The organism is Nitrosopumilus sp. b1 (assembly GCF_014078545.1).
In the GTDB taxonomy this organism is placed as follows: domain Archaea; phylum Thermoproteota; class Nitrososphaeria; order Nitrososphaerales; family Nitrosopumilaceae; genus PXYB01.
Genome location: NZ_MU078712.1, coordinates 5,105 through 114,943, shown reverse-complemented (window position 1 = coordinate 114,943; position 109,839 = coordinate 5,105). Strand labels below are relative to the sequence as shown.

General features: G+C 35.1%; 141 protein-coding genes and 7 tRNA genes. 61 read left to right on the top strand and 87 right to left on the bottom strand.

Annotation, left to right across the window (positions count from 1 at the left end; genetic code table 11):
* Positions 1-105 precede the first annotated feature (105 nt).
* On the top strand, positions 106-780 hold the full coding sequence (locus C6988_RS01740; RefSeq protein WP_182132952.1) for a fibrillarin-like rRNA/tRNA 2'-O-methyltransferase: 675 nt from the start codon (positions 106-108) through the stop codon (positions 778-780).
* Here C6988_RS01740 and rnhB read toward each other — a convergent pair.
* Entirely contained in the window at positions 777-1,397 is a 621-nt protein-coding gene (gene rnhB / locus C6988_RS01735; RefSeq protein WP_182132951.1) for a ribonuclease HII, read from the bottom strand. The two genes, C6988_RS01740 and rnhB, sit on opposite strands and share 4 nt — an antisense overlap.
* Before the next feature lie 283 nt (positions 1,398-1,680).
* Positions 1,681-2,274 (bottom strand): hypothetical protein, encoded by a 594-nt coding sequence (locus C6988_RS01730; protein WP_182132949.1) that lies wholly within the window; start codon positions 2,272-2,274, stop codon positions 1,681-1,683.
* Between the two features lie 110 nt (positions 2,275-2,384).
* Between C6988_RS01730 and C6988_RS01725 the strand changes: the two genes are divergently transcribed.
* Positions 2,385-3,524: a tRNA (guanine(10)-N(2))-dimethyltransferase gene (locus C6988_RS01725; RefSeq protein WP_182132947.1), complete on the top strand. Its 1,140-nt coding sequence runs from the start codon at positions 2,385-2,387 to the stop codon at positions 3,522-3,524.
* Here the strand turns inward: C6988_RS01725 and C6988_RS01720 are convergent.
* The 4 genes from C6988_RS01720 to C6988_RS01705 form a co-directional block, all read right to left on the bottom strand.
* Positions 3,521-4,114 (bottom strand): RlmE family RNA methyltransferase, encoded by a 594-nt coding sequence (locus C6988_RS01720; RefSeq protein ID WP_182132945.1) that lies wholly within the window; start codon positions 4,112-4,114, stop codon positions 3,521-3,523. The two genes, C6988_RS01725 and C6988_RS01720, sit on opposite strands and share 4 nt — an antisense overlap.
* Positions 4,111-4,470 (bottom strand): transcriptional regulator, encoded by a 360-nt coding sequence (locus tag C6988_RS01715; RefSeq protein ID WP_182132944.1) that lies wholly within the window; start codon positions 4,468-4,470, stop codon positions 4,111-4,113. The genes C6988_RS01720 and C6988_RS01715 overlap by 4 nt, the downstream gene beginning before the upstream one ends.
* Before the next feature lie 169 nt (positions 4,471-4,639).
* The gene (locus C6988_RS01710) at positions 4,640-4,825 is read right to left on the bottom strand and encodes a hypothetical protein (RefSeq protein WP_182132942.1); all 186 of its coding nucleotides are present in this window, start codon (positions 4,823-4,825) and stop codon (positions 4,640-4,642) included.
* Between the two features lie 13 nt (positions 4,826-4,838).
* Positions 4,839-5,306: a hypothetical protein gene (locus tag C6988_RS01705; protein WP_182132940.1), complete on the bottom strand. Its 468-nt coding sequence runs from the start codon at positions 5,304-5,306 to the stop codon at positions 4,839-4,841.
* Positions 5,307-5,411: 105 nt separating this feature from the next.
* Here C6988_RS01705 and C6988_RS01700 point away from each other — a divergent pair, with 105 nt between their 5' ends.
* The 4 genes from C6988_RS01700 (at position 5,412) to C6988_RS01685 (ending at position 11,089) form a co-directional block, all read left to right on the top strand.
* A complete protein-coding gene (locus C6988_RS01700; protein ID WP_182132938.1) occupies positions 5,412-7,508 on the top strand; it encodes an AAA family ATPase in 2,097 nt (698 codons plus the stop codon).
* Between the two features lie 82 nt (positions 7,509-7,590).
* Positions 7,591-9,741 (top strand): biofilm-associated protein, encoded by a 2,151-nt coding sequence (locus tag C6988_RS01695; RefSeq protein ID WP_182132936.1) that lies wholly within the window; start codon positions 7,591-7,593, stop codon positions 9,739-9,741.
* A gap of 46 nt (positions 9,742-9,787) precedes the next feature.
* Positions 9,788-10,300, top strand: coding sequence for an adenine phosphoribosyltransferase (locus tag C6988_RS01690; RefSeq protein ID WP_182132934.1), 513 nt, complete (start codon positions 9,788-9,790; stop codon positions 10,298-10,300).
* The gene (locus C6988_RS01685; RefSeq protein WP_182132932.1) at positions 10,301-11,089 is read left to right on the top strand and encodes an S-methyl-5'-thioadenosine phosphorylase; all 789 of its coding nucleotides are present in this window, start codon (positions 10,301-10,303) and stop codon (positions 11,087-11,089) included.
* Here the strand turns inward: C6988_RS01685 and C6988_RS01680 are convergent.
* From C6988_RS01680 to C6988_RS01665, 4 genes are read right to left on the bottom strand one after another with little or no spacing between them, the layout of a single operon-like run.
* A complete protein-coding gene (locus tag C6988_RS01680) occupies positions 11,086-11,370 on the bottom strand; it encodes a hypothetical protein (RefSeq protein ID WP_182132929.1) in 285 nt (94 codons plus the stop codon). The two genes, C6988_RS01685 and C6988_RS01680, sit on opposite strands and share 4 nt — an antisense overlap.
* Positions 11,371-11,375: 5 nt before the next feature.
* Complete coding sequence (locus tag C6988_RS01675) at positions 11,376-11,774, bottom strand: hypothetical protein (RefSeq protein ID WP_182132927.1); 399 nt, start codon at positions 11,772-11,774, stop codon at positions 11,376-11,378.
* A 21-nt stretch (positions 11,775-11,795) separates the two neighbouring features.
* On the bottom strand, positions 11,796-12,149 hold the full coding sequence (locus C6988_RS01670; protein WP_182132925.1) for a helix-turn-helix domain-containing protein: 354 nt from the start codon (positions 12,147-12,149) through the stop codon (positions 11,796-11,798).
* Between the two features lie 20 nt (positions 12,150-12,169).
* Complete coding sequence (locus C6988_RS01665) at positions 12,170-12,412, bottom strand: hypothetical protein (RefSeq protein WP_182132923.1); 243 nt, start codon at positions 12,410-12,412, stop codon at positions 12,170-12,172.
* A 71-nt stretch (positions 12,413-12,483) separates the two neighbouring features.
* Between C6988_RS01665 and C6988_RS01660 the strand changes: the two genes are divergently transcribed.
* Complete coding sequence (locus C6988_RS01660) at positions 12,484-12,945, top strand: Hsp20/alpha crystallin family protein (RefSeq protein ID WP_182132921.1); 462 nt, start codon at positions 12,484-12,486, stop codon at positions 12,943-12,945.
* Here C6988_RS01660 and C6988_RS01655 read toward each other — a convergent pair.
* The 7 genes from C6988_RS01655 to C6988_RS01625 all read right to left on the bottom strand — a co-directional run bounded on the left by C6988_RS01655 (position 12,940) and on the right by C6988_RS01625 (position 18,280).
* Positions 12,940-14,040, bottom strand: coding sequence for a DNA topoisomerase IV subunit A (locus C6988_RS01655; RefSeq protein WP_182132919.1), 1,101 nt, complete (start codon positions 14,038-14,040; stop codon positions 12,940-12,942). The two genes, C6988_RS01660 and C6988_RS01655, sit on opposite strands and share 6 nt — an antisense overlap.
* Entirely contained in the window at positions 14,027-15,862 is a 1,836-nt protein-coding gene (locus C6988_RS01650) for a DNA topoisomerase VI subunit B (protein WP_182132917.1), read from the bottom strand. The genes C6988_RS01655 and C6988_RS01650 overlap by 14 nt, the downstream gene beginning before the upstream one ends.
* On the bottom strand, positions 15,852-16,421 hold the full coding sequence (locus C6988_RS01645; protein WP_182132915.1) for a KH domain-containing protein: 570 nt from the start codon (positions 16,419-16,421) through the stop codon (positions 15,852-15,854). The genes C6988_RS01650 and C6988_RS01645 overlap by 11 nt, the downstream gene beginning before the upstream one ends.
* On the bottom strand, positions 16,418-17,197 hold the full coding sequence (locus tag C6988_RS01640) for a serine protein kinase RIO (protein ID WP_182132913.1): 780 nt from the start codon (positions 17,195-17,197) through the stop codon (positions 16,418-16,420). Before C6988_RS01640 ends, C6988_RS01645 begins: the two co-directional genes overlap by 4 nt.
* A 155-nt stretch (positions 17,198-17,352) precedes the next feature.
* Entirely contained in the window at positions 17,353-17,652 is a 300-nt protein-coding gene (locus C6988_RS01635; RefSeq protein ID WP_255464133.1) for a DUF424 domain-containing protein, read from the bottom strand.
* Positions 17,649-18,071: a translation initiation factor IF-2 gene (locus tag C6988_RS01630; RefSeq protein WP_182132911.1), complete on the bottom strand. Its 423-nt coding sequence runs from the start codon at positions 18,069-18,071 to the stop codon at positions 17,649-17,651. Before C6988_RS01630 ends, C6988_RS01635 begins: the two co-directional genes overlap by 4 nt.
* 65 nt (positions 18,072-18,136) lie before the next feature.
* Entirely contained in the window at positions 18,137-18,280 is a 144-nt protein-coding gene (locus C6988_RS01625; RefSeq protein WP_182132909.1) for a DUF5679 domain-containing protein, read from the bottom strand.
* Positions 18,281-18,529: 249 nt separating this feature from the next.
* On the opposite strand from C6988_RS01625, the gene C6988_RS01620 reads away from it, so the two are divergent.
* The 4 genes from C6988_RS01620 (at position 18,530) to C6988_RS01605 (ending at position 21,543) form a co-directional block, all read left to right on the top strand.
* A complete protein-coding gene (locus C6988_RS01620) occupies positions 18,530-19,024 on the top strand; it encodes a hypothetical protein (protein ID WP_182132907.1) in 495 nt (164 codons plus the stop codon).
* A gap of 79 nt (positions 19,025-19,103) precedes the next feature.
* Positions 19,104-20,249 carry a DUF373 family protein gene (locus C6988_RS01615; RefSeq protein ID WP_182132905.1) on the top strand — a complete coding sequence of 382 codons (1,146 nt, stop codon included), beginning with the start codon at positions 19,104-19,106 and terminating at the stop codon, positions 20,247-20,249.
* 119 nt (positions 20,250-20,368) lie between these two features.
* Positions 20,369-21,112 (top strand): polyprenyl diphosphate synthase, encoded by a 744-nt coding sequence (uppS, locus tag C6988_RS01610; protein WP_342752360.1) that lies wholly within the window; start codon positions 20,369-20,371, stop codon positions 21,110-21,112.
* Positions 21,113-21,120: 8 nt separating this feature from the next.
* A complete protein-coding gene (locus tag C6988_RS01605; protein ID WP_182132903.1) occupies positions 21,121-21,543 on the top strand; it encodes a bis(5'-nucleosyl)-tetraphosphatase in 423 nt (140 codons plus the stop codon).
* Here the strand turns inward: C6988_RS01605 and C6988_RS01600 are convergent.
* The 3 genes from C6988_RS01600 to C6988_RS01590 are packed head-to-tail and all read right to left on the bottom strand — an operon-like array spanning position 21,529 to position 23,956.
* Complete coding sequence (locus tag C6988_RS01600; protein ID WP_182132901.1) at positions 21,529-22,257, bottom strand: orotidine 5'-phosphate decarboxylase / HUMPS family protein; 729 nt, start codon at positions 22,255-22,257, stop codon at positions 21,529-21,531. The genes C6988_RS01605 and C6988_RS01600 overlap by 15 nt on opposite strands.
* Positions 22,238-22,900 carry a hypothetical protein gene (locus tag C6988_RS01595; RefSeq protein WP_255464130.1) on the bottom strand — a complete coding sequence of 221 codons (663 nt, stop codon included), beginning with the start codon at positions 22,898-22,900 and terminating at the stop codon, positions 22,238-22,240. The genes C6988_RS01600 and C6988_RS01595 overlap by 20 nt, the downstream gene beginning before the upstream one ends.
* Positions 22,901-22,954: 54 nt before the next feature.
* The gene (locus tag C6988_RS01590) at positions 22,955-23,956 is read right to left on the bottom strand and encodes an adenylosuccinate synthetase (RefSeq protein ID WP_182132899.1); all 1,002 of its coding nucleotides are present in this window, start codon (positions 23,954-23,956) and stop codon (positions 22,955-22,957) included.
* 79 nt (positions 23,957-24,035) lie between these two features.
* Between C6988_RS01590 and C6988_RS01585 the strand changes: the two genes are divergently transcribed.
* On the top strand, positions 24,036-24,497 hold the full coding sequence (locus C6988_RS01585; protein ID WP_182132897.1) for a hypothetical protein: 462 nt from the start codon (positions 24,036-24,038) through the stop codon (positions 24,495-24,497).
* On the opposite strand, the gene C6988_RS01580 is transcribed toward C6988_RS01585, so the two are convergent.
* Positions 24,494-24,772 carry a Fe(2+)-trafficking protein gene (locus C6988_RS01580; RefSeq protein WP_182132895.1) on the bottom strand — a complete coding sequence of 93 codons (279 nt, stop codon included), beginning with the start codon at positions 24,770-24,772 and terminating at the stop codon, positions 24,494-24,496. The genes C6988_RS01585 and C6988_RS01580 overlap by 4 nt on opposite strands.
* A 76-nt stretch (positions 24,773-24,848) precedes the next feature.
* Here C6988_RS01580 and C6988_RS01575 point away from each other — a divergent pair, with 76 nt between their 5' ends.
* From C6988_RS01575 to C6988_RS01565, 3 genes are all read left to right on the top strand, one after another.
* The gene (locus C6988_RS01575; RefSeq protein WP_182132893.1) at positions 24,849-25,058 is read left to right on the top strand and encodes a zinc ribbon domain-containing protein; all 210 of its coding nucleotides are present in this window, start codon (positions 24,849-24,851) and stop codon (positions 25,056-25,058) included.
* A 60-nt stretch (positions 25,059-25,118) separates the two neighbouring features.
* Positions 25,119-25,766 carry a hypothetical protein gene (locus C6988_RS01570; RefSeq protein ID WP_182132891.1) on the top strand — a complete coding sequence of 216 codons (648 nt, stop codon included), beginning with the start codon at positions 25,119-25,121 and terminating at the stop codon, positions 25,764-25,766.
* Positions 25,767-25,880: 114 nt separating this feature from the next.
* Positions 25,881-26,168 carry a winged helix-turn-helix domain-containing protein gene (locus tag C6988_RS01565; protein WP_182132889.1) on the top strand — a complete coding sequence of 96 codons (288 nt, stop codon included), beginning with the start codon at positions 25,881-25,883 and terminating at the stop codon, positions 26,166-26,168.
* 173 nt (positions 26,169-26,341) lie between these two features.
* Here C6988_RS01565 and C6988_RS01560 read toward each other — a convergent pair whose 3' ends face one another.
* The 5 genes from C6988_RS01560 to C6988_RS01540 all read right to left on the bottom strand — a co-directional run bounded on the left by C6988_RS01560 (position 26,342) and on the right by C6988_RS01540 (position 29,830).
* Positions 26,342-27,334 (bottom strand): hypothetical protein, encoded by a 993-nt coding sequence (locus C6988_RS01560; RefSeq protein WP_182132887.1) that lies wholly within the window; start codon positions 27,332-27,334, stop codon positions 26,342-26,344.
* Positions 27,335-27,348: 14 nt separating this feature from the next.
* Positions 27,349-27,903, bottom strand: a complete 555-nt coding sequence (locus C6988_RS01555; protein ID WP_182132885.1) for a hypothetical protein — start codon at positions 27,901-27,903, stop codon at positions 27,349-27,351.
* Positions 27,904-27,963: 60 nt separating this feature from the next.
* On the bottom strand, positions 27,964-28,200 hold the full coding sequence (locus tag C6988_RS01550) for a hypothetical protein (protein WP_182132883.1): 237 nt from the start codon (positions 28,198-28,200) through the stop codon (positions 27,964-27,966).
* Between the two features lie 69 nt (positions 28,201-28,269).
* Positions 28,270-29,586 carry a hypothetical protein gene (locus C6988_RS01545; RefSeq protein WP_182132881.1) on the bottom strand — a complete coding sequence of 439 codons (1,317 nt, stop codon included), beginning with the start codon at positions 29,584-29,586 and terminating at the stop codon, positions 28,270-28,272.
* Between the two features lie 43 nt (positions 29,587-29,629).
* Positions 29,630-29,830 (bottom strand): hypothetical protein, encoded by a 201-nt coding sequence (locus C6988_RS01540; RefSeq protein WP_182132879.1) that lies wholly within the window; start codon positions 29,828-29,830, stop codon positions 29,630-29,632.
* Positions 29,831-29,879: 49 nt separating this feature from the next.
* On the opposite strand from C6988_RS01540, the gene C6988_RS01535 reads away from it, so the two are divergent.
* Positions 29,880-30,746 (top strand): hypothetical protein, encoded by an 867-nt coding sequence (locus C6988_RS01535; protein ID WP_182132877.1) that lies wholly within the window; start codon positions 29,880-29,882, stop codon positions 30,744-30,746.
* On the opposite strand, the gene C6988_RS01530 is transcribed toward C6988_RS01535, so the two are convergent.
* Positions 30,743-31,108 carry a response regulator gene (locus tag C6988_RS01530; protein WP_182132875.1) on the bottom strand — a complete coding sequence of 122 codons (366 nt, stop codon included), beginning with the start codon at positions 31,106-31,108 and terminating at the stop codon, positions 30,743-30,745. The two genes, C6988_RS01535 and C6988_RS01530, sit on opposite strands and share 4 nt — an antisense overlap.
* A 44-nt stretch (positions 31,109-31,152) precedes the next feature.
* Positions 31,153-33,033: a sensor histidine kinase gene (locus C6988_RS01525; protein WP_255464128.1), complete on the bottom strand. Its 1,881-nt coding sequence runs from the start codon at positions 33,031-33,033 to the stop codon at positions 31,153-31,155.
* 430 nt (positions 33,034-33,463) lie between these two features.
* On the opposite strand from C6988_RS01525, the gene C6988_RS01520 reads away from it, so the two are divergent.
* Positions 33,464-33,931 carry a hypothetical protein gene (locus C6988_RS01520; protein WP_182132873.1) on the top strand — a complete coding sequence of 156 codons (468 nt, stop codon included), beginning with the start codon at positions 33,464-33,466 and terminating at the stop codon, positions 33,929-33,931.
* Positions 33,932-33,946: 15 nt separating this feature from the next.
* On the opposite strand, the gene C6988_RS01515 is transcribed toward C6988_RS01520, so the two are convergent.
* The gene (locus tag C6988_RS01515) at positions 33,947-34,777 is read right to left on the bottom strand and encodes a tetratricopeptide repeat protein (protein ID WP_182132871.1); all 831 of its coding nucleotides are present in this window, start codon (positions 34,775-34,777) and stop codon (positions 33,947-33,949) included.
* A gap of 138 nt (positions 34,778-34,915) precedes the next feature.
* On the opposite strand from C6988_RS01515, the gene C6988_RS01510 reads away from it, so the two are divergent.
* Positions 34,916-35,437: a THUMP domain-containing protein gene (locus tag C6988_RS01510; RefSeq protein ID WP_182132870.1), complete on the top strand. Its 522-nt coding sequence runs from the start codon at positions 34,916-34,918 to the stop codon at positions 35,435-35,437.
* On the opposite strand, the gene cgi121 is transcribed toward C6988_RS01510, so the two are convergent.
* The 3 genes from cgi121 to C6988_RS01495 form a co-directional block, all read right to left on the bottom strand.
* The gene (cgi121, locus tag C6988_RS01505; RefSeq protein ID WP_182132869.1) at positions 35,426-36,193 is read right to left on the bottom strand and encodes a KEOPS complex subunit Cgi121; all 768 of its coding nucleotides are present in this window, start codon (positions 36,191-36,193) and stop codon (positions 35,426-35,428) included. The two genes, C6988_RS01510 and cgi121, sit on opposite strands and share 12 nt — an antisense overlap.
* Positions 36,194-36,269: 76 nt before the next feature.
* Entirely contained in the window at positions 36,270-36,572 is a 303-nt protein-coding gene (locus C6988_RS01500) for a hypothetical protein (RefSeq protein ID WP_182132868.1), read from the bottom strand.
* Positions 36,573-36,603: 31 nt separating this feature from the next.
* A complete protein-coding gene (locus C6988_RS01495; RefSeq protein WP_182132867.1) occupies positions 36,604-37,359 on the bottom strand; it encodes a TatD family hydrolase in 756 nt (251 codons plus the stop codon).
* Positions 37,360-37,462: 103 nt separating this feature from the next.
* Here C6988_RS01495 and C6988_RS01490 point away from each other — a divergent pair, with 103 nt between their 5' ends.
* Together C6988_RS01490 and C6988_RS01485 are read left to right on the top strand one after the other, a co-directional pair.
* Entirely contained in the window at positions 37,463-37,684 is a 222-nt protein-coding gene (locus tag C6988_RS01490) for a histone family protein (RefSeq protein ID WP_182132866.1), read from the top strand.
* Between the two features lie 41 nt (positions 37,685-37,725).
* Positions 37,726-37,797 (top strand) — tRNA-Cys (locus C6988_RS01485).
* A 1-nt stretch (position 37,798) separates the two neighbouring features.
* On the opposite strand, the gene C6988_RS01480 is transcribed toward C6988_RS01485, so the two are convergent.
* Positions 37,799-38,263, bottom strand: coding sequence for a cupredoxin domain-containing protein (locus C6988_RS01480; RefSeq protein WP_182132865.1), 465 nt, complete (start codon positions 38,261-38,263; stop codon positions 37,799-37,801).
* A gap of 74 nt (positions 38,264-38,337) precedes the next feature.
* Between C6988_RS01480 and C6988_RS01475 the strand changes: the two genes are divergently transcribed.
* Both C6988_RS01475 and C6988_RS01470 read left to right on the top strand, forming a co-directional pair.
* On the top strand, positions 38,338-40,083 hold the full coding sequence (locus C6988_RS01475; protein WP_182132864.1) for an AIPR family protein: 1,746 nt from the start codon (positions 38,338-38,340) through the stop codon (positions 40,081-40,083).
* 172 nt (positions 40,084-40,255) lie between these two features.
* Positions 40,256-40,432, top strand: a complete 177-nt coding sequence (locus tag C6988_RS01470; protein ID WP_182132863.1) for a hypothetical protein — start codon at positions 40,256-40,258, stop codon at positions 40,430-40,432.
* 3 nt (positions 40,433-40,435) lie between these two features.
* Here the strand turns inward: C6988_RS01470 and C6988_RS01465 are convergent, their stop codons facing one another.
* Positions 40,436-41,020 (bottom strand): hypothetical protein, encoded by a 585-nt coding sequence (locus C6988_RS01465; RefSeq protein ID WP_182132862.1) that lies wholly within the window; start codon positions 41,018-41,020, stop codon positions 40,436-40,438.
* Between the two features lie 85 nt (positions 41,021-41,105).
* Between C6988_RS01465 and C6988_RS01460 the strand changes: the two genes are divergently transcribed.
* Entirely contained in the window at positions 41,106-41,387 is a 282-nt protein-coding gene (locus C6988_RS01460; RefSeq protein WP_255464127.1) for a winged helix-turn-helix domain-containing protein, read from the top strand.
* Between the two features lies 1 nt (position 41,388).
* Here the strand turns inward: C6988_RS01460 and C6988_RS01455 are convergent, their stop codons facing one another.
* On the bottom strand, positions 41,389-41,601 hold the full coding sequence (locus tag C6988_RS01455; protein WP_182132860.1) for a hypothetical protein: 213 nt from the start codon (positions 41,599-41,601) through the stop codon (positions 41,389-41,391).
* Between the two features lie 65 nt (positions 41,602-41,666).
* Here C6988_RS01455 and C6988_RS01450 point away from each other — a divergent pair, with 65 nt between their 5' ends.
* Positions 41,667-41,837: a hypothetical protein gene (locus tag C6988_RS01450; RefSeq protein WP_182132858.1), complete on the top strand. Its 171-nt coding sequence runs from the start codon at positions 41,667-41,669 to the stop codon at positions 41,835-41,837.
* Between the two features lie 227 nt (positions 41,838-42,064).
* On the opposite strand, the gene C6988_RS01445 is transcribed toward C6988_RS01450, so the two are convergent.
* Positions 42,065-42,138, bottom strand: a tRNA-Thr gene (locus C6988_RS01445).
* Positions 42,139-42,191: 53 nt separating this feature from the next.
* Here C6988_RS01445 and C6988_RS01440 point away from each other — a divergent pair.
* Complete coding sequence (locus tag C6988_RS01440) at positions 42,192-43,490, top strand: phosphomannomutase (RefSeq protein WP_182132856.1); 1,299 nt, start codon at positions 42,192-42,194, stop codon at positions 43,488-43,490.
* Complete coding sequence (gene thiL, locus C6988_RS01435) at positions 43,474-44,424, top strand: thiamine-phosphate kinase (RefSeq protein ID WP_182132854.1); 951 nt, start codon at positions 43,474-43,476, stop codon at positions 44,422-44,424. The genes C6988_RS01440 and thiL overlap by 17 nt, the downstream gene beginning before the upstream one ends.
* Positions 44,425-44,443: 19 nt before the next feature.
* Here thiL and C6988_RS01430 read toward each other — a convergent pair whose 3' ends face one another.
* From C6988_RS01430 to C6988_RS01380, 11 genes are all read right to left on the bottom strand, one after another.
* Positions 44,444-44,689 carry a hypothetical protein gene (locus C6988_RS01430; protein ID WP_182132852.1) on the bottom strand — a complete coding sequence of 82 codons (246 nt, stop codon included), beginning with the start codon at positions 44,687-44,689 and terminating at the stop codon, positions 44,444-44,446.
* Positions 44,690-44,800: 111 nt separating this feature from the next.
* Positions 44,801-44,977, bottom strand: a complete 177-nt coding sequence (locus C6988_RS01425) for a CDGSH iron-sulfur domain-containing protein (RefSeq protein ID WP_182132850.1) — start codon at positions 44,975-44,977, stop codon at positions 44,801-44,803.
* Positions 44,978-45,174: 197 nt separating this feature from the next.
* Positions 45,175-45,420 (bottom strand): Lrp/AsnC ligand binding domain-containing protein, encoded by a 246-nt coding sequence (locus C6988_RS01420; RefSeq protein ID WP_182132848.1) that lies wholly within the window; start codon positions 45,418-45,420, stop codon positions 45,175-45,177.
* Positions 45,421-45,486: 66 nt separating this feature from the next.
* Positions 45,487-45,735 carry a hypothetical protein gene (locus C6988_RS01415; protein WP_182132846.1) on the bottom strand — a complete coding sequence of 83 codons (249 nt, stop codon included), beginning with the start codon at positions 45,733-45,735 and terminating at the stop codon, positions 45,487-45,489.
* Positions 45,736-45,989: 254 nt separating this feature from the next.
* Entirely contained in the window at positions 45,990-46,481 is a 492-nt protein-coding gene (locus C6988_RS01410) for a mechanosensitive ion channel domain-containing protein (protein WP_182132844.1), read from the bottom strand.
* A gap of 19 nt (positions 46,482-46,500) precedes the next feature.
* Positions 46,501-47,424 carry an ectoine hydroxylase gene (thpD, locus tag C6988_RS01405; protein WP_182132842.1) on the bottom strand — a complete coding sequence of 308 codons (924 nt, stop codon included), beginning with the start codon at positions 47,422-47,424 and terminating at the stop codon, positions 46,501-46,503.
* Positions 47,421-47,816 carry an ectoine synthase gene (locus tag C6988_RS01400; RefSeq protein WP_182132840.1) on the bottom strand — a complete coding sequence of 132 codons (396 nt, stop codon included), beginning with the start codon at positions 47,814-47,816 and terminating at the stop codon, positions 47,421-47,423. The genes thpD and C6988_RS01400 overlap by 4 nt, the downstream gene beginning before the upstream one ends.
* Positions 47,813-49,108 carry a diaminobutyrate--2-oxoglutarate transaminase gene (ectB, locus tag C6988_RS01395; RefSeq protein ID WP_182132838.1) on the bottom strand — a complete coding sequence of 432 codons (1,296 nt, stop codon included), beginning with the start codon at positions 49,106-49,108 and terminating at the stop codon, positions 47,813-47,815. The genes C6988_RS01400 and ectB overlap by 4 nt, the downstream gene beginning before the upstream one ends.
* Positions 49,108-49,611, bottom strand: coding sequence for a diaminobutyrate acetyltransferase (gene ectA / locus C6988_RS01390; protein ID WP_255464165.1), 504 nt, complete (start codon positions 49,609-49,611; stop codon positions 49,108-49,110). The genes ectB and ectA overlap by 1 nt, the downstream gene beginning before the upstream one ends.
* A 13-nt stretch (positions 49,612-49,624) precedes the next feature.
* Complete coding sequence (locus C6988_RS01385) at positions 49,625-50,002, bottom strand: hypothetical protein (protein WP_182132836.1); 378 nt, start codon at positions 50,000-50,002, stop codon at positions 49,625-49,627.
* 347 nt (positions 50,003-50,349) lie between these two features.
* A complete protein-coding gene (locus C6988_RS01380) occupies positions 50,350-50,979 on the bottom strand; it encodes a cupredoxin domain-containing protein (protein ID WP_182132834.1) in 630 nt (209 codons plus the stop codon).
* Between the two features lie 109 nt (positions 50,980-51,088).
* On the opposite strand from C6988_RS01380, the gene C6988_RS01375 reads away from it, so the two are divergent.
* Complete coding sequence (locus C6988_RS01375; RefSeq protein ID WP_255464124.1) at positions 51,089-51,892, top strand: helix-turn-helix transcriptional regulator; 804 nt, start codon at positions 51,089-51,091, stop codon at positions 51,890-51,892.
* A gap of 8 nt (positions 51,893-51,900) precedes the next feature.
* Here the strand turns inward: C6988_RS01375 and C6988_RS01370 are convergent, their stop codons facing one another.
* Both C6988_RS01370 and C6988_RS01365 read right to left on the bottom strand, forming a co-directional pair.
* The gene (locus C6988_RS01370) at positions 51,901-52,245 is read right to left on the bottom strand and encodes a hypothetical protein (protein WP_182132832.1); all 345 of its coding nucleotides are present in this window, start codon (positions 52,243-52,245) and stop codon (positions 51,901-51,903) included.
* Positions 52,246-52,320: 75 nt separating this feature from the next.
* Positions 52,321-52,494, bottom strand: a complete 174-nt coding sequence (locus tag C6988_RS01365) for a hypothetical protein (protein ID WP_182132830.1) — start codon at positions 52,492-52,494, stop codon at positions 52,321-52,323.
* Positions 52,495-52,717: 223 nt separating this feature from the next.
* Between C6988_RS01365 and C6988_RS01360 the strand changes: the two genes are divergently transcribed.
* The 3 genes from C6988_RS01360 to C6988_RS01350 all read left to right on the top strand — a co-directional run bounded on the left by C6988_RS01360 (position 52,718) and on the right by C6988_RS01350 (position 54,195).
* Positions 52,718-53,002, top strand: coding sequence for a hypothetical protein (locus tag C6988_RS01360; protein WP_182132828.1), 285 nt, complete (start codon positions 52,718-52,720; stop codon positions 53,000-53,002).
* A 66-nt stretch (positions 53,003-53,068) separates the two neighbouring features.
* The gene (locus tag C6988_RS01355; protein WP_182132826.1) at positions 53,069-53,992 is read left to right on the top strand and encodes a transcription initiation factor IIB; all 924 of its coding nucleotides are present in this window, start codon (positions 53,069-53,071) and stop codon (positions 53,990-53,992) included.
* A 2-nt stretch (positions 53,993-53,994) separates the two neighbouring features.
* Positions 53,995-54,195 (top strand): hypothetical protein, encoded by a 201-nt coding sequence (locus C6988_RS01350; protein ID WP_182133302.1) that lies wholly within the window; start codon positions 53,995-53,997, stop codon positions 54,193-54,195.
* A gap of 176 nt (positions 54,196-54,371) precedes the next feature.
* On the opposite strand, the gene C6988_RS01345 is transcribed toward C6988_RS01350, so the two are convergent.
* From C6988_RS01345 to C6988_RS01330, 4 genes are all read right to left on the bottom strand, one after another.
* Positions 54,372-54,752: a hypothetical protein gene (locus C6988_RS01345; protein ID WP_182132824.1), complete on the bottom strand. Its 381-nt coding sequence runs from the start codon at positions 54,750-54,752 to the stop codon at positions 54,372-54,374.
* Between the two features lie 91 nt (positions 54,753-54,843).
* Complete coding sequence (locus tag C6988_RS01340; RefSeq protein ID WP_182132822.1) at positions 54,844-55,089, bottom strand: hypothetical protein; 246 nt, start codon at positions 55,087-55,089, stop codon at positions 54,844-54,846.
* A gap of 314 nt (positions 55,090-55,403) precedes the next feature.
* Positions 55,404-55,622, bottom strand: a complete 219-nt coding sequence (locus C6988_RS01335) for a hypothetical protein (protein WP_182132820.1) — start codon at positions 55,620-55,622, stop codon at positions 55,404-55,406.
* Positions 55,623-55,743: 121 nt separating this feature from the next.
* Positions 55,744-56,211 carry a hypothetical protein gene (locus C6988_RS01330; protein WP_182132818.1) on the bottom strand — a complete coding sequence of 156 codons (468 nt, stop codon included), beginning with the start codon at positions 56,209-56,211 and terminating at the stop codon, positions 55,744-55,746.
* Positions 56,212-56,407: 196 nt separating this feature from the next.
* Here C6988_RS01330 and C6988_RS01325 point away from each other — a divergent pair, with 196 nt between their 5' ends.
* Positions 56,408-56,917: a ferritin gene (locus C6988_RS01325; RefSeq protein ID WP_182132816.1), complete on the top strand. Its 510-nt coding sequence runs from the start codon at positions 56,408-56,410 to the stop codon at positions 56,915-56,917.
* Between the two features lie 76 nt (positions 56,918-56,993).
* Here C6988_RS01325 and C6988_RS01320 read toward each other — a convergent pair whose 3' ends face one another.
* Positions 56,994-57,347: a hypothetical protein gene (locus C6988_RS01320; protein WP_182132814.1), complete on the bottom strand. Its 354-nt coding sequence runs from the start codon at positions 57,345-57,347 to the stop codon at positions 56,994-56,996.
* 110 nt (positions 57,348-57,457) lie between these two features.
* A complete protein-coding gene (locus C6988_RS01315) occupies positions 57,458-58,768 on the bottom strand; it encodes a sodium-dependent transporter (protein ID WP_182132812.1) in 1,311 nt (436 codons plus the stop codon).
* A 140-nt stretch (positions 58,769-58,908) separates the two neighbouring features.
* Here C6988_RS01315 and C6988_RS01310 point away from each other — a divergent pair, with 140 nt between their 5' ends.
* Complete coding sequence (locus C6988_RS01310; protein WP_182132810.1) at positions 58,909-59,418, top strand: 30S ribosomal protein S11; 510 nt, start codon at positions 58,909-58,911, stop codon at positions 59,416-59,418.
* On the opposite strand, the gene C6988_RS01305 is transcribed toward C6988_RS01310, so the two are convergent.
* From C6988_RS01305 to C6988_RS01295, 3 genes are read right to left on the bottom strand one after another with little or no spacing between them, the layout of a single operon-like run.
* The gene (locus C6988_RS01305) at positions 59,415-59,729 is read right to left on the bottom strand and encodes a hypothetical protein (protein WP_182132808.1); all 315 of its coding nucleotides are present in this window, start codon (positions 59,727-59,729) and stop codon (positions 59,415-59,417) included. The genes C6988_RS01310 and C6988_RS01305 overlap by 4 nt on opposite strands.
* Positions 59,730-59,732: 3 nt before the next feature.
* Positions 59,733-60,143 carry a DNA-binding protein gene (locus C6988_RS01300; protein WP_182132806.1) on the bottom strand — a complete coding sequence of 137 codons (411 nt, stop codon included), beginning with the start codon at positions 60,141-60,143 and terminating at the stop codon, positions 59,733-59,735.
* On the bottom strand, positions 60,140-61,588 hold the full coding sequence (locus C6988_RS01295) for an RtcB family protein (RefSeq protein WP_182132804.1): 1,449 nt from the start codon (positions 61,586-61,588) through the stop codon (positions 60,140-60,142). Before C6988_RS01295 ends, C6988_RS01300 begins: the two co-directional genes overlap by 4 nt.
* Positions 61,589-62,193: 605 nt before the next feature.
* Here C6988_RS01295 and purB point away from each other — a divergent pair.
* On the top strand, positions 62,194-63,555 hold the full coding sequence (gene purB / locus C6988_RS01290) for an adenylosuccinate lyase (RefSeq protein WP_182132802.1): 1,362 nt from the start codon (positions 62,194-62,196) through the stop codon (positions 63,553-63,555).
* Here the strand turns inward: purB and C6988_RS01285 are convergent.
* Positions 63,548-64,303, bottom strand: coding sequence for an asparagine synthase C-terminal domain-containing protein (locus C6988_RS01285; protein ID WP_182132800.1), 756 nt, complete (start codon positions 64,301-64,303; stop codon positions 63,548-63,550). The genes purB and C6988_RS01285 overlap by 8 nt on opposite strands.
* 77 nt (positions 64,304-64,380) lie before the next feature.
* Here C6988_RS01285 and C6988_RS01280 point away from each other — a divergent pair, with 77 nt between their 5' ends.
* From C6988_RS01280 to C6988_RS01270, 3 genes are read left to right on the top strand one after another with little or no spacing between them, the layout of a single operon-like run.
* A complete protein-coding gene (locus C6988_RS01280) occupies positions 64,381-64,659 on the top strand; it encodes a 4a-hydroxytetrahydrobiopterin dehydratase (protein ID WP_182132798.1) in 279 nt (92 codons plus the stop codon).
* Positions 64,660-64,714: 55 nt separating this feature from the next.
* Complete coding sequence (locus tag C6988_RS01275) at positions 64,715-65,533, top strand: 6-pyruvoyl trahydropterin synthase family protein (protein WP_182132796.1); 819 nt, start codon at positions 64,715-64,717, stop codon at positions 65,531-65,533.
* A 3-nt stretch (positions 65,534-65,536) separates the two neighbouring features.
* A complete protein-coding gene (locus tag C6988_RS01270; protein ID WP_182132794.1) occupies positions 65,537-67,852 on the top strand; it encodes a valine--tRNA ligase in 2,316 nt (771 codons plus the stop codon).
* A gap of 111 nt (positions 67,853-67,963) precedes the next feature.
* On the opposite strand, the gene C6988_RS01265 is transcribed toward C6988_RS01270, so the two are convergent.
* The 5 genes from C6988_RS01265 to C6988_RS01245 form a co-directional block, all read right to left on the bottom strand.
* Positions 67,964-68,650: a hypothetical protein gene (locus C6988_RS01265; RefSeq protein ID WP_182132792.1), complete on the bottom strand. Its 687-nt coding sequence runs from the start codon at positions 68,648-68,650 to the stop codon at positions 67,964-67,966.
* 2 nt (positions 68,651-68,652) lie between these two features.
* On the bottom strand, positions 68,653-70,572 hold the full coding sequence (locus C6988_RS01260; protein WP_182132790.1) for a hypothetical protein: 1,920 nt from the start codon (positions 70,570-70,572) through the stop codon (positions 68,653-68,655).
* A 75-nt stretch (positions 70,573-70,647) separates the two neighbouring features.
* Entirely contained in the window at positions 70,648-71,271 is a 624-nt protein-coding gene (gene pdxT / locus C6988_RS01255; protein ID WP_182132787.1) for a pyridoxal 5'-phosphate synthase glutaminase subunit PdxT, read from the bottom strand.
* Entirely contained in the window at positions 71,268-72,236 is a 969-nt protein-coding gene (pdxS, locus tag C6988_RS01250) for a pyridoxal 5'-phosphate synthase lyase subunit PdxS (protein WP_182132785.1), read from the bottom strand. Before pdxS ends, pdxT begins: the two co-directional genes overlap by 4 nt.
* Before the next feature lie 76 nt (positions 72,237-72,312).
* Positions 72,313-72,843, bottom strand: coding sequence for a hypothetical protein (locus C6988_RS01245; protein WP_182132783.1), 531 nt, complete (start codon positions 72,841-72,843; stop codon positions 72,313-72,315).
* An 88-nt stretch (positions 72,844-72,931) separates the two neighbouring features.
* Here C6988_RS01245 and C6988_RS01240 point away from each other — a divergent pair.
* Positions 72,932-73,083: transfer RNA gene (locus C6988_RS01240), tRNA-Trp, on the top strand.
* 21 nt (positions 73,084-73,104) lie between these two features.
* Here the strand turns inward: C6988_RS01240 and C6988_RS01235 are convergent.
* Positions 73,105-75,372, bottom strand: coding sequence for an aconitate hydratase (locus tag C6988_RS01235; RefSeq protein WP_182132781.1), 2,268 nt, complete (start codon positions 75,370-75,372; stop codon positions 73,105-73,107).
* A 145-nt stretch (positions 75,373-75,517) separates the two neighbouring features.
* On the opposite strand from C6988_RS01235, the gene C6988_RS01230 reads away from it, so the two are divergent.
* The gene (locus tag C6988_RS01230; protein WP_182132779.1) at positions 75,518-76,150 is read left to right on the top strand and encodes a hypothetical protein; all 633 of its coding nucleotides are present in this window, start codon (positions 75,518-75,520) and stop codon (positions 76,148-76,150) included.
* A 274-nt stretch (positions 76,151-76,424) separates the two neighbouring features.
* On the opposite strand, the gene C6988_RS01225 is transcribed toward C6988_RS01230, so the two are convergent.
* From C6988_RS01225 to C6988_RS01205, 5 genes are all read right to left on the bottom strand, one after another.
* Positions 76,425-76,991 carry a hypothetical protein gene (locus C6988_RS01225; RefSeq protein WP_182132777.1) on the bottom strand — a complete coding sequence of 189 codons (567 nt, stop codon included), beginning with the start codon at positions 76,989-76,991 and terminating at the stop codon, positions 76,425-76,427.
* A gap of 18 nt (positions 76,992-77,009) precedes the next feature.
* Positions 77,010-77,249, bottom strand: coding sequence for an Lrp/AsnC family transcriptional regulator (locus tag C6988_RS01220; protein ID WP_182132775.1), 240 nt, complete (start codon positions 77,247-77,249; stop codon positions 77,010-77,012).
* Positions 77,250-77,292: 43 nt separating this feature from the next.
* Positions 77,293-77,700 carry an EVE domain-containing protein gene (locus C6988_RS01215; protein WP_182133265.1) on the bottom strand — a complete coding sequence of 136 codons (408 nt, stop codon included), beginning with the start codon at positions 77,698-77,700 and terminating at the stop codon, positions 77,293-77,295.
* 235 nt (positions 77,701-77,935) lie between these two features.
* Entirely contained in the window at positions 77,936-79,558 is a 1,623-nt protein-coding gene (pheT, locus tag C6988_RS01210) for a phenylalanine--tRNA ligase subunit beta (RefSeq protein WP_182132773.1), read from the bottom strand.
* Positions 79,549-80,940: a phenylalanine--tRNA ligase subunit alpha gene (locus C6988_RS01205; protein WP_182132771.1), complete on the bottom strand. Its 1,392-nt coding sequence runs from the start codon at positions 80,938-80,940 to the stop codon at positions 79,549-79,551. The genes pheT and C6988_RS01205 overlap by 10 nt, the downstream gene beginning before the upstream one ends.
* A gap of 51 nt (positions 80,941-80,991) precedes the next feature.
* Between C6988_RS01205 and C6988_RS01200 the strand changes: the two genes are divergently transcribed.
* Together C6988_RS01200 and C6988_RS01195 are read left to right on the top strand one after the other, a co-directional pair.
* Positions 80,992-82,104 (top strand): tryptophan--tRNA ligase, encoded by a 1,113-nt coding sequence (locus tag C6988_RS01200; RefSeq protein ID WP_182132769.1) that lies wholly within the window; start codon positions 80,992-80,994, stop codon positions 82,102-82,104.
* Positions 82,101-82,382, top strand: coding sequence for a hypothetical protein (locus C6988_RS01195; protein ID WP_182132767.1), 282 nt, complete (start codon positions 82,101-82,103; stop codon positions 82,380-82,382). Before C6988_RS01200 ends, C6988_RS01195 begins: the two co-directional genes overlap by 4 nt.
* Here C6988_RS01195 and C6988_RS01190 read toward each other — a convergent pair.
* From C6988_RS01190 to C6988_RS01175, 4 genes are all read right to left on the bottom strand, one after another.
* Positions 82,379-82,708, bottom strand: a complete 330-nt coding sequence (locus C6988_RS01190) for a hypothetical protein (protein ID WP_182132765.1) — start codon at positions 82,706-82,708, stop codon at positions 82,379-82,381. The two genes, C6988_RS01195 and C6988_RS01190, sit on opposite strands and share 4 nt — an antisense overlap.
* A gap of 64 nt (positions 82,709-82,772) precedes the next feature.
* The gene (locus C6988_RS01185) at positions 82,773-83,237 is read right to left on the bottom strand and encodes a phosphopantetheine adenylyltransferase (RefSeq protein ID WP_182132763.1); all 465 of its coding nucleotides are present in this window, start codon (positions 83,235-83,237) and stop codon (positions 82,773-82,775) included.
* A 26-nt stretch (positions 83,238-83,263) separates the two neighbouring features.
* Positions 83,264-84,325: a hypothetical protein gene (locus C6988_RS01180; protein ID WP_182132761.1), complete on the bottom strand. Its 1,062-nt coding sequence runs from the start codon at positions 84,323-84,325 to the stop codon at positions 83,264-83,266.
* Positions 84,326-84,650: 325 nt separating this feature from the next.
* A tRNA-Ala gene (locus C6988_RS01175) sits at positions 84,651-84,724 on the bottom strand.
* A gap of 85 nt (positions 84,725-84,809) precedes the next feature.
* Between C6988_RS01175 and C6988_RS01170 the strand changes: the two genes are divergently transcribed.
* Positions 84,810-85,364 carry a thioredoxin family protein gene (locus tag C6988_RS01170; protein ID WP_182132759.1) on the top strand — a complete coding sequence of 185 codons (555 nt, stop codon included), beginning with the start codon at positions 84,810-84,812 and terminating at the stop codon, positions 85,362-85,364.
* Positions 85,365-85,397: 33 nt separating this feature from the next.
* Positions 85,398-85,485, top strand: a tRNA-Ile gene (locus C6988_RS01165).
* Between the two features lie 4 nt (positions 85,486-85,489).
* On the opposite strand, the gene C6988_RS01160 is transcribed toward C6988_RS01165, so the two are convergent.
* A complete protein-coding gene (locus tag C6988_RS01160; protein ID WP_182132757.1) occupies positions 85,490-86,383 on the bottom strand; it encodes a winged helix-turn-helix domain-containing protein in 894 nt (297 codons plus the stop codon).
* A 118-nt stretch (positions 86,384-86,501) separates the two neighbouring features.
* Between C6988_RS01160 and C6988_RS01155 the strand changes: the two genes are divergently transcribed.
* Positions 86,502-86,888 carry a hypothetical protein gene (locus C6988_RS01155; protein WP_182132755.1) on the top strand — a complete coding sequence of 129 codons (387 nt, stop codon included), beginning with the start codon at positions 86,502-86,504 and terminating at the stop codon, positions 86,886-86,888.
* Positions 86,889-86,894: 6 nt separating this feature from the next.
* On the opposite strand, the gene C6988_RS01150 is transcribed toward C6988_RS01155, so the two are convergent.
* Positions 86,895-87,015, bottom strand: a tRNA-Leu gene (locus C6988_RS01150).
* A 92-nt stretch (positions 87,016-87,107) separates the two neighbouring features.
* Here C6988_RS01150 and C6988_RS01145 point away from each other — a divergent pair.
* Positions 87,108-87,181: transfer RNA gene (locus C6988_RS01145), tRNA-Thr, on the top strand.
* On the opposite strand, the gene C6988_RS01140 is transcribed toward C6988_RS01145, so the two are convergent.
* From C6988_RS01140 to C6988_RS01125, 4 genes are all read right to left on the bottom strand, one after another.
* Positions 87,182-88,042: a DNA adenine methylase gene (locus C6988_RS01140; protein ID WP_182132753.1), complete on the bottom strand. Its 861-nt coding sequence runs from the start codon at positions 88,040-88,042 to the stop codon at positions 87,182-87,184.
* Between the two features lie 144 nt (positions 88,043-88,186).
* Complete coding sequence (locus tag C6988_RS01135; RefSeq protein WP_182132751.1) at positions 88,187-88,837, bottom strand: ammonia monooxygenase family protein; 651 nt, start codon at positions 88,835-88,837, stop codon at positions 88,187-88,189.
* Positions 88,838-88,942: 105 nt separating this feature from the next.
* Entirely contained in the window at positions 88,943-89,305 is a 363-nt protein-coding gene (locus C6988_RS01130) for a hypothetical protein (protein ID WP_182132749.1), read from the bottom strand.
* Between the two features lie 110 nt (positions 89,306-89,415).
* Positions 89,416-89,979, bottom strand: coding sequence for a methane monooxygenase/ammonia monooxygenase subunit C (locus C6988_RS01125; protein ID WP_182132747.1), 564 nt, complete (start codon positions 89,977-89,979; stop codon positions 89,416-89,418).
* A gap of 260 nt (positions 89,980-90,239) precedes the next feature.
* Between C6988_RS01125 and C6988_RS01120 the strand changes: the two genes are divergently transcribed.
* The 3 genes from C6988_RS01120 to C6988_RS01110 all read left to right on the top strand — a co-directional run bounded on the left by C6988_RS01120 (position 90,240) and on the right by C6988_RS01110 (position 91,765).
* Positions 90,240-90,809: a methane monooxygenase/ammonia monooxygenase subunit B gene (locus tag C6988_RS01120; protein ID WP_182132745.1), complete on the top strand. Its 570-nt coding sequence runs from the start codon at positions 90,240-90,242 to the stop codon at positions 90,807-90,809.
* 68 nt (positions 90,810-90,877) lie between these two features.
* A complete protein-coding gene (locus C6988_RS01115; protein ID WP_182132743.1) occupies positions 90,878-91,192 on the top strand; it encodes a hypothetical protein in 315 nt (104 codons plus the stop codon).
* A 42-nt stretch (positions 91,193-91,234) separates the two neighbouring features.
* Positions 91,235-91,765: a hypothetical protein gene (locus C6988_RS01110; protein ID WP_182132741.1), complete on the top strand. Its 531-nt coding sequence runs from the start codon at positions 91,235-91,237 to the stop codon at positions 91,763-91,765.
* A 446-nt stretch (positions 91,766-92,211) separates the two neighbouring features.
* Here C6988_RS01110 and C6988_RS01105 read toward each other — a convergent pair whose 3' ends face one another.
* Complete coding sequence (locus C6988_RS01105) at positions 92,212-92,541, bottom strand: hypothetical protein (protein ID WP_182132739.1); 330 nt, start codon at positions 92,539-92,541, stop codon at positions 92,212-92,214.
* A gap of 126 nt (positions 92,542-92,667) precedes the next feature.
* On the opposite strand from C6988_RS01105, the gene C6988_RS01100 reads away from it, so the two are divergent.
* The 13 genes from C6988_RS01100 to C6988_RS01040 all read left to right on the top strand — a co-directional run bounded on the left by C6988_RS01100 (position 92,668) and on the right by C6988_RS01040 (position 104,412).
* Positions 92,668-93,117: a 30S ribosomal protein S15 gene (locus tag C6988_RS01100; protein ID WP_182132737.1), complete on the top strand. Its 450-nt coding sequence runs from the start codon at positions 92,668-92,670 to the stop codon at positions 93,115-93,117.
* Positions 93,117-94,538 carry a RecJ family nuclease gene (locus C6988_RS01095; protein ID WP_182132735.1) on the top strand — a complete coding sequence of 474 codons (1,422 nt, stop codon included), beginning with the start codon at positions 93,117-93,119 and terminating at the stop codon, positions 94,536-94,538. The genes C6988_RS01100 and C6988_RS01095 overlap by 1 nt, the downstream gene beginning before the upstream one ends.
* The gene (locus C6988_RS01090; RefSeq protein WP_182132733.1) at positions 94,501-94,743 is read left to right on the top strand and encodes a KEOPS complex subunit Pcc1; all 243 of its coding nucleotides are present in this window, start codon (positions 94,501-94,503) and stop codon (positions 94,741-94,743) included. The genes C6988_RS01095 and C6988_RS01090 overlap by 38 nt, the downstream gene beginning before the upstream one ends.
* The gene (gene serS / locus C6988_RS01085) at positions 94,743-96,005 is read left to right on the top strand and encodes a serine--tRNA ligase (RefSeq protein WP_182132731.1); all 1,263 of its coding nucleotides are present in this window, start codon (positions 94,743-94,745) and stop codon (positions 96,003-96,005) included. Before C6988_RS01090 ends, serS begins: the two co-directional genes overlap by 1 nt.
* A gap of 41 nt (positions 96,006-96,046) precedes the next feature.
* On the top strand, positions 96,047-96,658 hold the full coding sequence (locus C6988_RS01080; RefSeq protein WP_182132729.1) for a 30S ribosomal protein S3ae: 612 nt from the start codon (positions 96,047-96,049) through the stop codon (positions 96,656-96,658).
* A 25-nt stretch (positions 96,659-96,683) separates the two neighbouring features.
* The gene (locus C6988_RS01075; RefSeq protein ID WP_182132727.1) at positions 96,684-97,112 is read left to right on the top strand and encodes an RNA-binding domain-containing protein; all 429 of its coding nucleotides are present in this window, start codon (positions 96,684-96,686) and stop codon (positions 97,110-97,112) included.
* Between the two features lie 159 nt (positions 97,113-97,271).
* A complete protein-coding gene (locus C6988_RS01070; RefSeq protein ID WP_182132725.1) occupies positions 97,272-98,729 on the top strand; it encodes an NAD(P)/FAD-dependent oxidoreductase in 1,458 nt (485 codons plus the stop codon).
* Positions 98,730-98,763: 34 nt separating this feature from the next.
* Positions 98,764-99,561: an AAA family ATPase gene (locus C6988_RS01065; RefSeq protein ID WP_182132723.1), complete on the top strand. Its 798-nt coding sequence runs from the start codon at positions 98,764-98,766 to the stop codon at positions 99,559-99,561.
* Positions 99,562-101,127 (top strand): vWA domain-containing protein, encoded by a 1,566-nt coding sequence (locus C6988_RS01060; RefSeq protein WP_182132721.1) that lies wholly within the window; start codon positions 99,562-99,564, stop codon positions 101,125-101,127.
* A 266-nt stretch (positions 101,128-101,393) separates the two neighbouring features.
* Complete coding sequence (locus tag C6988_RS01055; RefSeq protein WP_182132719.1) at positions 101,394-102,935, top strand: pyridoxal-phosphate dependent enzyme; 1,542 nt, start codon at positions 101,394-101,396, stop codon at positions 102,933-102,935.
* Positions 102,936-102,938: 3 nt separating this feature from the next.
* Positions 102,939-103,391, top strand: coding sequence for an ASCH domain-containing protein (locus C6988_RS01050; RefSeq protein ID WP_182132717.1), 453 nt, complete (start codon positions 102,939-102,941; stop codon positions 103,389-103,391).
* Between the two features lie 62 nt (positions 103,392-103,453).
* The gene (locus C6988_RS01045) at positions 103,454-104,017 is read left to right on the top strand and encodes a TATA-box-binding protein (RefSeq protein ID WP_182132715.1); all 564 of its coding nucleotides are present in this window, start codon (positions 103,454-103,456) and stop codon (positions 104,015-104,017) included.
* 29 nt (positions 104,018-104,046) lie between these two features.
* Positions 104,047-104,412, top strand: a complete 366-nt coding sequence (locus tag C6988_RS01040) for a hypothetical protein (protein WP_182132713.1) — start codon at positions 104,047-104,049, stop codon at positions 104,410-104,412.
* Position 104,413: 1 nt separating this feature from the next.
* On the opposite strand, the gene C6988_RS01035 is transcribed toward C6988_RS01040, so the two are convergent.
* Both C6988_RS01035 and C6988_RS01030 read right to left on the bottom strand, forming a co-directional pair.
* Positions 104,414-105,118, bottom strand: a complete 705-nt coding sequence (locus tag C6988_RS01035; RefSeq protein WP_182133263.1) for a hypothetical protein — start codon at positions 105,116-105,118, stop codon at positions 104,414-104,416.
* 91 nt (positions 105,119-105,209) lie between these two features.
* On the bottom strand, positions 105,210-105,386 hold the full coding sequence (locus C6988_RS01030) for a hypothetical protein (RefSeq protein ID WP_182132711.1): 177 nt from the start codon (positions 105,384-105,386) through the stop codon (positions 105,210-105,212).
* Positions 105,387-105,546: 160 nt separating this feature from the next.
* Here C6988_RS01030 and C6988_RS01025 point away from each other — a divergent pair, with 160 nt between their 5' ends.
* Positions 105,547-105,861, top strand: a complete 315-nt coding sequence (locus C6988_RS01025) for a hypothetical protein (RefSeq protein ID WP_182132709.1) — start codon at positions 105,547-105,549, stop codon at positions 105,859-105,861.
* Positions 105,862-105,869: 8 nt separating this feature from the next.
* On the opposite strand, the gene fsa is transcribed toward C6988_RS01025, so the two are convergent.
* The 4 genes from fsa to C6988_RS01005 all read right to left on the bottom strand — a co-directional run bounded on the left by fsa (position 105,870) and on the right by C6988_RS01005 (position 109,591).
* On the bottom strand, positions 105,870-106,535 hold the full coding sequence (gene fsa / locus C6988_RS01020; protein ID WP_182132706.1) for a fructose-6-phosphate aldolase: 666 nt from the start codon (positions 106,533-106,535) through the stop codon (positions 105,870-105,872).
* Positions 106,532-107,488: a transketolase family protein gene (locus C6988_RS01015; protein WP_182133261.1), complete on the bottom strand. Its 957-nt coding sequence runs from the start codon at positions 107,486-107,488 to the stop codon at positions 106,532-106,534. The genes fsa and C6988_RS01015 overlap by 4 nt, the downstream gene beginning before the upstream one ends.
* A gap of 8 nt (positions 107,489-107,496) precedes the next feature.
* Positions 107,497-109,164, bottom strand: a complete 1,668-nt coding sequence (locus C6988_RS01010; protein WP_182133259.1) for a ribulose-phosphate 3-epimerase — start codon at positions 109,162-109,164, stop codon at positions 107,497-107,499.
* A gap of 124 nt (positions 109,165-109,288) precedes the next feature.
* Positions 109,289-109,591 (bottom strand): hypothetical protein, encoded by a 303-nt coding sequence (locus C6988_RS01005; protein ID WP_182132704.1) that lies wholly within the window; start codon positions 109,589-109,591, stop codon positions 109,289-109,291.
* Positions 109,592-109,839: the final 248 nt, after the last annotated feature.

Genomic DNA, 109,839 nt, shown 5'->3' with positions numbered 1-109,839 from the left:
GTGATAGAGGAGAGTCAAGAGGAAATCGTGACTTTAGAAGAAGTGATAGAGGAGAGTCAAGAGATAATGATAAATCAAAAATGAAAAGCAAGAAGCGAAAAAAGTTTGGCAGAAGATAATGCTTTTGTCTGGGTCAAATCAGAAGGTAGGGATTCACTTGCTACTGAAAATTTAGTTCCAGGCAATCAGGTTTACAACGAAAAATTAATTCTAAAAAAAGGTGTAGAGTATAGAACGTGGGATGCATTTCGAAGTAAACTTGCGGCTGCAATAATGAATAATCTTGAAGACTTTCCTTTCAAAGATAAATCCAAAGTATTGTATCTTGGTGCATCCACTGGAACAACGGTAAGTCATATTTCTGATATCGTAGGCCCTCAGGGCAAAGTCTTTGCAGTAGAGCACGCAAGCAGAGTTGCACGTGATTTATTGGACAGGGTAGCATCATACAGATCCAACATAACACCAATAATTCAGGACGCAAGACAACCAAAAGATTACTTTTCAATGTATGGTAAGGTGGACATTGTTTATTGTGACATTGCACAGCCAGATCAGACAGATATTGCTATTTCAAATTGTAAACTATATCTCAAGGAAGAGGGTTATCTGTTTTTAGTAATTAAGACAAGAAGCATTGATGTCACAAAATCACCCCAAAGAATTATTGAGGAACAAATAAAGAAACTGGAGAAAAATTTTGATATTTTACAAACTATAGATCTAAAGCCGTATGACAAAGATCATGCAATGGTAATTGCTACTTATTCAAAAAACTAGTGTGAGTTTACAATATTTTGAACGGGTTTCCAGCTTGCTCTAACAAATTTTGGCAGCTCATTAAATTCTGACAAATATGCTTTGACAAAATTAATTGCTTTAACATCAGAAGGGTAACCACTACCTACATCGTATTTCTTTTGTAAACGTGAAATCGCCCTATCTCTGCTTACTTTAGCAATAATTGATGCAGCAGAAACTATAACAAAACGGTCATCTGCGTGATGATATGAGCGAATTTTCTTACCATTTGATAATTTTGAAATTTCCTTACCAAATCTTTTTGGATTTACATCACAAGAATCAACGTAGGATATTCCAGGTTGAAGTTTGGTAATTACTTTGGCCATGTATTTGGCCTCTAAATTATTCAAATCATGTTTTTGGACGCTCTTATCAATGGTCTTTGGGTTAATTCTAGCCACATAGTAATCATCAGCAAATTCAATGATCTTTTTGTATAGACGTTCTCTTTCTGCTGGAGATAATTTTTTAGAATCACGAATTCCCATTGCGCTTAGTTTTCTAATTTTTGATCGTTGTAGTGAGACTCCTGCAATAACCAATGGTCCTAACAAAGAACCCCTACCGGCATCATCTACTCCACATACTTGCACGATAATTCTGATTATGAAACGATATTAAATCATTTTAGTGAAAGAAAGTCAGCACATTATAATCAATTTGTTGGTACAGAAGGGTTTAGAATAAATCAGAGGAGAGTAGAGATACATCAGAAATTGAATAATAATGATTAAAGAAAAATGCGACAGATGCGGAAGTCCACTTGGTACAGAAAGTAAAAAGACAAAGCAGCGTTTTTGTGGAAACTGTAGACGAAAATTCCAATTGTAGCACTTGTTTGAAAAATCCTAGTCATACAATAATTCGTGTTTACACTTATTGGAAATTATTTTGCATTCCGATTTTCTGTTTACTGAATTTTCGTTGAACCAATACAGAAAGTCCGACAATTGAGATTGCCATTAGTTCAAAAAATATCCAATATTGCTCACCAAAAACTAGCAACTCAGAAGAGAAAGGAGCCAGAAATGGAAACTTGCTTCCACCACCGTAAAAAATATCAAAAGAGATGTGTGCTAAAACGGATGCAAATCCAATCATTCCCAAAATTAGATCTTTTTTATTAATTACATACATCAAAACTCCAATTGAAATTAAACCAAAAACAAATGAATGTGCCAATCTAGGAATCATCTCCAAATCAAAAAATTGCAAAAGATGATCAGAATCAAGAATTAATGGAAATAATCCAGCAATTATCACATATCTATATCGTAGAGTAATTACTCCAACAGCCAAACCCCATAACACATGCCCTAAAATGTGCTCAGGAGTTACACCACTTACCTCAAGTGGGTTGCCCACTACATATGAACTTGGGAGAAAAATACCAATAAAAGAAAAACCAAATGCCAAAATTCCATAAAGTATTGATGGTTTTAAGACAGAGTAAATGTGGGTTTTTAGCATAGCTCAACAAGGAAGATTCTATTTAGTTAAACTTTTCAAAATAATATTACACAATATTATTAACAAAATTCTCGATACCCATAATAGGTTATTAAAATCAAGTTTAGCAAATGCAGAATTCAGATTTTGATATTGCAGAGATCATAGAAGGAACAACAAAACTTCTTGTTCCAAGAGAATCCATAACTGAAATAGTTCCACCAAAAGAGCCTGCATTCTTTAACCCTAGGGCAAAACTGAACAGAGATTTTTCCATCATTGCATACTCTGCATTTTTAAAAAATTTTGATGGTCCAAAAATCTTTCTTGAAGGATTATCAGGTTTAGGGGCCAGAGGATTACGAGTTTCAAATGAAATCAAAAGTGTAGAAAAAGTTGTGATTAATGATCTTAATCCTAGTGCATTAGAGATTGCAAAAAGATCTGCAAGATTAAATGAATTAAAAAACATAGATTTTTCAGAAAATGAAATTTGCCGTTTTCTAAGTGATTATTCTAAAAAAGGCAATAGAGGAACTATAGTAGACATTGATCCATTTGGTTCACCCTCAAGATACATCGATTGTGGTATAAGGGCAACAATGCACGGTGGAATGCTATCAGTTACTGCAACTGACCTTCAGGTTCTTCATGGTTTGTTCCAAAATGCATGTAAGCGACGATATGGAGGAACTCCAATTAAGGTCGAATACGGAAATGAGATAGCTATTAGATTGATTTTAGGATGCATAAGAAGTGTTGCAGGAAGATTGGATATTGAGTTTATTCCTTTATTTGTTGAGAGTGACATGCATTATTATCGGGTTTATCTAAAAATTCTAAATCGTCCAGACCAGGAAGAAAATTTAGGCTATATTATACACTGTAAAAAATGCGGAAAAAGGGAAGTATCACTAGAAAAGAAGACTAACTGTGAATCTTGTGGTGAAAAAAATCATCATGCAGGTCCTTTATGGATTGGAAAAATGTTTGATAAGAAATTTCTTGAGCAGATGTTAGATGAGACTAAGAATTTCCAGGTGGACAAAACCTGTGAGAGAGTACTTCAAAAATGCATTTTAGAAGAAGACATGCCTGGAACATACTATACTTTGGATGAAATTGCATCAAGATTAAAGACCTCACCGATAAGATTAGAAAAAATTATCGAAGTATTGCATGAAAGTGGTTTTAAGGCAAGTCAAACATGTCTAAACCCAACTGGTTTTAGAACAGATGCAGATATTGAAAAGATTAAAGAGTTTTTTTAGAGTCCAAATCCTAAGCAGACATAGTATAACTCACTTGCAGCTTTTCTGCTTGCATTTGGTTTTGTCAACTTGACTTTGGCAAATTGTTTTTTCAGATAATCACGAAATTCAGTAGAGTATTCACCATCGAATACTTTGAAAACTGCATTTCCCTTGTGAGTCAAGACTTGCTCCATAATTTTTACTGCATCATAATTTAGTGATATTTGCTTTGCATGATCGACAGACCAATTGCCAGTTACTTGTGGAGATAAATCACATATTACTGCATTAGCTTTGCGGCCAAAGTACTCTAAGATTTCATCAACTATGGATTCATCCTCGATGTTTTCACGCATAATATAGGCACCAGCTATTTCTTCAACATAGGATGTGTCAACGCCAATAACTTTGCCTTGATTGCCAACTAGTTGGGCTGCTACTTGTGTCCAACCTCCTGGAGCACATCCTAAATCAAGGACATAAAATCCGGGACCAATAATTCGATATGCTTTGTTTAGTTCTTTGAGTTTGAAAGCAGCTCTGCTTCTATAACCTTGTTCACGGGCGAGTTTTCTGTAATGATCTCGCCTTGCGTCAATTAGCTTCATTGTGAAACCTTTGGTTTCTTCAAATCAGCTGTGACCCATTCATCAATCCATTGGCAAGTTCTTGGACTAATTTCACCATCCAAGGAACATTTTTGCTCTACAGGACAGATAAGACAGGGAGCATTTTCAATTGATTGGGTACTAATTGGAGTCTTTTTTAGAATTAGTTTGTATGTCCAGCGTCCTTTTTCAAGTAGTTTTTCTCTATTGATGATTCCAGTACGTTCTAGTTTTAGTGCTAATCGTGAACCATCCCTACTACTGAGTTTGAGTTTTTTCCATAGTTCACTTTGAAACATTCCATTTGATTCATATTTTGCTAGCATTTCACAAACTCGGTTTGTGAGTTTTTCCATATCGACTTTTTCAATTTGAAAATTTTCAATCTCCGCATCAGTGAGTTGTTCTTCTAATTCTTCTTCTAAGGTTCGTTGCTCTTCTGCTTCTTTCTTTGCTGCTAGTTCTCTTTCTTGTTTTTTTGTTAATTTTACTTTCTTTTCTTCTTTCTTTGCAGTCTTTTTGGTTTTAGTTTCTTCTTTCTTTGTTTCCTTCTTTGGTTTTTTTGGTTCTTGGTTTTTTTGGTTCTTTTTTTGCAGTCTTTTTGGTTTTAGTTTTTTCGTCTAATTTCTTTTTAGTCTCTTTTAATTGCTCAAGCTCAGCCTTCAGTTTTTCAGCTTCTATTGCTAGTTCTTCGTCTTTCTTTTTTGCCATTATTTCATCTCATCTATTTAACAGAAAACTTTCCCACTGTTGATATAATGTTTTGTTGTTGCTTATCATACATTTCTACTTTGATTTCATAATTTCCAGGCTCATCAACTGTTTCTGAAAAATCATCATCGATAGGTAATACTATACTTTCATCCCCAAAGCATTGACCAAAGAAACCGCTTTGAGTTACTACGGCTTTAGATGAAGCAGAATAAATTGTAACATATAGATCACCACAGTCAAATTTTTCATCCCTTACACTAACTTGAATCTCAACTGGAGTAGATGTGGAATAAGATGATTCCAAACCAATAATTCCAATTGCTTTATTAGAAATGATGGGTCTGTCTGAAATCTCAAACTGCATCATGTTGAGTTCTCTGTCAGGCTCTTGTAAGACTTGGCCTAAAACAGATGATGCAAAGATAATTGAAAGTACTACTGGAACTACAAAAACTACGTATAAGACGCCTCTGGCCACGTCGATACTTGATTTTTTGTTCCCATATATCTATTTAGTAATTATAATGATTTAAGAGAAATTTGTCGTACAAGTTAAATCGAAGGGACCGGATTAGTCGTTTAGATGAGACTAAGAAAATTCAGAGTCAGAGCTTATCGATGTATTCATGATTCTGGCGAGATTACAGTAGGCGATCTTGCTGCTTTTGTTGGGAGAAATGAGAGCGGAAAGACTACAATTTTGCAAGCGCTAACTCTTCTAAACAAAGACGAGATTGTTTCAGACCTTGATCTTTGTGATGAGATGTCTGATGAGCTAAAATCAGAGATTCGTCTAGTTGAAGGAGATTTTTCACTTAGCCCAAATGAAACAAGGCTCATAAAAGAAAAGTTTCCAAATTTACCAGAAATAAAAAAGATTCAACTGTTTAGAACCAACAAAAGTCAAAAGGTAAGATATGATTTTGGAGAATTACAAATTAGTGAAGATGAGAACAGAGGATTAAACTCTTGGGAGAATTTTAAGTCAAAAATTTTTAGTTTCCTTGAAACAATTCCAAATCATATCAGAATTCAGCTTGACACAAAGTTCTTTGAAGGTCCACCTCCAAAGACGCAGGAGAAATTTGACAGTGAGATGGCAGACTTTAGTAACAAGTTTCATGTTTTAGCAAGTCAAGAGTCCCAAGTAATAGAAGAGTGGGAGAAAATTTATGAAAGTCCAGAAAATCAATTTTCAAATCTCTTATCTGGAACCACGGATAAGATAGCATTAACTAATTTTATAGAAAGTGAGCTGCATCCAAGATTTGTTTATTTCTCTGATTACAAAAAGATCTATGGAAACATCAACCTAAATGAATACATCAAAGAGTCAAAGGGAGATAAACGCGACGGCATAGAGTATATTGAAGAATTTGACAAGGCAGAGACTGTAAGAAATCTCTTCTATCTTGCAGAGTTAGATGTGCAAGAAATGGAGGAGCTTCATGATAGTCCATCAAAATTAATAAAATTTCTAAATACGGCTAGCAATCGCTTGACAAGTAGGCTCAATCCTGCTTGGAAAGGAGATCCAATACATGTTGACTTGAGATATCAACCAGGTAACATCATGAGTGTTGTAATCTCTGATGTTCACCGAGATGGAACAATTACCAATACGGGTTTGTTAAACAGAAGGGCTGAAGGCTTTAAATGGACATTTTCATTTATTGTTAACTTTGCTGCAGAGACACAGAGGGCAGAACTAAAAGAAGCAATACTATTACTCGATGAGCCTGCAAGAAATCTACACCCAACACAGCAGATGGGAATATCAGATTTACTAAAAGAGTTGGCAGGCTCTAACCAAGTTTTGTACGCCACACATTCACCGTTTATGATTTTTGATTATACACCCGGTAATCTACTAGTTGTAGAGCTTGACAAAAGAAAGCATCTCAGTAGAATATTTTATGATTATTGGAATGCAGACGATAAGACGCTTACTCCAATTTTGTATGGATTATCAAGAGGATTAGTTCAATCAATCACCGATAGAGAGATTGGAACAAATTCTAGACCAATAATTATCGTTGAGACAATGTCAGATAGTATGTACCTAAATTCATTTGATAAGTTTTTACAGGATCCAAACATTTCAATGAATCCATTAAATGTAATTCCAGCATACAATAAAAACTCAGTTTTACCCTTGGCAATATTTTATAGAAATCACGGATACAGAACGTTTATCCTATTAGATAACAGTGAGGAATCAAGACAGATTTCATCACAGCTTGTTGCAAATGACTTTTCACAGGTTCAAACAATATTTTTTGAAAGAGAAGGAAAACCAGTACAGTCAATGGAAGATTACATGGTCTTGGAAGATTATCTTTATGCGGTTAATCAAACATATGAAATAAAATTAAGACAAGAGGGATTCAGCAATCTAACTCCTGAAGAGATTCAAGAAAAAAATCAGGAAGGAATTATAGAGAATCTGCAAGCAATCTGGCGAGACCACAGGGAAGATGGATGGGGTAAATTTGACAATGAAGAGATTACAAGATACATCTGTGAAAAGATTGCCCTAAATGAGACAGACTTTTTGTCAGATAAGACAAAAGATAGTTTTAGATCATTGTACAGGTTGATTGCTGAGCGAATCAGACAATATCAGAATGTTACTTCTGCCAAACCCGAGCAAGGCAAGGCAGCAAAAGCTAGGGCTTAAGTACATTACGGATGATAATTTCAAAAGTAAGAAATAGTAATTGGTAAAAGGTAATTAAGGTAAATCAAAGGTAGGAAATTGAATGAAGGGAATTATCTTTAGTGCATTATTTGCTATTTTGTTATTAGGTGTTAGTACACATGCAGTTTTTGCACAAGAGGATGTGGTTTCAGCAAAAAGCTTAGGTTTTGAAAAAACCATAATTATTGATTTTACTAATAATGGAAACACAAGTATTGAAACATTTAGACTTTGGCTTGGAAGCGATGATGGTTCATTCAAGTCATTTAAGACAGAACCAGGATGGACTGGAATTAAAACTCCCCAAGGTGTTTTAGTATTTACTACAGACAAGCCGATAAAATCAGGCGAGTCAGTAAAGTTTGGAGTAAAGACAGACAAGGTAAAGCCAGGAATTAACTGGAAGGCTATAGACGCAAAAGAAAAAGAACTTGATATAGGTAAAGCACTTGTTTCGGATCTACCAGCGGTTCCAGTTGAAACCTCAAAGAGTTCAACTCCAGAAGATAACACCCCCGAGCAAACAACATCATCCACAGGAATATTATCAAATTCTGAATTTAGATTCATCCCTGATAAACCAAAGGTTGGCTCTACAATAAGAGTAGTAGGTGAAAAATTTGGTGAAAATCAGAAGCTAGACTTGTATCTAGGAAATACAAAACTCAATTCATTTGAGTCAAATGGCGACGGAAACTTTATGATTACTACAAAAATTCCTTCATCACAACAAGCTGACAGAGTTAATTTTAGTGTAAAAGATTCCCAAGGGAATGAAAAAACAGTTAGCTTAAGACTATTAGAAACAGACGACGTGCCAGAAACAACAACTATTCCATTAACGGTAAGCGGTCTACCATCTACATTATCGAGAGGATTACAATTATCATTAGCTGGAACTGCACCTCCAAACACTTCTGTTACTGCAACAATTAAAAATCCAGATGGAGTAATCACTACAACAAATGCCACTGAGGTGAATATCAGCGGAAAGTGGTACTATGAAACAATAATTGCAGCAGATGCACCACTTGGAACATATACTATTGATATTACTGATGGAAAAACACACATTATCAAAGATATTCAGATTGAATCATCTGAATTAATTGAGATCTTGCCAGTCAAATTAAAGTACGAGCCTGGTGACATTATGACGTTTAATGGAACTGCAATTCCAAATGAAACTCTCGAAGTAATTATAGAAAATCCACAGGGCGCGGAGGTATTTTCGGATATTTTTGAGGTAGACTCTACAGGATATGTAGAGTTTGAATTCCCCACATCGAATTCAGATATTCAAGGAACATACATCATGTTTGGGTTCCAAGGAACACATGCAGGAATTAGTCTTGTAGGATTGGGTCAATTACCTGAAGTTCAGATAATTGCAAAAATGGACAAGCTAAACTACAAAGCAGGAGAAACTGCATCTGTTGCATTAGACGGACCACCAAGTGCAACAATGTCAATAATTGTTGTAGATCCATCAGATAAGACAAAGGAGAGTGCTACTGCAACTGTAACTTTGGGCCCTGACGGGAAGAAATCACATTCAATTGATTTGACAGGATATGCATCAGGTGTGTATACATTAGTAGTAAAGAGAGGAACATCACAAACTTCGGAAGTGTTCACTGTTGGGCTACAGACAGGTTCTGGTGAAATTGACATTAGAACTACAAAGCTAGATTACAAACCAGGGGAGGCTGTTTTGATTCTTGGAAATTCTAAGCCAAATATTCTTGTAACAATTACAATGTATGATAGCGAAGGAAATGTAATCAAGGTAAAGGAGACATACACTAACAAGGACGGAGTTTTATCAGACAGTTCATTTAGGATTCCATCAGGTACACCTGTTGGAAAATGGAAGATAGAAGGTAGAAGTGGATCAAACTTTGATGAGTCATTCATCAATGTTGTAACAGATACTGAAGTTGAAGGAATGATTGTAACATTTGAAGGATTTGACAATAGTCCTACCGTAGGAAAACTTGTGAAGATCAGAGTAATTGGAGCACAACAGTTAGTCACAATAAACATCATCAACCCATTGGGTGAAGAAGTTGGCAAGTTACAATTCCCAGCATCAGGTAAGGGAGAGATAGCAACACCATGGCCTATGCCCAAAGATTCACCAAAAGGAATCTACACCATTAATGTAAAGGATGCATACAATTCAGCAAGTACAACTTTTGTTTTGCCATAGACGTTAGTAGAAACAATTTTTATTCCCCTACAGGAGCCAAGGTATTGTGAAATTAGAAGACAAGATTGCAGAATACCCTAATTTTCCAAAAAAAGGTATTTTATTTAGAGATTTTAGTCCCATTTTAAAAGATCCACAAGCTCTATCGTATGTAATTGATGAGTTTACAAGATATTTTCATCCAAAAGATATTGATGTTTTTGCAGGAATAGAATCAAGAGGGTTTTTGCTTGCCTGTGCACTGGCAATTCGCTATAACAAAGGAATGATTATGATAAGAAAGGCAGGAAAACTTCCAGGAAAGACAACAAAATTATCATACACAATAGAATATGGGAAAGATACAATAGAGATTCAAAATGACATTGTAGAAAAGAATCAAAGAATTCTCATCTGTGATGATCTTCTTGCAACAGGCGGAACAGCAAAAGCCTCTGCCAAATTAATTGAGAAGGTAGGAGGAAAAGTTGCAGGTTTTGCTTTTATCATCGAATTAACGGAATTAAATGGAATTAAAGGAATCAGCAAATACAACTGTAAATCATTGGTGAAATACTAGTTGGAAGAAGCAGAGATTGGAATTTTTGGAGGTACTGGAATTTATGATTCAGGATTACTCAAAGAATCAAAAGAAGTAACAATTGAAACACCATATGGAAAACCATCAGATACCATAACAGTTGGAGTTTTCAAAGATAGGAAAATTGCATTTTTGCCAAGACATGGTAAAAAACACACCATTCCTCCTCATATGATAAATTTTAGGGCCAACATTTGGGCGTTTAAGGAACTAGGAATAAAACGAATCATAGCTCCCTCTGCTGTTGGAAGCCTGCAAGAAAAGATCGAACCAGGTCATTTTGCTTTACCAAATCAATTCTTAGATTTTACAAAATCACGAAAAGGTTCTTTCTCAGAAGACGGGAGAGTGATACACATTTCTGTAGCGGACCCATTTTGTCCCGAATTACAAAAATCTATACTTGAGGTATCAAGTAAACAAAATCGTCACATTCACAAAGATTGTACATATGTATGCATTGAAGGTCCAAGATTTTCTACAAAGGCTGAATCAAAATTTTATCGAAGTACAGGGGCAGATATTATCGGAATGACACTAGTTCCTGAATGCCAATTGGCTAGGGAAGCGCAAATGTGTTATGCATCAATCTCAACAGTAACTGATTATGATGTATGGGCAGAAAAACCAGTCACTGCAAAAGAGGTTTTGGAAACATTGGCAAAAAATGTCGAAGGAACAAAAAAGTTACTCACTGATCTAATTGAGAATATTCCAAAGAATAGAAGTTGCAGTTGTGAAAAAGCACTCTTAGAAGCTGAATTCTAATCATCCACAAATGATTCTTTTTTTAGGCCTTCAGGTAAGGTAAGGTTGCCCTGCAATAGCTGTGTTTGAAGATTCAGTATTACTTCTTCTACATCATAGCCTAATTTTTTTAATTCTGCTTCAGTTTCTTTTGATAATTTTGCACCCACGTTTTGACCACCTATTCGTCCAAAAGCAATGGCGGTGAATCTAAACGTGTTTTCATCAATGGAGAATTTTCCAGTGATTTTTGCAGCCATCTGACTGCCATGAATATTGTTGATGTGAACTTTGAGATCCAATTTATCTAAATTTCTACTGCCTTGTTAACATTTTCATCAATAAGAAAGCTCCAATGCTTCTCATCATTGACTTTGTATTCATTAACTTTGAGTGGAATAATTTTTTCATCTAGGCATTCATGTTTATACTCAAAATTATCTTTTAATTTTGCCAGTCTCCATTTGTCCTTTCCTTTCTGTAATTTACATACGACAACTGCCCATTTTTCATCAGGTTCAATTTTTGGCATTCCTACAATATCAGATATAGATTCAATACCAAGCTGCTTTTCTTCACAAAACTTTTTCTTGCAAACAGCACATCGCCAAACATCAACCGAGCCAATGGTTCGCTCATCGATATTGATGTTCGTAACACCAAAGTATACTGGTTGATGATTACATGATTCCGTGTCCATTGTCAATAAATCTTCAAAAATTTAGTTCTATTTAGTCCTTGCAGCATCATATGATCGTTCAAGTAAAACCCCTATACTGTCAACATTTTTGTTCCGCTTGAAATCAATTTTTTCTCTTTCACACATCTTTCGATACATGTTTACTGCAGTAAATCTTGGATGCATTGCCTCAAACTCAGTGGGACTAAGATCAATAAGTGCTCCTAATTTCATTAAATTTTTTGCAGACTCTGAGGCCTCATCTTCAGAGATATTCAGTCTTTTTGCTATTTGATTTGGAGTCATCTTTCCTTCTGTGGTTATTAGAAGAAATATTTTCGCCTCAATAGATGTTAATTTAATTTCTGAAACAAGGATTTTTTCTATCTGGGAAGTATCCATGCTAGTGATGAAGATATGAATTATTTATTTTCGGTTGTTGAATCCGGCTTTGTAGTGAAGAACTTTTTAGAAATTTTAAAAGAGAACCCCAAAGCAATGAAGTGAATTACTCCTCCAATGATTGCTGATTTGATTAAATCATCTAAAATTAACCAACTAATTGCAAATGCAGCAAGTGAGGGAACAGTGACTATAACTCCAATAATGGATCCTTTGGCCACAATATCTTTAGTTGAAAGTTTTTTTGGAGTTTTTTCATTCATTCAAATATTACTCAAAATTTGGTAATAAAAACCAAAGATGCTTTATATTTGGCAAAACTTCATTTGCAATATTGGCCAGTTATAAGGGAGCATATTCAAATGAACAATCATTAAACTTTGTAATTCCAATAATGGTGATTATTTTTCTTGGAATTGTGTACATTATGGCACAAAGAGCAGGGGCAGGATTTGTTAGTTTCATCTTGATTGGTGCAGCTGCTGTAACTATGATCTATTGGGTTCAAGTTCTCAAAAAAATGACAAAGGAACAAAAGCCAAAATACACTGTTAGAGAACAAGAAACAAAGAACTGGGTCTATGATTTAATCAAAGGTGATCAGGAGTTTGTATTTGTCGCAGAGGTTCCTGGACCAGAAGATAGAATTATGGTAAGACTGGTTGATGGAATCTTATACATCCGTGGAAGTGGAAACTTTTCAAAAGAAGTTCCAATTGAGGGCTCAAATGACATGCAAATTTTTGATTTCAAGTATAGAAATGGCGTCTTGACATTAAGAATTAAAAGATCATAGACTCTTTGCAACTTCTAATTTGTGTGGAAGATATTTGTCAGTGATATTGGTAAGACCGTACTTTGAGAAAGCCTCTAACTCTGCCTTTCGCTTAATTTTCAAAAATACTTCCAATTCTTTTTTCCATATTCCCTCTTGATATCTTGGATCTTTCTGAAGGTCGTAACATCGTTTGATATCAGATTCAGTCATTGGAATTGTAGGCAGTTTATATTTTTCAATATCAGTTGCCCAAACCCCAACCCATTTTGCATCAGGAACAGTTAGTTCACGAAGGTGTGCAGCATTTGCTGAACCAGATTTGATTACCATAGCAATATGTTCCCCATACACATCCCCATCAGTAAGAATCACAACAGGAAGGCTGAGTTCTTCATGTAGTCTTTTTAGTAAAGTTCTAGTTGAACGAGGAGCTTGCCCACCAGTATCAACGATTATCGCTTTGAATTTTTTATCTACCTGTTCTTCAACGAATCTTGTAAAAAGACCACCTTTTTCGATAGCAATAACAACTTCGGCGCTAGTATCTAACAATTCTGCACTAGTCAAACTTGGCCCTATGGCATAACCATCAGGATGGTTTGAAAGATTCATCTTTTTTCCTTCATATCCTGGAACGGTATATTCAATATTCAAATCTCCAAAAACGCTGCTTCTCTCTTCTGGAAATACATGAAAGTCTTCTCTAGGTCTAGCCAGAACTGCTTCAAGGTCAACAATAATGTTATCAGATTCAGACTGGTCCTCAAAATCAATTGCAAAAGCTTGAGAGGAATAGTATACATCTCTCAACGTAGATGATTTTTTTTCCTTTGTTAATCGATTTGCAAAAAATGCAAGCCACATTAGCTGTGTAAAGGATCTTAGTTGGGATGTGTTCTTAGAACTACGAAGAGCAGCGTTTTTGCCAAGGATGTATTGTCTAAGCTTGGAATCATATACGATATTGCTAACTGATCTACTAGGGATTGAGAATTTAGGAAATTCACCTTTCTCTAGCGTATCATATGTCAGTAATCCTTGTTGTTTGAGTAATTCAAGTAAAGAGTTTTGTTTCTCTTTTGAACTACCGCCTGATTTCTTAGCTTTCTTCAACTATTGCTTCCTCCTTGAGAATTTTTTTGATGTTTGGTGGATTTTTCTTTCCTGCCAATTCTGTACAGAATTGGGCAATTAGTGGGATATATTTTGAGTATAGATTTGCACGTCTTTGAGCCATTTCTGCTTGTCCTTTCTTTGACATGTATGCAGCTAATTTTCTAGATAGGAATTGTAACGCTAATTTTAGCTCTCGTTCAATTTCTGGTCTGTCAGCAACGTTTTCCTTTCCTACAGTCTTGTATGGAATTCTAGTTGAGCAAATATGGGAAACTATGACAAGTGGTGCGTCACCTTTTACTTTGTAGCGAGTCCAATCAGTCTCATTGACTACTTTTAGGACAACATCGCTTCCTTCATCATAAAGTAATGGAATTCTATTAGCATATCTGTAAACTTTTGTGCCTCTAGTTTGGATATCTCCACCATATGCAATCCCCATTTCTACAATAAATGGAAATCCAGAATATGCAGAGGCTGAACGTTGAATTACTGCAGAAAAGTCAGGATTGAAGAATTTCTTTATTCCTTTTTCAAGAGGTTCTTCTCCTAATGGAGCAAGGCAACTTGGATCAGGAGACATAAAGTCTTCAAACTTTACTAAAGAGTCACTGAGCTTTACTAGTTCTTGATTTGTCATGGTACCAAGACGTTTTTCAGGTTTAAAACCGGCAAATTGAACAAACTTTTCTGCTGTTCCCCTACCAACCCTTTGAAATCTTTTTGAAAGAAAAGTTACCAAAGTATCACCTTGGACTGTTCCACTTAGTTGTTTGTAATAATCATCATTGGGGTCCATATCAATTACTACAGATGTTGATTGACCAAAATCATAGTAAGTTAATTTATGATTTGCAATATCAATATCATCAACTCGAATTTTACTTAGTTTATCAAAATCCATTTGTAAAAATGACATCATTGCAACTACAACACGTACTGGTCTAGTCAAGGATGACCACTTGCGTTTAGCCTTTTTCATAATTTCAGAAAAAGTAAATGATTTTTTACTCATCCCCAATTCTTTTCGAACTTTTTCAATCATATTATCATCTACTGTTGGAATCTCAAATAGGGTATCAACAGTCATGCGTCGAATGGTTTCAACATCTACTCCATGAGGATGAGGTTTGATTACAGTTGGTGGAGGAGGCATTGTTTTGATAATTCGTGGATATCGGAATTTTTCCTCTTTGGGGTCATCAAATGAAATTGTTGCATATGGAGTGATTAGTGATGTTTCATAAACATAATCTCGAATTTTTGAGCCTGCCTTTGAATAATCTCCTTCAAGACATATGCTGACGGTTAAGCCTTGTTTTGAAACTTCATTTGTTTTATGTTTGAGGATTACAGGTTTATTTTTTTGAATATCTAATAATAACTCATACTCTTCTTGCGTCTTTCCATCAGTGGAGCTTTTTACAGAAACTGGTTTGTTAGTAGTAATTTGACCATACAGTATAGCCATGGTTGCACCCAACCCAAACATTCCACGAGCCTGTTTTAGCCCGAATTTAGAGCCATATAGTACTGTTCCAAATGCAAGTGGTACATGCTTTGATTCAATGCCAGGTCCGTTGTCCTTAACTGTAAGAATGTATGGCTTGGGATCTGGTTGTTCTGGGTCTACTGCTTTTATTGATAAATGGACATCTGGAAGAATTCCTTTTTGGTCACATGCATCCAATGCGTTTTCTACAAATTCACGAACTGCGGTGTATAAGGAACGAGTCGGATTACTAAAACCAGCTAAATCTCGGTTACGATAAAAGAACTCACTTGGTGAGATTTGATTAAAATTTTCTTTAGAAGACATCTTGATCTTCCCAGAGTTTTAATTTCTCTTCTTTTTCTCGTCTTCTGGCACCTTCTAATTTGTTATAGACTGAACCGTGCATCCTACCATTTGATAAGGCAGAGATTGCATCAACGGCTATCTTTAGCTTATTGGTTTCACCAATTATTGCAACAGTTCTACCATAAACAGAGATGCTAGTATCACTTAGATTTTCAATGTTCATTCTTGCCTTACCACCTTCTCCAATAATTCTCCCTTTTATCCTTTCAACTTGTGATGGAGATTTTCCTACAAACTCTCTTAAGTCTATTACATGTAATGTGTTTTCACCTTTTAGTAGCTTCATTGCATTCTCTGGAGAGAATCCCCGACCAATTGCAGTGACGATCTCAACTGCTTTAAACGGTTGAATGTCCTCAATATTGCCATCAGCACTGATTAGAATTTCTCCTGACTCACTATCAATATCCAGCTTTACTAAACAATTTTTTTCAATTTTAGATTTTGTTCTACCAGATCTTCCAATAAGGGATCCAATCCTATCTGTCGGTATTCTAATAAATTTTTCAAAGCTCATTTTGTTACCTCGTTTATCACATCGAGAGGATTCGGAATTGTCAATCCCCTTCTAACAAAGAATTTAGTTATGTTATTTATGTCTCTTTCAAGAAATGTTTTGGAATTAGGATGCTCAATGTCTACTGCAGAACCAAGATCAAATGCCACCAACCCATCAGAGGTCTTGAAAATATTGTATTCAGAAAAATCACCATGTACTAAATTTGCTTCTTGGTAGAATCTTCGGATTAATTCAATAGATTCCTCATAGTCGGAATATTCAATCTCGGATTCTAAGAGTCTTTTTTCAGGAACTCCATTTTTACCCATAAATTCCATAGCCAGTACGTTTTTTGAAACATGGATTGGTTTTACAACAGGTATGTTTTTCTCATAACACTGATTTAGATTAGTAAATTCCTTTCTGGCCCAAAGATATACAATGTTTCTTGTTCCTTTCTTTATTCTGGAAAATCTGGGATCACCAATTAGATACTGTGACCGCTTTTTAAAATTAGATGTAGATACAAGATACACTTTTAGTGCTACATCATTTTTATTTTTATCAACTGCCCAGAATACAACAGATTCTTTTCCAGCCTTTATCACACCATTCACATATGAAATAATTTCATCGTTTATCATATCATAAAGAGTCATCATAGTTGGTTTGTCCAACACATCATTGAGCGTTTTATTTTTATCAAAACCATCAAAAATTTTTCCACGGTGTTGTTTATCGATTAAAATTTTTTCAATCTTTGATTCTAGTTTTCTATCTAAATCATCTGACATTTGTTACATCATCTATCCAATACAAATTGTTTAATCATGTATTAATAATCTCTGGTAATTTTTTGTAAGATGATGTTTGAAAATCGAACTAGAAAAAGAATCGATTAGAAAATAATAACTCAAAGATTTCAAACTCGATATAATTTCAAACTGAATCACATTTTAAAGACAATAAGAAAAGGAATGTCATCAACTTTTTTCACTCCTACCTCTGATCCAATTCCAAGTTTAATTGATAATGAAACCGTTTTCTCACCAGCCATATTTATGATAGAAGATTTTCTCAAAAGTTCTGCAGCTTCTTTCTCATCAACAATTTTTTCCCCATAGTAGCTTTTGCTAATGTTTATCTTTAATTCATTTTCTGTTATTACTTTTCCAAGTATGTTTGCATCACAAATATTTAGCATGGGGTTTTTTTGGTAGTCGGTAACTCTTACTGAATAGCTCATCATGCATACTTGCCTTTCAATGTAGATTTAGCACCACATGCCTCACAAATTAAAAATGATATTCTGTTTTCCTTTACCACTTTGGTATCAGGGCTTTTGCATGTAGGACATTCTAGATAATCCTTGACATAAATCTGAAACAATCTAGTAAAATCATCAGGATCACGTTTTCCAATAAACATGGCTTTATCACCTATTCTTTCTGCAGGCACGGCAAATTCCTTTGATAGATATTGCAAGATTTTATCAGGATCTCTCCGTAAGACTTTGGGGAACTCTGCAAAATTTCGCAAGAAAGTTTTTTGCCCTTCCCACATTACATCAACTGGAGGAAGTTCAAATCTAGAAGCACTTCCTTTTTTATCATCTGACAAATTGGATTCAATTCGTTTCAAAAGTTTTTCATAATCTGATTTTGCCATGAAAAACTTTACAGTATGCCCTATATTGGGTTTTTTAAAAAAGAAGCTTTGTGGCCTAGGCCTTCCTACATTTTACCAATTCGGAAAACGTTGGTTCCACATTTTGGACAAGTGCCTTTTACAGCAGGTCGTCCGTTTTTTAATTTAGTTTCTTTGGGATCTTTTATTTCCCTTTTTGCTCTGCATTTAACACAGTATGCCTCAGTCATTCTAGCAAATCACGAACGAAGTCCTATTTAGGAAGAGGCTGTAAAAATTATTTAACTATGCACTAGATGAGTGTAAATTTTTCAAGCCCCATGAGAAAGACATTGTAATTAATTTGCAGTAATTAACATGTTTTTAATTATTTTTCAGTCATTATGTTCATAGAATAGATATTTTCTATGTTTTAGAAGACGAATTAGAATTTTTGACCAGTCCACCAGTTATAAGCATCTAGTATATTTTCTAATTAAATGGCATCAAAAAAAGGGATTTCAATAACAATTGGAATTTTAGCTGCAATTACAATTGCAAGTTTTGTGATTTGGACAATACCGCAAAATAATCAGGCAAATTTTGTTGTTTCAGATTATGAATCACATTTAGATGGCGTCAAGGCAATTCATCAAATCATCATGGAAGATTTGGATGATGATTTTCAAAATTTGATTAATGGAACTATGACAACCCAAGAATACATTGATGCAGCTGAAGGATCATCAACCCAAATTAACTCACAGATTATTCAATTAGTTCAAAGTGAAGTAAATGAGGAATGGTCAATGAGTTATTCCTATTACATGGAAGCCCTCAAAAATTACAATTCTCATATTAGGGAAACCATTGTTGCAGCAAACAAAATTGCCGAAAATGTTGATTCCGATATTCAAAGTACCCTTGAAAAAAGCCAAGAATTCAAAGAAAGCATGAATGCTCTAATAGAACAGTCCGACGAGGCTAGGCCCTGAAAAACAGGCAAGGAAACCTAAGTTTAATATTTTTAATTGTTGGAAATCGTTAAAAAGCTATTTCGTAAGTAATAGAGGAATGTCTCAGAACACCGAAAAGATTGAAAAGGATATCAATTCATCTTCGGCAAATCGACTTTTAGTAATCTGTGTTGATAGAGACAATGATGTCGGGGAAAAAACAGGAATTGCAACTCCAGTCATAGGAAGGGATTCTTGTATTGAAGCTGCACAAAGATTAGCCCTTGAAGATCCAGAAGATGCTGACTCTAATGCAATATTTTCTGCAATAAAGACATATGAAGATTTGATTAGCAAGGGCTATCAAGTCGAAGTCATTACAGTAGCTGGCACAAAGAACAGAGGATTTCATGCAGATGAAAAAATTGCAATAGAAGTAAGAAAGGCATTAGGAAAGTTTTCAGCTAACGGTGCAGTAATTGTTTCTGATGGCGAAGATGATGAAAGCGTCATACCAATCATCCAAAATGTTGTACCAGTAATATCAGTGCAAAGAGTAGTAATGAAAGTAAGCAGAAGTGTAGAGTATTCTTACGCAGTGTTTGGCAAGTATCTCAAAATGATTGCATATGATTCTAAATATTCAAAATTCTTTTTGGGAGTTCCAGGAGTTTTATTATTAATTGGAGGCATTGGAACCATCCTAGGTTTAACTGCAGAGATCTTTGCAGTGTTAGTTAGCATTCTTGGTGGAGCATTTATGATCAGAGCATTTGATGTTGATAGGGCTGTAGCAAATTGGGCAAAGCCTACACCGGCGGGATTTATCAGAATCTTCACAATGGTTACTGGAATTATTATTATCATATCGTCTGTTCCATCAGGAATTAATGCAGTAGATCCCACGTTGTTGAATTTAGAAGCAGATATTGTTAATCAGATATTCAACAAAGTCTTAATTGCAGAGTTTGTATCAGGTGCGCTTCCAATTCTTTGGGTAGGAATTGCAACAATATTTGTAGGAATTTTACTTAGCAATTGGTTGAGTGCAGTGCCTAGACAAATTAGCGACATACTACGATTGGTTGTCCTTGGCTCACTTTACCCAACAGTAGGACAATTCACTTTGGTAATTACAAATGATGAGAGTGCATTTAGTTTGATTCCACCATTACTTGGAGGAATGGCAATAACTTTGATTTCAGCTACAATTCTCTTCAAAAAATATCGAAAGCATAAAAATCAAGAAATGCTCTCAGGCTGATATTATCAAACCTGAATTAAAGAAAAACACTGATATCATTATCCTAGTAAAAACAAACTAGGTGAAGCAAGATTAACGGAATAAAGGATGTAGCATTTCATGTTTCCGGGCTTTACCGAATATACTCTAAGAAACTAGAAAAAGAGATTCGAAATGGCGACATCCCAAACCATGTGGCCTTGATTCTAGACGGAAATAGACGATGGGCAAAAAGAAACCTGAATTTGCCTAAGAGTGGGCATTGGAAGGGGGCGGATGCAGTTGAGAATTTACTTGATTGGTGTGAGGAATTTGATATCAAAATCATCACTCTATATGCACTGTCTGCAGAAAATTTGCAAAGAGAGGATGAAGAACTAGAATATCTTTATGATCTGATAAAAAACAGGCTAGAGAAGCTCTACCGGGATCCTAGGATTCACAAAAATAAGATGAGAGTGATAGGGATGGGAAGAATTGAGCTTCTTCCAGAGTCAATCAAAGAAGTCTTACAGAGATTAGATGATGCTACCAAAAATTATGATAATCATTTTTTGAACATAGCAATTGCATATGGAGGACAAGATGAGCTAGTAGATGCAATCAAAAAGATAGGAACGAAAATCAAGGATGGAAAGATAAAGCTTGAAGATATTGATAAAAATGAGATAGAGTCAAATCTTTACACATCACATTTACCTCAATCATCACCAGACATGATACTGCGTACATCAGGTGAAAAAAGACTCAGTGGGTTTTTGCTATGGCAGAGTGCATATAGTGAACTTGTCTTTATGGATGTTTTTTGGCCAGAATTTAGAAAGATTGATCTTATGAGAGCAATTCGTATGTATCAGAAAAGAAAAAGAAGGATTGGAAAGTAAGAAAGGATATGGTATTAGAAGAGACATCTGCAGGAGCAGTCATTTTTAGAAAGACAGAGAATGGAAATTCGTATTTGCTCTTACATTATCCATCAGGGCATTGGGATTTTGTCAAAGGCAAGATGGAATCAGGTGAAACACCTCGTGAGACTGCAATTAGAGAGGCAAAAGAAGAGACAGGAATATCTGATTTGCTTTTTATGGATGGTTTTGAAGAAACCATAGAATATAATTTTCAACATGAAGGAACTCCCATTCACAAAAAAGTTTTGTTTTATCTTGCAGAATCAAAGACAGAAGATATCACGATTTCTCATGAACATCAAGACTTTGTTTGGCTGAAATTTAATGAAGCAATACAAAAAACAACATATCAAAATGCAAAGACCATACTAACAAAGGCTAATGAACTAATTTCAAGATTGAATTGATAGTTTTTTTGTGGTATCAAGTGGATTCTTTGCGTTTAGAATTGTTCTTCCCACTATGAGAAAATCAGAACCAGCGTTGATGACCTCACTAGCCTGACCACCCTGAGTACCAACGCCTGGAGAGTAAATGTCTAGCTTGTTTTTTGCTTGGCTTTTACAGTATTTTATTACATCAGGGTATGTAGCCCCAACAATTATCCCATCTGCTTTTTGATTTAGAGCCCACTCTAAGAAGATTTGATAAACTTTCTTTTTTTCTTGCTTTACATCAAGCTCATAAGCATACTTGGCAGATGGTGCACTCATATGGCATAAAGTTATGACACCATGATTAGTTTTATGAGAATTAGAAATTAATTGCTTTAAACTGTCAATACCCATTATTGGATTAGCAATCACAGCATCAAATCCCAAATCCCATAATCTTTGAGTAGTAACCAAATTTGTATTTCCAATATCGTTTAACTTGATATCAGCAATCACTTCTAGACCGTAACTGTGAGCGGTTTTGGTAATCTTATTGATCTCTTTTTTGCCAAGAGGAAGAAGCAGATGAAAGTTGAGTTTTATTGCACAAAGATATTTGTGTAGAGTTGTGATATTTTTAAGAGTCTTTGATTCTAATGCATTTGTTTCTGTGTCATAATCGTTAGCAAGAATGATCCTGCCACTTTCCTTTGATTTTGAACGAATTCTAGTTTTGAAGCTGGTCATAATCGACCAAGGGATGCGTATCTTTTAATCTTATAATTTTGATGTAAGAGTATCCGTGTTCGTCTGGATTTTCAACAAGAGAAGGATCTGTTCCATTATTTGTTGAGAACTTCAAAAATGGCTTTAGTGGTTCTTCGTCTAGGGCAACATGACAGAAATAAGATGCGCCCTCTTCGTTAAAATTCATAAAAACACCTAGGAGGAATTTTCCGTCTTTTGGGAACGAAAATAACGGAAATGGAGCATCCTCAAACCCATAGCTGAGTTTTGCCAGACTTGCTAGATCCTCTAATTCAATTGGATGGTATTTGTCATCAGTGCCATTTCCAGCCTTGAGATTAGATGGGAGTGAGCGAATTCTAACAATTGGAGAATAAAGACGAGTAGCATCAGTCGTGGAGTTAGACAAGATTGATTCTTCCTTGCCTCCTCTAAATCCATAGCTAAGATAATGATCAAAACTTTCAATCGGAGTATAGTAGATGATGGGTTTTTCCTTTAGCAAGTCCATTTGAACAGACAAGACGTCTTTTCCATCGTGCTTGTGAAGAAATGAAACTCGTGGTGCACGCTCTAGTGCACAAACTAGTCGTGAAAATTCAAGAGGCGATGCAACTTGAATGTATCTTGGTAATCTGTCCACAATTTTTTTGCATATTATACCAAATTAAACTTAACCAAAAATTTTGAGGCTAGATTATTTTCTTCTATCAATTATATCATTAATTGCAGGTCCAGTTCCAATTAGAGTTACTGGTACTTTGAGTTTATCCTCTATGTTTTTTATAAAAGATTTAGCCTCGCTTGAAAGTTCGTCGTAATTTGTTTTACCTGCGCACTCTGTAAAGCGTACATCTAGTTTTGTAATAGCAATTTGGGTTGCGCTGTTAAGCATGATTGCACGCTTGGCAAGTTCAAAATCAAATTCCGCAGCACGCCTAGGCCTACCAGTAACAGTACCAAATTCAGCCCAACCTTTTTCTGTAGTATCGGCAGAATTCAATTCATTAGATAACGGCCCCGTTCCAACTCTAGTCACATATGACTTGAAAACAACAATTACTTCATCTACATTTTTTGGGCCTAGTCCAATATCTGCGCAAATTCCTGATGCAGTAACATCCTTTGAGGTCACAAATGGATAGGTTCCGTGCCACAAGGAAAGAAATGTTCCCTGGGTACCCTCAACTAATACATTTTCATTCTTTTCAATGGCGGAATTCACTACTTGAGGTACGTCATCAATGTATGATGAAAGTGAATCAATGTCTTTTGCTAGCTTTAGTGTTCTCATTGCTCTTGATGCATTTGCCGGTCCAGTGCCAGAACCAGTACTGCCAATTTTTTCTTTTAATTCACCTTTTGAATCTTGATTAAGATGGGACTGCTCGATAATTCCACAGTGTTTGTCAAGAAATGCACGACCTGATGCATCAAAATCAGTAATCTCTTTTAGAAACACATCGGGATTAATTACAACGCCAGGTCCAATCATCACTTTGGCATTTTTATTTAGGAATCCACTTGGAAGCATTCTAACTTTGTAAACTTTGTCTCCATCTTTGATGGTATGTCCAGCATTTGGTCCAGCGCCACCGCGAACAACAACTGTGGGATTATCCTTTACCGCAAGATAGGAAATGATTTTACCTTTTCCTTCATCACCAAAAAAACCACCTACAACAACTGTGGATGTCATATTCGTGAACAGTTTTTTGGTTTATTTAAGCTAAAGTGCCGTAACATGATTAATAACTAAACCAAGTCAATGGATCATATTGGCTGAACCAAATTATGCAGGAAATATTATTGTGAATCTAGCTAGCCTACCAGATTTTTTGCGAAAGCCGATCTTAAAAAAAAGATTAAACGAGTTTTTTTCATTATCAGATGAAGAGAGAATTGAGATCATCAATAATGCATTACAGGCAGGACCCACAATTCCATTTCCAAATTTTTCAAAATTGTTTAAAACTTGGCTAGAATCCTTGGCCTCAATGTCTGAAGAGCAGAGAGATATCTTGTTTTCAGCTTATGTAAATGAGATTATCAAATCCCCACAGAAATTGATTGTTTTTAATCTTGATGGGATTTTAGAGATTTTTCTGTCACTGAGGCAGGATGAGAAGAACATCATCTCAAAAACTATTCAGAATATCTTTTCAAGGTTAGAACCCCAGCAGAAAAATAAAATGCGAATAATAATTCCAGATTCAGCAAAGGCAAGCCTAGGAATCTAGGGATTTGGCTTGTCAGGTTTTCTATTGTCTTCATTAGAAAAGTCCACTACATCTCCCTCTGGAGTAAGGACTCCTGCAAAGATTTTTTCATGTTTTTTTAGCAGTTTTCTGTGATCTGGCATCGACATATCCAGTCTCATCTCATTCATTACCATAATTCTATACTCTTTCCACTCTGTCCAGCATTTGTTGCAACAAGGGTATTTTTCGGCAACGGGATCGAGTTGTTCTGAATCAGGAATTTGGTTTTTACATTTAGTGCAGGTTTTTGTCATATCATGTACAATTCTTGAACTCTTTTTATCTTTTTTTGGCCTAAACCAATAATAAATAACCAAAGACAAGAGATGCATGAAGATAAAGTGTCCCAAGTGCAAAAAGGATGCTGAGCTTGCCCCAGACTTTTCATTTGTCAAATGCGATGGATGTGGTCTTGATATGAGTTATGGTGAATATGTCAAATATGTGGCTCACAATGATGCCACATATACAGACATTTTAGGTGATTACGCAGGAAGTACAGAAGGTGAATCTTCAGGAACTTTGGATGAATGGGATTAACAAACAAGTGAAATGATTCATCAGATTAAAATAATTAATTTCAAAAGGAGTAACTAACCATTGGAATTCCTATTAGAAAACATTCTAAATTTGATTGGATTTATTGTTGGATTAGCAATTGGCATAATGTCCTATATCGGTTTTAGAAATACTGGCAGCCCCACACTATTTAGACTAACATTAGCGTTTTTTTCTATTAGTATCGGTTTCTTTGTAATTTGGACTGGTTACATGGTAGAAGATTTTGTAATAAAATCAGGACAGATAGAACGATGGGTGCAAACATTAGGAATTGGAATTCAAACAGTCGGTTATTTTTTTATTGCATTCTCACACAGCATAAAATCATTTTTGCCAAAGTCTCGATACCTTAGGTCTGTTGGAGTTTTTCCACTGTTTACGTTATCCATTATCCACATAGAACATATTTTCCGTGCCATATCATTTATTCTTCTAGTGTATGGTTCGATTGAGACAATGCTTTCATATTTTGAAAGCAAAAAGAAAGGCGCAGTTTTTGTTGCGACAGGTCTTGCTTTATTAGCATTAGGTGAATTTCTTGGGTGGTACTCGTTTGTATTCCCAGAGTCTATCTTGTATTATTTGTCAATTGCAATAAAGATTGCAGGTTTGATTTCATTGTTCATTCCGGTAAGTAAAGTTCCCATGATGAAAATCAAATTTGATAAGGAAATAGAAGAAGACTAGATTTTGTTAATTTAGCCTCAAATTTTTGAATTGTCAAATTCTTTTATCTTTTTAGTATATTGCTAAATATCCTATTACTCTCATAGGAAAATTTCCAAGCCATATTGGAAAGAATTGGCCGAATACAGGACCCACATGAAGATTATAGGGGACATACTGTCCACAACCCGAGATGATCTTCAGGACGATGATGGAGCATCTGTAACATATCTAATCAGAAAAGCCAACATTTCACATGTTAGAATTTCACGAATTTTAAGCACTTTGGTTTCACAGGGATTATTAGAACAAGTAAACTCACAAGGTGCCTGCAAATATAGAATCAGCTCATCCGGAAGAGAATTCCTGCAGGCATATCAGACATTCAGTAGATTTGCTGAAGATTTTGGTTTGACTATTTAGTTTTCAAAATCATCAAATTCATCTAGGTCATCATCAAATTCGTCTTCAAAGTCATTGTCTTCAAATGGCGCACTCATGGCAACAAACCAAAAAAGCAATCACCTAATAAGGATTATAGAATTATAGTTTCATAATACAGATCAAGAGTTAGCAATTTTGTGGTTAATTAAAAACTAGATAGCAATAATTCCATTCTCAATTAAAAATTTTATACTGTTAAGAAAATCTTTTTCCTCAATTAATCCATCACCCCACCATTTTGCAGTATTTTTTATCCAGTGAGGAATTTCTTTAGTCGAAGAATTTTGTGAAGGTATGGCATCAACAAGAATAATTTTTTCAGAAATCATGTATTCAATACCTGTAAAAAAATCAGAGTCACTAATCAAGCCTGATGACCACCATTTGGCATTGTTTTTGATCCAGCTAGGAACTTTCACAAAGACCTCTTCTGGATATCCCAGCACATCGTAAATGCTTTGATCTGGAAATTGTTGAATGAACCACTCTTGGAATTTTGGCTCATTGGAGTACCTGTCTAGATAATATTTTGGAGGTTTTGTTTGGTCAGGAAAATTATCAACATGTGTGGATTTGTACCCAATTACCTCCTCTACGGATAAGCTTGGAAATGTTTTATCAAACCAATCATTGAATTGTGGCTCGGTGTAATATCGATCAAAGTAATACTGGGGAGATTTTTCTATATTTGGAAAATCTGAAATCAAAAGTTTAGGATTTTTTATTGGGTTAGGAGATGTCTGTTTTTTTTCATCGGATTTAACTGAAGGGACAGATATTATTTGACTCTCTTTGTTACTGTAAAATTGAATTTTCTTTTCTAGTGATTTTTCTCCATAAAATATCGTAACGGTATACAGACCATCCATCTGCCATTTTGGGCCCTGTGCAAGATAGGTCCTAGAGAAGGTACCATCAGATTTAGGAACAAATTGGTCTATTGCTACAATGTCAGTATTCTTTGGATTCATTATTCGCAAACCAACAAATTCGCCATTTACTACTGGAGAAACAGAACCATATACAGATACAGAATCTCCATAATAGTACTGTTTTTCATTGGTGTTTATACTAGATGCAAATACTGATGGAATTGTGATACCAAGTGATAAAATTATCAATATTGGAAGCAATAATTTTACCAAATTGGTTCAACCCACTAAATTCGTTTTATTGGTAATCCCAAACTTGTAGGCGACTCAGCTATTGGTGTAATCGAAATTGTAGAGGGTTTTTTTGCAAAAAGTACTACCCAGTAAGTATCACAAGTATCCTTAATTGAGATTTTACTTGCAGTGCCTACGAACTTTTCCTTATCGCTAGTCATAATGAAATTTGGTTTTGAGGATTCTCCCTTATTACATGATGAAAACTTTACGTTAAATTTTTCTTCACCTATCTTTAGTGTAGATATGATTTTTGTAGAAATTTTTATTTGTGTAGATGTAGGTTGGGTAGTTTTCTTTAGTTTATCAAATTGATTATCAATCTTTGATTTTCCTGTAAAATGCCAATTTTTATCCTTGTAAAGTTTGATGCAGTCATTTAGAAAATTTTTGTGGGAGTATTTTTTCTTAAATTCAACTTCTCCTAATTCTTTATACTTGAAGTAAAGATTCTCACATTGTTTTTTTGTGCTTGAAGAGATCTCTTTTTCCGCAAACGCATCGCCAATAAATACGCCTGTAATCATCAAAGAAAATACCGCAGTCATGCAGGTAATTGCTGAAAAGTGCCCCTTCATAAAACGCAGAAATGAAATTGATATAATAGATTAATTTTGATTTTGTGGCCTGCCTTTTTTATTTTGAATATTATATGTAAACAGACCTGCATGCTTGAAGGTCTTTTCATTATGTGTCTCCATTACAAAACATACAGATTCATGAAACTGCTCTAATGTTTTGTTTCCACATATTCTACAGATATACTGAATAGCACTTCTACATTTTCCACAAAATGCATATTCTAAGAGCATTCCGCCGCATGTTCTACATGATTCATCAGGCATATTGAAAGCAATTTGTTCTGATATATTGGCAAGTACATTCACATGTGGTATGCCTAAAAAAATTTTTGATTATCCCTGAGATAGATATCTATACAGTTTTGACTTGAGTTCGAGGATTTGGACTCGGTAGTCTCCAATCTTCTCAGAAATTTCAATGAATTTCTCATTAAAGTTTGCAGGTCGTGATGGATCATGTGTGAGTGTTTTCAATGCACTCTTTTCATCCTGAATCTTCTTTTCCAAGTCAGTGATCTGCTTTTCAAGATCTGATACTATAGTAGATTTTTCTGCAGTCTCACCAGATGTGACTGTGATAGAGTCAGCTGTTGTTGCCATAATCTTTGTTCCGCTTAGTTGGCATGAATTAGGTGCAATTTTATCTGCTAGCTGGACTGCCTTTGATTCAACATCAGATGCAATAATAACTATTGGAACTCGCAAGCCAGAGCTTCCTGAGCATATCTCAAATGCGACATCAAAGACATCTTTTTGTTGAATTCCAGGAGTTGCAGCTAGTTTGTTAACTACAATTCCTTCCAATGGGGTTCCGGCAATGGATTTTTTAATATCCAAAGTTTTTGGTTCAAATTTTGGAATTACATTTAATGAGAATAGATATCTGTTTAATTCATTTCGTGCTTGGTTCAAGTCAGATCTTAGCTGAACGATTTGAGCAATATTTTCACTTTCTGATTGTAATGCTTCTGCACTTTGGCCCGAATCTTTTAATCTACTGCTAAGACCATTACGTACTTTTTCCAGTTCTGCCTTTAATGTGTTTACTCTTTCTTCAAGTGCTGCTAATTTTTTTGTTAGTCCACCTTTGTTAAGCAATTCTAATGTGATGGTGTCAGGGTTTGCAGCTCTTATTTGAACAACTGATGTTTGACATGATTCAGATGGGACCAGACCAACAAGTTTTACACTTTTTGATTCAGAATCAGATTCTACTGCAATTTCTGGAGCCAAGATTGTAGTCTTTTGAGTACAAATATCAAATGCTACATTGTATGCTGCGATATTTACTTTGTTAGAGAGTTTTCCAGAGCTTCCAGGAACTACTACAGTTACTAGTTTAGTAATAGTACCAATTGGTTTTGCATCATGATAATTCTTTGCCTCATCAATCATTGCCTGTGAAGCAGTGATTGTTACAATTCCGTTTGCTGCAAGTTTTTCTGCAGTGTTTGGTTTTAGACAAATTGGAGTGTTGTTACTTTTCTTAATTGCGTTTACATAGCCTTCCTTACAGATGACTTTGTCTGCTGAGATTCCGTATTCTAGTTGATCCCTTGGGGCAGTTACATCTGCAAAGACAGTTCCTTGACTCGTAATAGCAGTAGTAAGTAAAATGCTAACGAGAATTCCAACAATTATCTTTTTCAATATTAATAACCAACTTTTGTAGTATATAACGTGTTCATAGAAATCATTTGATTTTTAGACTCACTTTGATATTGCGAACATACAATATTTCACGTGCCAACATATGTGCTCTTTTTTGGTTACCTGTCTTCATGCAGTAAACAATTCCCCAAAACAATCTAGACTCTATTAGGCGTAATTTTTGTGTAAATTCTTCAATCTGTGGTTGATTTACTAGATTTTTTACGATGTATCTTTGTTCCATGTGTGTGATACCACTAGTTTTTATTTGTGGATAGTTCCTACATTGTGGTATGCCTTCACCCGCAGAACAAGGAGCAATTTATGGAAATCTTCATTCCTACAAAATGTTCACACGCCCAACTGCCCAAAGGCTATTTGGAAGTTATTCTTTTAGAAAAAAATCAGGACCAAAACATCATGAGAATATACAAAAGATGCTAGAAATTCTTGCATCAAATGGAACTCTAACTACTTGGGGGATGGCAAAGACTCATCTTGCAGATTCAAAAAGTATTCGCAGTCAAGAAAAAGAATACAGACGTTTGTTAATGGGAAGAATGGCTCGTGGAAAACATACTTCGGGTTTACTTGATGTAGGATTAGTTGTTAAAGATGGAAAGAGTATGCTCAAGGTTCCAGCTGATCAATATAGATTGTCACTGCATGGAATTCTGTATTCTATTGATGTGTTAGATCTTAGTAATAAACAAGCAGACACCATGGCTGCAAAGTATGCACATGTTCTTCCAATGGTTTTTGGAAAATGGGGTTTTCTAAAAAAGATCATTGGTGATGAAGTATATAGACTAAAGATTCTTGCAGGTGGTTTGTTTATGGATAATATTCAGATTGCAAACATTACAAACTTTCCGGTCTATGAATTAATGACATATCTTAATGTAAAGTATCAAAATAATTTTGAGCAAATTAATGAAGAAGATTTGGCAGATCAAATCTCATTTTGGTTTTACACAACTCTATTGGTTCCCTCACGTCTTGGAAGTGCAAAAAAACAAACATCACTTGCATTAAATCAATGGAAGAAAATTTTCAAAGATGATCCAGAATTAAAGACTTGGTATTACGGATTTGTAGATGACGCCATTGCGTTTTATTCAAAGAGATTTAAGACTATTAAGAAATTAGATTCACTCTAGGCGTGTTTGTTAACAAGTTCCTCAAGTGTATCAAATGAGTATGGTTTTGATAATGTGGTTATCAAAGACATGCTCTTTGCCTTTAGATGCTTTTTTTCATCAACTGAATAAGCAGTTATCAAAATAACACGTGCCTCTGAATCAAATTTCTTTATCTTAAAGAAGGCGTCAAAACCATCCATCTGAGGCATTTTAACGTCCATGACTACTAAATTTGGCTTTAATTCCTTGTATTTCTCTACTGCATCGATACCATTTTCCGCAGTCACGACATCAAAGCCCATATTCTTGATCATAAAGGCAGTATTCTCTAACAGATCTGCATCATCATCTACAAGCAAAATTGTCTTTTTAGAGGACATATCTCAAAATTGAGTCAAACCATTATGATAAACTTTCGATTAAATCATTCCTTTTTTTGAATAGGGATTTTTACTGAAAATGCAGTGGGGTTATTTTTAACAGATATTGAACCTCCGTGCTGTTCAACAATGTTTTTGCAGCTGGATAGGCCTAGTCCTGTTCCTTTTTCTTTAGTAGTTATCAAGGGTTCAAAAATTCGATCGATTATCTTTTCTTGGACTCCGGGTCCAGAATCTTGAAATTCAATTGTCTTAAAGGAATCATCAGATCTTATCGCAATATTGATTGTACCAGTATTCTTTCCAATGGCTTGAATAGCATTGAGAATTAAATTTGTAAATACAATCTCCATTTTTTTTGCATCACAAATTATTTGATCATCTTTTGTTGGTAGTGTTAGCGATACATTAGATGGAATCTCAAGTGTTTCTAATGCAGAATCAATTAACGACTTGATGGATATGGACGTCATATTTATCGGCGTAGTCCGTACATAATTCAAAACGCCTTCAATCTGATGAGACATCCTTGCAATTGCACGATCCATTCTTCCAATAACTTTGTCTAATTCCGGATCTTTTTCAGTCCTTGATCGTTTAAGAATTTCCGCAGAGCTACGTACTGTTGCAAGAGGATTTTTTAGATCATGTGCTACGTTTGCAGCCAATTCTCCAATTGCTGTAAACCTCTCATTTTTTACTTGTGCATTTGCTTCTGCTAATTTCTTTTCTGTCTCAATTAATTTTTGAAGAGATTCAGACATTTGATTAAAAGAATCACCAATTATTTGGAGCTCAGTTACATTGCTACGTTTTGCTCGAACATCAAAATTACCTTGTGAGATGGACTTCGCCATATTGGTGAGATTTTTCAGTGGTTTTGTAACTAATTGAGATATTCCAAAGCCAATCAATACTGATGCAATCATTCCAATCACAGAGATTAATAGGATAGAATTTCTCAAATCTACGAATTCATCCACAAACGAAGAGCGTTGTTGATCCACTACAACAACCCAATCAAATCCTTCAAAGGATTTGTAGCCTGTAGATTTTGCATAGGAGATTAATCTTAAATCTTCATTACTTTCACCAAGTTCAAAATTACCAATGTCTTTACCTTGTGAAATTAAATCAAAATAAGAAACAGGTTGAGCATTTTCAAATTTTTGAATACCATCCATGTAAATGACTCGTCCAGCATCATCCAAAAGAATGACATTACGAGTAGGCAATTTTAATAGTTCAACTTCATCTACAAATGAATCCAATAAATCATCAATTGTTACCACTACCCTCATTACCCCAAGAAAATTTTTATCAGAATCCTCTACTCGAAATGCATATGTCATCATATAATTTCCTAAATCTTCACGAAATTTCAGATTATCATGATATACTCCTTTATCTTTTGCTATAGACCACCAGTCTTCGTCATTTTTTCTATCATCAGATAGTTCAGAATTAAGTGCAACATTTGCACCATAGGAGTTGGTAATCGATATTTCTTGTAGGACATTAAAATCATATTCGTCTTTGTAAAGTTCTTTTGTGCGGTTTAGCTCTTTTGTGAGTTCCCTATCGATTACTTCTGACATGAACGGAGTTAAGGTGCTATTTGTAATTTCAGAATCATTTAGTTGAGGATTTGCAGCTTTGATTTCTTCAAGATGTTTGAATTTATCATTTGATGCGATTAGCGCCACTTGAATCTCGTTAATTGTAGTCAGTTCTTGTAAAGCAGAAATTCTTTTTTCAATCTGTTGATCTAAATCTTGCATGATATTAAATGCAAATGCCTCATTTCTTGATGATAGTAATTGCTTCATCTCTTCAATGCTAATATCAAATGTTATGATTCCGTACACGGCAAATACTAAGAACATTACAAACATCCCACCAATTACTACATAGGAAATTTTCAATATAGTTCAGCCAACTTGAAATGAATTTGAATTTAAAGATCACTATAAGAAAAGGCAGGCCACAAAACTCTGGTTAATGACAAATATCATTTTGGGATTTACGATTCATGAAGCAAGTTGATGGGCTATCTCCTGTAATTTCAGAAATGCATGATTCTAGTCAGTCACTAGTAGATTTCCCCCGCGTAGAAAATCATTCGCTCAATTATGAGAGAAGCACTCTTGCTCGAAGCATCCTGTTTGCATGTGAGGATTGTGACGGTCCAATGGTTCCTATCTCTCATTGTATTATTTGTAAAAAAACAAGTCATAGAAGATGTGTCAAATGTGCTTCCAAAATACGTCTAGACATTCACAAATCATGTGAGTGCTTAGCTCTTCTTGGTAGTCTCCATGCAAGCAGGAAAAAAATTAGAGGCGAGGATACATCATGAAAAAAATTCTTGCAATTGTGGTCGTATCCTTGATTGGAGCTGGATTATTTTCATATATTCCAGTTAGTCATGCCGAATACAAAGGACAGTCTTACGATGCCGCAGACGAAAAATACATTATAAAAAAGATAGAACAATACAAAGGAAAGAAGGATTACTATACATATTTTGTAAAAGTTTGTGCAACCGATAGACCCTTGGCAATAGCAGAAGTTGTCTTAAAGTCAGATACAGAAACATTCCATACTGGAAACAAATCAATGATTTCAAAGGGCCAATGTACGACATATGGTGCTGTAATGAAAGCAAAGAATCCAAACTCATTAGGTGCAGATTTGATTCAGGTTCATGAGGCATTAGAGATGATAAAGAATTACAAATTCAGTAAGAATCCAAACAAAAGTATTGAACAAGATATTAACAGACTACACTGGAAGATTGGCTTTATGCCAATTTACAAATAAAGATTAGATAAAAAATTATTCTGTAATTACTACAAACGAAGGTCTCCAAGCTAGAGGATCTTTTGTTATCTTGTATGCCTTTTCAAACCATTCTAGAGCCTGATTATAGTCTTTCATCTCTTGTAATGCATTTGCTTTGTTAACTATGGCACCAAGTTTTCCAGGATTTATCTCAAGTGCTTGATCATAGTAGCTAATGGCCTCTGGATATTTTTCCTGCTCATATAGAACAATGCCCTTGTTAACGAGTGCTGCATACAGTGTCTCTTGCCTAACTATATTGGAATTATCAATTACCCTATCAAAATAAGACATTGCTTCTGTTTGATTTCCATATATTGATAATGCAATTCCAGCGTTCACAACTGCTCGATAATCAACAGACTTGTTTTTTTCACCAATTTTTATTGCCTGATCAAAGAGTTGCTTTGCACCATCAAGATCACCTGAACTTGCCTTTGCAATCCCTTTATCCACCATTGCCCTAACATTATCTGGATTTCTTTTTAGAGCCTCATCAAAGTAAATAATTGCATCCTCATGGTCACCATACTTTAATTCCTCGATTCCTTTTTCTACAATTTTTTCAAATGAATCATAGCTTGATAGATTAGGTGTCTCGTTTTGAGATCTATCATCAGAGGGATTAATGATTATGAATTTGTTTTCTATCAAGTACTCTATAGCTTTGAGAAATTCTTTTTCAGTGATTAATCCATCCCCAAACCATTTAGCAGTATTTTTCACCCAAGTCGGAACTTGTTGTGCAGACACATCTTGAGTTAAGACAATTGGCGATAGTAACAAAGACATACCAAAAATAATTGCAATTACTTTAGGATTCACTGTAATCACTAGGGAATAATTTCTTATTAAAGATACACTATATGTTAAGAAAATTTGAAAGTTATTTGTCAGGATTGAGCATAAAGCCGATGATTCAATAATGGAAAGGCGATTCAAAATGGTGGTAATCAAGAGACTTTGAATCTAATAGTTAGCTGCCCAAGACATTTTGAAACTGAAACCATACAGGAGATCAAAGGCATACTTGAAGAGGTAGGGGATGAAAATCCCAAAGTTACAATAACAAACATTTCTGGACTCCTAGCGGTTGAAACATCTGTTGAGCCTTTGGATGTCACCAAAAGAATTCGTGAAAAGATAGAAGATGAACCATGGTCAATCAGATACATTCTAAGAGTTATTCCGATTCAAGTTTCAATTGAGACCACACCTGAAGGAATTGTAGAGGAAACACTAAAGCTTGCAAAAAAAATCAAAGAAGATCAAACCTATAGAATCACCATAGAGAAACGAAATTCCAATATCTCAAAATCAGAATTGATTTCAAAAATAGCAGACGGAATTTCAAGAAAAGTTTCACTGGAACAATATGATTGGATAGTTTTGGTAGAAATTTTAGGCAATAAAACAGGACTTTCGGTTTTAGCAGGTAAGGATATTCTCAGTATAGAAATTGCAAAACGTGAGTTATCCGAATAGAACTGCAGCCTTTTCTAGCAAGATGTCCTCCAACGGAGTTTGAGAATCTACTGCATCTAGATGTTTTTTAGAAATTTTAAATTCTTTTTTTAGAAATGACTCTGCATTAATTTTTGATTTACTCAAAAAGGGCTCTAATTCTTTGTAAAGTTTATCTTGCATGGGTTTTGAACCAATTGAAATTACTGTGAAGGGGTCAGAATTAATTCCAGCTTTTGATATGGCATCAGAAATTTGATTAGTACAAGCAAATCGCATCAGAATATCTGTCTCTATTTTGTTTGATAAAAGTGAGTTATTTTTCTTAGAATCTAATGAAAGCATGATAATTTTTTTTGCATGATTTGAATTGAGGATAAATTTTGAGGATATAGCCTGAATAATTAATTTAGAATATTTTTTTCGAAGTGTATCTAAAAATGACTCATCAAGGCCATGTTTTGATTTTATGTGTATTAATTCTACTTGGCTACGTCCAATTTTTAATTTGATTCTGGAAGATCCACCATGAATAACAGGTATAATACTCACTATATCGTCCTTAGAGATTTTTGTTGCCCGTCCCTCCAACGCAGAAGAATCAACACCATTTACTGCAATGAGAATATTTTTTGTATCAAGATCAGGAGTGTTGTTTGGTTTGCTTTTTAAAAGATTGGAAAGTAACTCATCAATTGTCAAGTTTTCAACATCAAGTTCAATTTGTTCAGTTGAAAAGGATTTTTTTGCCCCACCAAGAAGTTTTACAGTTACCATCAAGAATCATGAATATTGGTTAAAAATTAACCTTACAATATTGAAAGAATGGAAATTATTCTTCAGTCTCTGAGGTTTATGGTTCCTCAGTATCGGCTTCAATTGTTTCCGAAACAGAATCAGATTCTTCAGTTGCCTCAATCTCCTCACTTTGAGATTCAAGTTCTGCTGATTGTTTTGCTCGCTCTTCTTTTAGTTGCTGATCTCTAATTTCGTGTTTGAGAAGTTTTGTGATGTATCCAGCAATCTCATTTTTTAGTCCTTTAGAACGGATAATTGAGATTTTATCTAAGGTTTTTTTGTTATCACCAAAGTCTACACCAAATTGTGATTTGTGTTCCTCTAGTATTTCCATAGATAATCGCTTAATTCTATCCACGAATCAAAATATCAGAGAGGGTATTTTATACCTATACGCCCAAATACGCATTAGAGTTTTTCTCAATTATGGCACACATCTCATCATATGTTTTTCTTAGTACTTTGGAGGCACAAAAAACAACACTAGGGATAAAGCTAACCTGTGCAGATTTTAATGCAAAACACCTAGAGAACCTTACTGGGCCGTCTGTTTCAACTAGAATTTTTTCTTCAAGAGTATTTGATAGTAAAGTCTGCTTGTCTTGAGCATAAATCATAACAGGTCCATAAGAGACATAGAAATTCAAATCCATTGCTTTTTGTAATTGCTTTTTGCTTCCATCAAACCAATGCAATAATGCTTTATCAAGAGAGTATGAGGTCATTACATCAAAAATTTCATCAAGGGTTTTTCGTGAATGAATAGATACTGGTTTGTTGTATTTTTCTGCAAGCGATAGTAGTTCTTCAAAAACTTTTTTTTGTTTTAGGAATTCACTTTCATTTTCTGTATATGTTCTGTCCAGTCCTATCTCTCCAATTCCAGCAATGCTTGCGTGATTTTCATCAATTAGATCTACAACAGAGTCTTGTTTTTCTAATGCCTTTTCAGGATGTATCCCAATGAAAGGTAGAATTAACGAATTGGTTTTTGATATTTGTATAGTTTTGATAGAATTTTCATAATCCATTGAAACACAACATGCTTTAATCTGTAGTTTTTCCATGCTCTTTTTGATATATTCCATATCAGAGTCGTATTGAGGATCTGAGAGATGAATATGAGAATCCATCAACCATGTCATGTTTTTCATTGGAGTGACTTGTTAAAATAGTCTGCATAAATCGATTCCTTTGTGATATTTTTTCACTCAATGTCTTTTTTCATATAATCAAAAAATGAAATTTATGAAATCAACAGAGCTGGGACTATCAGCTATGTATAGAATTTTAAAAAAATCAGGAGCCGAGCGAGTCAGTGACGAATCAGCTGATGAGTTAAGGCGAGTCATTGAGGATATTGCAGGACAGATTGCCAAAAATGCTATTGATATGTCAAATCATGCTGGGAGAAAGACTGTCAAAGCAGAAGATATCAAGCTTGCATCAAAGCAGTTTTTCAAGAACTGACCTAAAGAGTTTAATTGTTGATTACTTGTTTTTCTGACTGCGGTGAGGTGGCAGAGTGGTTATGCGTGGGCCTGCAAAGCCTATCTATAGGGGTTCAAATCCCTTCCTCACCTCTTATTTTACATAGATTTTTCCCATCATCCAAGGATGCAGGGTACAGAAATAATCAAAATCTCCAATTTTATCAAAATGTACTGAAAATGTTTCACTAGGATCTAAATGTCCACTATCAAAAAGTTCAGTTGGTGAATCATAAAAACCACTTGTAACACTATGAAACGCTACATCATCATTCTTCCATGTAACAGATTCCCCGGCACTGATTGTAAACTCGTGAGGAACATAACAGGAATTTGTTTTTTCACATCCAGGTCTTGATGATTTGTTAGTCATTACAATGTCATAGGATTCAGATTCCGTGTCTTGTGCATCGGTTGTTTTTTCTTTTGATGTAAAGTCTGATTCTGATTCAGAAGATGGTTGGGCATTATTTGAGTCTGTGATAGTTACTTGTAGAGTAACAGCAAATATTGCTACTACTGAGATCCCAATTAAGCCAAGCCAGATTTTTTTTTGCATCTTCATTCACATAGAAATTGAGTTATTATGTAATTACCAGCTTTTCTAAATATATAGGATGTTAAGCAAATCGCTTGGCACAAAATAGATTACTAGAGTATATTCCAGGTTCACGCTCATTACTAATTCAAAAAAATTCTACTCCGCCACTTGAGGGATTCTCAGAGAATGTTCAACAAAGTATTCAGGAATATGCTGAAAGTGCAAAAAACGAAGTTGAAAAAGGGAATAATTTTCTTCAATGGGTATTAACCCGAGTTTTTGAGGCAACAGAAGATGATGCTGCAGACGCAATAGTTGATGGCGCAAATGATCTTGGAATTGATGCGTATTTACCAGTGGATTTTTCAGATAACAAAATTCGTTTATTCCAATCTAAATATGGAACTTCACATTCAGTTGATGCAGTAATTAAATTCAAAGAAGATGCAAAGCGGCTCTTAAGCAAAGACGTTACAAAGATGAGGCCAGAGCTTGCTCACTTGGTTACCAAAATTAAAGAAAAGCACCTCAAGATTGAGTGCTGCTATGTAACAGATCAAAAAGTAGACTTTGAGGACGATTCTGTAGAAATTATTGGAATCGATGAAATAATAGAGATACTTTGGGCCAGAATAAAAAAGCCTGCAGCAGGAAAAAAATCATCAATAAAACTTGAAAAGATGCTACGTCATGACAATACAATTTTGGGAATCTTGAAGCTTCGGGAATTAACAGAATTTGTTACAAAGAACAGGGATTATGTCTTTGAATCAAACATTCGACAATGGATGCAGTTTAAGACTACCGTAAACAAAGGCTTGCGCGAAACATTACAAAATGATCCTGGAAAATTCTTTTACTATAACAACGGCATTACAATAGTAGTTAGCGATTTTGAAGAAGTTGGAGATAATATCATCAGCTTGTATGCACCACAAATTGTCAATGGTGCTCAAACATCAAACTCAATATTAGATCACGCCAAGAGAACAAAGAATCTTGATGGAAGCATGACTGTAACTATCATAAAGGCAGATGATGAGCAAGAACAAAACAACATTACAAAGTATAGAAACTCTCAGAACTCTGTTCGCGGAAAAGATCTAGTTTCACTAATGGATTTTCACAAATCGATTAAATCACAACTAAAAAACTCTGGATACTTTTATGAGATTCAAGCAGGCTCCTTTGATTCTAAAACCAAATCAAAACAATGCGAGTATGTTGGTGAACCATCATACAATGTGTATCTTCCTGACAATCACAAAAAAGTAATCGTTGCAAAAGATGCTATACAAGCTCTTGTTGCAGGAATAGAGCAAAGACCCACAGAGGCATACAGCTCACCTGCACAGTTCCTTCCACGAGGAAGCAAGTATGATGATGTCTTTAATGACAACTTGAAAGACGACTATAGGCTTTTACTTTATCCATATCTAGTCAAAGAGTACGCCAAAAAGACCCTCAAATACGGAAAACAGGGAGCACATAAGACAAAACGTTATGCAACCCTCTTTTACCTTGCAGTATACTTTAGAATCCTACACAAAACAATACTTGAAACAAAAGGTGATTTTAAGACTGATGTGATCAAGCTAGAGCCAGTATTTCGCAGTTTCAAGCTAAATACTAGAATACTAAAGCTTGCAGACATTGTTGTTACCAAATTTTTAGAAGACACTGTAGTTGATGATGAGATTGAAATTGCCAATACAAAACATAATTTCTTTTCCCATCATGTATGGAGTGATTCCATGTTACGTGTTGTTGATAAAAAAATCAAGCAAGAAGAAGAAGAGATTGATGCCATAAAGAAGCTAGTCTCAAACATTTTGTAAGATTGAAGGTAGTAGTCCAACCAAGTAAAAATTTGCAGGAGGTTTACATTGGCCAGACTGCTACCGTATTTTCAATATTATACAGTATTATTTAACATGACGACTGATCCCAAATTTATGAGAGTAAAATTTCAAAATCATTTTTATATAGATCATTAAGAGCAGAATCAAAATGCCCGATAAAGTAAAATGCACAGTTTGTGGAAATCCAGTTTCATTAAGATATGAACCAATGGATGAGTGGGGAATCAAAGGACCACTTTGTGGCAAGTGTTATTCACAGAAAATTTCAGAGCATTATCCTGGAAAACATGTTAGGGTAAGCCTTTACGAAAAGAAGGAAGTCTAAGAATTATTTTTTGTTCAGTTTGTTTACGTAAAGACAATTCCATGCTAATGGGTCATCTTTTACTTCATCTTCGCTAAGAAAGGCAATGTCTGTAATGGTCTTCTTTTTTTTCAGTAGTGTAACTTGAAAGCTTTCAAACTTTCTGCATTTACAGTCTTCATAAAAGCACTCATCATTATCCTTTGCATCATCATGATCCTCTTTTGCATGACCACAATCACATATTGCATCATCTTTAACGTCTGTCTTTGATTTTCTTGAATACATTCCTAGTCGTAGATATGCCTCTCCGCCATGTCCTTTCTTAAAACGCTCATAATTTTCAGATTTTGCCAAAGTCTTGTAAAATGAGATGTTTGAATCAGGCTTTTTTGTTTCAGCGCCTAAAACAAACCAGTATTGATCTCCAATTTCAACAAATCTTGCCTTGATTGTTGGATCTACCCACCAATGAATTACATCATGCCATAGGTTTACTGCTTCCTTTCTATCAGAGAAGAGAGGAACAATATTCATTCTAAGATCAAAATATCGATATGCAACACCAAGAAAATCATCAAACCAAGGAATAGGGGATTGACTGGACATTGTCACAAAAATGAGGCTGGATTATATGTATCTGATCGTATTGAATGGTAATACCCTTATATGATAGTTTGAAGGTTTAGCAGATATGGTAGCTTATAGAACTAGTATGCAAATTGTAGCTGATCTACTTACTGCTACTGAACAGTCTGGTCAAGAAGGAATCAAGACTACTTCGCTACTAACCAAGGCAAACTTGTCACATTCAAGACTGGCAAAATTTGTTGAAAACTTGACAGGAGCTGGTTTGATTAACATTATCGAATATGACGGAAAGCACACTTACGTAATTACACCAAAAGGAAAACAATACTTGGAATCATATCAGAAATTCTCAACTATAGCAGAATCATTTGGATTAGAGCTATAGATTATTTCTTTGATTTTTTATTTCGGCGCTCTTCTCTTTCTTTTCGTTTAGCTTGCTTTCTATCGTATCTGCTCTTAAGTGAGCCATACATTATCACAACAATTGAGCCGGCAAGCATGGCATAAAACAAAATCAATTCAGGTGGGTCTTTAGTAATAGCAATTCCCATTCCTGCAATAAGAAACATCAAGACAACTAGAAGATACTTATCCATGAGATGGCTAGATAACAAAATAATATATCTTTTCAACTTTTAGTCAATTTGGGGCTGAAAGATCTGTGAGTAAAATTTTGGAATTGATTGGTTTTGGATTAATAGGAGGAACAGTATATGCATATCTTGGATTGATTACCGCCAAGGATCCTTTAGGTTGGCCAATTTTTTGGAGCTGTGCTGGAGGGGCATTAGCAATAATTGTTCTTCGAAAAAAGAGGACCACAAAAGAGTAGTAATTGTGTGAACCGTTTCAACAAGATGCATTTTTGATCAAAGTTTGATCAAAGTCAATTCAACCGACAGATCTATAAAGGATGATCCAGGGGTATAATGGGGGAGCATATGAATAACGAGGATAATAAATGGTGGAAAGGATTGGCCGATGAATTAGAAGTTGACATCGAAGCCTTTGATGAATAAAGCTCCTATCTTTTTCTAAAAATTTTGTATCATAATTTAGAGCCTCGAGCGAGATTCGATCTCGCGACCTAACGCTTACGAGGCGTTCGCTCTACCAGGCTGAGCTATCGAGGCATGACTCGATTTAGTTGTCAGAGTTTATAAAAAGCCTTTCTGACTTTGATCAAATGAAAAAATCCATCTCCGGCATCAGGGGGATTTTCGGAAAAGATTTGCTGCTAAATGATGTTTTAGAATTTTGCAATAATTTTTCAAAACTAATTGAGACGGAAAAATGTGTAATTGGAAATGATACGAGACCGTCTGGAAATATGATAAGAGAGACTGCAAGTGCTGCAATAATGCAAAATGGCATAGATATCCTAAACTTGGGAATGGCTCCAACACCTGTTGTATTTAGAGAAGCAAGAAAGATTGGAGCAGGCATTGTAGTTACATCTTCACACAATCCAATAGAATGGAATGGTTTGAAGTTCATCAAAGGTGGAAGAGGAATTATTGAAGAGGAGCTAAAGACCGTAACTACTCATCAGGAATTTCAAAAAACAAAGATTGGCAAAGAGCAAAAAATTGAGTCAGATTACGTAAACGATGCTGCTTCATTAATTGGAGAGATAAAAAAATCAGCCAAGGTGGTAGTTGATATTGGTGGAGGAGCTGCAAAAATCATTGCTCCAACTTTGTTAAACAAACTTGGATGCACAGTAAATACGATAAATGAAGATGTTTCCACATCATCACGTGGACCTGACCCTACTGCAGATTCATTAAATGATCTTCTTAGTGCCACAAAAAATGCAGAGATTGGATTTGCATTTGATCTTGATGGAGACAGACTAGTGGTAGTAAATAATGGAAAAAAACAGACACCTGATGTTACGCTTGGCTTGGGGGTTGCAAAAGCCTTGGAGTTAGGATACAAAAAATTTGTTCTAAGCATAGATTCAAGCGTATCAGTTGAGAAATTTATCAAAAATAATGGAGGAGTGGTCCAAAGATCAAAGGTCGGTGAGGCAAACGTAATAGAATTAATGCAGAGCTCAGGAGCGCAAGCAGGCGGCGAAGGAAGTAGTGGAGGCTTCATCCTTCCTGAATTCAACTATTGTAGAGATGGCATATTGACTAGCGGATTCATTGCATCAATGCTTGGAGATAAGAGCTTTAATGATATCTTGTCATTTATGGAGAGCTATCAACAGATTCGCAACAAGGTTTCAGTTGAATCAAATCTACATGATGATGTGATTGAAAACTTGATTGATACCATGAAGGAAGAATATAGTGAAATCAGTACACTTGATGGCATTAAGGCAGTAATTGATGAAGATACCTGGACATTGATTAGAAAATCAAACACAGAAGACATCATCAGGGTATCAACGGAGTCAAATGATATTCAAAAGGCTCAACAAGTTCAAAAGGACACAGAACAACTAGTTAGACAATGCTATGAAAAAATTAGATGAAGAAAAAATTATAGAAATTTTTCAAAAAAAGAATCAAAGAAAATCATTTGTCCCAGAAGATGTAGAGGTATTTAGGATTGGAAATGAGTTGTGTATATCATCTATTGATACCCTAGTTGAGAGCACAGATGTACCACCACAGATGAAATTTTCAGAGATTGCAAGAAAGAGTGTTGTTTCTGCGGTAAGTGATTTTGCAGCTAAAGGAGTAAGACCAAGCTTTGCAATAATTTCAGTCATCATACCAAGAAAAGTCAGCTTAAAAAAGGTCAATGAACTTGCTTCTGGTTTTGCAAATGCTGCCAGAGAATTCAACATCAAAATTCTTGGAGGAGATACCAATGAGGGAAAAGAGATTGCAATTAGTGTCGCCCTATTTGGATTTGCAAAAAAAATTGCAAAGAGAAGTGGGGCCAAAATTAATGATAGAATATTTGTAACAGGGGAATTTGGAAATTCCGCTGCAGGATTGCAAATACTTCTAAGAGGAAAAAAAGCAGATAATACATTCAAAAAAACTGCAATCAATTCTGTTAAAAAACCACAATGCAGATTAGAATTTGGAGTAAAAAATCAGAATAAGTTTTCTTCATCAATGGATTCCAGTGATGGTCTCTCCACATGCCTAAATGAGATGGCAAAACAGAGCAACAAGCAATTTTTCATCGATAAACTACCTGCAAACCCAAAACTCTTTGAATTTGCAAGTAAGAACGGGCTTGATCCTGTAGATTTGATATTCAATGGTGGAGAAGAATACGAGATAGTTTTTACCGCATCTCCAAGAAATGTAAAAAAATTACAGGTATTTGCAAAGAAAAGTAAAACCAATCTCATAGAGATTGGCAGAGTCATTCAAGGAAAGGGAGTAGTTTTGCTAAATAATGATAAGAAAATCATTCTAAAAGACAAAGGCTGGAGGCATTTTAAATAAAAAACTCTGTCAGGAGGATCTAGTTTGCTTTTAGTGTAAGATCAGCAGTAATACCATCTTTGACAGGTTGAATAATAGAATTTAATGCGTTTTCAGATTGAGTAATCTCTGAAGTTGGGTCTTGCTTGGGCGTGCCTTTGGTGGGGGAAATTTCTACATCAGACCTTTGAATGGAATCTAAAATAGACAGGGTCAGTCCCGTTGCAAGTACTCCAACTATCAGATAGGTTGCAATCTGATTGTTTGTTTTTTGAATGGATTGCATTTTCCTTCAAAATGAAATAACGGTTTTGGTTAAAACCATTGATTAAATTTGATTTTAACAAGAATCCTTAAATCAAAATTTCGTAACAAGATTAATTAAAAAAATTGGAAGTTATTCTGTGACTTTGATTTCAGATGAATCTGCCTTGAATCCAATTTTTGCGTGGGTTCCATCACAGTTTGGTTTGTTTTCGGTTTTTCCACAACGACATAACGCAGAAACTCTTTTGCCATCAACCTCTACTATTAGAGGCCCATTTTCTGCTCCTTTAATTGTGACTTTTGCCATAGTTATACGGACATAACTACATCAATAAACTTTGATATGATTCTTTAACAAATCATCTGATTCTTGCCATCTGTTTCAGATTATAAAACAATAAAGAGAGATTTCCAGTGTTTTTAAATTCATGTAGATCTTGTTCAGTTTTTTCAATCATGTAGTTTGTTCTTCTTTTTTGTCGACACATATCAAAAATAAAATTTCTAGTCAAAACTACGTCCCTCCGGTAAAGTATCAAGTGTTAATGTGGATAGTACATTTTCGACAGGTCGAATTTTTTCGCTAATTAATTTTCGTAGTTCTTTTCTTGGCATATCAGCAGTTTTTACAACATAATCATACGCACCAAAAACTTGTTTAATCTCATTAATTCCATCAATATGTTCTAGAGATTCTTTTACATTTGTTGATTTATACGCACATGTCAACAACAAAAATGCCTGTGTCATGGTTATTTTTATCGCTCCATGATTAATAATAATTCATCAATGTACATTTGAAAATTAAGCTGGTTTTTAGAAATTATTTTTTATATCCTTGCTGTGAAAGCGTAAAAGTCCATCTTGAATTAATACGTTAGAATTTTTTTTAAATGAAAGTTCACGTGTTTCTGAATCATGCATGGGCTGAACCAATATTTTTGCATCATCTTGTACTGCTTTATATGAATGAAAATTTCTATTTTTCTTCCAATCTCTTCCTAACTTGCATGATTTAATCAATTGGCGCATATTGTTGTTTATGTAAAGTTGTTTCTGAATCATTATGGGAAATTCCTTTTACCGATTCTCCATTTTTCCAGTCTAATTCGTTCTTCATAATCATCTTTTACAGAATTGTTTTTCTTAGACATTAGAATAATTATGTCTTAATTACTTATTAACAAAATTAGAAAGTAAAGCTGAAAATCATAATCAAAGCTTAAGAATTTTTATCAACAATTCCACGTACAAAAATTTGACGAGGAAGGGGTTTTCAGACGATTCACAGTATTTTCCCCTGCCAACTCCTCGTTAAACTATCTCGTTTTAATATCACTGTGAGTCGTTTTTATCTTCTTAATGATAGAAATCTCTTCATCTAATTTTTTGTTAGGAATAAACATCAATCTATCAGAGTCCTCCAATTTTACAATTGTTTTTGACAAACCAATCTGTGTAATAATACCACGTTTTCCTTTGCATTCAATCTCATCACCCACATTCATTCTTGGGCTAAGAGCTATACTCATTCCAGATACTGCATTCTGTAGCTTGTTAAGATAAACAAATGTGAAAAAGAGTAAAATTGCACTCAGAGAGGTAACAATCTCAATAGCAGGGATAAGCAACCCCATTGATCGTGAAAGATAGAGAACTTCAGACACCCCTAAAATTATGAATATTACACTTGTAGCCTTGTGTGAACCTTTTAGAGTTTGAAATTTCGTATATTCAACTAGCTTGATTACTACAACAATACACAGAACTAGAATTATTGAAAGTATTGGGAAGAAAAGATCAATTTCCAATATTATTCATCCTGAATAGCTAAATGGTAATTTCCAATGATTTAGGAGTAATTACTTGAGGCTCACGTGATGCAATATACTCTGGTCTTGGTTTACTTGCACTAAATGGATCTTCCAGCTTGTTTTTGATACTGTTGTATACAAAAAAGACATTACTTCTAGGGTATGGAGTGATATTTCCTGATGAACCATGCATTAAATTACAATCAAAGAATATTACAGAACCTGCAGGTCCTTTTGCAGTATCAATACTGTTTTGTTTAACCATTTTTTCAAGATTCTCTTTATCTGGAGTTCCAATTTCTTGCCGTTTTAGAGATACTTGGTAGTGATTATCTGGAGTCTTACCAGCGCATGAAATAAACTGCTTGTGCGAACCGGGAATTACCATCAGAGGTCCATTAAATTCATAATTATCAGTAAGGCTAATTGAGCAGCTGATAGCTCTCATGTGAGGCATTCCATCCTCTGCATGCCATGTTTCAAAATCAGAGTGCCAATAGAATTCTTTTCCTTCAAATCCTGGCTTTCGATTAATTCTTGATTGAGTGATATAGACATCACTTCCCAAAAGCTGTCGTACTACATTTACTACTCTAGGATCTTTTGATAATTTTTCAAACAAATTATTATTTTTGTGTACTTCAAAAATTGAGCGCACCTCGCCGCTTTGAGGTTCTAAAACAAATTGTTCTTGCTTTTTTAGCTCTTCGTTTTTTGATAATCGTTCAAGTTCATCAGATAAAGTAGATACCTCTTTTGTTGAAAATAAATTTGGAAAAAAGAGATACCCACTTTCTTCAAAAAATTTTACTTGATCAGAATCAAGTACATCAAGTTGCAATGAATTCCCATACACAATAGGATCTCTCCTAGAAATTACTTGAAATGAATCACTGTTTCTAGTAGGATAGTCATCATTTACTGTTTTAGACACACTCATGAATTTTCAACCTCAAGAAGTGGATATGCTCCCTCTTTGTCGTGAGTTTCTGTTCCAATACAAGGTGGATTAAACACACAGATCATTCTCATGTTAGTTTTTCCTCGCAGTATGTGTCTTTCATGTTTGTCAAGTGCATACATTACTCCAGGAACGATTTGATGCGTCAATCCAGTTTCAAGATCTTCAATCTCGCCAATTCCTTCTATGCAATACACGGCTTCCAAATGATTTTTGTACCAAATTTTGGTTTCAGTTCCGGCCCGCACCAAAGTTTCATGAAAGGAAAAACCCATGTTATCTTTTTTTAATAAAAGTCTGCTACTAGACCAATTTGGCGTATCAACTGTCCTATCAGACTCCCTTATGGAGTCAATTTTACGTATAATCAATTTTGTTCAGTCCTCTTTTTTACCTCCAATTGAATTTCAGAATTGGTAGTTAGTTGTTCAATGCTTTTTTCAAAAATTCTCAGACCTGCTTCAATTGTTTCGATATCAGCAGTTAAAGGAGGCATGAATTTGACAACTTGATCTTCTGAACCGCACCTTTCTAGAATTAACCTATTTTCAAATGCTCTATCAGCTAATTGCTTGGCTAAATCAGGAGACCTACAATCAACTCCAAAGATTAGTCCCTTTCCGCGAACCTCCATATCAGCAGAAAGATGTTTTTTCACGATACGCTCAAGTTCAGATTTTAAAAGTTGAGATTTTTTATTAATTTCAGATTCAAACTTTTGTGTGGACCAATATTTTTTGAGAGTTTCTGTTGCACTAACAAATGCCAAGTTATTGCCTCTAAATGTTCCGTTATGCTCACCAGGTTTCCATATGTCTAGTTCGGGCTTTAACAAAAGCATAGAAAATGGTAATCCAAAACCACTGAGAGATTTTGATAATACAACCATATCCGGAGTTATTTCGGATTGCTCAAAGCTAAAGAAAGATCCTGTACGTCCACATCCAACTTGGATATCATCAACAATCAATAAAATTTCAAATTCTTTACAAAGTTCATAAAGAGATGTCAACCAGCTATCTTTTGCAACGTTAATTCCACCTTCACCCTGTATTGTTTCAACAATAAATGCAGCGGGAAGATCAACTCCACTGCTGGTATCTTCTAAGAATCTTCGTACATAATCAATTGTGTTTGATTTATTTCCAAAATAGCCATCATATGGCATAAATGTTACATTGGTTAACGGAACACCTGAACCACCTCTATGTCCTGAATTTCCTGTTGCAGCAAGAGGCCCTAAAGATACACCATGAAAACCATTGGTAAAAGAAATGATGTTTGTTCTGCCGGTGACTTTTCTTGCTAACTTTAGTGCTGCTTCTACAGCATTAGTACCTGTAGGGCCGGTAAATTGCACTTTGTAATTCAATTCTCTTGGTTCCAAGATTAATGACGAAAATGTTTTCAAAAATTCTTCTTTGGCAGTTGTTGCAAGATCCAAACCATGTACAATTCCATCACTATCAAGATAATCGATTACTTTCTTTTTTATTTCCTCATTGTTATGCCCATAATTTATTGAACCCGCTCCACAAAGAAAATCTAGATACGCATTATCTTGTTCGTCATAGAGGTATGCATCTTTTGCTAATTTGAAAGTAACAGGAAAGGCTCTAGAATAGGAGCGCACTCTAGATTCAAATTTTTTGATATTTTGCATTAAGCAAAAACCTCCACTAGTTTTTGAGTTTTGAATGGACCAATTCTGATAAGTTCTTCTTCTTCGTGTTTGGATTCTCCAAATTTATCCTTTGTAAAAAGAGGAGATTTTGTAAAATTTGTGCCTAAATCATTGGCAAAAGATATCAGAAATGAATAAGATGACTTGTTTGAAGGTGCAAGTGTGGCTTCTACAAACTCAAAATTACGTAAATTTTCTCTTTGTAAAATTGAATAAAGCATTTTTGCAGCAAGACCTTTCCCACGAAGTTTAGGCGATACTGCAGCTTGCCAAACAAATAATGTCTTTTTTTCCTTTGGAGGAACATATCCAGTAATGAATCCTACAACTTGAGAGTTTTGTTTTGCAACAACACAAGTCTCAGAAAAATGATGGCATAACAAGAGATAGAAATATTCAGAGTTTTCATCTAAAGGAGGATTTTCCCGAACTAATCTGAATATTTCTTTTCCGTCACTAACGGTTGGTTTTGAAAATGTAATTTGGCTCAGGATCTTAAACCTCCAGTGGAAAAATATTAGTCTGTTCTGCGTTGTTTTTATCTAAAAATTTCTCTATCTGGTTGGATTTTTGTTTTGGAATTCCCAAATAAAATGGAATTCGTGTTCTTGTAGATTTACCATTACTCATCATTAAATTAGATAGTGTTTCAACGCGTCTATTGGTTTTTTCATCAGTTAGTTCTTCAGGTTCAATAACAGACGCTAAATGATATAACTCATTTTCAGAATCCCATGCTATTACATCCGGTTTAACACCTTGAATTTCCTCAGGTTCTTTGAATTCACCATAATTAGCACAAATTACTTCAAAACCATTTTCATCAAATTTATCAATTAATCCTTTTACTAAATCATTATGATTTTCTGACATAGGAAAAAGTTAGTTCAAAACAACATAACATTTTCTAAGCTAATATCTTACAATTCAGCTATGATTATTACAGACAAAAATCCAAATTAAGTGCCAGTATTAAGTACAAATAAAAATATCAATACCGATGAAAATAAAGTTCCACAAAGCGCAAGATCATCATAGTGAACAAATCTAAAAAAGAAATTAGAATTTGAAAAAGCAGATTTTAAAATTTGTAACATACATTTGATACTCAGTATATGATATGTATCCTGATAATGAATCAAGCTGAAAATAAAACATTTCTTTGATGAACTAGATGGTCATCTTAATAGTTGTAGATTTGAATATAATAAAAAAAGAGGTTATTTTACCACAATTTTTCCAGTCATCCAAGGGTGGACTTGACAAAAATACACATACTCGTTAACCAAGTCTAGTTGGATTGAATAAGTGTCTCCAGGATAAATGAGTCCACTATCAAATAATCCATTAGGACCAGATGTTGCTGAACCGCTGGTAACAGTGTGTGCTGCAATATCATCGTTTTCCCAAATCACTTCGCCTCCACGCTTAATTGTCACGATTTCAGGAATGTAACAAGAGTTGGTCTCTTCACATCCTGGCGCTGCAGTATCCTTAGGAATACTAATGGTTTCTAAGAGTTTACCTTCAGATTGTTTTACAACGTCAGGTACATCTGGAATCACATCTTTGATGACTTCCATCGATTCTTCTTGGATATTGTCTACATCATCTAATGATTCTTCGATTTCCGTAGGTAGTTTTTCTAATTCTTCTACAGTATCTGTAAACGTATCTTGTGCAACTTCAGGTATTTCTTTTAACTCAGTGGCAGCTCTATCAATGACTGCTTGTCCTTGTGGCTGTATGTTTCTATCTTGAGGATTTGATAATGTACCAACAAATGCAATAGCTACTGCAGTTATTGCAATTGCAATTATCATACCAAATCTATCTGCATTATTTTTCATTGATAGTTAGTGATTTTTACAAACTATAACATGTCATCAGCTAATTATATGATTATAAGCTTACAATATTATCAGATTGATTTTTAACATGTGATGTATATCAAACAACATGAAAGAACAGTCAATGGAGGATGCAGCATTATGTTTCTTGGAATTAGCAAGTGAACAAAGATTAAGAATATTATCAAATCTTAACAAAAAACCACATAGAGTATCATCATTAGCAAAATTACTCAAAGTTACATCTCAAGAAATTCATCGGAATCTAGACCGTCTTTCTAGTGCATATTTTGTTAGAAAGGGCACGGATGAACATTACCACATCACAACTAATGGAAAAATAATTTTATCACAATTACCACTAATAACATTTTTATCAAAAAATCAAAAATTCTTTGAAACTCATGAATTAGGAAATATGCATATGAAATTTGTTAGACGATTAGGAGTATTAGAAAATTGTAAACACATCAAAGGAGTTACAGTTGTTCTAGATAAATGGAAGTCAATATACAGAAATGCCAAAGTTTTTGTTTTTGATGCAATTACGGAATCGCCTCCAGGACTTGTGGATCCCTTGATGAAGCGGATAAAAGAAAACGCCACCTATCGACACATAATTACAAAAGATCTCATAGAACCAGAAGGCCGTACCAAAACTCTTGAAAAGCTTGGATATTTCACCCTAATAGAGCAGGGAAAGATTGAACGAAGGATTTCATCTGATCTTGACACCATTGTGATAATGAACGAAAAAGAAGCAGGTGTTATCTTTGCTGCAAATAATGGGGAACCAGATCTAAGGAATATGTTTTATGGCAATGATCCCTTGTTCCTAGATTGGTGTAAGGACTATCTGGAATTCACTTGGGAAAAATCAAAGAAAAGTGCAAGAAGCAAGCCAACACGATGATTTTGTATCTATTTAGCTTGGTATCTGTCCTCAAGATAAGATAGTTTTCTAGCAGATGCCACAATATTACTAATTACATTTATCATGTGCAATGAGATGTGCTTTCTTTTATCCTGAATTTTTTCTATCTCTATTGCAGAAATTTTATCCAAACCCACGGGGGAGACTATTGTATTCTCAATTTTTTTAATATCCAGTTTTAGTTCTCGAATTGATGATTTTTGATAAGAGTGAATTTTCGATATACTATGTTTTATGCTGTTAGTTTTTGATGTGGTCTTCATTCCAACCATGTTTTTTGAATTTGGTCTTTTGACTCCTTTTCCAACTTTTCTAGTTCGATATGGTTTCATATGGAAATTTAATTTAGATACGATTTATGGACTCATAAGCTAATATTTTGAAAATAAGCTTGACAACTATATTGCTTATTGCTTTTTAAGATGCCTTCTAGAATTTGCTCCTGCAGCACTTCGTTCAAATGATAAAGGATTCATTTTTGTAGGAGGCTGTTTTGTCACCTTACTTTCTTTTTTTAATAATTTTCTACTTTTCCTGGCAGATTTTAATACCTCGCTACGAATTTTTTCTTTTAGTTTCACGACTCTATGAAATTTTCCACGAGTTCTTTGACTTTCTTTTTTGATATGTTCTCTCTATTTGTAAGATCTTTTATCATTGCTGTTTTCATATCGTCTATTTGTTTAGTCTTTTTCATTAGTGTATAATGGAGGTAATTTGATATAATTTCAATTAAGCTTGTGATTTGATATTAAGCTTATTTTTCAATAAAATATCATTAAGAGGAATGAAGAAGAACAAGTAATGAGTTCATTGACAAATTTTGACAAGCCTTTTGTATACAACAATACGGCATTCAGATCATTTCAAACCATAAAATTTGATGATTCGTGGGAAAAATTAGGAGAATACAAACCAGAAAAATTAAAAACATTTCTTGCTAAAACAGATCGGGCTTCGGTAAAATTAGGATATGACGATGGATTTTTAGAATTTATTTTTCAAAAAAATTCTCAAGTATCAGTATATGATGGATTCATAAAGTACAATTCAAAAAACATACTATCAGAATATTTTATTCCAAAATAAAAAAATAGCTTATTATCATAAATGAAGCTTATGAGTTCTTATCTTTTTAATTAACAAAGAAACATTATGAAAAGCATAGTCGTGCAAAAATGCCTGACAAATAAACACGCTTCAATAGTTACTGATGAAACCAACGGAGAGATAATTTGCAGTGATTGCGGATACGTTCTCAAAGAAAGAATAGCCGATTTTTCACATCAAGAAAAAACATACAGTGATGGAAAAACATCATCTAAGGTCAGAACCGGCAGTCCTTCAAGGATTTCTATACCTGATATGGGAATTTCTAGTACCATAAGTCAAAAAAATGTAGATGCATCTGGAAACAGATTATCTCACAGTACAAAAAAGCGCTTTCATAGACTCCGAATGTGGGATTTTAGAAGCAAAAATGCAGGAAAAAAAAGAAGCTTGAACAAGGCATTTGCACATTTAGATTCATTAAAACCAAAATTAGGATTACCAGATTCAGTAATTGAAAAGACTGCTACAATATATCGAAAAGCAGCAAACAGAGGACTAATTCGCGGAAAATCAATTCCAGTTATGATGGCATCATCAATCTATGTTGCTTGCAGGTTATCAGGAATTCCTCGAAGTGTGGATGAAATTGCAAAAGCATCAAATGTTACAAGACGTTATCTAATCAGAAGTTACAAGAGATTAGTAAGTTATCTAAATATCTCCTTAGAACATCCAGGTTGCATTGACTATCTAGGAAAAATTGCAAGTAAGGTAGGAGCTAGTGAAAAATCTCAAAGATTGGCGTTAAAAATCCTTCAAGATGTTATAAAAGATAGAATAGTTCAGGGAAAAAATCCCTTAGGATTAGCGGCAGGTGCAATTTATTTATCATGTGCTGCAAATAATGAAAAAATATCATATCCAAAGCTTGAAAAAAAATGCAACGTAAGTGCAGTGACAATTAGAAAAAATACTTCGATGTTTCGAAAATATGCAGCAAAATATATTGATTCTATAGAGGTATAACAATGAATATTTACGATAAGAAAGTAGTAAAGTGTGTAATTTGTGAGAAAAGTATTGGAGAAGTAAACTATGATGCAGAGATAATTTTCCCTAGATGTGGAGAATGCTCAGATCCAAAACCACACATTAATGATTCAATAATTCCATTAGAACGAAACTATAACTTTCCTAAAAAACAAGTTATCAATACTTTAGCGTCTTAGATATGTCATCAGAGGATAATCACAAAGACATATGTTCAATATGTCAAAAGTCTAAACATTTTCATACAAAAAATGAAGCGTTAGAATGTGCTAGGAAAAAAATTCAAATAATACAAAATAATTTTGAAAATAATTAATAAAACAAATATTTTAGTTTAATTTTAAAAGAAAATTAATTATAGTTCTATAGTAAAAACATTATCTCGTGGAATATTATTTTCATCTAACATTTTTGTTACATCAACTACATTTCCTTTTGGAATACCAAGATAGAACGGGAGTCTTGCATTTTGAGTAGATCCTGCATCCATAACCAGATTGGACAGAATCTTTAGTTTATCATCCATATTTTCTAGATCAATCTTTTCTGGATCGGCTACCAAACCCAAATAGTATAGTTGTTTATCAGAATCCCATGCAACAACATCAGGTCGTTGATCTTTTATTGCTTGAGGTTTTTTGAATCCCCCATAGTTTGCCGATGTTACTTCCAAGCCGCTTGCCTGGAACTCATCGATTAGATTCTTTACAAGTTCATTATTTTCTAAGTCAGACATGGGTAAATTTGTAGAAAAAATATGATAATGTTTTCTAAGCTGTTATGTTGAATTTCAGCTAAATACCCATCATAGAATTGTTAATGAAAAATTATCTTAATTTTTGGATATCTTTAATTGAATCCACATACCCGCGATCATACAGTTTGGTAAGTACGCCAAGAATGTCCACTACCTGTCTTGGAACAAAATTTTCATCAGAAATTCGTAAGAATTCAGGATCAGTTTTTGCTAGAATTTCTTTAGGTATGAGGTAATCATCACTATCAGAAATAATTTCAGTAAGATCATGAAGTGTATCCACAACAGCCTTTGTCCTAATTCGGGACTCTTGCATTATTTCTCACCCCAAATACGCATAATCATCATCATATCCCGTTTTTAATTAGATTATTTCAAAAAAATAGCTGAAATTATCTGCTATAGCTGATTTTGAGATCTATGTCTCACAGAGGGCATTACGCAAATTAGAATCGATTTTAGAATATTGTGGATTATTACAAAAAGATGTTAAATTATCAGAAAAACTTTGCGAATCAAATTCAAAGAAATTTGTATTTATAAGGAAAAGTGCAATAACGAATGCGCCAAGTATCACAACAACACAGATAATTATGTTTTCAATAATGTCCCGATGAATTAAACTCATTTTCAATGCAGCGAAATATTATCCATGAAAGAGGAAAAATAAACAGATTCTATAGGGCTAATATCAATTAAATAAATTTGGTTTTCAATGAGAATGTAATTTTTTGTAAAATTATCAAGAAAATCTAATGTTATAATTCCATCATCAACTAGCCATATTCCAATTAGAGTTACAGTAGAAACCCAAATTCCTAAAATAGCTATTACCAACAACCTATCCATGTAATAGATAAATTATCTATAATCAAATAATTTTGTAAGTCGTCAAGCTGAAATTTTCAAATGTAGCTTATGAACTATGATAATCTCGTATTGAATTTTCATAGTTCATAATTAAAAAAAATTAGTTGGGTCTTGTGGGTGCTCTATCTGCATCAAGATATTCAAAAGAACTCTGTCCTGACAATGCTACATTACCAGTATCAGATATTTCAAACACCTTAATTACATTATACCCGGAAAGATCCTCTTCAGTTGAGAATTGATCTCTCTTGTCGTCACCTTTTAGTTCACCTAGAACCAATTCATTGCCAGTTGAGGTATTTGCCAAACGAACTTCATAGGTTGAATCAGCAGACGGATAGTAATCCATGCTAACATGAACCCAATTTCTCATATCAGCCAAGCCTGAAATTGCATAGTATCCAACTTTGCTTTTTTCATCTGTGTTATCAGAGTTAATTCCTTGTCTAATATCACCTGATGCAAAGTAATCAGTACGCACTTCAGCATATGATTCTCCTATGAAACCGATGCCTACCGCTAAGGCAGAGACAACCAGCAACATTCTCAGTGTTTTTTGTTTTGTCATTATGAATTGATAATCTGGATATTATTAAAAAACTGGTAAAGCATAATGCTTGCTTTCAGCTGTTATTATGACATTGATTTTTTACAGTAGGTAAAATCAATAAAACATAAGCTAACATTATGAAATTATACAAATATTGATTTTGTAAACAATAAATCAGAAACAAACTATTATCAAATAGAACGAAACGTAACGTATGAAACTATCAGACGAGATGAGAAAATCTCTAAATGAGCAAATAGTTATGGAATCTGATGCTTCAAGCTTTTATCTTGGAATGGCCTCATGGTGTGAAGTAACAGGGTATGAAGGAGCTGCAAGTTTTTTTTATGCTCAATCAGATGAAGAAAGACAGCACATGCTAAAGATAGTTCATTACATGAATAGAATAGGCACTATGGCAGACATATCTGCATGCTCTGAACCAAAAAAAGATGTCAAGTCGTTGGAGGAAATCATCAGGACTTCGCTTGAGAATGAACAAAAAGTAACACAATCCATACATCAAATCATCACATTAGCAGAAAAAGAAAGAGATCGCCGTACATTTGACTTTATGCAGTGGTTCGTAAAAGAACAGATCGAAGAAGAAGAAACCTTTGATAATATTTTGCAAAAATTTGAAGTCGTAGGCCGTGATAAACTTGCCATCTACGAGGTTGACAAGTACATGAATGGAATAGGTTCCAAACAAGACAAAGAATAATTAAAAACCATTCATGCTGGTTTCGTAATTTACATTCATCATATCATCACAAAAAATAAAGTAATTGAAAAATGTCTTACTCTGGTTTGCGATTTTTGATTTCTTCCTCAATAGCCTGAATCAATTTAGTAAATTCGGATTTTGGAGTTTCTAATTTATTCATGGGAAAATTTGGTGATAAGGAATCTGGAATTTGCAGATGTTTATCTCTTGACTCTACTATCTCAATTTTCATATTACGTAATTCATCTATCTGCATTTTCTTTAGTTTTTTATAATAAGGTACAAGGTTTCTTTGTATCTCTTGACTAGTTTTTTCAGCTGGCCATGTCAGGAGATCTGTCCAGGTTATTTCCAAAAATTTAATTTTTTGGTCTTGAATGCCTAAATTTTCTATCTGTTTTTTTCTGAATCGATCAAAAATCCCCATGTTGATTATAAGAAATAATCACTTAAAAATTTAAGAGGTTTTGAATAGATATGATCTTTTTTGATGCATTTCTAAAATTCTGTTTGTTTTGTTTTTATGATTAAATAAATCTAGAAAATTGCAGTGGATACTAGTATTGCAATAATTACAATTGGTGAGGAATATTTTACCACAGATATTGTCGATTGTGGTATATTGAATCTAGATGTCGCGTTAATATTTTCTAGTATCTTCTTTTTATCAACAAACCAAGTTACCACTACTACAAAAATCAGTTCAGAGATTGTGATACCATACGTTCCAAATACATAATCCATTCCATCTAGGAATAAAACACCTGACAAACCAAGTTCAATTGGACTATAACTTAATGCTGAAGGAATACCTACCAAAAATATTCCAATTGCGATTATGGCACTTGATTTTTTGTTTGATAGATTAAATGAGTCCTGTAGAGAAGCATTTGGAACTTGAAAAAGCCCTATTGCAGAAGTTAGTCCAGCTATTAAGAGTAAGAAGAAGAAGATTGCACCAACAAAGAAGCCAAAATTAATGTCAGAAAAAATATTCGGTAAGACTTCAAAGATTAATGGAATTCCCTCTTGTGGGTTCATTCCAAATGAGAAAACAAATGAAAAAATCATAATTCCTGCAAATATCGATATCATTGTATTTGCAGAAATAATTATTGAAGAAGAACGGATCAGAGAATGTTTTCCTCGTAGGTAGCTACCATAGGTAAGTAAAGAGCCAGAACCTAATGATAAAGAAAAAAATGCTTGACCAAATGCAGTTGACCAAATTTGTGGTTCTCCAATTCTAGAAAAATCAGGCTTAAGAAAATATGAAATTCCTTCACTGGAACCAGGTAAAGTCACACCATAAATCATCAAAGGAATAATAATTCCTATTAGAAACAAAATTCCTATCTTGTTGAATTTTTCTATTCCAGAAGTAATTCCTCGTCGTACAATAATAAAAGTCAAAATCAAAACAGCCGTAAAAGCTAATACAGGATAATATGACTGAGTGAATTTTTCAAATTCTAAAAATGTTTGACCAAGATTTGAGATAAAATATGATAAAACCCATCCTAAGATTACAAGGTAGTAACTAAGCATTGCAAATGCTACTAATGCGATTGCTGCTCCAGCCCATTTGAATTTTTTAGAAATACTTGCCAATCCAGTAACGATTGAAGACTTGTATCTTCTCCCTATTGCAAATTCAAGTAACATCAAAACGAACCCTAGACTCCCAACAATGATTATGAATGGAATTAGAAATGCACCACCGCCATTTTCACCTACAATATATGGGAATCTCCAGATGTTACCTATTCCAACTGCAGAGCCTATGCATGCTAAAAGAAATCCCCATTCTGAAGCCCATGCCTCAGTTTTTACTTGTTTATCGCTCATGAAATTAGGATGTAAATTTCCCAAATAGTTCATCATCAGCTGATTTCTTTAATTTTAGCTAAAAATGAGAAAACCTAAGTCAGAATAGGAACTATTTGTCAAACTAATGTTTTTTAAACCCTTCAAGGCGTGAGTACACATTGTCTGAAGCCGAAGTCGAGGTTAAAGAGATTGAAGAGGTAGAAGAGCCAGAACAAGTAGAGGCCGAAGTAGAGGAAACTAAGGTAAAAACAAAATCAAAAAAGACAGAGCAGAAGACAGAAGAGAAGGAGAAATGGGGAATTGCCCATATTTACAGCAGTTATAATAATACAATAATTCACATGACAGATCTTACCGGTGCTGAAACAATTGCAATCAGCTCAGGTGGAATCCATGTTAATGCAGACAGATACGAATCATCACCATTTGCTGCCATGAAAGCAGCAAATGCAGTAAATGAATCAGCAAGAACCAAAGGATTCACAGCATTTCATATTAGAGTTAGAGCAGTTGGCGGAGTCGGTTCAAGAGTTCCAGGACCAGGTGCACAAGCTGCAATCAGAGCATTGGCTAGAGGCGGATTCAAAATTGGTAGAATTGATGATGTTACACCAATTCCTCACGATACCACCAGAAAGAAAGGCGGTAAAAGAGGACGCAGAGTCTAGTAGTCCAATAGTTTTATCTTAACTGCACACCCACGAGCTGCAAAATAGTCTGACATAAAATTTGAAAACCTGTCTTCAGGTTTTCTTCCCTTTGAGTTGTTTATCATGTCATGAAATTTTTTTTCTATTGCAAAAAACAGATTAGGCTTTAATGCAATCTTGAAAAATGTCCAGCCAAACCTTGCCATCGGTTCACTAATTAAAAATCCGTCACGTACTTCACAGATTGATTCTAAATTAATCAGTGCCTTTTTGATTAATGGGATATCATCGTCGTATTTTGTGGAGCTGATTTCTAGAATGGTTGGCATGAATCATTCACTAGGCTCTTCGTTTTTGGTGCTTAGCTTATCTGAAAGTGAGACAAACTTTCCATCCTGCTCAATGTTAATTTTGGTTTGCATTCTAACATTAATTCCAATTGAGCGAAAGAGCATCAAAAGTTTTCCACCATCAATTTTTTCATCAACTTCACCAGAAGTGATTAGCTCTGCAAGTTTGTCAACTACCATTCTAGTCTCATTTGGAAATTGAGATTCAGCATTCTGTAGTACTTCTAGTCCACGAAACCCTAGTTGCTCAACCAAAATTTCACGAGGCTTTTTAGCAGGTTTCTTTGCTTGAGTTTTATTAGATTCTTGCATCTGTTTTGAAGAAAGGTTTCTTTGCATCTCTGCTAGGCGTTTTGCTTTTAGTTGTTCAAGTTCCTTGTCTTCTTCGCTCAACCTTTAATCACACCAATAGGTACAAGTTTTGCTACTTTGGTTGCAATACCTAAATCATGAGAGACATTGACGACTGCATCTACATCTTTGTATGCTTGAGGTGTCTCTTCCACTACTCCATCTCTTGTTAATGCTTTAATGAAAATTCCTTTATCGGAAAGTGATTGTTTTACTTCAGACTCTGTATAGTCTCTTCTGGCCTTTGATCTTGACATCATTCTTCCTGCACCATGAGCAGTAGAGCCAAAAGTCAAATCCATAGAATTTGGTTGCCCAAGTAAAATCCAGCTTGCGGTTCCCATAGAACCTGGAATGAATACTGGTTGTCCCAAATCCCTATACTTTTGTGGGATTTCATCTCGATTTGCAGGAAATGCTCTAGTTGCGCCTTTTCTGTGAACCACTACAGACCTTTCTTTTCCATCGATTTTGTGTTTTTCTACTTTGGCAATGTTGTGCGCTACATCATATACTAATTTCATATCTAGATCTGCTTCTGACTGTTTGAAAACTCGCTCAAAAGATTTTCTTGTCCAGTGCGTGATCATCTGCCTATTACTCCATGCAAAATTCAATGCTGCAAACATTGCCTTTCTATACGATTCGCCTTCTTCAGAAGAATTGGGAACGCATGCAAGTTCCCTGTCTTTTAGATTGATGTTATACTTTTGTAATGCTTTTTCAGATATTCTAAGATAATCGCTGCACACTTGATGACCAAATCCTCTAGAGCCACAATGTATCAGAACAGTAATGTTTCCTTTTTGAATTCCCATTCTTTTTGCTGCTTCCTCATCATGAATTTCAGATACTTGCTGAATTTCAAGAAAATGGTTTCCCGATCCAAGACTTCCTAGTTGCGGAGCTCCGCGTTTGCGTGCCCTATCAGAAACTTTGTTTGGATCTGCGTCTTTAATCTGACCTGACTCTTCACAAACATTTACGTCATCTTTGGTACCATAACCATGATCAACTGCCCAACTTACACCTCTAACTAGTACTTCATCAAGTTGTGATGTGTTTAGCTTTACCGCTCCTTTTGAGCCTACACCGGAAGGAATCGTATTAAACAAATCAGTTACAAGTTCCTTTAGTTTTGGTCGCATTGTTTCTGCTGTAAGATTGGTACGAATCAGTCTTACTCCGCAGTTGATATCATAACCAACTCCTCCAGGACTAATCATCCCTTCATTTGCATCCATTGCGGCAACACCACCAACAGGAAATCCATAGCCCTCATGGCCATCCGGTAGTACCACTGCATGACTTACAATGCCAGGCATTGATGCAACATTCATTGCTTGGGAAATTGTTCTATCTGTGAGCATTTTTGATAATAGTTGTTCGTCTGCAAAAATTTTCACGGGTACTTTAAGCCCGTTTGATGAATCGGGATTTATTACATATTCATTGTCACGAACTTTTTTTGGAGTTAAAGAAGACATAAGAATCGCTTAAGATCCAAAATTAAGCAATTTAAATCATATAAAATGGGGAAAACGCTAATCTATCGACTCAAGCCAAACCTTGTTTTCCCCTGGTTCAGCGAGGATTGGATTAGCACTGATTCCTCTAACAAAATTTGTATTTAAGATAGTGAGCATTCTTTCCATCACTGAATCAGTAATGGAAGGTTTACAAAATTAACCTAATTGTGATCCTTTTTGGCCCCAATTTTTTAACAAAAACACAGTACTATGTGAATCATTGAGTCAGAGACATCTCACGGTGTTAGCTGGTGGCCCAAAAGCTCACATAAACTAGTTAACGTAATTACCAGTCTCCAAAGTAAAGGAGACTTCTTTTTTCTCAGTGGTTAAAGCATCAAATATTCAGCATCTTTATGTTCCTAGATCATCTAATAGATTCAAGTTGGATAAGGAGTGGCTTCGAGTAAAGAGTGGTCGAAGTAAAGGGTGCAAGGACTGTATAACGCACAGGTGTATTCCTAAAAGTTGTAATTGTGAGTGTCATAAATAATGACTAAAAACTGACCGTAAATCGACTCCAAAGAAGTAGATTTATTTTCGATGCTAAATGATACAAAATGTTGGCAATTCTACCAATAGATTCTGGAAGATACGGAACAAAAGAAATGCTAGCTATCTTTAATGAACAAAATAAAGTAAATTATCAATTAGAGATCGAAGGTGCAGCTGCTATTTCACAGGGCGAGATTGGAATAATTCCAAAATCAGCTGGAAAGAACATTTTTGCAGTTACAAAATCAAGAAAGATTACAGCCAACAGAATAAAACAATTAGAAGCAAAAAGTGATCATGACACAGCAGCCCTTGTTGAGGCATTAAGTGAAAAATGCATTGCAAGTACAAGGCCTTGGATTCATTATGGCTTGACAAGTAATGATCTAGTTGATACAAGCAATTCAATGCAGATGAGGGATGCAATTTCTATAATTCAGCCTAAAATTGGAAAGCTTGCAATACTTTTAGCAAAAAAAGCAGTAACGTACAAAGAGCTTCCTGCAGTTGGCAGGACTCATGGACAGCATGCAAGCATTATATCATTTGGATTAAAATTTGCAAACTGGGCTTCTGAGATGGCACTACACTTGGAAAGAGTTCAAGAGATCAAAAAAAGAGTGTTAATGTGTAAGACTCTAGGCGTAGTTGGAACTGGTTCATTGATGGGTGTAAAAGCAGTAGAGGTTCAAAGGCGAGTTGCAAAAAGACTGAATCTATATCCTGCAGAAGTTACAACGCAGATAATTCCAAGAGAAAGGTATGCAGAGTATGTATTCCAGTTATCATTAATCGGTGCAACATTAGAAAAAATTGCAATAGAGATTAGAAATCTTCAAAGGACAGAAATCGGTGAAGTTGCTGAGCAATTTAAGAAAGGTCAGATGGGAAGCAGTGCAGTTCCAGTGAAGAGAAATCCAATCAAAAGCGAGAGAATCTCTTCACTTTCAAAAATTTTGCGCAGTCAAATTGGAACAGCATTTGAAAATATTCCATTATGGCATGAAAGAGATCTATCCAATTCAGCCAATGAGCGATTTATGCTTCCTATGGTCTCAATTTTACTTGATGAGATGCTTGAAACAATGATCAAGATAATCTCAAACCTTCAAGTAAACGATAAGCGAATAAAAGAGAACCTTTACCAAACTAAAGGCCAAATTTTTGCAGAATTTGTTTTAGAGGCACTAATCAAGAAAGGTGTACCCAGATTTGTAGCATATAGAGATGTTCAAAGAATTGCATTTGAGGCAAAGGACAAGAATATGGATTACTTTGATGCAATAAAAAATGACAAGGCAGTATCATCAAAGCTTTCAGAAAAAGAGATCAAAGACATCTTTGTTCCAGAACGTCACTTGGGAGCTTCGGTTACAATAATTTCAAATGTAAACAAAACGGTTCAAAAGTATATGAAGAGATTTACCTAGACTTTAGCAAAGTTTTGTGAATTTTTGTCCCATATTGTAATGCCTTTTTTCTTTTAGTAGCTGATACTTCCGGAACGCCAACTGATAAAGCAAGTTTTCGTATGATGTGTTTTCTAATAAGATCATCCTTATCGTGAATTTTCTCATCAAGTGGTATTTTTTTTGCAAAATTAATAAAATCAAAAGTAAGCAAAGGTTGTAATATCTTTACTTCGTTCTCAGAAGAAATGAGGTTTACTGCTTTCATCATTTCTATTTCATTTGCAAGTTTCTTCTCCATTAATTCTAAAACTGCAGATTCCCCATCAGATACAACGTCCCTATACGCATTGTAACCACAAAACAACTCATCAATGCCGTTTGCAGTAACTACAGTCCTTATTCCTATTTTAGATGCAAGTTTTGAAACATAATAAAATGCAATACAGTTTTCATTCCATGATAAATTATCTGTCTTGATTTTTGTATTGATATCCTTTGAAATTTTTTCAAAAGTTTTTGGAACTATCTCAAGAATTTTGTGAGGCAATCCAAGAAGTTCATTGACTTGTTTTGCAAACATAATATCATGAGAGTCTTTGAAGCCGACGGTTAGTAATGTAACATCATATCCCAGAGAAGATAGAATTTTTGCCATCATGGTGCTGTCTACTCCTCCTGAAAAGGCAACCCCAATTTTTTTTGCGTCAACTGTAGATTTTATCGAATTTGTGATTTTTTCAAGCAGAATCTTTTGATTCTCATCCATGATTTCACTTATAAAAAATCCAATACAAAGTGGTTGCGGTGTTGAAACTATTAATTTAACAACAACAAACTTGAATTATGCAAAAACTACCCCAAGAACAGATAGAGGAGGCTCTCAAATCCATTCCCGGGTGGTCAATCAGAGATGAAAAACTACACAAGGATTTTGAATTTGCCTCATTTAATGAAGCATTTGGATTTATGACAAGGGCAGCCATGGAGATAGAAAAGATGAATCATCACCCAGAATGGTTTAATGTTTACAACAAAATATCAATTGATTTGATGACTCATGATGCAGGAGGCATTACTCAAAATGATATCTGTCTTGCTGAAATTCTAAATTCTCTTGCATAGATTTTGAAAATTATTTTACAGAATTTATATACAGATTACTGACCAAAGACTCCAAATGACCACAACTCCGACGGTACTTGATTCAGATTTTAGGTATATTGACAAATTGGGAAATCTTCTAAAAAGTAGAACAGAATTATCTATTGCCCAGATGTTGTCATTTTTGGGACAAGATTATGATTATGATTACGAGTTAGAAGTTAATGGGAAAAAGATCAAAGTTGATTTTAAAACAGAAAAAGGATTGATCGAAGTAATCGATAATGAAGAAGACATAGAAAAATACAGAGAGATCAAAGAGAGTAAACCTGATTTCAAGGTAATGGCAATTGGGCATCCAAAGTATGCAGCACAGATTAAAGAGTTACAGGATATTGTATTTTATGATCAAAAACATCCACAGACGGGTTCAATCTTTATGGAAGATCAATCATTTACTTTTGATTATGCGCACATACTTCCTCTAGTGGAAAAATGCTCAATACTTCATGGCCACACATCATCTGTGATGGTTGAGCTAGTAGGTCAGATGAAGAATAATCTCCTAATTGATTTTGGTGAGGCAAAAAAGATCATCAAAGAAGTAATCGGAGTATTTGATCATAAGTTCTTCATAAATAGAAAATACATGAACAAAGAAGATGATTCGCACTATCACATTTCATTTGATGGACCAAAAGGAGTATTTGATTTACAAGTTCCAAAGAATACAACATATCTTTTAGAGGGAGAAGCTACCGTAGAGAACCTCTCAACTGAAATTATCAAAATTTTAGCACCAAAACTTCCTCCAAATGTAGAAGCAGTAGGAGTTTACATTTACGAGGGATACAACAAGGGTTCCCATATCATCTCAAACATTGCAAGAAAATAGAAGATGGAACCAAAAATCCAAGAGAAAGCCTGGAATCCAGAATTAGAAAAGAAGATCAGAGAGAATTGGCAAGAAACTAACCTATACAAGTTTCAACTAGCAAATGAAAATTTTACAATTGATACGCCTCCGCCGTATCCATCTGGGAGGCCATGGCATATTGGAGCAGCAGCTCATTATGCTCAGATTGACATGATTGCAAGAACTGCAAGAATGGCTGGTAAAAATGTCTATTTTCCTATAGGAATTGACAGAAATGGACTTCCTGTAGAACTCTACACTGAAAAAAAGTACAACATTCGAATGAGGGAAACAGAACGAGGAAAATTCCTAGAATTGTGCAGAGAAGCATTAGATGACTTGGAAGCAGAGATGATTCAGATAATGAAGAATTTAGGAATAAGTGGTGGCATTGATGAGCATTATAGAACAGATTCTGAAGAATACAGGTCACTCACTCAGGCAACTTTCATAGAGCTATGGAAGAAGGGTCAAGTGTATCTTGCTACACGTCCAAATAACTATGATTGGGTATCTGGCACTACAATTGCGGATGCAGAGATAACATACGAAGATATCCCAACTAAGCTAGTATACATGAAATTCAAAGTAAGTGATTCTAGTGAGGAGATCATCATTGCAAGTACAAGACCGGAACTATTGTGCGCATGTAAAACAGTGATTGTAAATCCAGAAGATGAAAGATACACAAAACTTGTAGGGAAAAAATTAATCGTTCCAATTTTTGGAAACGAGGTTGAAATTAAAACACATCACTCTGCTCAGAAAGAATTTGGTTCAGGAGCAGTAATGGTATGTAGCTATGGAGATCAAAATGATGTTGCATTATTCAGAGAGCTAAAGCTAGACGAAGTCATTGCAATTGGGCTAGATGGAAGGATGACAGAGTCTGCTGGAGAATATCAAGGATTGAAACCAAAACAGGCAAGAACAAAGATCATTGAAGATCTGCAAACAAAAGGCTTTGTAGAAAAAATTGAAGAGATTTCACATAGAACTCCAGTTTCAGAGAGAAGCAAAACTCCAATTGAGATCATTCCAATGGAGGAATATTATCTGAAACAGATAGATTCAGTGGAAAAAATGAAAGAACTTGGTTCTGAGATTAAATTTCATCCCAATATGCACAAACAAATTTTGATGAACTGGTTGGAGTCAATTTCCATTGATTGGCCAATCTCAAGACGTCGTTTCTATGGAACTGAGATTCCCATCTGGTATTGTAAGAAATGTTCAGAACCACATGTGCCAGAGCCAGGTAAATATTTCAAACCATGGAAGGATGAATCTCCAATAAAGAAGTGTACAAAGTGCGGTAATTCTGAATTTGTAGGAGAAGACAGAACGTTTGATACATGGATGGATTCCAGTGTTTCACCATTATTTGTGACTAAATTCCAAAAAGATGAAGAGTTTTTCAAAAAAACATACCCCACTGGAATCAGACCACAGGCAAAGGATATTGTTCGAACGTGGTTATACTATACACTCCTAAGATGTGAACAGCTTACCGGAAAAAAACCATGGGCTGAAGCCTGGATTATGGGATATGGTCTTGATGAAAAAGGAATGAAGATGAGCAAAAGTAAGGGAAACGCAATTGATCCTTTGCCGGTAGTAGAAAAGTTTGGTGCAGACACTTTCCGATTTTGGAGTGCAAGTGAGATAAATCACGGATATGACTTTAGATGCAATGAGCAAAAGATAGAATCAACAAAAAAATTCCTCAGCAAATTATGGAATGTTTCAAGATTTTTATCTAGTTTTCCAGTTATTGAGTCTACAAAAATATTGGATTCTGATAAATGGATTCTAGCAGAATTAAACAAGCTAATCAAAGAATGCAAGAAAGGATATGACGAATACAACTTTTTTGTACCAGCAATTGCAATTAGAGAATTCACATGGAATCTGTTTGCTGCACATTATATTGAAATGGTAAAGGCAAGAGCATATGGAATTGGATTTTCTGATGAAGAGAAAAATGCCGCAATCTATACTCTTCACAAAGTCTTATCAACAATATTGAAACTCATGGCTCCAATCACTCCTTTCATAACAGAGCATCTATGGAAGACACTCTACTCAGAAGAGAGCATCCACAAACAAAAGCAAGTAGAAGTAGAGGATCATACAGATATGAGTGCCATAACCAAAGAGATAGAAGAATTCAACTCCAAAGTATGGAATGAAAAAAAGAGTAAGGACCTTTCATTAAAGGATTCAATTGCAATTAAAGTTCCACCTAGTCTTGTTCCGTTTGAAAAAGACTTGACATCAATGCATAATTTGATTTAAACAAGTAGTTCCAATTACTATTCAAATGGATTTTGATCTATGGATAATTGGAGCGATTGTTGCAGGTATTGCAGCTTATCTAATTGTTCGAAAGATTAAGGAAGATTCAGTTTAGATGCCAATGATTCCATTTGTTATCAAATATTGTATTCCAGAGACAAAATCAGAGTCAGGAATTTTACCTTCTGACCACCAACCGGCATTGTTCTTAACCCAGCCTGGTATGTCAGCACTGGTTGATTGACCAGATTCTGTTTCAGGAATAGTCATGATTCCATTAGTAATCATGTACTGAATGCCTGATACGAAATCAGAGTCAGGAATCACACCTTCTGACCACCAACCGGCATTGTTCTTAACCCAGCCTGGAATCTCAATTTCTGCCATCTTGACAGGCTCTAATGCGGTAGTTCCAATAATCTCAATTTGCTCATCGCCTCCAAAGAAAGGGATCACCAAAGTTCTTGTACCTATAGCAGATTCAATCTCAATGTACTCTGTCTCAAAGCCATCAACCAATATGAAAAAGATATCATCCTCAGTCTCGCTTAATTTAGAATCCAATAGTCCTCGTGGTATGGTTATCTCTACAATGCCATCATCAACTGCAACAAAATCTAAAATCAATTCTACAAAGTCAACGTCTAGATAGATATCAACAACCTGACCGTTTTCAATATCATAATCTACAGTTTGATCTAAGATTGACATTGAGCCAGACTCTGCATAGGCAAATGATGAAAAACCAATCAACGATAACCCGAGAATTGCAAATATAGAATATTGTATTGTTTTCATGGTTATTCCTCATCTGAAACAGCATTGATTGCTTGTTTCACATCATCTTGGATGTCATCCTCGATTTCATCGCTTACTTCATCCTCTAGTTCAGATACAATTTCAGCAGTTAGCTCTGATTCTATTTCTCTTATTTCATCTTCAGTGAAATCAGATAATTCCTCATCAGTTAAGATTTCATCAAGGTTTACCTCAATATCATCAATAATTTCATCTGTTGCCTCTTCAGTGAGTTCTGATGAAACAATGTCAGCCTGGACATCAGCTTCTACATCACTGAATTCGCTAATTGGAATTATAGTGTCAACACTTAGTGTTCCATCAAAATCAAGAATCCATGAACCAGAAATTGATGTTCGGCCATGTGTTGCATGAATATCCATTATTTCACCAGATGTTATTGGGAATACACCGTTAGTATCAGCCTGCATTCTAAATGTACCATGTTTTCCATTGGTATCTACTGCGTTAACAGTAACTTGCATAGCATTTCTGTCAAATAATACTCGTGCTCTTCCAAATGATGCATCCCATACGTTGATCACATCTCCAGTTGCAGGATCAATTATTGTAAAGTCACCACCAATCACTTTGAGTTTTGCATTTACATCACCAGCATTAGCTAGTTCCAATATCAAATTGCCAGTTACATCTTTAATCACACTGGAATCGGTTTGCTTTACGGCATCACCCCTGAATTCGAGTGAATAGTTTACGGTTTCTTCCTCAGGAATGTCAGGATTTATTCCATAGTAAGTGCCATCCTCTACTTGATCAACTAATCTAGGTGACTTGATTTGATCACGTATAGTGTCTAATCGTTCATTTGCTTTATCAATAATTTTTTCTTTGTACAGAATCTTTAATTGTTGGAACTTATCATTTCCAGATTCTTTTATCTTTGCTTTAATCAAATCTGCTTTGTACTTTGCCTTGTCACGTAATTCATCAATCAAACGATCCTTCATTTCGTCGCTTAATCGGTCAGAGTTTGCACGTAATGCTTCAATTGCTCTGTCACGAACATCATCTGTAATTTTATCACGAACATCACCTATGACATTTGCTTTAGCGGAAGCAGCAACTTCTGTTCGTGCTTTTTGAATCATTTTATCATGAATTTCATCAGAAATTCTTAGTTGTAGTTTCTCTCTAGCAACATCTTTTGCTTTATCGGATAATTTGTCTTTGATCTTATCTTTGACTATATCAAGAACGTCGGCCTTTACTTTATCTTTAATCTCTTGTTTTTTATCAATTAATTTTTCACGGATATCTTCTCTTTTATCTAAAACTTTAATTCTAATCTCATCACGTTTATCGGAAATATTATCTCGTACTTCGTCTCTTTTTGCTTCTAATCTATCTCTAATCTCATCACGTTTATCGGAAATATTATCTCGTACTTCGTCTCTTTTTGCTTCTAATCTATCTCTTATTTCATCACGTTTGGCTTCTAATCGTTCTTTGATTTCATCTCGTTTTTCAGAAGCAGTGTCTCGTACTTCATCTCTTTTTTCATCTAATCTTTGTTTTGCTAATTCTCTTTGCTCCTCTAATTTCTCTCGTGCCTGCTGTTTTCTATCTTCAACTTTGTCTTGTGCTTCTTGTTTTCTTTGTTCTAGTTTTTCACGTGCTTCTTGTTTTCTTTGTTCTAGTTTTTCACGTGCTTCTTTTTCTCTATCATCAAGATGATCACGTGCTTGCTCTTTACGTTCTTCGGCTTTTTCTCTTGCTTCCTGCATTCTCTGCTCAGCCTTTTCTTTTGCTTCAATTCGTTGCTGTTCCAGTCTGTCTTGGGCAACATCCTTTCTGTCATCATCTGATGTTTGTGCAAATGCCTGAAAATCCAGAACTGCGCTTGAGAATCCTAGTAATAATGTAAGAATTGCAAACCCTGCCAAAAGCATGTTTTGAGCCATTTTACAGTAAAAAATTATTCATCTTTAAAAAGAATTGCTAAGGAATGATTAGTTTGAGTGATCAAACAGACAATTTTAATTTAGTTTTGACTGTTTTATTAGATTCACGAAATATTTGTGCATTGAGCCATCAACGGTTAGCTCTGGATGAAATGCTGTTCCTACGATATTACCTTGTTTTACTGCTATAATTTTTTCGTTGTATTTTGAAAGAATCTCAACGTTGCTTCCAACGTCAGATATTGATGGTGCCCGGATAAACACACCGTTAAAATCAGAAATTCCGATTTCAGGCATGTCAATTTCTGCTTCAAATGATTCTCTTTGTCTCCCAAACGAGTTTCGTTCAACATGTACATCAAGTATGTCTAATAATGGCTGATCAGTTTTGCCAACTACTCTATCCTTTGCATTTTTTGATAGCAGAATTAATCCAGCACATATTCCAAATACAGGCATTCCTGACTCAATTTTTTCTTTGATTTTTTTTAATGAACCATTTACTAAAGAGAGTTGTCCCATCATCGTGCTTTCTCCACCGGGAATTATCAATCCATCTAGATTTTCGATTTCGTCGGGAGTTTTTACAAGAGTAACATTTCCAGTTTCACCTAATTCATCTAATGCCTGTTTAGTAGAATTGATGTTCTCAGCTACATCTCCTTGAATTCCAAATACCCCTATGTTTAATCCACTCATGCTGAACTTCCACGATCCTGCATTCTTAATTCAAGTGTGTTGACGTCAAGACCCAACATTGATTGTCTTTCATCAATCATTTTTTGAGCTTCTTTTACTTTATCTGGTTCTTCCCAAAATGTTGTTGCAAGTACTACTGCTCTTGCACGTTCCTTTGCATCTTCTGCTTTGAAGATTCCAGAACCAACAAAGATTCCATCACATCCTAATGACATTAGATATGCAGCATCAGCAGGAGTTGCAATACCACCTGCTGCAAAATTTACAACAGGCAGTCTACCAGTTTTTGCTGTTTGCTCTACAAGGTCATAAGAAACCTTGAACTCTCTGGCAATTCGGACAAGATCTTGGTTATCACCTGAATCGTAAATTGATTTAATTGCACGTAATTCATCATTGACTTTTTTAATGTGGGTTACAGCTTCTGCAACGTTTCCTGTTCCAGGCTCTCCTTTTGTTCGAATCATTGCAGCTCCTTCTTCGACTCTTCGTAATGCTTCTGCAAGAGAACGGGCACCATTAACAAAAGGCGTAGTAAAATCCCATTTCCAAATATGATGGGTTTCATCTGCGGGCGTCAATACTTCTGATTCATCAATCATGTCAACATCAGTCTCTTGTAATACTCGAGCTTCATAGACATGGCCAATCCTGCATTTTGCCATAACTGGGATTGTAACAGAATCCATAATATCTTGAATAACTCTAATGCTTGCAGTTCTTGCCACACCGCCTGCTTTGCGAACATCAGAAGGAAGTTTATCTAAAACCATAACGGAAACTGCTCCTGCTTCTTCGGCGATTTGAGCTTGCTCTACAGTGGTGACATCCATTACTACACCATTTTTTAGCATATGAGCAAAACCTCGTTTAAGGGTTGAAGTACCGCGAGTGATTGAAGTTGCATCAATGTTTTCAGTTACAATGCCTTTTGCGTTTCTTAGATCACCTGAAAGTGGAATCATGGTAAAAGTCTCATCATATCCTATTTGTACCTATTCACTTTTTTAACACAATATCATACGTAGTAAGAAAAGGAATCTAGCTAATTTTTGATATTACCTGTTCAAGTTCAGTTTCAACTAGGGTGATTATTGGGGGAACAAATTTGTTGGTGGCGTTTTGCTCCGGCCAATAAATTTGCTTTACTGCACCATTTAGGGTCACCTTTACTGAAAATCTATCATAATTATCTGCCTCGTCGCTTACAGGGAATGATTCTGATGGAATTTCCATGAAACCAGTCTCTTTAATGATTGCAGATAATTTTTTGAGTGTTGCTTCATCAAGTTTAAAATGCTTGTCTGGTTGTGGTTCCCCACCTTTAGTAATTGTGTATCGTACATCTCCGTTGTCTTTTATGATGAGGATCTCAGATGTTTGTGGAATTGTTCTTTCTGTAACACCAAATGAAACCTTTTTGATATTGTGTTTGGTAAATTCAATTTCTATAATATCACTAGGAACTGATGCACTGTAAGGAATGTCAGGTTTAGTGATCATTGGAATTGCAATCAATATTGCTACAATTGCTGGAATTGCACCTAAAACTAACAAGATTGGTTTGACCATGATTTTCTAATAATTATGAAATTATTCTATTAGCAATAAATCTTGGTAAAAATAACTTAAAATTCGAGTTAATTTGTGCATTAGCCGTGGGGTCGTAGCCTAGCCTGGTAGGGCGACAGTGTCTACGAATAGATCACCGCTAAGGGCTCCAGAGGTTAAACTAAGCTACTGATGAAAAGATGATGTGAGTTTGGAGCTGTAGTGACCCGTAGGTCGCCGGTTCGATTCCGGTCGGCCCCACGTTATTTTAAATTAAAATTTTTACTCTTTATTTCGCAGTACATTTAGTGCAGAGCCTGCTCTGAACCATTCAATTTGCATTTGGTTATACGAATGAACCAATGAAATTTCATCTTTGGTACCATCATCATGAGTGATTACACATTTGACAGGCTGAGATGGCTTCATTTCTTTAAGATTTATGATGCTGATCTTGTCATTTTCTTTTATTTTATCATAATCTTTTGGATTCTCAAATGTTAATGCCAAAAGTCCCTGTTTTTTCAGATTTGTTTCATGAATTCTGGCAAAACTTTTTGCAATAACTGCTGCACAGTTGAGATAACGCGGTGACATTGCAGCGTGTTCTCTACTGCTTCCCTCTCCATAATTAGAGTCGCCAATTATTAACCACCGAATTTGCTTTTCTTTATACTGACGAGCAATTTGTGGAAATGGCTCCATTTTATCATTAAGTTGATTTTTTCCTTTTCCTACTTCATCGTTAAACGCATTAACTGCACCAAGGAGCATGTTATCACTTAGATTATCAAGGTGACCTCTAAAAGAAAGCCAAGGCCCTGCAGGAGAGATGTGATCTGTTGTGCATTTTCCTTTAGCTTTTACCATTATTGGAAAATCAACAAAGTCATTTCCATCCCATTTTTCAAATGGTTCTAAAACTTGTAGTCTGTTACTATTTTTATTAATTATTACCTCAACACTTTCAGGGTTTTTAGAAGGTGGAACATAGACATTTTCTGCTTTTTTGAATCCATCTTTTGGAACTTCTGGTGCAATTTTTGGTGCTTCGAGTTTGAATTTTTTACCATCAGGAGTCGTAATGTAATCAGTAAGTGGATTAAAGGAAAGTCTACCACCTAATGCAAGTGCAATAATCATTTCTGGACTAGCAATGAAATTCATTGTTTCACGTCTTCCATCGTTTCTTCCAGGAAAATTTCTGTTAAATGAAGTAATGATGGTATTTTGTTCACCTTTTTTTAATTCTGGTCTATTCCATTGTCCTATACATGGACCACATGCATTTGCAAGAACTGTTGCTCCAATTTCTTTTAGAGAGGTCATCTGTCCATCTCTTTCTATTGTTGCTCTAATCTGCTCAGAACCAGGTGTTACTAGTAAAGGAATTTTAGATTTAACACCATTGTTGATTGCTTGTTCTGCTAGGCTGGCAGCACGAGACATGTCCTCATATGATGAATTTGTACAACTACCAATTAGTGCTACAGAAATTTCATCAATGTATTTTTCTTTTTGGACATCATCATTTAGTTTTGATATTGGTCTTGCAAGATCAGGAGTGTGTGGCCCAACTATGTGTGGTTCAAGTGTTGAAAGATTAATCTCGATTACCTTATCAAAATACTTTTTTGGATCTTTTTCTACCTCAGGATCTGCAACCAGTAATTTTTTATTTTTATTTGCAAGTTCAGCTAATTCTTTTCGTTCAGTGTAATTGAGATAAGTTTCCATTCTTTCATCATATGGGAATATTGAACATGTAGCACCAATTTCTGCACCCATGTTAGTAATTGTTGCCTTTCCGGTACAGCTGATCGATTTTGTTCCCGGTCCAAAGTATTCTATTATGGCATTGGTACCACCAGAGACAGTCAGCTCTCCTGCAACACGTAAAATGATATCTTTTGGTGCTGTCCATCCGTTTAGTTCACCAGTCAAATAGACACCTATTCTTTTTGGATAGAGAATCTCCCAGGGCATTCCAGCCATTGTTTCTGCTGCATCAACACCGCCAACACCAACTGCAACCATTCCTAGACCACCAGCATTTGGAGTGTGAGAGTCTGTGCCAATCATCAGACCGCCTGGAAATGCATAGTTCTCTAAAACAACTTGGTGAATTATTCCGGCACCGGGTTTCCAAAATCCTATTCCATGTTTACTTGCAGATGATTCAAGAAATTTGAATACTTCACTATTTTCATCTAGTGAAACGCGCATGTCGGTTTCGCCTTCAACTTGTGCTCTGATAAGATGATCACAATGAATTGTAGTTGGCAAACTAGTTTGCTTAAGACCTGTTGACATAAACTGGAGCATTACCATTTGACCAGTAACATCTTGACATGCAACCCTATCTGGACGTAAGAAAACATAATTTTTACCATCATCGAGATTCTTGTTTTCCACTTCTACTAAATGGCCTGCTAGAATTTTTTCAGCCAAAGTGAGAGGTCTGTTTACAACCTTTCTATATTTTGAAATATTTTCTTCTAATTTTGCATAAACTTTGGAAACCATAGAAGGTGTTGTTTCAATTTCCATGTTTGTACAACAAATAAACCGGAATTTAATACTATCAAAGTGATTTTTCTGTATTATAATGGATTTTTCTTAACAATTATAAGCGAAAACTGCCTTTTACTATTAGGGGGAGAATAAGAGTATCTTATTACAAATGTGATTAAAAATGGTCAACAAAGGTTTCCCAAAATTTGGAATGTCTCAAGCAGGTGCATTTGTAGCTGCTCTGAAAAATTACAATTTGCCAGATTTCATTTTAGAGCTGGTTGCAAAGGAATCAAATTCAGAATTATTAGAGAGAGGTAGAATCGACGATAGATTACAAAGTATGAATGATCAAGCACTAGAGCTTTTACACAAAGTCTTTGTAGACTGTGAAGAGGATGATGCTGGAAAGTATGCCCAATACAGATTTTATGCATATGTATCAAGCATGTATCACAAATGTGAAGTTTTGATTAATGAATTAATTCCTGGAAAATCAGGAAAAAATCACAAGGTTCCTGTAGCAGTAAAAAATAATGGAATGTATATTGCAGTAGCATTTAACAAAGCTACTGGAAATCAAATTGCAAAAAAAGATACAGTCAAATTCTATGATATTGTAGATGACATTAAGAAAGGTGAGCAGGGAACTATGCTCACTGATGCAATTTATGGTTCTTCTGTTGGATTCAAGGGTGAAGCACTAGTTGAGCTTGAAAAACTAAGCAAATCAAGAAGTAATGATCCTGAAAATAAGCTTGATTTTAAAACTGCTAACTTTGAAAACAATATTTATTCTGTAACAAAGTGCTAGTCATTTTCTCATAACCATTTTACGTCATCTGATTCATAGTATTTTGTTTTATCTTTAGAGTGACGCGGTCTTGTATGTAAAACAGTATTACAGCAAGGACATTTTGTTCCCTTCCAATTGATATAAACACTGCAAACACTACAACGTTTTTGGCCAGAATTATATCTCAACAACACATTACCTAGAAGATGCTTTAATGATGTTTGGCACAAGCCCTTACACGAAAACATGAAAAGAGTAACAAAAATTAGATTAAAAGAAAATGGTGAGAACACTATAACCGAAAGCTTGAGACGTCCATTGTAAGAAACATTGGTTTGTCATTGGTCTTTTCAAAATTTTCTCCATATTGTTCAAATGGCAAATTTGCATAAAAGTGTCTAGTCCAGACATCGTGAACATCTTCTTTGAATTTTTTATAACCTGCTTGCCTTAGTAACTCATGAGATAATTCATGAGATACAGTAGTACAGTTTTTTTCTGCCAAAAACATAACATCATCAGTGGTTTTTGGTTTTTGCCAATGTATCATGGCAAAATTTTGAGCAAAGTATCCTTCACAGGTACAGTCAGTCCAAAACGGCCTAAAATGTGAAAGGTAAAAATGAAATGTGTCCTCTCCACGTTGCCGATGATCTCTTAGTAGAGCATTGGTGTCAAGTCTTTCAAGTAGACCTCTATGACCAGTGATCATCTCATCACATTTGACATCATAATCTTTTGAGAATTTTTCTTTAATCCATTTTTTGTAAAAATTTCCCATATGAATAACATATTGAAACTCTTCGTTTCGTTTTCCATAATCTTCTTCCTTTATTACAAAAATGAAATGCAGAAGCATTTTAAGAAAAATAGATGGTTAGGTTTGGCCTTCGATACCCATTAATGTTAGAGTTGATCTAATTTTTTCGATCTTTCTAATTTTCCATGTAATGGTTTCTCTCAGTTTTTCCACGGTATCTGATTCAATTTTTGCTAAAATATCATATGCGCCAAAAGTTCCATGTACTTCACGTACGCCTTCAAGGCCTTTTAGTTGCTGAATGATAGCTTCCTCAGAACCGAGTTCACAGTTTATTAAAACATAAGCTGTTGCCATGTACTGCTTTAGGAAATACGGCTATATCAATAAACCGATTTGGCTATTTTGATAATTTTAGTATGCTACTCCAGATTTCTTTAGGAACTGGCATGACAGATAGCCTAGAAATGCGTAATAATTCCCAGTTTTTGAATTTTTTTTGTTTTTTCATTTCAGATAAGGTTACTGGATTTTTGAGCTGACTCTTGTATTTTACATCTACAACAACATATCTTTCATCTTTTTCATCAGGATTTGGGTAGGGGTTTTTTGTAACTTCCATAATTCCTACGGCTTGTTTTTGGTCACCTGAGTGATAAAACAAAACTTGATCACCCTTTTTCATATTGCGTATATGTTTTAGTGCCAAATTGTTATGCACGCCATCCCAGACAGTTTTTTTTTCTTTCTTTAGAGTTTCAAAATTGTAACTTGAAGGTTCTTGTTTTGCAAGCCAATAGTTTACCATGAAAATCCTATCAATACAGGGTTTAATTATTTTTGTAAGAGAATGTTCCCCGGTTCTGACTCGCGCAAGATCATTGGTGTTTTTAGCCATTAACCTCCTTGGGTTTTTCTAACCGGGGTTGCCCGAATGTAGCACACCTGGGTGAATTAGAAATCATTGAAATCAATACGATCACCTCATCCCAATCCGTCTGCGTGCTTGCTCTTGGGCAAAATACAATACACTTGGTCAAATATTAACCAGGCAGGTTGATTTCAAATCCCACTACCGGAACTCTAATCTTAAAATTTTCAATTATTGCTGAATCAATTTCTCCAATTGTTCCAATTGAGTTTCCATTAAGAATGACTTTGGCTGATCTGCCTTTTTTGAACAAAGACTCTGAGGATGTCTTTGTCTGTGAGTCAAGATTGAATGCGGTCTTTAACATAGATTGCATGATAGATTTTATTTCAGTGAAATTTGATGATTGGTGTGCACTGACACAAGCAATATGTGTTGTTTCATTAATTGGATTTCCAAGTGTAAAGACTGTGCCGATTTCAAATAATTTCTGAGGGTACTGTTCATGAATATTTCGTGAGAGATTTTCAATCAATCCTGGAAGAAGTGAGTCACGTAAAATTGTGTGCTCTTGACTTTTGGAATCAACAACAGAGATACTGCCTTTAGGATCTCTTTGAGTAGAACTGTAAAGAATTCGTTCACTGGTCAAACTAGAGTTTAGTGCTTCTGTAAATCCAAGTCCAACCAAAACAGAGCTTAGAGTTTTGAGTTTTTCTGAAAATTGGTTTTTTTGACCAACAGTTAATGATGGAGATAATACAGGTTCCAAGTTTTGAATTCCATAACCTAGTGCAACTTCTTCAACTAAATCCATTGGGCCAAAGATATCAAATCTGTATCGAGGTATAGTACACTCTATCTTTTTTCCTTTAGCGATTGCATCTAATCTGGATTTTTTCAAGCATGAGCATATCAGTGATGTAGTAAGATTTGTTCCAAGTGTTTTGTTTACTAGGTCAGAATCAAATGTTAGTTTTTTATTTTTTAAGAGTGGTGAAGAGTTTTTGGAGCCAGAAATTTTCACCGACTCTAGCTTAAATCCTGCACTTTGAAGAATGGTTGCAACTACAGAAAGAGAGTCTTCTACATCATCTTTGTTTAGACCAGTAACTTCTACAAGAAGATTCTTTGTTTTAGTAGTAACAGTAGTCATTGAAGCATTGATTATTGGAGGAAATGATACGGTTTTCCCCTTGGAGTCTAAAATAATTGGAAATTTCGTTGAATTTCCAAGTATACCACCATAATCTTTTCCAACATCGGTGTTTTGTAGAATATCAGTGATAGTTTGCTCTTGATTTGAATTAAGTGGAGTAAATTTATGATTTTTATCAGTTGTAGTATACTTTAGTGGGAACGATATTGTATCTAGGTCGTGAATGCCAATAGAGGATTTTTTTCTTCGTCTACCAATTCCAAAATGAAGATCTTCTTGCATTACCATGAGCTGCTTAATAGTAGCATCATCAATTGAACCACCTTTTGCAACTATGCTAGTAACGTATGGTCTAATTTTTGATATTGAAGAATCTACCAGTATTTTTTTAGAGCCAGAAGAAATTTTTAGCTGGTATAGACCTTTTTTAGTGCCGAGTAATCCTTGCATTCCCAATGCAATTCCAAAATCAGTGGAATAGTCAGGTCGGTTAGGACTGTATTCAATTCTAATTTCATCTTTTGATTCAGATTCAATATCTAAGCCAAGATATGGAAGACTTTCAAGAATTTGCTTTCTTGAAACTTTACCGATAAGTTTCTCAAGTCTAGAATAACTTAATTCAACTACTGGCATTTTGGTGTGCTCCTCAACCAGCTAAGATTATTATTGTAAAATTCTCTAACATCATCTAGATCATATTTCAGCATGGCAATTCTTTCAATACCACCACCCCATGCTAACACAGGTTTGGTAATTCCCAATGGTTTTGTGACTTCTGGTCTAAATATTCCCATACCAAAGAGCTCAACCCATTTTCCTAATCGATCATTGTAAACCATTGTCTGGAGTGATGGCTCAGTGTATGGGAAAAACGTAGGCCAGAATTTTATTTTGGTCAATCCTAAACGCTTGTAGAATTCTTTTTGAATTCCCATAAGATCACGAAGAGTTGCATTTTTACCAACGACAATGCCTTCAATTTGATTGAATTCAACAAGATGCTTGTAGCTAACTTTTTCATTCCTAAAGACTCTGCCTAATGAAAAAACCCTAGCCTCATCAGGCTTTTGTTCTGCAAGATATTTTATTGTCACACATGTAGTATGAGTTCGCAAAACCATTTTTTGTGCTTCAGAAATATCCCATTGGTATCGCCAGTTTTTTTTGTGTGAAGAAGAGACATTCTTAATCTGAGTTGGAGTGGCTGGCTTTTTATCACGTATATTTTTCAAGTAAAAGGTATCCTGCATCTCTCGTGCAGGATGATCCTGGGGAGTGAATAGTGCATCAAAATTCCAAAAACTTGACTGAGATAAATTGCCAAAAATTTCTGAGAAACCCAATGTCACAAAAGTTTCACGAATCTCATCAATGGTATCTTTAAGAGGATGGGTTCTTGCAGCAAAAACTTTTGGAGTCTCTGCTTCTACATCTATTGCACCGCTTGTATTATCCAATTCAATATTGCGAGCATTTTCAGAAAGCGAAATTATCTTTGATGTTGTAATTTCTTCAGTAATAAAATCCGGTCTTTTAACAAGTGAATTATAATCAGACTTGTTACTAATTTCGTCAAGTGATATTTTACTTTCACCAATTTGGTTGATGATTTTTTCACCTGGTAATTCTAAGGGAGGATTGTTAAGTAAAATTTTATCACCATCTGATTTTATCCAGTTGTTTTTTCTTGCTATTCCCATTGCAGGGCCAAAAACAGATTTCATCTCTTTTTGTAAATCTTGAAGTTGTTTTGGTCCGTCTTTTAGTAAATCAAGTAATTGTCTTTCAGGCAAGCCATTTGTTTTTGATTCAAGACCATTTTTACCTAATTTGATTAATGTCCTTTTAGTTTCTGAAACATCAAGAAGATTCTTTAGCTTAAGCCATTCTATTCCACGTCTTATTTGATCAGTGGAGAGTGCAGTTTCTTCTTCAAGTTTTTCAGGAGAAATTTTTGGCTTTTCTTTTAAAATTCTGATAATTTTTTTTTCTATATCATGAAAAACCTGAGACACAGCACAAAGTTCTAAAAAGACTTTTTAAACCTTAACCTAAGTCAAACATGAATGTCAGTCGATGACTTTGTAGTTACCCCATGGCATGTTGAAGGAGACATTGACTATGACAAGCTCATAAAGCAGTTTGGTACCGAAAAAATTTCTAGTGAACTTTTGAAAAAAATTACCAAGATTACAGGTGAGGATCACTTTATGTTGAGACGTGGAGTGTTTTTTTCCCACAGGGATTTAGGAAATTTACTCAATGAGCATGAAAAAGGGAAAAAATTTTTCCTATATACTGGAAGGGGACCATCAGGCCATACTCACATTGGTCATCTTGTACCATGGGTTTTTGCAAAGTGGTTACAGGACAAATTTGATGTAAACATGTATTTTCAACTCACTGATGATGAAAAATTCTTCTCAAAGCAAAATCTTACTTTAGAGGAGACAAACAAGTATGCATTTGAAAATGCCCTTGATTTTATTGCACTTGGGTTTGATCCAAAAAAAACAAAGATCATAATTAATACACAAAACATCAGTACACTTTATCCAATAGCTGCTCAAGTAGCAAAAAAGATTAACTTTTCAAATACAAAAGCAGTTTTTGGTTTCACAAATGAAACTAACATTGGAATGATTTTCTATACATCGCTTCAATCTGCTCCATGCTTCATTGAAAATCTTCCTGTACTAATTCCTCTAGGCGTTGATCAAGATCCTCACTTTAGATTAACACGAGATATTGCACCAAAGATTGGAAAGCCAAAACCTTCGCTCATTCACAACATAATGATTCCAGCTCTTGAAGGTCCTGGAGGAAAAATGTCGGCATCTGCAGATAATGGCACAATCTATACAACTGATTCTCCAAATGTTGTTAAAAAGAAGATTAACAAGTATGCATTTTCTGGTGGTCAACCCGATGTAGAACAACATAGAAAACTAGGAGGCAATCCAGATATTGATGTATCATATCAATATCTGAGAATCTTTTTTGAACCAGACGATATGAAGCTCAAAAAAATTTATGATGATTACAAATCAGGAAAACTGTTAACTGGAGAATTAAAAGCAATTCTAATTGAAAAGATAAATGCATTTTTGAAAGTTCACCAAGAAAAACGTGAAAAAGCAAGAGAGTTAGTACCCAAGTTTTTACTAGAAAATAAATGAAGACAATAATTAACTGTCAAGACAAGTATGAAGCACAGAAATTATCTAGTCTTATCTACATTAAAGACGGAAACGAGACATTTATCACCGAAATACTAAACATTGTAGAAAATGAGCTAGTCATATCTCTAAAAGATAAATCAGCACACAGTGTTATCCTAGAAAATACTAAACAAGTTGAAACGTTTGCAGATTTTATTCAATCAGTTATAGAAAAACAGCATAAAATTATCAGTACTGTGACTATCAATGAAAAAGTTGAGATAGTAAAGGGTTAGACTAGTGATTTATCCATCTCATCAGCAAGTATTTCCTGAACTTTCAAAAAATACAGCTGAGTCGAATATGGCATTTCATCGATATTATTTTCAACTGCAATCATAAAGTATCTTACTGCACGCTTTGAAATATCCAGATTAAATTTTAATGGTAAGATTGGATCCTGTTTTACTTTTATTTTATCTTGTAACCAAGGCGGGGCCATCTCAATACTTTCGGCAATAATTTTTTCATACCAATAAGCAAGATTCTCAGGATGGAGTCCTTTTTGTAAATTAGAGACATCATTATCCAGTTTTTTCATCATGTGATTAATTACAGTCACAGTAATGCCTCAGAATTTTTTGTTTTATCTCGATGACTCAATGTAAAGCAAGTAAATTGTCAACTCATGACAAGTTTCCCTCTGAATCAATTTCAGAGCTTCGTATTCTAGTTGTGGAGATTCTTTTTCCGTCATCTGCAAGAATCATTGGGACAACTATTGTCTCTATTGGAGGCATATTTTTTTCCTGCCTCAACTTGTTTAGATTATTTCCTTGATAGCTGGTCTCTTGACTAGTTACTAGTGCTTCAACATCTTTTTCAAGCACTGCCGGGCCAAAATCATTGTCAAGTTTACTAATTTGATACTTGGGATTAGGGAATGTTTTTTCTATTATGGATTTTAGATTTATTTTTCTTGTTTCAAAATCATTAAGAGTTTTCTTTCCTTTTTTGATTGCAAACTCATCACTTGTCAGACCTATGATAACACTAGATGATACATAGAATGCTTTTTCTAGTAACGCCAAATGACCCTTGTGAATAATATCAAAAGTTCCCCCGGTTGCAACAAGAGTGAATTTTTTCATAATGACAGTTACATTTGAAATTAAATCTAGTTTACTAATACTAGGTGTATTGGACCTTTATCGCCAAGTGCAATACCGCTTGGATCCCAAATGTAAGTTTCAACATAGTATAATCCACTTTTTTCTGGAATCCACTCAACGGATGGCATCTGGGAATCCGGTCCTTCAAATTTTCCCTCGAATGTACCAATAAATTCAACATAAGGTGGTTTTCCAGATTGAATTACTTGTGCATAGTAAACATATTCCTGATCATATGATTCATTTTCAGAAGCAATCTGTATCCACATGTTACTTTGAATGTTAACAGGGGTGTCTTTTGTCAGACTGCTCAATAAATTACCATCTTTATCACTAATTGAAATATCATTTATGGAAATGCTTTTGCTTAAAATTTCTGGAGGTGTTACTTGAGCATTCAAAACATTTGATGAAAAGCTCTTAGATTCAGATAAAATCTTAAATCCGCTTGCTTGATTGATACGTTTTTCAGTGAATGTAAATTCCTTTGTATCTTTTGATTCAATAGTTCCCAAATCAATTGATGAGATTTTCAGTAATCGTGGAGGAGTAAATGCATCAAAAAATATTAGGTGGGCGGTTGTATTCTCCGACTTTACACCACCATTGTTTGTAATTGTTCCAGAGAAGATTATCGATTCTCCCATTACGGTATCAGTTGTTTTGAGATTAAGGGAGCTTGGTTTTACTCCAGCAGAATTGAAGCCTAACAGATTAACTGAGATGTTAGTTATTGCGCTATTTTTTGTTGGGGATTTTATCACATATGGTGATTTTCCATTTGGCGGAATTACTTCTAAAAGAGAAGTGCCAACGGTTGATTCTAAGGGTTGAAGGTTCACATCATCATAAAATCCAGCCCAAATTTTTACTCCAGTAACTGGGAAGTTTTTTGTATTCTGGATCTCACCAATGATTATCGTATAGCCATCATCATCAGTGTAGTGGTAGGGGGTAAAACTAGTCAGAACTATACCAAGTGTAGGCTGTTTGTCTTGGAGTTGGGAATAGATTGTACCAATGGGAAAAAGACCAACAATCAAAATCAAGATTACAAGAAATTTCAATAGATGTTCTTATGAGGAGTGATTAATTTTATGTGAAATAGCATAATCTAAACAAGGTAGTTAGAAGGTTTTACCTTATTTCATCTAGGAATGATAAATAAGAAAAAGATGTTAATGATAAATTGTTATTTTATCTTCGTTTCTTCATTGCGGTAATTGCAAACCAGTAAACTAATCCTGGTGCTAGACCAACAATAAGTGGAATCCATACTGGCCATCCATCGACTGCGCTTGCCATGTTAATTTCACCCTAACTTATCCTATTTAAATCCATCCTGTGGTCTGAAATCCTTCAATGATCGCATATCTTTAGAAAATGTGTAAGTGGACTGAAGGGGATTTGAACCCCTGACCCCCCGCGTGCAAGGCGGGTATACTACCAGTCTATACTATCAGCCCACGGGAATCATGAAATCCGTGTTGATTTTAATTGTTGTCTTATTGGCCGGTAAAGATTTTATTTGCTCAAAATGGGTTTTTTTGTATGGTACTTTTAGAGTCACAAATTAAATTAAAAACTGGAGATAAGATTCCAGATTTCTCTCTAAAAGGAATCGACGATAAAATTCATTCAGTAAGTGACTACAAAGACTATGATGGCAAGTTGATTATTTTCATGTGTAATCATTGCCCATATGTTAAAGCAAAAGTTGAGGCAATAAAGGAGATTCATGAAAAGTTTAGTGACAAGGTGGCAGTAGTTGGAATCAACAGTAATGACCCCATAGCCTTTCCAGATGATAATTTTGAAAACATGAAAAAGACTGCTTCAGAAAAAGGTATCAAATTTGACTATTTGGTAGATGACACACAGGAGGTAGCAAAAAGATTTGGGGCAATGTGCACACCAGACCCATTCCTATTTGACAAAAACGGCAATCTTGTTTTCCATGGAAGAATTGACAACGCAATGAAGCCAGAAGATATAGCTACTGAAAAGACCATGATTGATAACATTACCAAATTACTAAATCAAGAAAAAATCCAAAAGGACTTTGATCCTTCAATTGGTTGTTCAATAAAGTGGAAGGAAAATTAAACTTAAATGAGTCTAGCCTAGAGAACTGTTCGTGGGCTCGTAGCTCAGCTTGGCTGGAGCGTTCGACTGATAAGATTTCTCAGAGATCGAAAGGTCATGTGTTCGAATCACATCGGGCCCATATTCTAATTCTTACTTTCAAAAACTGTTTGGGACCATTGTAATGCTGTATCTATATCCTCGGTAATGAGGTCAGCCTTGATTCGAGTTTTTTTGCCAACCTTCCCACATAAAATTAATTTAAGATTTTTTCCAATCTTTGTTTTTAGTGATAAAACAGATTCTGAAAAAAAGTTTAGGCCTTCTTCGGATTCTGAAAAGACAGCAATTATCATTATACCGTTTTTTTGCTTCCAAATTCGACCCAGAAATTTTTGAAGATCTAAATCAAAGATTACATCAATTGATGAAGACATATCACCCAAGTAAGAGACAGTCCATTTTTCATATCGATAAGATGCAGATGCTGCCTCTGCAAATAATGAGCTGTTTGCATCTGCAGATAGTATGAGGACGTTCTTTTTTGGATCGTTGTCAATCGTGGAGGGTCTTAGAGATTGAATACAACTAGACATGATGTTGTAAAGATATTTCCTTTCAGAATTTCCAATTTTTCCATCATCGTATTGTTTTTGAACAGATTTGATAGAAGGGTAGATCACCTCTGAAATCATCTTTGTAGTAATGGCACCAGAATGAATACAATTTTGAACTAAGCTATTAATTTGATTTTGTGTTCCGGTGTTAAGAAGATCGGAAAACTTTTTTTGAATTTTATAATAGTCATCTGGGAAACTGTATTTTTCAATTCCCTCCTCGGTTAACCACAGTGTAATATTTCCAATGTTTTTTTGTGTGATACTTCCCTCTGCTGCAAAAATGTTAAGGTATTTTGTAATAGTTAATCTGTTGATTCCTAGTTGTTCGGATACTTCGGTTCCAGAAAGACCAGTCTTTGATTCAGATAGCAGATCAATTATTTTTTCACGTATCTCATTGACTTGATATCCTCTTGCCATACTGGTCTAACCTTGCAGTATGGTATAAAGTCTAATTTTTTTTAGATACCAGGTTCACAAAAGATACAAAACAAGTCTTAAATAGTTGTACCATAAAGTACGGTAAGAGGAAAGTAAATTGCCGAAAGCAGGATTCAAATCAATCACAGTTTCAGAAGCAGTTTACGATAAGTTCTTCAATGTTTATGAAAAGAACAAAGAAGACCTAACCATGAAAGGTGTTAACAGCTTTTCAGGGTATGTTACTTACATGTTAGAGGAGATGATGCAAAAGGATAAGACCTTTGCAAGATATGCTCCAAAATTAGAAAAGATTTCTGTTGATGGAGATAGAGTGGTTCTTAAAGACAATATCAAAAACAGGATTGCCGAAGTTACAATTCAAAGAGGAGAATTATTCTGTCAGCTTTGTGATGAAAAAGATTGTGTCCATATTGGATTCGTATTTTCATTACCTGACGTTTACGAAGTTTTGAACTCTAGAGGAATTAAACATCCAAGATAAGAGCAGTGGAGGAGGTGGGATTTGAACCCACGAACTCCTGAGAGACAGGATCACCCATTTTATGATCTTAAGTCCTGCATGTCCAAAAGCACAAGTGCTTACTTTGGCCAGGCTTGATTACTCCTCCGTTGTTGCTAATTTTTGTGTGAAATTTAACAGTTTAGAGAGAAACCCGTCATAACCAAGAATTATAAGGATTTTCTACAGGGCAAAAACGGTGCTTCGATAGCTCAGCCTGGTAGAGCGTTACCTTGGTAAGGTAAAGGTCGCGGGTTCGGATCCCGCTCGAAGCTCTAATAATTTTTGATTAATAGTTCTAAATGTCCTGTTCTCTTTTTTGAGTTTGAATTAATTGCACGGTTAGCAGCTATTTCAATTGTCTTCCAAGGTTTTTTTGAAAACATCTTTTGAACTTCTGGTGAGTGGGAGTTTGATAAAAGAACGTGACAGCCTTTTGCGTCCAATTCTAAGCATATCTCAAATAGGCGCTTTAGGTCTTTAATGTTGAAGTCCTTGTTTGTATAGCTTGTAAAATTTGCAGTTTTGCTTACTGGCTGATAAGGCGGATCAAAATATACAAAGTCGTTTTCTTGTGCCAATTTAGAAACAGAGGTAAAGTCTCGGCAACTAATAGAAATTTTCTTTGACTGTAAGGTGTGGCTTACTGAGTTAAGATTATCCTCATTTACGATGTTTGGGTTTGTGTATCGTCCTAGTGGAACGTTGAATTTGCCTTTACTGTTAACGCGATAAAGCCCGTTAAAGCACGTTCGATTAAGAAATATCAGCCTGGCTGTTTTTTCGACTTGGCTCTTTGGCTCGCTATCTCTAACAGAATAGTAATAGGAACTAGAATCCTCATAGTATTTTTTTTCATGTTTTTTTAGACATGAAATCAGTTCGCTGACTTTATCCCGAATTGTCACATAAGATAGAACCAAATCAGAATTTAGATCAGAGACAACACATGCTTGTTTTTGATTCTTCTCAAGCATATGAAATAGCATTGCACCGCCTCCCAAAAATGGCTCAAAATATGTGCCAAATGTATTAGGTATGTGTTTGTCAAGTTCAGATAAGAGTTGTCTTTTTCCACCAGCCCATTTTACAAATGGTTTTGGAGAATCATGAATCTGATCATATTGCTGTGCCAATATGTTATGATTCAATCAATTTAGAAGGTATGAAGAGACAACAAATGATCACTATCTGTGCAATATTTTTTAATCAAATTTGCTGGAGCTGAGAAATCTCTTAGTGAGTATAATAAAATGAAAAGGAAAAGGAAAAGATTGGGTTTAGTCCCACTTGGACCAAGCGGCCATCCATCTATAAGTCCACGTTGTTAATTTACATCCCAACGCAGCCATAGTTACAGACAACACTGCACCAGCACCTGCTCCCAGTGCTACTGGGCTGTTATAGAATTTACCTACTTGGGGTTCTATAGGTGTCATATATGGTGGTAATGTTGGTCTTGGATATTTGAAGGCCGTTTCTAGTGGGTCAGCTACCGTAATCAAGTTGACCATGTTAAACAATGGTAGAGACATTCCTACCAGTACACCGCCGAACAGTATCAGTGAGTGTTTGTTTCTCTTTGTTGCCCAATAAGCCAAGTCCATCAACATTGCTGATGGTAGCCAAACTGGTGTAACAATGAAGTCGTATGGATATCCGAGTGCAAACCATGCACCTTTTGCAATCCACGTGTATACTGTCATAATCAACGCATAATACGTTGCTGTTCCGGGAACGCCTGTAAATGTTAGGTAATATGCTGCACCTACTACAAGCATTAACGTTTGAGATATTGAGAATACTACAAACGATGTCCAGGCCCAGTCAGTGTAGAAGATATAGTCTCCTGCATTAATTGTTAACAAAGTCGAGTTAACCGCAACTACTACTATGAATAAGTAGTGGGTACATCGTCTTAGCCAGACCATTATCAGGTAGAAGATAGGGTTGGTATATAAAATTTTAGACTGGTATGATGATCGTCTTTATGTAGAAAATGAAAAAGAGAAAAAAGTCCAATGGACTGTATCTCACTATACACCGACGTATAGAGAAATAAACACAGTTCCTACTGCAGTACCAGCAAGTGTAGCGGCGATGATTCCGTTGCTATTCTTTCTAGAACCTTCTTCCATGACTTTAACACAGAAGAGATAACCAATCGCCTCGATGATTGTGAGTACGATGAAAGCATAGTGTCCGCTTGGTGTTGGATATGCCCATGGATAATAGAAGTATCCAGCTGCTGTTCCACCAAATGTTGCTAGCCATGCTGCAATGTATGATATTGTTATCAGGCCGGTCATGTTTTCAACTCGTCTGCCAATCATCTTTTCGACGTCAGCAGAACCAGTGCCACCTGAGCCACCTGAACCAAATCCTTTCGGAAGAGTCATTTGCGTTTATACTATGCAGAATACTTTTAAGTCTTTCTTAAAGGATGAAAAAGACTCGATCTAAGTTATAGTTAAAATATAAAGAAAAAAGTGCTTTCGCACGTTTTTGTCTATGGGATTGATCTGCTGTACAGTTTGCCTTCTAGGGCCATCTTGTACATTTCAGCAACATATGGATTTTCACCTGGTGTTTCTGCACCGAGTTCGACAAGTCTAGCATAGACTCTGACCACGTATGCAAGTGCGCCCATAAAGGCGACTACTACACCCATGTTAAACATCCAATGGTTTGGTACTGCAAAGATTTCTTCTACAAACCAAAAGTGCCACATCTCATTTACTCCAATGGTAAACATGGTTGCCAAGTAACCTAGAATAGTCATCTTAAGACCGGTGTTCATAGAGTTATTTGGACCTCTGAGAATTGGTACTTTTCTATCATAGATTGCAACTGAACCCCATCCAAGTGGTAGAGCCACGAAGTGGGAGTATAGCCACCAGTGTGCTGGTGTAAATGCACTATCTCTAATAGAGGTTTGATGTAAAGATCCATCAACGAAGTTGTCTACTTCGACAGATGCTGCAGTAGAACCCATAGCGATGACGATAAGCCAGATTTTCTTCAGTCTCTGGATTTCGACTTCTTTTGGGATTAATGCGGGCATTTGTGCCATAGGTACAGTGTGTTGCCATCTGAATATAAAGTAAGAGTTCTAATTCTGAGTTTTTTTGTAAATTTCTTTTATTAAATTATGACTAAACTTGTAATTTTATGTAATTTTACAATAAAAAATTATAGAAATAATATCAGTTAAGAAATGCATTTGAATGATAATCATTAATGATAATCAATAAAACTATTCTTAGATCTCCCACATCAAGGTAAAACATATAACGACGTATGTTACCTCACTGAGTAATTAACGGGATAACTATGGTCGATAAAAAACTAATTGTAGTCGGACTCAGCGTCGTTTTAGCACTGGGAACCGTTGGATTCAACTGGGTTGAATCTATCCTTCCAACCGCTGAAGCACACGGAGTTCAAGCACAACTGCAGAGTCGTTTCGTTAGAATTGAAGATGAAACCTTCAATCGACAATCACTACAAACCGGAGAAACATTAACTGTACAAGGAAAGTTAGTTAGTCTTGTAGAAAGAGACCTTAGAGGATGGCTCTCAATATTCTCTGAATCAACCAATGCTGGAAACAGATGGGAGATTCTAGCAAGAGATCCACCAGGTAACGTCTTTGACCTAGGAGGCAACAACGTACTAGATTATGCAATCTCTGCAAAAGCACTTGAGCCAGGAGTATACCACGTACACACCCAACTCAACGTAGCACAAGTAGGTCCAGGACTTGGTCCAGGACAAACAGTAGTAGTCGAGGGAGATCCAATCATCAAACCGATCCCATATACCAACATCGCATATCAATCAATAATCATTGGTGTTGGCTATGTCATCACATTCGCGACACGACCCTGGCAAGTTATCTAAAATCCCTTCTTTCCTTTTCCTTTTCTAGTACATCATAGATTTATCTATCAAAGTCTCATTTTGAAAAAGTGACCAGTTTCAGAATTACAAAATTAGACATGCATCAGAGTTATTTTGTTGGAAAGGTAGAATCAGCAGGAAAAGAATTCAGCATAAATGTTCAGGATCAAAGAAGAGGTAAAGTGCTCAAAATGCCAATTAAACCACACTCAAAAAAACACCGATTTTTAGTCAGGTTCACAGGGAAAGAAGACATCTTTGTTGAGGACTATTTACCATACATTGGAGAATCTGAATGGCTTGAGATTGACTCTGATGAGATAGTATTTGCACTTGCAGATAAACAGGATGAATTTGACACAATAGAGATTGTAGATGAATAGAATCATAGAAACGACTTTAAAGAATTTCAAGAGAGATAAGACATGATTTGGCCAGGGATGGGGGATCCCACAAAGCGAAAAAAAACGCTCAAGTTTTTGGGTTTGACAGCAGCCATTGGGATGTCGGTTTTTTTGGCAGGCAGTCTCATTCAGGGTCAGCTTAGTCAAGGCGACCCGCTAAAGGCATGCATCAATGATAGAAACACACCATACAAGATCAAGGCAACCTTAGAGCTTTATGTTGATAAACAGAAGGCAGACATTCCTGCAAACATTGGTTTTGTTGAGGGAGAATGTCAAAGGTCACTATATACAATTACAGACGATGGAACAATTTATGCAGAGTGGGAAGAAGAGTACCCATTTGAGATTGGTCACTTTCTATGGTCATGGGACTTTCCGTTAAGAGATATGGAACAGTCAAAATCAAGAATTCTAGTTAATGGTGTAGAGTCACCAAACTTCATTCACTCCCCGTTAGTTGAAGGATATCACTACAGGGCAGAGTTTACATCAAAGGCATATGATGAATCAAAAGACAAGGACTTTTTGCCACCCGAGTTACAACCATAAATCAGAATTCTATAGAATCGTCTAAGTCCGTTTCTAAAAATAATGAAAAGAAGAAAAAGGTAATTTTACCAATACTTGCCGTTATCTGGAATTAGACCGATACCTTCTCTTTCAAAGTGTCTATCCAATTCGTCGACCCATCTCTCACGGTTGTCTTTGTATCCCCATCCGTGAACACGTAACCAGAAGGAAACGATAGCCAGAAGGAATATCGTAAACATTATGGTTCCGAAGATGTAAATCATAACGTCATAGAACAATGGGTCATAGTTAGGTCCCAGTTGTCCTGTTATTGTTGACAAGATACTGAGGAATGTGCCCAATATAGGAGTCATTGAATATCGAACGATATTTCTGCGATATATACATTTCCTTCATTCTCAAAAAGGACGAGATCAGCACATGATATAGAAAAATCTAATAAAATAAGAGAAAAGAGGTTTTGTTTATCCTCTACCTTGAGCGGCGTATTTACCAGATCTTCCTCTAATGAATAGAGCGCCTGCAATGCCACCAAATACTGCTGCAGAAATTGCAGAAGCACCAATTACACCGCTAGCATCAAGATATGGAGTTCCTGAACCGCTGGCAGGGTTTTCCTGTACTGCCTCGATTCTTCTTCTTTGAATCTCGAGGGCTTCTTCTAAAGTGTATTTTCCAGTTTGTCCTTCGTCTCCAACATTACCCATGTATTGAGCATAAGCAACGCCAGTCATTCCCATGCTTCCGAAGGCAATTACTGCCAAAACACTTGCGAATAGTATTGTCTTAGTCATACCGTTTACCTGTTGGTGAGATGTCTATTATACTTATTTAACTTTTATTCTTAGACCCAGATCCAGGAATTTTGTTCGATAATCGCAGTAAGTAACGTTTAATTCTCTTCTAAAGTCTGCCAGAATATGGGACGACTGCACACTCACAGACATGGAAGATCTCACTCTATCAGACCGGTAACTGTAAGAGCTCCATCCTGGATTACTCAGAGCTCAAAAGAGGTTGAAGAGTTAGTTGTAAAGTATGCAAAAGAAGGTCTCGCCCCGAGTCAGATAGGCATCAAGCTTCGCGATCAATATTCTATTCCATTAACAAAACCAATCACTCAAAAATCTGTAACAAAAATTTTGGAGGAAAACAAGATGCTTCCAGAACTTCCTGAAGACTTGAACAATATTGTTAACAAGGCGGTAGGATTACAAAAACACCTCAAAGCAAACAAAGGAGATCATAGAAACGTTAGATCATTAGAGTTAATCGAAGCCAAAGTTCACAGGCTGGCAACTTATTACAAAAGAATAGGTCGAATTCCCAAAAACTGGAAATATAAATCCGTGGTAGCTCAATTAGAGTAATGGGAAAAAGCCTAAGCGAATCATTATCTAGTTTTAACGATAAAATTTCAGATTGCATTAAAACAAACAAATCCATTGTTGTTACTACCCACATAGATTGTGACGGATTAACATCAGGAAGTATTATCACTAAAGCCCTCATCAGAGCAGGAGCAAAATGTACAGTTAGAACATCAAATGAGTTTAGTCAAAATGTTATTTCTGGAATGAAAAGAGATTCTAGAGATTTTCACATTGTAACAGACCTTGGAGGAGGATTTGCAGATGAGCTTGATGCGGCATTAAGTGACAATTGGTTTGTTATTGATCATCATCAAATTTCTGATGAAGAGATGGACAACGAGCGAGTAATTAACGCATGGAAGTACGGCATAGATGGAGGAGTAGAGATTTGCGCAGGAGGGATGACTTACTTGGCTTCCATGGCACTTGATGAGAAAAACTCAGATCTTGCAGGAGTGGCGGTGGTTTCAGCTTTGGGGGACAGACAGGATCAGGGAGAGAAAAAATCATTCATAGGAAAAAACTCTGAGATTGTAAAAGTAGCCAAAGAACAAGGTTTGGTAGATGTGGACTTGGATTTGTTACTAGTTGGCAGAGAGACAAGGCCATTGCCTGATGCATTGGCATTTACCTCACAGCCATTTATTGAAGGACTAACTTGGAATAGAGATGCCTGCTTATCATTACTAAATTCATCAGGAATCAAACTCAAAGAAGGCGGAAGATGGAGAGTTCCTGCAGAATTATCAGAGGATGAAAAAAGAGCAGTAATAGAATCAATTACAAAATTTACCTCAGGAAAAAATGCAACTGATATAATGGAGGAATTGATTGGGTATACCTACACTTTTCCTAGAGAAGATAAGATGAGTTTTTTGAGGGATGGCAGAGATTTTTCAACAATGCTAAATTCATGTGGAAGGATTAGCAGGGCAGGTGTTGGAATAGCCATTTGTATGGGAGATCGAAACAGAATGCTAAGAGAGGGTGAAACTATTCTTACAGAGTATCGAAAGATGATAAGAAATTACATGAATGTTTTAGCCAATGAAAGATGGAGAATTTCTGAAAGCCAATCATGTGTTATGGTCAATGGGGAAGGAATAGTGCCAGAAACAATGACAGGTACAATCTCATCGCTAATTGCAGGTTCTCCAAAGAATGCTGGAAAGATAGTCATTTTGAGAACTAATGGAGAAGAGGGCACGATAAAATTCTCTTCTAGAAAATCTATGGGTTGTAAATCAGAAGTAAATCTAAGCTTACTCATGAGAAACGGTGCAGAAAAATTTGACGGAGTAGGTGGAGGACATGATGCAGCAGCAGGTGCAAAAATAACTAAAGACAAATTGGATGGATTTTTGGACTATTTGGAATCAAATGTCATTAACGTGCAGATTACAGATAACTCTGGATAATATTTCAGCCCAAAAGGCAGAGGCAATCAAAAAGGCTTTAGAGCCAGACAATGTAGATTTTCCAGAAAACTTGACTCTAAAAATTGAAAATATTGATAACAAACTTGTTTTTGATTTCCAAAGTCAGAATAACATGAAAAGTATGATTGCCTCTGTTGATGAAGTTTTAGACCATGTTCAAGTGATTCTCAAAGTGATAGAGTGATGCTAGACCCAAAATTTATCAGAGAAAACGTAGAAGAGATTCGCTCGATGTTAGAATCCCGTTGTGTGAATTTTGATCTAGAAAAATTATTAGATTCAGATCAGAAAAGACGTGATTTCATAATCAAAACTGATGAGCTGCGACAAAAGAAAAACCAAGTTGCATTACAAATAGCTCAAAAGAAAAAATCAGGAGAAGATGCATCAGGAATTCTCAATGAGATGAAGGCAGTTTCTGAAAAACTTGCAAAATTGGAGATAGAGCAAAATGAAGTAGAAATGGATTTTGCCAAACTCGCATACACTATTCCAAATTTAATTCACGAGTCAGTACCTAAAGGAAAAGATGAAACTTCTAATAAAGAAATCAGAGTTTGGGGCAACCCGCCAAAATTTGATTTTAAGATTCATGATCATATAGATATTTCAGCAGATTTGGATCTTGTAGATTTAGAGAGAGCAGCAAAGGTAGCAGGGGCCAGATTTTATTATTTGAAAAATGATCTAGTGAGATTAAATCAAGCATTGATTAATTACGCATTGGATTTTCTTAACAAGAAAAACTATTCACTAATTCAGCCACCATACATGATTAAAAAAGAATCAATGGAAGGCGCAGTAATCTCTGAGGACTTTGAGGATGTAATATACAAAATTCAAGATGAGGACCTATACCTTATAGGCACATCAGAGCATGCAATGGCTGCGATGCACTCAGGTGAGATCATGGATGGAAATACTTTACCAATCAGATATGCGGGAATCAGCCCATGTTTTAGAAAAGAAGCGGGTGCACATGGAAGAGATCAGAAAGGAATTTTCCGAGTTCACCAATTTGAAAAGATTGAGCAGTTTGTATTTGCAAGGCCAGAGGATTCATGGAAAGAACATGAGCGAATGCTATCTATTGCAGAAGAATTTTACCAAAGTTTAGAAATTCCACATAGAGTTATGTTGCTTTCAAGTGCAGATATGGGAAAAGTTTCAGCAAAGACATATGATATTGAAGCTTGGATGGCAGGACAAAATTCATTTCGAGAGATCGTATCTTGCTCTAATTGTCTAGATTATCAAGCAAGACGCCTAAAGATAAGATTTAGAGATAAGACTAATGAAGACACACAATTTCTTCATACACTGAATAGTACGTTGGTGGCAACCTCTCGAGTTTTAGTTTCTTTATTGGAAAATTTCCAAACAAAAGATGGACATGTTACCATTCCAAAAATTTTAAGAAATTATATCGGCAAAGATTCAATTTAATAACATACCCTTATATTTTGGATTCAAAGGTCGGTTACTAATTGGCACGAAGAAAGACTAAGGTTAAGGACAAATGGAGAGAGAAAAAATGGATTACCGTATTAGCTCCAGATTCATTTAACAATGTTCCAGTAGCCTATGTTCCTATTACTGATGAGGAAAATGCAGTGGGCAGAGTCTTTGAGGTTACATTATTTGATATTCTAAAGGGAGATCCATCACAACACCAATACAAGATGTATTTCCAGTTACACAAAATTCAAGATGATAAAGCGACAACTATCTTCAAAAGATACGAGTATGCAAAAGAATTTTTACGAAGTCTCGTTAGACGAGGTTCCTCAAAAATCAATTTCATTATTGATGCAAAGACCAAAGACGGTCATGTTTTCAGGTTAAAGGTTTTAGCACTAACACACAGGCAGTTAAACACATCTAGAAAACATGCTTTAAGATTGATTGCAAAGGATGTAATAGAAAAGACAGTACCTCAAATGACAATAGACCAATTTGTTCAAGCAACATGTTATGGAAAGATTAACTCTGATATTATGGCAGCAGCAAAGAAGCTAATCAGAATGAGACATGTTGGACTAGAAAAAGTCAAACTTGTAAGAACTGCTGAAAAGGAAGTAGCATTACTTCAAGCCTAAATATTAAAAAACATCCTACTTAGAGATGGGAAACAAAACTGAAGTTACTATTGATGTAATTATCCACGCAACTGAGGACATGGTAAAATTTCAGGAAACCTTTGAAGATGTCTTTTTGATAACTCCAGAGGAGTTTTCTGTTCAGATTGTTTCAGGGCATTATGATAATCCAATTTCTATAATGACTACAAAAATTGTTAAAGAACAGGCAATGAATTTTGTAAATACCATAACTTCAATGATGAGTAAAGAACAGATGGATGTGATCATTTCAAATCTTGATTCCATGATTGATAATTCTACACTTTATTTGAGAATCAGCAAACAAGATTTTGTGGAAAATAAAATTACGTTTCAAGAGAAGAATGCAATAAAGATAAAAATTTACACTCCAATATATTCGAAAAAAAATACTATCAAAGCATTTACTGATTTGCTCAAAAAATCCATCTAGATTAAATAGGAAAACACACATTCTATTTTTTGGGAATGAGGAAATAACAGCCGCTCCAGTCTGAGCAGCGCAAGCTTTGAAGATGCCGCGACGAACCGACCCAATTTTAGATCCGTAAAATCAAGATTGTTTTAAATACCGATGAACGAGGGGATGTTTGTGGCCGATTATGATGTCATCATAGCTGGAGGAGGATTAGCAGGAACAATTGCTGCTCAATCAGTATCTCATTATTCTAAACAAGGACTAAAAATTCTAGTTGTTGACAGAAACTCTAGTTTTCTACCAGGCAGAAAAAGTGTAGGAGGATGGATTTGTGGTGATGCAGTAAGCAAAGAAGCTGTAGACTACATGTCAGAAAGAATCAAGGTGAATTGGACGGATCCAGAGATCGAACACAAAGTAAAAGGAGTCATGGCATTTTCTCCAAACAGAGAAACATCAATTCCTTTTGATGGGGACGGTTACATGTTAAATCGTCAAAAACTCCCAGAAAGGCAAAACGAGCGTTCCATGAAAATGGGAATAAACTTTGATTTTGAGGTTAATCTTACGGGTCTAATTTATGATGGAAGTCAAGTAGTTGGCGTTCAAGGAGTTGACAATAAAAATAAGCAACCTTACAAAAAAACTGCAAAGATAGTGATTGATGCAACTGGAATTACATCAATGCTTAGAAATCAAATTCAAAACACAACAAAAATCGAAAGAAAGGTAGACAGAAGAGATGTAGAATCCACAGGAAGGCACATTATGTATTTTGAAAATGGTGAAGAAGACCTATCAGAATTTGACCCAGATTATTGTATCATACATTTAGATCAAGATATCGCACCAGGTGGATATGGTTGGGTATTTCCAAAAGGCAAAAACAAAGTAAACATCGGTCTCGGCGTTGAAAAAACTCTTCTAGATAAACGAAACAAGCGCTTAGGAAAAAATGACAACGTGTCGATGTTGATTGATCAATATGTAGCACGAAACAGAGCTATCAAAAATCCCAAACTTTCAACTGATCCAGAAGATAAGAATAATGCAACTGGAAATTTTCAGGTGTCAGTTAGAAGACAAAACGACTGTCTAGTAGCAAATGGATACATGCTGGTGGGAGATGCTGCATGGATGCCAAAACCATTAGATGCTGGAGGTATCGGTCCTGCATTAGTAGCTGGCACAATTATTGGAAAATGTGCTGTAGAGGCAATTCAAAAAGGAGACGTTACGGAAAAAGGACTGTGGAATTATAATAAAGAATTCATCAACGAATATGGATACAAAACTGCAGGTCTTGAGGTATTTAGAAGATTAATTCAGACATTAACAAATGAACAGATTGACTATGGAATGAAACACTTTTTGGGAAACTTGGATGTTGAAGCAATTTCCAAAGGGGAGCACCCAGACTTTAGTGCACTTGGAAAACTTGGAATGATTATCAGAGGAGCACTTAACAAAAAATTAGCTGACGGCCTAAAATTTACTACACAGCAAAACAGATGGTTAACAGAACATTATTACAATTATCCAGATTCACCTGAAGGATTTGCAGATTGGAGTCAAAAATTACACAAAGTTCTTGATGAATCCAATGCCAAACTAGAACAATTCCAAAACTAAGACTTATTTGTAAATTAAAAAATCCATCTTGTAGATGCTACAAGAAGCAAGTTACTTAGATTGGAATGATTCTTTTAAAATTTTGAACAAGGCGTACGAATCAGGATTGTTTGTTTTAATTATTGGTCCAAAGGGAACAGGAAAGACTACTCTGGTAAGGGATTTTGCAAAGAGTAAATCAGTCCCATTAGAATCAATTAACTTTAGCCTTAGAACAAGAGAGAGTCATTTGGTTGGAACTAAAACACTCAATGAGGGTTCAATAGGATTTGATGAGGGAATACTAATCAAGTCAATGAGGGAGGGAAACATACTCTATCTTGATGAGCTAAATTCTGCAGAAGCAGATGTCCTTTTGAGATTAGATGAAGCCCTAGATGATAGACGACAAATTGTGCTAAAGGAATCCACTGGAGAAGTTGTCAATGCAAAAGAAGGGTGGTTTGTTGTTGCTACCATTAATCCCTTAACTCATGTTGGAACAAAAGAACTTCCACCTCAACTACTCAGTAGATTTCCAGTCAGAATAAGATTAGAATATCCTCCAGAGGAAATTGAACTAGAAATAATAAAAAAATATGTTTCAGGATCACATCAAGATTCCTTAAAGCAGGGGATAAAATTAGCCAATACATTACGTCAAGCTGCTGCAGTTGAAGAATTGTATTATTCTCCAAGTTTGAGAGAGAGTATTGCATTTGGAAAGATGCTAGATTCTGGAGTAACCCCAAAAGAAGCTGCAAACATTGTTTTTGGTAACGTGTATGCCCAATGGGGAAATGTGGAATATCAAAAAGTAAGCGACATCATTACCTCCATGTTTGGTAATTAGATGCAATCATTACAAATTAGAAATGATTCTCTTGTTGAGATAGCAACCTTTCTAGCAAGACGGTGGTCTGAAAAAGAAAACATCACAGTAGAATTTTCAGACAAAAGTGAAACAAAGACCCTACTAAGAGAAAGTAGAATCATCTTAGTACCATTTGAGAAATTAAGTGGGGATGATTTTCAAAGATATAGGCAATTTAGAACTGCTCTTTGGTATGAATCAATGAGAGTGAAACTGTGTAAGAAGATTCTCAGTAATGATCATGCGTTTGGTTTTATTCTCAATACTATTGAAACAAGAAGGATTGAGCTTTTAGGAAGAAAGATTTGGAAAGGAATGGATGAAGAATTAATTTTCAATTATGCCTTCATGTGGAATTACAGACCCATGCTAAACACAGTATATGGAAAAGCAAGAATGGTAGAAGCACTCTATCAATATTTTTTATTTGGGGATGTAAAAGGAGAAATCCAACCTAGTCATCTTGAGAGAATTAAGAAAGCCTCTTCATTCGCGTCTGAAATTCTACAGTATGCAATGAAAAATGATCTCGATACAAATTGGTTAGAAACAAAAATTCCTGAAATAATAAAAATTCTTGATATTGATTCATTGATGACTATACCAGTTGCATTACCATGGATAAAACCAGGAATGGCCCTTACAGAAGAAGAATTACTAAAAGCTTTGATCAAAGTTTCAAAAAATCGGGAAAGTGATTTTGGAAAAATTGATCATGAGGCTGCATTTCGTGGAAAAAATATTTTTGAGGAATACAAGGTTCTCTTGGAAGAAAATAAAAAAAATCAAAATAAAGGATTGGGCACAGAAACGATTGGAGTTAAAATCCCATCCCAAACAAATGTTGATGAAACAACAATCTATGATTTGGATTTAATTAATAATCTAAAAATTCGATTCAAAGATTGGAAATCTGGTTGGAAAGAACAACATCTGAAAGCAGGCGATGAGTTTGATGAGGAAACATACATTGAAGGGCATGAGCCATTTTTTACTGATCAAAAAAAGATAATAAAAACAAAAATTGTAATCTTGTTAGATCATTCATCAAGTATTTCCTCTCAACAATTAGAATACAAAAAGGCAACCTTAGCTTTATGTGAAGTATTATCTTATTTGAAAATTAATTTTTCTGTTTATGCATTTAGTACCGTGGATAAAGCGGTGATGTGTTGGTTAGTAAAACCTGATAATATGAAGTGGAATAACATATGTGCAAAACGGCTTACTCAAATTATTGCAAACGGCGGAACTCCACTTGCCGAAGTATATGATAAAATGTATTCTGTATTACAATCAAAGAGACCAAACGTTTTTTTGACTTTAACTGATGGAGAGCCATCAGATCCTAATGCTGTACGTTCCATGATTAAATCATTCAAATCAATGGGAATCAAGATGGTTGCACTAGGATTAGGTCCAAACACTGTTGGTGCAACAATTATTGCAAGCAATCTCAAGCGCTTGGGTTATGAAAGAACTTTGGCAGTCAGTAGACTAAATGATATTCCAAACAGAGTTCTGTCTGTTTTACAGGAGCAATAATTTTTTTATCAAAACTCTTAGCTTGTGAAAAAAAACCACATCTAGATATTTATTGAAGGGATCTAAAATCACCACATGGGACTATTCAACAGGAACAAGAATTTGGAATTAGCAACTGTATGTAAAATATGCGGAATGGAATTTTCAGATTCTGAAAGAACATTCAGGCATATGGTAAAGGCTCATTCAAAGCCTCGCAAGAGCAAAGGTTAGAAGTAATTTTCAATTAAGTAAGTTCTAAATTTAGCTAGAAATGTAGGTTTTTCATGGCCGAAGTTGACACAAAGCTTCTTGAACGATTTAAAGAAGAGATTTGGAGTAAAGTTCCTCATCTAGATGAACAGGGTCATAAAGTCATCAATGCGACTCCTCTAGTCAATCTAACAGAGGATTTGAAGGAATGTGCAAAAAGCGTCTTTAAACTCAACTTATCAGACAAGGATCTGAACATTTATGGTAAATTTGATTCTAAATTACCAACAGGCTCTATCAAAGTAAGGCCAGCAGTACACATTATGTATAATGCGATAATGGCAGGTCAACTCAAGAGTGGTCAAACAGTAATAGAGGCAACATCGGGCAATTTTGGAATAGCTTTAGGGCAATTATCAAAGCTTGGATTAACAGTAGTTGCTCTAGTATCAAGAAAATTACAAGAAGGTGTTTTCAAGGAATTAAGAAATGAGAAAATTCGAATCATGGATTTAGATATGGATATCTGTCCTGCTCCAGGAATGAAAGATAATCCAAATGTTTTAGCAGCAAAGGCAACTGCAGCAAACATTCGTTCACAATTAGTAGAATTAGGTTTTGATCCTGCACCATTTGATAATGCAAGTAAAGAGATTGAATCACTTTTAGCTGCACAAGATATTATTAATTTAGCAAAGTTTCTTGCAAAGATATACGGATTATTTTGTCCAGAGCAGTATGATAATCAGCAAAATATAGAAGTTCATCGTACCATCACTGCCCCCGAGATTGACCAGCAATTACATGAAGAGGGAAAATCACTTGGGGATTATCAAGTTGTTTGTTCTTTTGGAACAGGCGGTACATCAGGGGGTATCAGTAAATACATTTCAGAAAAATATGGCAAAAAATCAGTTCACGTTGTATTTCCTCCAGCAGGTCAAGATGTTGCAGGAATTAGAACAAAAGACAAAGCATCAGGTTTAACATTGTTTCAACCTGACATTTATGCAGGACAGTATGAAATAGATTTTGAGCAGGCAAAACATCTCCTAAAATTTTTTGTTGACAAAGGATATGATATTGGTGAGAGTAGTGCACTTGCATTATATGCGGTAATCCAAATGGCAAATTTTGGAAGTGTAGGAAATTTTGTGGTAATCATTGCTGATGGAATTGACAAATATAGAAAACACTTTGAAGAAATGTCAAAAAATCAAAAACGAACTCAGATTACTCTACAAGAAGCAGCATCACAAATTGATAATTACGATAAAATCATCTGGGTACACACTCAATATACCCCAAAAGAAGAAGGAGTAGAAATTATTGCCAAATCCCTCGGGGTAGATAAATCGAAGATTGTAGTGCCTAAAGCTAGAACAATTGGAGAATTACTTCAAACACAGCAGATCCCTGAAGAATTAAACAAAGAATTGAATGGTTCCAAGGGAAAATCATTATTGGTCTGCATGGCAGGAAATACTTCACTGATGGCAGTCAACGTTCTTGCAAGCAAGGGCGTAGTAACAGAAAGTTTGACTGGAGGAATTACAAATTTGCCTGAAGGTAGAGGTAGAAACCCTGGTGAATATATCAAAGCAGCAACTGAATAAAACTTGAAGTGTCTTTCAGTCTCTCAACCGTTTGCAGAATTAATTATTTCGGGAAAAAAAACTATAGAGTTACGTAACTGGAATACAAATTTTCGCGGGGAGTTTTTAATCCATGCACCAATTAAGATAAAAAAAGAAGATTATAGGCGGTTGAAAATAACTAAACTACTACCAAGAGGAGTCATCGTAGGTAAAGCTGAACTTTACGATGTAAAAAAATATGAGTCCACTTCAGAATTAAAAAAAGATTACAATTGTCATTTTGCTAAAAATATTCAGAACAAAAAATATGGTTTTTTGTTAAAAAATCAAAAAGCATTTCGGATTCCAATTCCATTTAAAGGTAAATTAGGTTTTTTCGAAGTGAAACTCCCTAAGAACAAAATCAATGACAAAGCTATAGAAGCAGACATTATTGATGAAGAATATAGATATCAATGGATAGGGCATCATTAGATAGGAAAATTTTTTGAAGTATCACCATGTGTATATAAAGGGGCTTTCTAAATGAGCAACGATTGCCCCAGACCAAGCCTATTGTCAGTGTAGAAAATGTTGTAGCATCTGCATCTGTTGATCAAAAAATTGATCTTATTGAAGTTACAAAAAAATTTCCAGATACGGAATACCATCCTGAACAATTTCCAGGATTAGTATTTAGATTAAAAAATCCAAGAACGGCCACATTAATTTTCAGAACAGGTAAAATGGTTTGCACAGGTGCAAAATCTGAAGAAATGGCTGTTAAAGCAGTTAGAACTGTAGTTCAAAATCTTAGAAAAAACGGAATAAAAATTAAAAATGATGCAGTAATTGTAGTTCAAAATATAGTTGCTGCCATAAATTTAGGTGGTAAAATTCACTTAGAGAGAGCAGCAAGGGTTTTACCACGAAGCATGTATGAGCCAGAACAATTTCCGGGCTTAATTCATAGAATGGTAGACCCTAAAACTGTGATTCTTTTGTTTGCATCAGGAAAACTAGTATGCACAGGTGCAAAAAAAGAGGCTGATGTTTATCGTTCAGTACATAATTTACATGCATTACTTGAAGAAAAACAATTAATGATCTATGGAGAATAGTAGGATATACATTTTAGAGGAATATAAAAATGGAAATCTCAATTGAACCTTGGAAGAAATTAGTTATTCATGAAGTCATTGAATACAAGTTTGATGATTGGGTTAAACAAATAGCATTTAGTAGTAGAACATCAGGTGGTGGAATACCCACAATGCAATGGGCAAATGGAATTGTTTTTTCACCATTAAATTTTCCTACAACAAATGTAATAATGGAAGAACAGTTGAAGGGCACACTACATTGGTCATCAGTATCTTTTGCAATTAAGGAAAAATTTGAAAAACAGATAGTAAGTGAAAATGCAACAATAAATTTAGTAGATGTTAGTGCAAATGATATATTCAATAAGTTAGCTGATGATTTAAAATCTCGCTCAAAATATAAAATTAAATAAATTATTTTTTAATGTTTATTGAGACTTCTTCTTCTGATTGTCCATCATCTGCAGAAATAGTATACTTTCCAGAATCTTCCCAACCAGATCCCCCAGCAATCAATAGAGTAGAATAAGTGCCATCACTCTTTGTTGTAACATCCTCAGACCACACCAGGTTTCCCTGTGTGTTTCTAATCGATAAAGAAACTTTGGAAGTAGATGAATCAGTGCTTCCAGAAATAGAAATGATATCTTCAATTTCATATGAAGGTGAATCGGTATCTATGATTAATCCAGATACTTTTTGTGTAACTTTTGGTGCAGGTATTTCTTGTGGTCCAGTGTCATCAAATTCAAATTGCGAAACTCCTACAATCAATATTATTGCCAAAGCAACTGCTCCAATTCCAAAAGCAATTTTTGTTGTTTTAGGATTTGATTTTGATACGAATATGGGTTGTTTTTTGATGACAGGTTTTGATATTGGTTTTTCTAGAGAACTAGTTTGTTTGGACGATTCAATAGGTTTTCTTATATTTTCTTTTTTTGGATCTTCAAATTTTGGTCTTAGATGAGTTTCTACTAATTTTCTCACATAATCTCGCTCATAAACTGAAATGACTTCATTTCTTTCTGCAGCCCTCTTAATTCGCTCTAAGATTTTAAAATCTCCTTTTTCTAAATTAATCAGTTCGTTTACATCATCTAGGATTGTATCGAGCATGTAATTCAAAATAGATAAACAAGAATGCCTTGTTTAACGTTTCTAAGAAAAGATTAGACACAAAACCAATTTTTTAGATTATAAATGAAAACTATTGAGGATAAATTTTTCGTGCTTGAATAATTACAGTCCTCATGTAATCTTTTGCTGTAGAATCAGAAACACCCATCTGTTTTGCCCTTTTGAATAATTCTCGCTCAGTAGGATTTTGCAGGTAATATTTCAATAGATGATTTAATCTATGAGAACGCTTTTCGTCACTTTTCATAATTATAGTCAAAAGATGGAACTAAAAAGCAGACTGTATTATGATATAACCTTGTGATCGTCATCGGAATTCTTCTGATATTGTTAAAAGATTATGAAAAATCTTTAGCAGCAGACTATTTATTTGAAGTTTAAAATATGAGAATGAAAAAATGGATACCATGAGAAAAGAGTTCGTTGTAAAGAGTATTGATGCTGCACCAGATGGTGCTCCGTATGTAATAGTATCATTATCATCTGCAAAAGAGCTAAAAGAAGGAATTCAGCCGCAATCACCTTTCGGCCCCAAAGTCATGGGATTTAGCAACATGAATGATATGATGAAAGATCTAAACAAAATGTTTTCAGGAATGGGAGGAATGCCAGGGGGAGTTACATCAATAAAAATGGACATGCATGAATACAAACAGATGAATTTATCAGTTGGAGATAAAGTATTCTTAGAGCTGTCAAAAGCTGAATCATCAGGCGTTTAAGAAATTTTCTAGATACTAATATTTTGATTTGTATTCTTTAATTTTTCCCAATCTGCAAGAAAATTTTTCAAGCCAATATCTGTAAGAGGATGCTTTAGCATTTTACCCAATACATCAGGAGGCAAGGTTACAACATCTGCACCTATTTTGGCAGCTTCAACAACATGAAGAGGATGTCTCACACTTGCAACAAGAATTTGAGTTTTAAAAGAGTAATTTTTAAAAATGTCTTTTATTTCTCTGATCAAATTCATGCCATTATGACCAATATCATCTAATCTTCCAATAAATGGACTAACGTATTTTGCACCAGCTTTTGCAGCTAAAACTGCTTGATTGGAAGAAAATATCAAAGTTACATTAACAGGTATTCCTTCATTTGTTAATGACTTGCAGGCTTTTAGTCCATCAGCAGTCATTGGGCATTTTACAACAACATTGTCACCGTACTTTCTTAGTTTATGTCCCTCATCCATCATTCCTTGAAATTCTGTACTAACAACTTCAAGAGAGACATCACCTTTGATTATTCTAGTAATCTCATCCATTGCTTTTTTTGGATCTCCTCCCTCTTTGGATAACAAGCTAGGATTGGTAGTAATGCCATCCAATAGTCCCATGTCATTATATTTACGAATTGATTCTAAATTTGCAGTATCCAGAAAAATTTTCATTGGTTTCTCCTGATTTCTTTGACAGTATTTGCTATATTAAAAGATGTGATACCATGTTTTTCTAATAATAGTGGTATTTCTTCATCTCTACATGATTCACCAAATTTGTCTTGTGCACCAATTCTTTTGATTTTAACAGGATATCTTTCTGAAACAACTTCAGATACTGCTGAACCTAAACCGCCAAAAATATTATGCTCCTCACAAGTAACAATTGAACCTGTTTCCCTTGCTGCTTTTTCTAGTAAATCAGCATCAATAGGTTTTATCGAGAAGAGATCCAAAACTCTACACGAAATACCATCATGCTGGAGTTTTTCAGCTGCATCTAATGCCATTTTTACTGTGATTCCACAAGCTGCAATAGTGCAATCTGAGCCATCACGTAAAGTAATTCCCTTACCAATTTGAAATTCTTGAGAGTCTGAATGAACAACAGGAGTTTTTGAGCGAGCTAGTCGCATATAGAATGGACCATACTGTTGAGACATAATTTTTGTAAGATTCGAAACAGCAATGGTATCGGCAGGAATGAATACACGCATGTTAGGAATAACTCGCATAATTGCAATGTCTTCTATTTGTTGATGAGAACCTCCGTCAGCACCTACTGAAAGTCCTCCATGTGAAACGACTAGTTTCACATTTAGTCCTTTTTTGTCCCCACGTGTAGGATATGCAATAGCATTACGTATTTGATCAACAGCTCTACCAGGAACAAAAATTGCATATGTACTTGCAAAGGAGATTTTTCCAGAGATTGCAAGTCCGGCAGCAACTGAAACTAAATTTGCCTCAGCTATTCCAACATTAAAAAATCTATTTGGGAATTCTTTGCCAAAATCTGCAGTTTTCAAAGAATCAGTTGTGTCAGCACCTAAAACGACAACGTTAGGGTTAGATTTTCCAATTTCGATAATTGTCTTACCATACTCAGTACGCATATCAGTCATTTGTACACTCATAGGAAGCCTGCCTCCGTTGCAATTTTCATTAGCTGTTGTTTCTTTTCTCCAATTTTATGAAGATCTATCCATTTTTTGACAAGTTCTGTTCCACCTAGGTCATTTGCTTTTTTTAGTAAAAGTTTTCTTCTTGCAAGTAATGTTGTATTTCTAAATTCGGTTATAACTCCACGAACATCTTGTTGCCCAATAATTGCACTACCACCTACAAAAATTCTAGCACCATCATGAAAACAGGAGCCAATATTGTCTAAAGTGACACCACCATCGGCCTCAATATAGCCTTGAAAATTATTTTGTTCTAAAACAGAGTTGATTTGATTCATTTTTTCATGGGTTGATTCAATATACTTTTGACCTGATTTTCCTGGTACAACGGACATGACGATTAGTTGATCTAGTGTAGGTAGAAATTTGTAAGACCAATTTGGAATATCAGTGTCTGGATTTATGGCAAGTCCAACTCCAACTTGATTTTGTTTTAGGTAATCATGAATTTCACCAAAACTTGATTCATCACATACTTCTGCATGAACAGTGATAATATCACTACCAGCATCAACATAATTCTTGATTTGTTTTCCTGGATCATTAATCATCAAATGAGTGTCAAAAGGAATCACAGTTAATGGCCGTAATTCTTTAATTTTTGTATAATCAAAGGTCTTGTTTGGTACAAATTGTCCATCCATCACATCAAGGTGAATGTAATCTGCTCTGCCATGAACACACCTTTTCACTTCGTTTTCTAAATTAGACATATCTCCTGCAATAATTGATGGTGCTATCATAAATTGACAATCAAGTTCTGTATCAATAATTGGTGCAATGTCAGGATCTGCTGCTTTGCCATGCCATTGAGGATTATCCTCCATATGCTCTACACCTTTTCCTTTGATAGTTCTTGCAATGATAATTGAGGGCAATCCTTTGGTTGAAGTTGCTTTTTTTATCGCATTGTCAATTTGCTCAATACGGTGTCCATCAATTTCAATTACATTCCATCCAAATGAACGCCATTTATCACCGGTTTTCCATCTTGATGCATCTTTCCACATCTCAGAAAGGTTATCACCAACTAATTCTTCATCAAGGGGCATAACTTTTTCTGTGTAAGAATCCTGTTGGATAAAATTACGATCTAAAATGGCAGTCAGATTATCAACCTTGTATTTTGAACCAGTCATTGCAGCCTCCCATACTTGTCCTTCATCTGTTTCGCCATCACCCATAATTGTAAAAATCCTAGTATCCTTTCCATCAATTTTAGCAGCCATTGCTGACCCAATCGAAAATGACAGTCCGATTCCTAAAGAACCACCACAAAATTCTACACCAGGACATTTTAGGTCAGGATGTCCCTGTAATTTGCTTCCAAATTTTCTTAGAGTCAGTAATTCAGATTCATCGAAATATCCTGCTACAGCTAAATTAGAGAATAAACCAGGTGCTGCGTGACCTTTTGATAAAATCAGTTTATCTCGTTCTTCCCATTGTGGGTTTTTTGGATCATGACGTAAATACTTGAATAAAATCACACCTACAATTTCTGCCATAGAGAAAGAACCTCCAGGATGTCCTGAACCAGCAGAAGTTGTACCTTGAATGACAAGTTTTCGGGCCTTTCTAACGTTTTTTTTGATTTGATAATAATTTAGGCCCATACTTGGTTCGATTTTCATTCAAATTGAATAAAAATCTACTTCTACAAACAATAGTCTTTGGATATATCATAGACGTTGTTTTGAGAAATTAAAGAACTTACTTCGAAATAGGATTATTCAGGTTTCATGTTGGCTGACATTTTCCATTAATTGGCTTCCAACTTTTACCCTTTAGTGATTTGCACTTGTTCTTACTTATCCGTCTTCCAATAATTTCGCCTTTGCATTCGAGTAATTCATAACATGTACCTAATTTTTCAATAATTTTCTTTTTAGGCTGTGGATGGACGGAGGATGTAGCAGAAACAGTTGTGTTAATACGTTTTAATGATCTAGATGGAGAAATTTTTGATACTTTAGCAATTTTTGATCGTTTTGAGATACTTGGCTTGTTAATTTTTGGAATTGTTGGTCGTTTTGATGACATAGTATTTCTACAATATTGAATTATTAAAATTATAATAGAAGAAAAGATGATCGCAGATTTTTTTTAACTAAAAAAAATTAACTAAAGCTCAGCTTGTATTCTTGTTTCTAATTTAAAGAGTTATCAAAATTCCATAGTTTAATGGCAAGTGCTAAAAGAACTGTAAAAAAAGCAGCTCGTAAAGTAAAACGTACAGCTAAGAAAGCAGCAAAGACTACAAAAAGAAAAACAAAGAAGACTGCTACAAA

Excerpts from the sequence above, each read along its gene's own strand:
- C6988_RS01340 (WP_182132822.1), bottom strand. The coding sequence starts at position 55,089 with ATGCAAGAGTCCCGAATTAGGACAAAGGCTGTTGTGGATACACTTCAT.
- thpD (WP_182132842.1), bottom strand. The coding sequence starts at position 47,424 with ATGAGTGTGTCTAAAACAGTAAATGATGACTATCCTACTAGAAACAGT.
- C6988_RS01060 (WP_182132721.1), top strand. The coding sequence starts at position 99,562 with ATGCAATCATTACAAATTAGAAATGATTCTCTTGTTGAGATAGCAACC.
- C6988_RS01380 (WP_182132834.1), bottom strand. The coding sequence starts at position 50,979 with ATGAAAAATAATGCAGATAGATTTGGTATGATAATTGCAATTGCAATA.
- serS (WP_182132731.1), top strand. The coding sequence starts at position 94,743 with ATGCTAGACCCAAAATTTATCAGAGAAAACGTAGAAGAGATTCGCTCG.
- C6988_RS01360 (WP_182132828.1), top strand. The coding sequence starts at position 52,718 with ATGAGTTCATTGACAAATTTTGACAAGCCTTTTGTATACAACAATACG.
- C6988_RS01495 (WP_182132867.1), bottom strand. The coding sequence starts at position 37,359 with ATGACATGGTTGATGGATTCTCATATTCATCTCTCAGATCCTCAATAC.
- C6988_RS01160 (WP_182132757.1), bottom strand. The coding sequence starts at position 86,383 with ATGGCAAGAGGATATCAAGTCAATGAGATACGTGAAAAAATAATTGAT.
- C6988_RS01260 (WP_182132790.1), bottom strand. The coding sequence starts at position 70,572 with ATGGCTCAAAACATGCTTTTGGCAGGGTTTGCAATTCTTACATTATTA.
- C6988_RS01105 (WP_182132739.1), bottom strand. The coding sequence starts at position 92,541 with ATGACTAAGACAATACTATTCGCAAGTGTTTTGGCAGTAATTGCCTTC.
- C6988_RS01170 (WP_182132759.1), top strand. The coding sequence starts at position 84,810 with ATGGTACTTTTAGAGTCACAAATTAAATTAAAAACTGGAGATAAGATT.
- C6988_RS01420 (WP_182132848.1), bottom strand. The coding sequence starts at position 45,420 with ATGACACAGGCATTTTTGTTGTTGACATGTGCGTATAAATCAACAAAT.
- C6988_RS01575 (WP_182132893.1), top strand. The coding sequence starts at position 24,849 with ATGAAGATAAAGTGTCCCAAGTGCAAAAAGGATGCTGAGCTTGCCCCA.
- C6988_RS01385 (WP_182132836.1), bottom strand. The coding sequence starts at position 50,002 with ATGTCAGAAAATCATAATGATTTAGTAAAAGGATTAATTGATAAATTT.
- C6988_RS01320 (WP_182132814.1), bottom strand. The coding sequence starts at position 57,347 with ATGGGGATTTTTGATCGATTCAGAAAAAAACAGATAGAAAATTTAGGC.
- C6988_RS01430 (WP_182132852.1), bottom strand. The coding sequence starts at position 44,689 with ATGCAATCCATTCAAAAAACAAACAATCAGATTGCAACCTATCTGATA.
- C6988_RS01055 (WP_182132719.1), top strand. The coding sequence starts at position 101,394 with ATGGCCGAAGTTGACACAAAGCTTCTTGAACGATTTAAAGAAGAGATT.
- C6988_RS01090 (WP_182132733.1), top strand. The coding sequence starts at position 94,501 with ATGTCATTAACGTGCAGATTACAGATAACTCTGGATAATATTTCAGCC.
- C6988_RS01710 (WP_182132942.1), bottom strand. The coding sequence starts at position 4,825 with ATGGCAAAAAAGAAAGACGAAGAACTAGCAATAGAAGCTGAAAAACTG.
- C6988_RS01635 (WP_255464133.1), bottom strand. The coding sequence starts at position 17,652 with ATGATGAGCTATTCAGTAAGAGTTACCGACTACCAAAAAAACCCCATG.
- C6988_RS01315 (WP_182132812.1), bottom strand. The coding sequence starts at position 58,768 with ATGAGCGATAAACAAGTAAAAACTGAGGCATGGGCTTCAGAATGGGGA.
- cgi121 (WP_182132869.1), bottom strand. The coding sequence starts at position 36,193 with ATGGTAACTGTAAAACTTCTTGGTGGGGCAAAAAAATCCTTTTCAACT.
- fsa (WP_182132706.1), bottom strand. The coding sequence starts at position 106,535 with ATGAAAATTTTTCTGGATACTGCAAATTTAGAATCAATTCGTAAATAT.
- C6988_RS01305 (WP_182132808.1), bottom strand. The coding sequence starts at position 59,729 with ATGCCAACCATTCTAGAAATCAGCTCCACAAAATACGACGATGATATC.
- C6988_RS01555 (WP_182132885.1), bottom strand. The coding sequence starts at position 27,903 with ATGACTGCGGTATTTTCTTTGATGATTACAGGCGTATTTATTGGCGAT.
- C6988_RS01650 (WP_182132917.1), bottom strand. The coding sequence starts at position 15,862 with ATGTCTTCTAAAGAAAATTTTAATCAAATCTCACCAAGTGAGTTCTTT.
- C6988_RS01350 (WP_182133302.1), top strand. The coding sequence starts at position 53,995 with ATGAATATTTACGATAAGAAAGTAGTAAAGTGTGTAATTTGTGAGAAA.
- C6988_RS01700 (WP_182132938.1), top strand. The coding sequence starts at position 5,412 with ATGAGACTAAGAAAATTCAGAGTCAGAGCTTATCGATGTATTCATGAT.
- C6988_RS01465 (WP_182132862.1), bottom strand. The coding sequence starts at position 41,020 with ATGTCCAGTCAATCCCCTATTCCTTGGTTTGATGATTTTCTTGGTGTT.
- C6988_RS01670 (WP_182132925.1), bottom strand. The coding sequence starts at position 12,149 with ATGGATACTTCCCAGATAGAAAAAATCCTTGTTTCAGAAATTAAATTA.
- C6988_RS01330 (WP_182132818.1), bottom strand. The coding sequence starts at position 56,211 with ATGACAAAACAAAAAACACTGAGAATGTTGCTGGTTGTCTCTGCCTTA.
- C6988_RS01355 (WP_182132826.1), top strand. The coding sequence starts at position 53,069 with ATGAAAAGCATAGTCGTGCAAAAATGCCTGACAAATAAACACGCTTCA.
- C6988_RS01130 (WP_182132749.1), bottom strand. The coding sequence starts at position 89,305 with ATGACTCTTCCGAAAGGATTTGGTTCAGGTGGCTCAGGTGGCACTGGT.
- C6988_RS01600 (WP_182132901.1), bottom strand. The coding sequence starts at position 22,257 with ATGACCAGCTTCAAAACTAGAATTCGTTCAAAATCAAAGGAAAGTGGC.
- C6988_RS01455 (WP_182132860.1), bottom strand. The coding sequence starts at position 41,601 with ATGGATAAGTATCTTCTAGTTGTCTTGATGTTTCTTATTGCAGGAATG.
- C6988_RS01580 (WP_182132895.1), bottom strand. The coding sequence starts at position 24,772 with ATGACAAAAACCTGCACTAAATGTAAAAACCAAATTCCTGATTCAGAA.
- C6988_RS01010 (WP_182133259.1), bottom strand. The coding sequence starts at position 109,164 with ATGGGCCTAAATTATTATCAAATCAAAAAAAACGTTAGAAAGGCCCGA.
- C6988_RS01235 (WP_182132781.1), bottom strand. The coding sequence starts at position 75,372 with ATGGAAATTGAAACAACACCTTCTATGGTTTCCAAAGTTTATGCAAAA.
- C6988_RS01535 (WP_182132877.1), top strand. The coding sequence starts at position 29,880 with ATGCCTTCACCCGCAGAACAAGGAGCAATTTATGGAAATCTTCATTCC.
- C6988_RS01215 (WP_182133265.1), bottom strand. The coding sequence starts at position 77,700 with ATGGTAAACTATTGGCTTGCAAAACAAGAACCTTCAAGTTACAATTTT.
- C6988_RS01065 (WP_182132723.1), top strand. The coding sequence starts at position 98,764 with ATGCTACAAGAAGCAAGTTACTTAGATTGGAATGATTCTTTTAAAATT.
- C6988_RS01725 (WP_182132947.1), top strand. The coding sequence starts at position 2,385 with ATGCAGAATTCAGATTTTGATATTGCAGAGATCATAGAAGGAACAACA.
- C6988_RS01075 (WP_182132727.1), top strand. The coding sequence starts at position 96,684 with ATGGGAAACAAAACTGAAGTTACTATTGATGTAATTATCCACGCAACT.
- pheT (WP_182132773.1), bottom strand. The coding sequence starts at position 79,558 with ATGCCAGTAGTTGAATTAAGTTATTCTAGACTTGAGAAACTTATCGGT.
- C6988_RS01200 (WP_182132769.1), top strand. The coding sequence starts at position 80,992 with ATGTCAGTCGATGACTTTGTAGTTACCCCATGGCATGTTGAAGGAGAC.
- C6988_RS01025 (WP_182132709.1), top strand. The coding sequence starts at position 105,547 with ATGAGAAAAGAGTTCGTTGTAAAGAGTATTGATGCTGCACCAGATGGT.
- C6988_RS01720 (WP_182132945.1), bottom strand. The coding sequence starts at position 4,114 with ATGAAGCTAATTGACGCAAGGCGAGATCATTACAGAAAACTCGCCCGT.
- C6988_RS01325 (WP_182132816.1), top strand. The coding sequence starts at position 56,408 with ATGAAACTATCAGACGAGATGAGAAAATCTCTAAATGAGCAAATAGTT.
- C6988_RS01620 (WP_182132907.1), top strand. The coding sequence starts at position 18,530 with ATGGCATCAAAAAAAGGGATTTCAATAACAATTGGAATTTTAGCTGCA.
- C6988_RS01615 (WP_182132905.1), top strand. The coding sequence starts at position 19,104 with ATGTCTCAGAACACCGAAAAGATTGAAAAGGATATCAATTCATCTTCG.
- C6988_RS01695 (WP_182132936.1), top strand. The coding sequence starts at position 7,591 with ATGAAGGGAATTATCTTTAGTGCATTATTTGCTATTTTGTTATTAGGT.
- C6988_RS01665 (WP_182132923.1), bottom strand. The coding sequence starts at position 12,412 with ATGAATGAAAAAACTCCAAAAAAACTTTCAACTAAAGATATTGTGGCC.
- C6988_RS01275 (WP_182132796.1), top strand. The coding sequence starts at position 64,715 with ATGACCACAACTCCGACGGTACTTGATTCAGATTTTAGGTATATTGAC.
- C6988_RS01730 (WP_182132949.1), bottom strand. The coding sequence starts at position 2,274 with ATGCTAAAAACCCACATTTACTCTGTCTTAAAACCATCAATACTTTAT.
- C6988_RS01480 (WP_182132865.1), bottom strand. The coding sequence starts at position 38,263 with ATGCAAAAAAAAATCTGGCTTGGCTTAATTGGGATCTCAGTAGTAGCA.
- C6988_RS01295 (WP_182132804.1), bottom strand. The coding sequence starts at position 61,588 with ATGTCTTCTTTAACTCCAAAAAAAGTTCGTGACAATGAATATGTAATA.
- C6988_RS01370 (WP_182132832.1), bottom strand. The coding sequence starts at position 52,245 with ATGAAACCATATCGAACTAGAAAAGTTGGAAAAGGAGTCAAAAGACCA.
- C6988_RS01490 (WP_182132866.1), top strand. The coding sequence starts at position 37,463 with ATGAAATCAACAGAGCTGGGACTATCAGCTATGTATAGAATTTTAAAA.
- C6988_RS01335 (WP_182132820.1), bottom strand. The coding sequence starts at position 55,622 with ATGGATAGGTTGTTGGTAATAGCTATTTTAGGAATTTGGGTTTCTACT.
- C6988_RS01035 (WP_182133263.1), bottom strand. The coding sequence starts at position 105,118 with ATGCTCGATACAATCCTAGATGATGTAAACGAACTGATTAATTTAGAA.
- C6988_RS01185 (WP_182132763.1), bottom strand. The coding sequence starts at position 83,237 with ATGAAAAAATTCACTCTTGTTGCAACCGGGGGAACTTTTGATATTATT.
- C6988_RS01005 (WP_182132704.1), bottom strand. The coding sequence starts at position 109,591 with ATGTCATCAAAACGACCAACAATTCCAAAAATTAACAAGCCAAGTATC.
- C6988_RS01640 (WP_182132913.1), bottom strand. The coding sequence starts at position 17,197 with ATGTCAGATGATTTAGATAGAAAACTAGAATCAAAGATTGAAAAAATT.
- C6988_RS01195 (WP_182132767.1), top strand. The coding sequence starts at position 82,101 with ATGAAGACAATAATTAACTGTCAAGACAAGTATGAAGCACAGAAATTA.
- thiL (WP_182132854.1), top strand. The coding sequence starts at position 43,474 with ATGAAAAAATTAGATGAAGAAAAAATTATAGAAATTTTTCAAAAAAAG.
- C6988_RS01280 (WP_182132798.1), top strand. The coding sequence starts at position 64,381 with ATGCAAAAACTACCCCAAGAACAGATAGAGGAGGCTCTCAAATCCATT.
- C6988_RS01375 (WP_255464124.1), top strand. The coding sequence starts at position 51,089 with ATGAAAGAACAGTCAATGGAGGATGCAGCATTATGTTTCTTGGAATTA.
- C6988_RS01415 (WP_182132846.1), bottom strand. The coding sequence starts at position 45,735 with ATGATTCAGAAACAACTTTACATAAACAACAATATGCGCCAATTGATT.
- C6988_RS01520 (WP_182132873.1), top strand. The coding sequence starts at position 33,464 with ATGAAAAAAATTCTTGCAATTGTGGTCGTATCCTTGATTGGAGCTGGA.
- C6988_RS01425 (WP_182132850.1), bottom strand. The coding sequence starts at position 44,977 with ATGGCAAAAGTCACAATTAAAGGAGCAGAAAATGGGCCTCTAATAGTA.
- C6988_RS01540 (WP_182132879.1), bottom strand. The coding sequence starts at position 29,830 with ATGGAACAAAGATACATCGTAAAAAATCTAGTAAATCAACCACAGATT.
- C6988_RS01345 (WP_182132824.1), bottom strand. The coding sequence starts at position 54,752 with ATGTCTGACTTAGAAAATAATGAACTTGTAAAGAATCTAATCGATGAG.
- C6988_RS01715 (WP_182132944.1), bottom strand. The coding sequence starts at position 4,470 with ATGGAAAAACTCACAAACCGAGTTTGTGAAATGCTAGCAAAATATGAA.
- C6988_RS01095 (WP_182132735.1), top strand. The coding sequence starts at position 93,117 with ATGGGAAAAAGCCTAAGCGAATCATTATCTAGTTTTAACGATAAAATT.
- C6988_RS01100 (WP_182132737.1), top strand. The coding sequence starts at position 92,668 with ATGGGACGACTGCACACTCACAGACATGGAAGATCTCACTCTATCAGA.
- C6988_RS01135 (WP_182132751.1), bottom strand. The coding sequence starts at position 88,837 with ATGGTCTGGCTAAGACGATGTACCCACTACTTATTCATAGTAGTAGTT.
- pdxT (WP_182132787.1), bottom strand. The coding sequence starts at position 71,271 with ATGAGTGGATTAAACATAGGGGTATTTGGAATTCAAGGAGATGTAGCT.
- C6988_RS01040 (WP_182132713.1), top strand. The coding sequence starts at position 104,047 with ATGGAAATCTCAATTGAACCTTGGAAGAAATTAGTTATTCATGAAGTC.
- C6988_RS01245 (WP_182132783.1), bottom strand. The coding sequence starts at position 72,843 with ATGGTCAAACCAATCTTGTTAGTTTTAGGTGCAATTCCAGCAATTGTA.
- C6988_RS01630 (WP_182132911.1), bottom strand. The coding sequence starts at position 18,071 with ATGGCAAAATCAGATTATGAAAAACTTTTGAAACGAATTGAATCCAAT.
- C6988_RS01625 (WP_182132909.1), bottom strand. The coding sequence starts at position 18,280 with ATGACTGAGGCATACTGTGTTAAATGCAGAGCAAAAAGGGAAATAAAA.
- C6988_RS01470 (WP_182132863.1), top strand. The coding sequence starts at position 40,256 with ATGCCCGATAAAGTAAAATGCACAGTTTGTGGAAATCCAGTTTCATTA.
- C6988_RS01110 (WP_182132741.1), top strand. The coding sequence starts at position 91,235 with ATGATTTGGCCAGGGATGGGGGATCCCACAAAGCGAAAAAAAACGCTC.
- C6988_RS01440 (WP_182132856.1), top strand. The coding sequence starts at position 42,192 with ATGAAAAAATCCATCTCCGGCATCAGGGGGATTTTCGGAAAAGATTTG.
- C6988_RS01015 (WP_182133261.1), bottom strand. The coding sequence starts at position 107,488 with ATGACTGATATGCGTACTGAGTATGGTAAGACAATTATCGAAATTGGA.
- C6988_RS01120 (WP_182132745.1), top strand. The coding sequence starts at position 90,240 with ATGGTCGATAAAAAACTAATTGTAGTCGGACTCAGCGTCGTTTTAGCA.
- C6988_RS01265 (WP_182132792.1), bottom strand. The coding sequence starts at position 68,650 with ATGAAAACAATACAATATTCTATATTTGCAATTCTCGGGTTATCGTTG.
- C6988_RS01270 (WP_182132794.1), top strand. The coding sequence starts at position 65,537 with ATGGAACCAAAAATCCAAGAGAAAGCCTGGAATCCAGAATTAGAAAAG.
- ectB (WP_182132838.1), bottom strand. The coding sequence starts at position 49,108 with ATGCAAAATATCAAAAAATTTGAATCTAGAGTGCGCTCCTATTCTAGA.
- C6988_RS01225 (WP_182132777.1), bottom strand. The coding sequence starts at position 76,991 with ATGCTTCTGCATTTCATTTTTGTAATAAAGGAAGAAGATTATGGAAAA.
- C6988_RS01530 (WP_182132875.1), bottom strand. The coding sequence starts at position 31,108 with ATGTCCTCTAAAAAGACAATTTTGCTTGTAGATGATGATGCAGATCTG.
- C6988_RS01230 (WP_182132779.1), top strand. The coding sequence starts at position 75,518 with ATGGTCAACAAAGGTTTCCCAAAATTTGGAATGTCTCAAGCAGGTGCA.
- C6988_RS01550 (WP_182132883.1), bottom strand. The coding sequence starts at position 28,200 with ATGCCTGATGAATCATGTAGAACATGCGGCGGAATGCTCTTAGAATAT.
- C6988_RS01460 (WP_255464127.1), top strand. The coding sequence starts at position 41,106 with ATGGTAGCTTATAGAACTAGTATGCAAATTGTAGCTGATCTACTTACT.
- C6988_RS01645 (WP_182132915.1), bottom strand. The coding sequence starts at position 16,421 with ATGAGCTTTGAAAAATTTATTAGAATACCGACAGATAGGATTGGATCC.
- C6988_RS01605 (WP_182132903.1), top strand. The coding sequence starts at position 21,121 with ATGGTATTAGAAGAGACATCTGCAGGAGCAGTCATTTTTAGAAAGACA.
- C6988_RS01125 (WP_182132747.1), bottom strand. The coding sequence starts at position 89,979 with ATGGCACAAATGCCCGCATTAATCCCAAAAGAAGTCGAAATCCAGAGA.
- C6988_RS01590 (WP_182132899.1), bottom strand. The coding sequence starts at position 23,956 with ATGACATCCACAGTTGTTGTAGGTGGTTTTTTTGGTGATGAAGGAAAA.
- C6988_RS01030 (WP_182132711.1), bottom strand. The coding sequence starts at position 105,386 with ATGAAAAGTGACGAAAAGCGTTCTCATAGATTAAATCATCTATTGAAA.
- C6988_RS01285 (WP_182132800.1), bottom strand. The coding sequence starts at position 64,303 with ATGGATGAGAATCAAAAGATTCTGCTTGAAAAAATCACAAATTCGATA.
- C6988_RS01220 (WP_182132775.1), bottom strand. The coding sequence starts at position 77,249 with ATGGCAACAGCTTATGTTTTAATAAACTGTGAACTCGGTTCTGAGGAA.
- pdxS (WP_182132785.1), bottom strand. The coding sequence starts at position 72,236 with ATGATTCCACTTTCAGGTGATCTAAGAAACGCAAAAGGCATTGTAACT.